This window comes from Pseudomonas sp. Z1-29 (assembly GCF_051131995.1).
Lineage (GTDB): Bacteria > Pseudomonadota > Gammaproteobacteria > Pseudomonadales > Pseudomonadaceae > Aquipseudomonas.
Map to the genome: position 1 here is coordinate 1372673 of NZ_CP071645.1, position 112882 is coordinate 1485554.

Consider the following 112882-nt stretch of genomic DNA (forward strand, 5'->3'; position numbering starts at 1 on the left):
CGCTACCGCCGAATCCTGTACCGGGGGCGGGATTGCCGAGGCGATCACGCGGATCCCGGGGAGTTCGGCCTGGTTCGAAGCCGGTTACGTCACCTATTCCAATCGCCAGAAAACCCGGCAGTTGGATGTGCCCCCCGAATTGTTCGACAAGGTCGGCGCGGTCAGCCGCGAGGTGGTGGAGGCGATGGCGCGGGGCGCCCAGCAGAAAAGCCTGGCGCGTTTCGCCGTGGCGGTCAGCGGCGTGGCCGGGCCGGACGGAGGCTCGCCGAGCAAGCCGGTGGGCACCGTATGGCTCGCCTGGGGCGTTGGCGAGGCGGTGTTCAGCGAGCGGCGCTTCTTTCCAGGCAATCGCGACGAGGTCCGCCGACAAACGGTGAAGGCCGCGCTAGACGGGCTGTTACAACATGCCGCCACAGAAATCTCAAATCAGGGGTAGGCGATCCTGAATCGCTGTGGAATAATACTGGCTACTTATACAGGTGTTGGCCGTCAGGCCTTATTGATTACGTGAGGACTTTAATGGACGACAACAAGAAGAAAGCCTTGGCTGCGGCCTTGGGTCAGATCGAACGTCAATTCGGCAAAGGTGCCGTAATGCGTATGGGCGATCAGGACCGCCAGGCTATTCCTTCCATCTCTACCGGCTCCCTGGGCCTGGACATCGCGCTTGGCATCGGCGGCTTGCCAAAAGGTCGTATTGTTGAAATCTACGGTCCTGAATCCTCCGGTAAAACCACGCTGACCCTGTCCGTGATCGCCCAGGCTCAAAAAGCCGGTGCGACCTGCGCCTTCGTCGACGCCGAACACGCCCTGGACCCGGAATACGCCGGCAAGCTGGGCGTCAACGTCGATGACCTGCTGGTTTCCCAGCCGGACACTGGCGAACAGGCCCTGGAAATCACCGACATGCTGGTGCGCTCCAACGCGGTTGACGTGATCATCGTCGACTCCGTAGCGGCACTGGTACCCAAAGCGGAAATCGAAGGTGAAATGGGTGATATGCACGTGGGCCTCCAGGCTCGCCTGATGTCCCAGGCCCTGCGCAAGATCACCGGTAACATCAAGAACGCCAACTGCCTGGTGATTTTCATCAACCAGATCCGCATGAAAATTGGCGTGATGTTCGGCAGTCCTGAAACCACCACCGGTGGTAACGCGCTGAAGTTCTACGCCTCGGTTCGCCTGGACATCCGTCGTACCGGCGCGGTGAAAGAAGGTGATGAGGTTGTCGGCAGTGAAACCCGCGTCAAGGTCGTGAAAAACAAGGTGGCATCGCCGTTCCGTCAGGCCGAATTCCAGATCCTGTACGGCAAGGGCATCTACCTCAACGGCGAGATGATCGACCTGGGTGTGCTGCACGGTTTCGTCGAGAAATCCGGCGCCTGGTATGCCTACAACGGTACCAAGATCGGTCAGGGCAAGGCCAACTCGGCCAAGTTCCTGGCGGACAATCCGGAAGTCGCGGCAACTCTCGAGAAGCAACTGCGCGACAAACTGTTGAGCCCGGTTGCAGACGTCAAGGCCGTGGCCAACCGCGAGACTGCAGACGATCTGGCTGACGCTGACATCTGATCGATCCGATGACCGCCGTACTCGATACCCTCGTCGCAGTGCGGCGAACCGCAATGGACCTGCTCGCCAGACGCGAGCACGGTCGAGTCGAGCTGACGCGTAAACTGCGCCAGCGCGGCGCCTCTGATGAATTGATCGACACAGCCCTGGACCGCTTGACGGAAGAGGGGCTGTTGTCGGAATCGCGCTACCTTGAAAGCTTTGTCTCCTATCGCGCCCGCTCTGGTTATGGCCCGATGCGAATTCGCGAAGAACTTCGCCAGCGCGGCTTGCAACGACCGGATATCGAACTTGCCTTGCGTGAAAGCGGTATCGATTGGCAGGAACAGTTAATCGATACCTGGCGTCGCAAGTTCTCAGGGCATCTGCCCATTGATGCGAAGGAACGGGCCAGGCAAGGGCGTTTCCTGGCGTATCGAGGATACTCCATGGAAATGATCAATCGGCTGTTCAGCGGTCGTAGCATGGATGGCTAGATAAAACGGCCCGCTATTTCGATAGCGGGCCGTTTATTTTTGGCTCAAGTCACCTCGATTGGTTCCCAGGTCAGCGGGTGGGGCTGGGCGGCAGGCTGGGCCCAGTTTTCCGGCAGGTTGATATAGTCCACCAGTTCTCTAAGTCGACCGTGATCGCGGGCGTTGAAGGTGAATGCCAGGCGCGTCAGGTGGCTGAAAGGCGCCTCCTCCGGCTCCTCGCCGCTGTAGGCATGCTGATGGAAGCAGTCGTTCAGGCATAGATCGGCAAATTGGACCTGCATCTGCTGCATCGCCTGTTCGGTGAGCGCATGATTCATGCGGATCACGAACTGATGCTTGAGCCAGCGGCTGGAGTGGAAGTTGCGATAGAACTGATTGATTTCTTCCACCGCATCCTCGGCGGTGTACACCAGGCGCATCAACTTCATGTCGGTGGGCAGGATGTAGCGGTTTTCTCCCAATTGTTCATGGATGAAATCCAGGGCGCTCTGCCAGAATTTACCTCCCGGCACATCCAGCAACACTATCGGCACCAATGGGCTCTTGCCTGTCTGCACCAGCGTCAAGACTTCCAATGCTTCATCAAGGGTGCCGAAACCACCTGGGCAGAGCACTAACGCGTCTGCTTCCTTGACGAAGAACAGCTTGCGGGTGAAGAAGAAATGGAACGGGAGGAGGTTCTGCGTGCCTTCGACGGTCGGGTTCGCATGTTGTTCGAAGGGTAGGGTGATGTTGAAACCCAGGCTGTGCTCGCGGCCTGCGCCTTCATGGGCGGCGGCCATGATGCCTCCGCCTGCGCCGGTGATGACCATCATGTCCGACCGGGCCAGCGCCGCCCCCAGTTCTCGCGCCAAGCCATACAGCGGATGCTCGATGGGCGTTCGGGCCGAGCCAAAGACCGTGACTTTGCGACGGCCCTTGAATTGTTCGAGGGTGCGGAAGGCATGTTCCAGTTCGCGCAGTGCTTGCAGCGTGATTTTGGCGTTCCAGCGGTTGTGATCTTCCTGGGCCATGCGCAGCACGGTCAGGATCATGTCGCGGTAAATGGGGAGATTGGGACTGTTGGGTGATACCAGGTTGAGTTGCTCTTCGACCTTGCGGGTGAGGTCGTGGCCATGGTTCTCAAAATGCCGACTGAGCAGGTCATTCGGTTTGTAAGGCATTCAGCTTCTCCTTCTGAACAGAACCTGGCCCGAACGAGAGATTCGTCAGGGCCACGGCACTTCCTGTGCCGTCGTCAGCCCGGCGTATGCCCGGGCATTCAACCTGGCTCGACGCAAATTGCAGCAAGGCGATCAAGCCAGCCAACGGATTCTGCTGTTTCCCTTGGATGAAAAAAATCAAGCGTCAGGGTATTGGCAAGGGCAGCCTCGTTCTGCCCGGTAACAGGCGATATTTTGAATCTAGCCTCTTGTTGATCATGGCGCTCGCAGATGACGGTTTGCAACCGTCACCTGGCCTTGTTGGAACCCGTCATCACGAGCAGGCTCGCTCCCACAATTGATCTTCAGTGAACATCAGGTGTGCGTTCGGCAAAATTCCTGTGGGAGCGAGCCTGCTCGCGAAGGCGTCCCGCGCTCCAGCTCTGATAGTGGGTAATGCGCCGCTCGTCAGTTCATCGACTGGCTACGTCCCGCTCTGATTTACTCATAACAAGCGTGCTGACGTTATTCGACGTCCAGGGTTGGGCGTCCACGTTAAGCATTTTCGGGGGCAGGGAGGCGGGAGAAATGACCAGGGTAACTCTGGAACTCGACAAGCAGTTGTACCTGATGCTGTTGGAAGCGGCTCAGGCCAATCAGGTGAGCCTTGAAGAGGAGTGCTGCCGTCGGCTGGAGGGCAGGGAATGGCGCTCGCGCTATTTGCAGGCGCTGGTGGCGGAACTGCGCGCCGACGATGAGCAGCGGCGCGCCAGCTCGGGTTGATTATTTCTTGGTCTTGGCCGGTTTCGGGCAGTCCGATTCCTGGAAGCGTTCGGTGGCGACCGGACGATTGGTCTTAACTTCGGTGAATTCGTAACGCATGGTTGCGCCCTTGGCCATCAACTTGCGAAAGCCTGGGTTGGTGCACACCGTGGAGCCCAGCTGGAAGTAGACCGCCTTGGGGTCGGCGCGCATTTTCTGGGCGTGGCTGCTTTGCACGCTGAGATGGTTGATCAGCTCGGTGCCTTCGACGGTATAACCCTGGTCGAGAATGTCTTCGTTGATGGCACGCGGAGTGCCGACGCTGCTTTGCGTGGCCACGTTCTGCAGCATCTTGTTCAGTTCGAGTTCTTTCAGCGACGCGGCCTGAGCGCTGATGGACGTCGCCAGCAGAACGGCAACGGTTGGGACGATAAGGCGCAGCATGAAACTCTCCTGGTTCAGTGACAGGGGGTTCGACCGGTCACGTGACTGTGCGTTCAGTGGCGGCGATTATAGGGGAGCCCGGGTAGACGGTACAGGCTTGCGCGCTCTGGTAGACTGCCGGGCTTTGTTGTCCTGCCGAGTGTTGTTCGTGTCGAGTTCTCTTGTCCGTGGGCGTCGCCCGCTATGATCCATGCCCCCAACGCCGTAGCCCGCCTGCGCGACCAGCGCGTCGACGAGGGCATCAAGCCGCTCCAGGCCCGTGGCTGGCGCGCGCCTCGTTGTAGCGCGTGTCGGGTGATCGAAAGCCATTGCCTGTGTGCCTGGCGCCCGAGCGTCGAGACCCGTTCCGGGGTCTGCCTGATCATGACCAACAAAGAAGTCTTCAAGCCGAGCAATACCGGTTGGCTGATCGCCGATGTGGTGCGCGACAACCATGCCTTCATCTGGTCGCGTACCGAGGTCGACGGGCAATTGCTGGCTTTGCTGAATGACCCGCAATGGCAGCCTTATCTGGTGTTTCCAGGCGAGTATGTCGAACCGTCCCGTGTCACCCACACGGTGGCGCTCGATCAGGGCAAGCGTCCGTTGTTCATTCTGCTGGACGCGACCTGGACGGAAGCGCGCAAGATGTTTCGTAAAAGCCCGTATTTCGACCGATTGCCCATTCTGAGCCTGTTGCCCGACAAGTTGTCTCGTTATCGCTTGCGTCGCTCGACCCGCAGCGAACACCTGTGTACCGCCGAAGTGGCGGCGCTGTGCCTGGAACTGGCGGGGGACAGCGACGCGGCGTCGGCCCTGGACGCCTACTTCGATGTGTTCAGCCAGCATTACCTCGGCGCCAAGCGCCAGCAGGAGGTGAACGAGTCCACGCCGGCCCATGCCGAGCTGCAACCCTTCGTTCGCGCGGCTCCTGCGCTGTTGGCCGAGTAGTGGCCCATACTGGATAAGGCCGTGACCGTGCTGCTTGACCACCCCGGCTTCGCTGGGCATGCTGGGCGCCGACCAGGGTGCGGCTGGAGTTTGAAACGCTGTGATTGGCGTTGAACATGCCCCCTGTGGATGCCGCTGCTTGGCGGTGTCTTGAGTTGTTTGGCGAGGCGCGAATGCATCGGGCCTGCCACTAAAAAAACAGGATCATTTGAAAAATGGCCACATACGAAATCCTGATTGCCGATGACCACCCGCTTTTTCGCAGCGCGTTGCATCAGGCAGTGACCCTGGGCCTTGGCTCGGATGTCCGGTTGACGGAGGTGGCCAGCATCGCGGAACTGGAAAGCCGATTGGCTGAAAAGGCCGACTGGGACCTGGTGCTGCTGGATCTGAACATGCCCGGTGCGTATGGTTTTTCTGGCCTGGTGCTGTTGCGTGGGCAATACCCGCAAATTCCGGTGGTGATGGTCTCGGCCCAGGAAGAGGCCTCGGTGATGGTCAAGGCCCGCGAGTTCGGCGCCAGCGGGTTCATCCCCAAGTCCAGTTCACTGGAAATGATCCAGAGGGCTGTGAAGGCCGTCCTCGATGGCGATGTATCCTGGCCGCCCCAGGCGTTCGAGGCGGTGAGTGTTTCCGCGGAAGCCAAGGCCGCCAGCGAAGGGCTGGCCAGCCTCACGCCGCAGCAATTCCGGGTGCTGACCATGGTCTGCGAAGGCCTGCTGAACAAGCAGATTGCCTATGAGCTGAATGTGTCCGAGGCGACTATCAAGGCCCACGTTACGGCGATCTTTCGTAAACTCAACGTGCGCACCCGAACGCAGGCGGCCTTGTTGCTGCAACAACTCGAGTCAATTTCGCCGCAGTCGTAGTGTCTGAATTCACGCTTTTTTGACTGCGGTTCCATTAGCTTCTCCATTCCTTTCGATCAGTGCCTACCTTATGTCACCTTTTAAAGGCCAAACCGGCCTGAAACGCATCCTCAATGCCTCCGGCTATTCCCTGGACGGCCTGCGTGCGGCGTTCGTTGGCGAAGCCGCTTTCCGTCAACTGGTGCTGCTCAATGTCATCCTGATTCCGCTGTCGTTCTTCCTTAACGTCAGCCGCGTCGAGCAGGCCTTGCTGATCGCGGTGTGCCTGCTGGCCCTGATCGTGGAGTTGCTGAACTCCGCGGTGGAAGCGGCCATCGACCGCATTTCCCTGGAGCTGCACCCACTGTCGAAAAATGCCAAGGACATGGGCAGCGCCGCCCAGTTGGTCGCCCTGACGATGATCGCGTTGGTTTGGGGCCTGATACTGCTCTGAGTTTCAGGCGATGGCGGGCAGGACGATCTCGTCGCTACGCTGCACCCCAGCGGTGAACGCCCGGCACAGATCAAGAAACTCACGCATGGCCGATGTCTGGTATTTCTGTTTGTGCCAGATGAAATAAAATTGCCGCGACAGATCCATGTCCGGGGTTTCCACGGCCACCAGGCTGCCGCGGCGAAAAGCGTCACGCAGGGCCAGGCGCGAGATACAGCCTATCCCCAGGCCGGACTCCACGGCGCGCTTGATCGCTTCGGTGTGTTCCAGCTCCAGGCGGATATTCAACGCGCTACGGTGGTGACGCATGGCCTGGTCGAAGGTCAGGCGGGTGCCGGAGCCCTGTTCCCGCAGGATCCAGGCTTCGCGGGTCAACTCCTCCATTGTCGCCTGGCCGCGTTTGGCCAATGGATGCTGGGGCGCGCAGAACACCACCAATTCATCCTCGACCCAGCTCTGCACCTCGATGTCCGGGTGGCTGCAGTCGCCTTCGATCAGACCCAGATCAATTTCATAGTGAGCAACCTGGTGCACGATATTGGCGGTGTTTTGCACATGCAGCTTCACCTGGCTTTCCGGATGGCGCTGCATGAAGCCGCCGATAAGCAGGGTCGCCAGGTAATTGCCAATAGTCAGGGTGGCGCCGACCGCCAGTGAACCGAAGCCGGACTTGCCGTTGAGCAGGTCTTCGATCTCCTTGGCCTGGTCCAGCAGCGCCACTGCCTGGGGCAGCAATTGCTTGCCGAGGGCGTTGAGGCTCAGGCGTTTGCCGGCGCGGTCGAAGAGCTGGCAGCTGGACTGGCGCTCCAATTCGGTGATGGAAGTGCTGGCGGCCGACTGCGACAGGTTGAGCAGGCCCGCGGCACGGGACACGCTTTCCTGCTGGGCGACGGCGACGAAGACTTGAAGTTGACGTAGAGTAAATCGCATATCGATATAACCGATAACCCTTATCTTAATAATCCATTTAACAGATATTGTCGCCGCCATTAGAATGCGATGCAATTGCGCAGATTATCGGCGCAGGCATCATTTCCAGGAGTCCCCCGTACATGAGCAACATGAACCACGAGCGTGTCCTCAGTGTTCATCACTGGAACGACACTCTGTTCAGCTTCAAGTGCACCCGCGATCCGGGCCTGCGCTTCGAGAACGGTCAGTTCGTGATGATCGGCCTGCAGCAGCCCAACGGCCGCCCGCTTATGCGCGCTTACTCGATTGCCAGCCCGAATTGGGAAGAGCATCTCGAATTTTTCAGCATCAAGGTTCCCGACGGTCCGCTGACTTCCCAGCTGCAGCACCTGAAGGAAGGCGACGAGATCATCATCAGCAAGAAGCCTACCGGCACGCTGGTGCTCGACGACCTCAAGCCTGGCAAGCATTTGTATCTGCTCAGCACCGGCACCGGGCTGGCGCCATTCATGAGCGTGATCCAGGATCCGGAAACCTACGAGCGTTTCGAGAAAGTGATCCTGTGCCACGGCGTGCGTTACGTCAATGAAGTCGCCTACCGCGAATTCATCACCGAGCATCTGCCACAGAACGAATTCTTCGGCGAAGCGCTCCGCGAAAAGCTGATCTACTACCCGACCGTGACCCGCGAGCCCTTCGAGAACGAAGGCCGCCTGACCGACCTGATGCGCAGCGGCAAGCTGTTCCGCGACATCGGCCTGCCACCGATCAACCCGCAGGACGACCGCGCCATGTTGTGCGGCAGCCCAAGCATGCTCGACGAGACCAGCGAAGTGCTCAACAGCTTCGGCCTGACCGTTTCGCCGCGTATGCGTGAGCCGGGTGATTACCTGATCGAGCGGGCGTTTGTAGAGAAATAAGTCGCGGTTCATGCGGTGGCTGACCGATCGCCTTCGTCGGATCGCCGCCCGGAGCAAGCTCGCTCCCACAGTTGATTTGTGTTGTTCCAGAGATTTGATTCAACACAAAACCCTGTGGGAGCGAACCTGCTCGCGAAGAAGGCGACTCGGTCCAGCAGACAGCCCACAAAAAAAAGCCCGCGCCGCCTCATCCAGGCCGCGCGGGCTTTTTCGTTTCCGGCGATTATTCCTGCGCCGGGATCACTTCCAGTACCCGGATCAATCCCGGCTGCGGATAATGCCAGCGCACATCCAGGTCCCAGAACTGCGCGCCGTATTCCCGTTCGGCTGCGGGGACCTGATACGCCGGACGTGGATCCTGGGCCAGGCATTGTTCGATCAACTCCACCAAGGGCTCTTCGAGGCGCAGGGCATGCTCGCGGGCTTGAAGCAGGGCTGAGTCCGCCCATTGCACCGGAATCAATGCAGGCGCTGCGCTGGCGATGCTGTTCGTCGCCGAGCCGATGATGTCGGCGTAGGGCACGTAGGGCTTGATGTCCAGCACTGGCGTCGCGTCCAGCAGATCGATGCCCGAAATCCACAGCCGACCCGCTTCGACCCGTTCCAGCTTCACCACTGACTGACCGATGCCGTTGGGGCGATGGGTGGCGCGGGTGGCGAATACGCCCATGGACTTGTTGCCGCCCAGTCGGGGCGGACGCACCTTCAATCGTGGTTTTTCCTCCAGGGCCTGGTGGAACAGGAACAGCAGCCAGACATGACTGACCTGCTCCAGGCCCTGCACCGCTTCGCCCTGGTCGAACGGCGCCACCAGCTCCAGCACGCCACGCGCGGCCGGGGCCAGGTGTGGCTGGCGCGGAATGGCGAACTTCTCCTTGAAGCAGGAGCGGACGAAGCCGATGGGGGAAACGTTGTAGGTCATGGGTTGGAATCGGAGCGAGGTTGAAAAGACATCATAACGCGAAGGGCCAGGTTGGCACTGTTCTCTGTGGCGAGGGAGCTTGCTCCCGCTGGGCTGCGAAGCAGCCCCCCTGTTTTGTCTGACACACTGCGAGGGGACGCTGCGCGTCCAGCGGGAGCAAGCTCCCTCGCCACAAAGGCCCAGGAGGTCTGGAAAGTCAGCCGCGTATGCGCAGCGTCAGGCCCTTGAGGAAATTGCGCAGCAACTGGTCGCCGCATGGGCGATAGTTGGTGTGGCCGAATTTGCGGAACAGCGCGCTCAACTCCGGCTTTGATACCGGGAATTCGGCGGCCTTGAGAATGGCGTGCATGTCGTCTTCCTTCAGCTCGAACGCCACGCGCAGTTTCTTCAGGATGATGTTGTTGGTCACCGGCACTTCGATCGGCTGCGGCGGACGGCTTTCGTCCTTGCCGCGCTTGAAGATCACCAGGCCATCGAGAAAATGCGCCATGACCAGGTCCGGGCAGAACACAAAGCCTTCTTCCTCGTCTTTCTTGAGGTAGCCAGTCAGGTCTTCCAGGGAAACATCCAGGCCGCCCAGCTTGATGATCTCGATGACTTTCTTGTCGCTGATGTCGAGCATGTAGCGCACGCTGCGCAGTACGTCGTTGTGAATCATGTGTGCAGTCCTGATCAATCGGCAGTGGGCGCCCCAGCTCGGTGCGGCGCCAGTAAAGTCGTGTCTAGAATTTTTCTTTGGCGGACAGATAGCGCCATTGGCCCAACGGCACCTTGCCGATGGACACGCCGCCGATGCGGATGCGGCGGATAGCGACGACCTTCAGGCCGACCGCCTGGCAAAACAGTGCAATGGCGCCTGGTTGCGGGTTCTTCATGGCGAAGCGCAGGCGGTTTTCGTTCTGCCAGCTGGCCTTGACCGCAGGCAATTCCTTGCCTTTGTAGGTCAGGCCGTGGTTCAGGCGATTAAGACCGTGGGCGACCATTTCACCCTCGACTTCGACCACGTATTCCTGCTCGATCTTGGCCGCGTCGGCGGTGAGCTTGCGCAGGATCTTCCAGTCCTGGGTGAACACCAGCAGGCCGCTGGCATTGGCCTGCAAGTCGGCGCTGGCGGTCAGGCGCAGGAAATGGCCCTTGAGCGGGCGCTTGCCGAAGCGATGTTCGTCGCTCAGGGTCTCCGGTCCGAGGGTTGCCATGGCGGTGTCGACGTCCATGCCCGCCGGGACGTTGAGCAGGATCGTCACCGGCTCCGGCGCAGTGGCCTTGGCTTGCGGGTCGAGTTCGACCTTCTGGCCGGTGACCTTGAACTGCGGCTCGTCGATCACTTCGCCGTCCACGGTGACCCAGCCGCCCTCGATGAACAGCTCAGCCTCCCGACGGGAGCAGCCGACGAGTTCGATGAGGCGTTTGGAGAGACGAATCGGGTCAGTCATGACGGGGCCGTAACAAAAAGAGGGTGGGCATTGTACCTGTCTGGCGCCGGTTAATCGCGGGTCCATTTGCCTCAGGCAGCTTTTAGCCGCGTCCGGCCTTCAGGTCGGCTTGTTTGTAGCGCATGTGCAGCAACGGGTACGGCTGGTTCATGCCATCCCGTGCGGAACGCCCGACCACTTCAAAGCCTTGCTTGAGATAAAAGCCCAGGGCTTGCGGGTTCTGTTCGTTGACGTCCAGCTCGTTGGCGTTCAGGTGCTCCATGGCATAGCGCAGCAGTTGTTTGCCCAGGCCTTGGCCCCGGTGTTGCGGGTCGATGAAGAGCATTTCGATCTTGCCGGCCGCCACACCGGCAAACCCGGTGATGCGTTGACGGTGGTCCCGAGTACAGATCAGCATCACCGCGTCCAGGTAACGGGTGAGTACCAGGTTCTTCAGCAGCTCGATGTAGCTGTCTGGCAGGAAGTCATGGGTAGCGCGTACCGACGCTTCCCAGACCCGGGTCAATTCCTCGTAATCGCTCGGTTTCGGTGTGTGGATGACCGAATGCTGACGCATGTCCGCCTGTTCCTTATGGTGGAAATGTTATGTCTGCATACGATAGCCGTAAAAAAGCCCCGCATCTTGTTACAGAGCAGGGCTTCATGATTTTTTAAGTGCAGGCCTGAATCAACCGATCTGCTCAGCCCACAAATCATACTCATCGGCGTCGGTGACCTTGCACCAGACCTTGTCGCCTGGCTTGAGGTTGCTGCCGTTGTCGATGAAGACGTTGCCGTCGATTTCCGGGGCGTCGAAGAAGCAGCGGCCGACGGCGCCTTGCTCGTCGACTTCGTCCACGAGCACTTCGATTTCACGGCCGATGCGCATTTGCAGGCGGGCCGAGCTGATCGCCTGCTGGTGCGCCATGAAGCGTTCCCAACGCTCCTGCTTGACGTCGTCCGGGACCACGTCCAGGTCCAGGTCGTTGGCCGGTGCGCCTTCGACCGGCGAGTACTGGAAGCAACCGACGCGGTCGAGCTGGGCTTCGGTCAGCCAGTTCAGCAGGTATTGGAAGTCTTCCTCGGTTTCGCCGGGGAAGCCGACGATGAAGGTCGAGCGGATGATCAGGTCCGGGCAGATTTCGCGCCAGTTCTTGATACGTGCCAGGGTCTTGTCTTCAAAGGCCGGGCGCTTCATCGCCTTGAGCACTTTCGGGCTGGCGTGCTGGAACGGGATGTCGAGGTACGGCAGGATCTTGCCGGCGGCCATCAGCGGGATCAGCTCGTCGACATGCGGATACGGGTAGACGTAATGCAGGCGGACCCAGACGCCGAGGCTGCTGAGCGCTTCGCACAGCTCGGTCATGCGGGTTTTCACCGGCGCGCCGTTCCAGAAACCGGTGCGGTATTTCACGTCGACACCATAGGCACTGGTGTCCTGGGAAATCACCAGCAGCTCCTTGACGCCAGACTTGACCAGGCGCTGGGCCTCGTCGAGTACATCACCGACCGGACGGCTGACCAGTTTGCCGCGCATCGACGGGATGATGCAGAAGCTGCAACTGTGGTTGCAGCCTTCGGAAATCTTCAGGTAGGCGTAGTGACGCGGGGTCAGCTTGATGCCTTGCGGCGGCACCAGGTCGATCAGCGGGTTGTGGTCCTGGCGCGGCGGCACGACTTCGTGCACGGCGTTGACCACTTGCTCGTACTGCTGCGGACCGGTCACCGACAACACGCTCGGGTGCACGTTGCGGATGTTGCCTTCTTCCACGCCCATGCAGCCGGTCACGATGACCTTGCCGTTTTCCTTGATGGCTTCGCCGATGACTTCGAGGGATTCGGCCTTGGCGGAGTCGATGAAGCCACAGGTGTTGACCACTACCACGTCGGCGTCCTGGTAGGTGGACACCACGTCATAACCTTCCATGCGCAGTTGGGTCAGGATGCGCTCGGAGTCGACCAGAGCCTTCGGGCAACCCAGTGATACGAAGCCAACCTTCGGGTTGGCTGGCGCGGGAGTGGTGGACATGTCTAACCTCGGTATAAGGGGGATCGTCTCGTGCGAGACAGGGCGCCTGACGCGCCTCTGATCAAAAAGTGCGCAATTCTATCCATGGCGGGCGCACTTGACCAGCTTTATGCAGGGAAAAACGACGAGTGCTGCGCTATGCTTCGCGCCTTTGCCTTCTGGCGATTGCTACAGTCAACAAAACGTCTGTAACAAAGCGTAAAACAGCGCATGCTGCGGCACAAAGCGTACGGCTTCTTTACAGAGAAGACAGGTCTGGGAATCAGGAGTGTTGGATGGGTCATGCAAGTATTCAGGCGGCGACTGCCGAGCATTCGGCAACGAAGCCGCTGAGCATGCTGGTCGCGGCGGTCGGAGTGGTATATGGCGACATCGGCACAAGCCCCCTGTATACCCTGAAGGAAGTGTTTTCCGGCGGCTACGGCGTGCCGGTCAACCATGACGGGGTGCTGGGGATTCTGTCGCTGATTTTCTGGTCGCTGATCTGGGTCGTGTCGATCAAATACATGATGTTCGTCCTGCGCGCCGACAACCAGGGCGAGGGCGGGATCATGGCCCTGACCGCCCTGGCGCGGCGGGCGGCGGCCGGCAGGGCGCGGTTGCGCACGTTGCTGGTGATCTGCGGCCTGATCGGTGCGGCGCTGTTCTATGGCGATAGCATGATCACCCCGGCGATCTCGGTACTGTCGGCGGTGGAAGGCCTCGGCCTGGCATTTGAAGGCATCGATCACTGGGTGGTGCCGCTTTCGGTGGTGGTGCTGGTCGCGTTGTTCCTGATCCAGCGTCACGGCACCGCGCGGATCGGCATCCTGTTCGGCCCGATCATGGTGACCTGGTTCCTCGTGCTCGGCGCCTTGGGCGTGTATGGCATCGTTCAACATCCGGAAGTGGTGCAGGCGGTGAATCCGGCCTGGGCCGTACGTTTTTTTATCGTCCATCCGGGCATGGGCGTGGCGATCCTTGGCGCGGTGGTGCTGGCGCTGACCGGCGCCGAGGCGCTCTACGCCGACATGGGGCATTTCGGTCGCAAGCCGATCGCTCGCGCCTGGTTTATCCTCGTGCTGCCGGGCCTTATGCTCAACTATTTCGGCCAGGGCGCCTTGCTGCTCGGCGATCCGGAAGCCGCGCGCAATCCGTTTTACCTGTTGGCGCCGAGCTGGGCGCTGCTGCCCTTGGTGGGCCTGTCGACCCTGGCGACGGTGATCGCTTCGCAAGCGGTGATTTCCGGCGCGTTCTCGCTGACGCGCCAGGCAATCCAGCTCGGCTACATCCCGCGTATGTACATCCAGCACACCTCCAGTGCCGAACAGGGCCAGATCTACATCGGTGCGGTGAATTGGTCGTTGATGGTCGGCGTGGTGCTGCTGGTGCTGGGCTTCGAGTCGTCCGGAGCGCTGGCTTCAGCCTATGGCGTGGCGGTCACCGGTACGATGTTGATGACCACAATCCTGGTCTCCGCCGTGATCCTGTTGTTGTGGAAATGGCCGCCGTTGCTAGCGGTGCCGGTGCTGTTCGGTTTCCTGCTGGTAGATGGGTTGTACTTCGCCGCCAACGTGCCGAAGATCATCCAGGGCGGCGCGTTCCCGGTCATTGCCGGTATCGCCTTGTTCGTGCTGATGACCACCTGGAAGCGCGGCAAACAACTGTTGGTGGAGCGCCTGGACGAAGGTGCGTTGCCGTTGCCGGTTTTCATCAGCAGCATCCGCGTGCAGCCGCCGCATCGTGTGCAGGGCACCGCGGTGTTCCTGACCGCGCGCTCGGATGCTGTGCCCCACGCGCTGTTGCATAACCTGTTGCACAACCAGGTGCTGCACGAGCAAGTGGTGTTGTTGACCGTGGTCTACGAGGACATTCCCCGCGTACCGTCGCAGCGGCGCTTCGAGGTCGATGCCTACGGCGAGGGCTTCTTCCGGGTCATCCTGCATTTCGGCTTCACCGACGAACCGGACGTGCCCCAGGCGCTCAAGCTATGCCATCTGGATGAACTGGATTTCAGCCCGATGCGCACGACGTACTTCCTCAGCCGCGAGACCGTCATCGCCTCCAAGCTCGAAGGCATGGCCCGCTGGCGCGAGTCGCTGTTCGCCTTCATGCTGAAGAACGCCAACGGCAACCTGCGCTTCTTCAATCTGCCGTTGAACCGAGTGATCGAGCTGGGTACGCAGGTGGAGATGTAGGCCCAAGCCCGATAGCAAGGCGAGCTCCCTGCTCCTTGCCCCTTGTGGGAGCGAGCTTGCTCGCGATGGCTCAGGGACATTCAACATCAAGGTAAGCTGACCGGACGCTATCGCGAGCAAGCTCGCTCCCACAGGGAGATACCAAGCGGGCAACAAAAAGCCCCTGCACCGTGAGGTTGCAGGGGCTTTTTGTCAGCTGTGTATCAGCTCACTGCGCGGCAGGTGTGGTCTGCCGCTTGTTGATCTCATCGATCAACCGCTTGGCCAGGGCCGGGTAGTTTTCATCGAAGTGATGGCCGCCGGGCAGCTTTATGGCTTCGCCTACGGCGGTCTTGTCGGTGCAGCCACTTTCGTTGGCTTCTTCCGCGCCATAGATGCACACCACTTTTTCCGCCGGCAGCTTGGCCATTTCCGGGCCGGTGGCGGCTTCGGTGCCGGCGTTGCCGAGCCAGCCCTCGACTTCGATTTCGAAGCTGCCGGTGCGGGCAAAGGCGAGCAGGATAATCGCATCGACCCGTTGCTGTTCTGTCGCCGGCAGGCGGTTGTAGATTGCCGGCAGGACATCGGCTCCGAAGGAATAGCCGGTCAGGACGAAGCGTTTGGTGCCCCAGATCTGGCGATAGTGTTGCATCAGCTCGGTCAGGTCGGTCGCGCTCTGTTCGGGGCTCTTGTGCTGCCAGTAATAGCGCAGGGTGTCGATGCCGACCACCGGGTAACCGACCTTGGCCATTTCATCGGCCACGTCGCGGTCCAGGTCACGCCAGCCACCGTCGCCGGAGAGAAACAGCGTCACGGTGTCCCGGGCCTGGCTGGCGGGGACTTCCACCACCGGAATGCTCAGGCCGCCCTTGCCCTTGTCGGCGCCCACCAGGATCTTGCGCAGCTCGTTGTTGAGTACCTGCGCCAGGTTGATGTCGTAGTCGCTGATGCTGGTTTCGGCATTCTTCTGGTCGCGCACGAAAGCGGCGCTGGTATCGTCGGGGTTATCGTTCCAGGCCACCAGCCAGCGACCATGGGCGGCGCTTTTGGGCAGCAGGTGGGTGCAGCCGGGTTTTTCCAGGGCCAAGTCGACCGAGACGGCCTGGGCCTTGTCGTCCTTCTGTTCAGCCAGCCAGCGCCAGGCCAGCACCGCGCCGGGACCGATGCCGCTGACCAGCGTGGCCGGGCCGTGCAGCTGCCGCAGGCCGGCTTGCAAGGCGCGCCCTTGAAGCATGCAGTCCTTGGGCAGGATCACCTGGACGATCTGCGCCGAGCCGCTGCGGCTGAGGGTCGTCAATTGGGTGTCGCTGAGCTTCTGGTCCTCGTTGACCGCCACCAGCACCTGGGCGCGTACCTTGGTGCCGGGGATGACTCGGGTCATCGGCACGCCATCGGCCGGCTCCAGTTGTTCCAGGGTCGGTTGCGGGGCCGGGCGGTTCCAGTACCAGTAGCCGCCACCGAGAATCACCGCCAGCACCAGCAGGGCGGCCACTACGTATCGCCAGGAGCGTTGCATCATCAGCGTTTCACCAATCCAGTCAGGCCGCCCGCAATCAGGGCGGCGGTATCGGCCAGCGCTACCAGCGGATCGAGTCCGGCGGGCACGGCCATGTAACGAGGTTCCCAGTCAGGCTGGAATTTGTCTTTGAAGCGGCGCAGGCCCTGGAAATTGTAGAGCTGCTCGCCACGGCGAAACACCATCGAACCCAGGCGCTGGGTCAATGGAGCGCCGCGACGCGGTTGCAGGCCCGAGAGCGGGACCATGCCGAGGCTGAAGCGGGCGTAGTCATGGTTTTTGTAATGCTGGATGAGGCCGACCATCATGAACTCCATGGTCAGCTTCGGGGCTTCGGGATGAGCACGCATCAGGTCAAGGCTGGCCAGCTCATGGCTATGGGTTTCCAGCAGGTTGGCGAACGCCACCGGACGCCCCTCGAAACGAATCACCGCGATGCGGAAGTGCTTGAGGTAATCATGGCTGAATCGCCCCAGGGAGAAACCTTTCTCGCGTACATTCTTGCCGGTCAGCCAGGCATCGGAAACAACCTTGAGTTCGTCCATCGGCGCCTGGCCCGGTTCATGGATCTCCAGTGACAGGCCGTCACGGGTGCCGCGGTTCCAGGTGTAGCGCAGGTCCTTCATCTCCTTGCCCTTGGCTTCGAGATCAAAACGCTTGAGATCGACCCGCGCCTCTTCGCCCAGCTTGATCGCAGTCAGGCCGATGTCCATGTAATAGGGCAGGTTCTCGGCACGCACCTGATAGAACACTGGCCTGGCGTGGTAGATATCGCAAAGGTCACGAAACTGCCAGATCATTTCCGCCCGTTGCTGGGTCGGCCCGATCGGGTCGTACAACGCGACCAGGCTGCGGCCACGGCGGGCATACATCAGGAAGGCTTCATCGTTGGGATGAAACAGCAGCGCCTTGTCGCCGGTCAGGGCCAGGCCGCCGTCGGGTTGCGAAGACGCCATGAGAATCGTCCGGGCGCGCTCCAGTTCTTCAGCCGTAGGCAGATGAATCACCGGCCGAGCGGTGCGCAGCAGCCAGGTCAGGGACACCACCACCAACAGCACCGCGGCACCCAGCAGCGAGCGCAGGCCACGCGGCGCGTCGGCGTCCAGGGTGAACTGCCACCACAGTTGATGGCTATAGGGCACATCCTGATAGGCAAACAGCAGCAGCCAGATCGACGCACCCAGCACGCACAGGCTGGCAATCAGGAACAACGGCGAGAAGGGCAGCTCGGTCAGGCGACTTGGGCGGTAAAAGGAACGCCGGAAGACCGCCAGCAGGGCTGCGGTCAGCGTCAGCAGGGTGGCTTCTTCCCAGTCGAAACCCTTGAGCAGCGAGAGGAGGGCGCCCACCAGCAACAGGACAGTGGTCAGCATCCAGGCTGCGGACAGACGGCGGCGCAGGCCCTGGGCGAGCAACAGGCACAGCACGCCTACCAGGCTGGCGCCAAAGTGCGAGGCGTCCACCAGGCGATGCGGGATCAGGAAGCCGATGTGCTCCAGGCGCGTGTCGATCTCCGGCGTCACGCCGGAAAACAGCAGCACCACGCCAGACAGGAACACCAGCACTGCCAGGATTGGCGCCGCGAAACCGGACGCCGCCCGCAGGGTCTGGCGGGTCTGGAACAGCCGTTGTGCCTCATTGATCAACAACAATACGCACGCCACCAGCATCGGCAGCAGCACGTAGATCAGGCGATACAGCAGCAGGGCGGCCGCCAGCGGCGCAGCCCCGAGTTTGTCGGCAAACGCGGCCAGCAGGATCGCTTCGAACACCCCGACGCCGCCCGGCACATGACTGAGGACGCCGGCGGCGAGCGCCAGCAGGTAAACCAGCAAGAAGGGGCCGAACGGTGGCGCCTCCGGCAGCAACAGATAGAGCACCGTTGCCGCGGCGGCGACATCCAGCGCGGTGATGATCAGTTGCAGGAATGTCAGACGGCGGCCCGGCAGACGCAGCGTGCGGCGACCGGCCTTGACCAGCAGGGCATCCCGATAGGGTTGTTCCGGCAGGCGGCGGCGATAGATGCCGATGGCCAGCGCACTGGTCAGCAGCAGCACGGCAACGGCGATCACCCCCAGCAAAGTGGCGGGAAGGTGCAGGGCGGCAGAGGCGGCAGGCAGATTGCTCAACGTCGCCAGGGCCGCCAGTGGCGGTAGCGCGCAACCCAGTGACAGGCTGGCGAACAATGTCATGTGGGCGACATCCGCCGCCCCCAGGCCATGGCGGGCGTACAGGCGGTAGCGAACCGAACCGCCCGACAGCAGCGACAGGCCGATCGCATTGCCGATGGCAAACGCGCTGAAGCCGCCGAGGATCAGGGTCTGGGTGGGCAGCTTCACGCCGGCGTAGCGAGTGGCGGACCATTCATAGCCCAGCAGAATGACGAAGCCGGCCACGGTGGCGGCTATCGCACCGAGCAGCGCCGGCCTCGGCACCTCGAGGATCGAGTCGTGAAGGGCGTAGAGGTCGAGTTCGCTCAGGAGGTGACGGCAGGCGATCAAGGCAATCGCAAACAGCAGCAGCGTGACGGCGAGGCCGATCGGTTGCCGGTACTGGCTGATCCGGTCCAGCCAGCGCAATCGCTCGGCCTTGATCGGTTGTGTCGCATTGACAGTGTCTTGTGGGTCAGACGAGTGGGCGCGCATCAATCACCTCTTGAGCTATGCGCGACAGGATGGGGGTATCCAGCCAAGTTACCAATCCCTGCGGCGGAAAATAATTACAAAATATTTGTAATGAGGCTTTTTCGGCACACACAAAAAAGGCCACTCTTTCGAGCAGCCTTTCTTGATATTTGGTTGCGGGAGCCGGATTTGAACCGACGACCTTCGGGTTATGAGCCCGACGAGCTACCAGACTGCTCCATCCCGCGTCTGTGTGGCGGCATTCTACAGGCGAACGCCGGACTGTCAACCGTTAATAGAGCGCCGGATGAAATAAACGGCCGGTTCACCTAAATGCGCGAAAACAAACGGAAATCGTCCTACAACTTCGACGTTTTGCGATGGCCGTAGTGACATGGAATGCACCGGCATGGAAAAACAGGCGCGCACAAAAAAGGCCACTCTTTCGAGTAGCCTTTTCTGATGTTTGGTTGCGGGAGCCGGATTTGAACCGACGACCTTCGGGTTATGAGCCCGACGAGCTACCAGACTGCTCCATCCCGCGTCTGTGTGGCGGCATTCTACAGCGAATCGCCCGGCTGTCAACCCCTTTGCTGGAAAAACCTGTTCAGCTTCAATCGGTTAGCCTGCGCCAAGGCAATGTGACAGCGCTGTGACGCAGGCCTGGCAAGGCCTGGCGCTCTATTGGGCGGTTCGCTGCGATTGAAGAAACACATTCATGTAGGCATTTTCCAGATCTGTCGAAGGATCTTTCAAACTACTGGTGCTATGTACAGGTTCGAGTGAGATACTGGCGCTCCGATCCATCGCATGTACCGCTGCTTATATGACGCAACGCAAAATCATCCACGTCGACTGCGACTGCTTCTACGCCGCGATCGAAATGCGCGATGATCCGCGGCTGGCCGGCATACCCCTGGCGGTCGGTGGCTCGGCGGACCGGCGTGGGGTCATCGCGACCTGCAATTACGAGGCGCGGGCCTACGGTGTGCGCTCAGCCATGTCTTCTGGCCACGCGCTGAAGCTCTGCCCCGACCTGACCATCGTCAAGCCGCGGATGGACGCCTATCGGGAGGCCTCCAGGGAAATTCAGACGATTTTCAGCGATTACACCGACCTGATAGAACCGCTGTCGCTGGACGAGGCTTATCTGGACGTCTCCGCCAGTCCGCATTTCGGCGGCAGTGCCACGCGCATCGCCCAGGATATTCGCCGGCGTGTTTCCAACCAGTTGCACATCACTGTTTCTGCCGGCGTGGCGCCGAACAAGTTTCTCGCCAAGATCGCCAGTGACTGGAAAAAGCCCAACGGCCTGTTCGTCATCACTCCGGACCAAGTGGAAGATTTCGTCTCGGCGCTGCCGGTGAGCAAGCTGCACGGCGTCGGCAAGGTCACCGCCGACAAGTTGAACAGGCTCGGGATTATTGACTGCCAGCACTTGCGCGAGTGGGACAAGTTGGCACTGGTGCGTGAATTCGGCAGTTTCGGCGAGCGACTCTGGAGCCTCGCCCGTGGAATTGACGAGCGCCTGGTGCACAACGACAGCCGGCGGCAATCCATCAGCGTGGAAAACACCTACGACGTCGATTTGCCCGATCTGCAGAGCTGCCTCGACAAACTGCCCGAACTGATGGAAACCCTGGGCGGGCGCATGGCGCGGATCGACAGCAGCTATCGGCCGGGCAAGCCGTTCGTCAAAGTGAAATTCCATGACTTCACCCAGACCACCCTTGAGCAGGCCGGGGCAGGGCGGGACCTGGGCAGTTACCAGCTACTGTTGACCCAGGCGTTCAACCGCGGCGGCAAACCGGTGCGATTGTTGGGGATCGGAGTGCGGCTGGAGGACTTGCGGGGCGGGTTTGAGCAGTTGGAGTTGTTTGAGCGGTAAAGCCGCCACTGCGCAAATAAACGACCCCCGTGGCGAGGGAGCTTGCTCCCGCTGGACTGCGCAGCAGTCCCAATCCCGGCAACTCGATTTACCTGATACAGCGATGTAGCGTGCCCAGGGGGCCGCTGCGCAGCCCAGCGGGAGCAAGCTCCCTCACTACAGGGGGAGCATCCAGAGTCAGCTCGCGCCCGGGTCCGCCACCAACCGCCCGCCATCCTTGGTCAGGGCCTTGATGAATTCGGCCTGCAGTTCCGGATCGTTGCGGGTCAGTTCGATCAGGCTCTGTTCGAGTTCGCTGGCCTCTTCTTCAAGCCCCAGCTCCGAGAGACGCTTGACCCGATGAACCCATTGGCTCACTTCGTCGTCTTCCAGATCGTCGTAGATCAACGCGTGGGCTTCGACCAGTTTGCTGCGCAACGTACTGCTGACGCTCAGGGATGAGTCGGTGTGCACCTCGTCCTGGGCGTCCGTCACACTGATCTGCAGTTTGCCAAACTGGCTCAGGTCATGCTCGGCGAACGGGCTTTCCAGCAGGTTCAAGCGCAACACGCCGTTACGGTCGGTGCTCAGCTCGAATGTCTGCCGGGCGGCTTTCACCTGTACCGGACGCTCGCTCCAGGGCAGGCTCGAATGCTCCGTGCGTTTGTCGCGCTGGACCTCATCGATACCTGCCAGGTTCTGCTGGGCACGGCCATTGGAAGGCACGTTCATGAACGGATTGAGTCCGGCAAAACCGTAGCTGATCCAGTCGCGGGTCGCACTGTCCGGCAAGCTGCCGAGGGCGAACACATTGACCACGTTCGCGCCGACGCCGGCCACTACCGCCACCGCGCCCAGCGGGATCTCGTAGACCTCCCGCCAAGGCTGGTACGGCGTGTAGCGATCGTAATGGCGAGTGACCTCGAACTCGGTGACCTCGAAGGTCTTCTGCTCGTTGATCCGCACCCGACGCTGCGGCAGGTCGAGCACCTTGGGTTCGCCCACATCGATCTGCAGGCTATGGTCGAGCAATTTGCGCTCGATCCGTTCTTCGTGCTCGTTGCGTTGCGACATCTGGTTGGCGCAGCCGCTGACCAGCAGGGCCCCGCACAGTGCGGCGCCCCCGAGGCCTAAGGTGTTTCGCTTGAACATGACGTCTCTATCTGGTCTCAGCGGCGGATACGGGCCTGAAGGAAGGACAGCACGTCGGCGACCGGCAGCGCTTGCGCCTCGGCCTCGGTACGGCTCTTGTATTCCAGGTTGCCATCGGCCAGGCCACGGTCACTGACGACGATCCGGTGCGGGATGCCGATCAGTTCCATGTCCGCGAACTTGATGCCGGGGCTGGTTTTCTTGTCGCGGTCGTCCAGCAGTACTTCGAAGCCGGCGGCCGTCAGTTCGGCGTAGAGCTTGTCGGTCGCTTCGCGAACCTGTTCGGTTTCGTAGCGCAGCGGCACGAGGGCAACCTGGAACGGCGCCAGCGTGTCGCTCCAGATGATGCCGTTCTCGTCGTTGTTCTGCTCGATGGCCGCAGCCACCACGCGGGACACGCCGATGCCGTAGCAGCCCATCTGCAGCGTGACCGGCTTACCGTTCTCGCCGAGCACTTCGCATTTCATCGCCTTGCTGTACTTGTCGCCCAGCTGGAAGATATGCCCGACTTCGATGCCGCGCTTGATTTCCAGCGTGCCTTTGCCGTCCGGGCTCGGGTCGCCGGCCACGACGTTGCGCAGGTCGGCGACGGTTGGGACCGGCAGGTCGCGTTCCCAGTTCACGCCGAAATAGTGTTTGTCATCGATGTTGGCACCGATGGCGAAGTCGCTCATCAATGCCACCGAGCGGTCGATGATGATCGGCAACGGCAGATTCAACGGGCCGAGGGAGCCGGCACCGGCACCAATGGCATCGCGCAGCTCGGCATCGGTGGCCATGACCAGCGGGCTGGCGACGCCAGGCTGGTTGGCGGCCTTGATTTCGTTCAGCTCGTGGTCGCCACGGATGATCAGGGCAATCAGCTTGCCTTCTTCTTCCGCGCGCACGATCAGGGTCTTGATGGTGCGTTCGATGGGCAGGTTGTAGCCTTCCACCAGTTGGGCAATGGTCTTGGCGTTCGGCGTGTCTACCAGGCGCAATTCTTCGGCCGGTGCGGCGCGGGAGGTTTCCCGTGGCACGGCTTCGGCTTTCTCGATGTTCGCGGCGTAGTCGGAGCCGTTACTGAAGACGATGTCGTCTTCGCCGGACTCGGCCAGCACATGGAATTCGTGGGAGCCGGCACCGCCGATGGAGCCGTTGTCGGCTTCAACCGGGCGGAACTTCAGGCCCAGGCGGGTGAACACGTTGCAGTACGCCTGGTGCATGCGGTCGTAAGTGACTTGCAGCGAGGCCAGGTCGGCGTGGAACGAATAAGAATCCTTCATGATGAATTCGCGACCGCGCATCAGGCCGAAGCGTGGACGGATCTCGTCACGGAACTTGGTCTGGATCTGATACAGGTTGATTGGCAGTTGCTTGTAGCTGCTCAACTCGTTGCGCATCAGGTCGGTGATCACTTCTTCGTGAGTCGGGCCCGCGCAGAAATCGCGACCATGGCGGTCCTTGATGCGCAGCAGCTCCGGGCCGTATTCCTCCCAGCGCCCCGACTCCTGCCACAGCTCGGCCGGCTGGGTGCTCGGCATCAACACTTCCAGAGAGCCGGCGGCGTCCATTTCTTCGCGGACGATGGCTTCGACCTTGCGCATTACCCGCAGGCCCATCGGCAGCCAGGTGTACAGGCCGGAGGCGAGCTTGCGGATCATGCCTGCGCGCAGCATCAGCTGGTGGCTGATCACGACGGCGTCGGAAGGCGTTTCTTTCTGTGTGGCGAGCAAAAATTGACTGGTGCGCATGGTTGGCCGTTGTCGGTTGCTGATGACGAGAAGTGACGCAGCATTGTACGGGCGAGATGCCCTGGCGTACAGGCGCGTGGCCGGTCGCCGGATTCAGGCGCCGCTTTCGTCGGCGCCTGTTGAGATTTCCTACAACTCTTGAGCGGGCCGGGTCGGCGGCGATTCCGACTCTGGCGCCGATTCAGGTGTCGAGCCCTCTCGGCGATTCTCCTGATACCAGTGCAAGGCGATCAGCAGCAAGGTCGGAACGCCGAGCAACGCGGTGATCAGGAAGAAATCGTGATAGCCGAATTTTTCCACCATGACCCCTGAGTACCCGCCGATCAGGCGCGGCAACAAGAGCATGATCGAGCTGAGCAGGGCGTATTGGGTCGCGGAGAATTTCAGGTTGGTCAGGCTCGACAGATAGGCGACGAACGCCGAGGTGGCCAAACCGGAGCTGAAGTTGTCGAGGGAGATCGTGACGATCAGCATCTTCAGGTTGGCACCCATGTCCGTCAGCATCAGGAACAGGATGTTGGTGGCGGCCGACGACACGCCGCCGATGAACAGGATTGGCAGGATGCCGAAACGCACGATCAGCAGCCCGCCCATGCCGGCGCCGACAAGGGTCATGATCAGCCCGAAGATCTTGCTGACGCTGGCGATCTGGTCCTTGGTGAAACCCTGGTCGATATAAAAAACGTTGGCCATGACGCCCATGACCGTGTCGGACATCCGATAGGTCGCGATCAGGCCGAGCAGCAGCAGGGCCTGCCAGCGGTAGCGCAGGATAAAATCGTTGACCGGCGTCAGCACCGGCGCCAGGCCGCGACGCCCCATGGACGACAGGCACAGGGCGGTCAGGATGATATAGAGGATGGCGCGCAGGAAGGCGCGGTCCTGGAGCAGCAGGTCGAGCAGGCTGACGCCTTCGAACAGCACGCTGGCAAAGTCGGTGTTGTAGAGCTGGGTGAACATCGCCGGGACCGACACCAGCAGCACGATCAATACGAATACCGAAGCCAACTGATGAACGAAGGTATAGCGCCCGGCCTGCAATTGAGTACGCAACGGTACTGGCGGCTCGCGCATGAAGAGCGAGGTCAGCAGCGCCGGGACCATCAGTACGCCAAACAGCAGGTACGTACCGGCCCAGGCCGAATGTTTGTAGCTGAACCCGGTGGAGCCGAACCCCTCGGCGAAAAACAGCGCGCCGGCGGTGGCCAGCAACGCGGCGACGCGGTAGCCGGACATATAGCTGGCAGCCAGGGCGGCCTGGCGGGTGTCGTCGGCGATTTCCAGTCGGTAGGCATCGACGGCGATGTCCTGGGTGGCCGAGGCGAAGGCCACGATGACGGCAATCGCGATCAGCCAGGACAGGTGTTTTTGTGGGTCACAGAAGCCCATGCCGACCAGGCCGAGGATCACCAGGGCCTGGGAGAGCACCAGCCAGGAGCGTCGACGCCCCAGTTTGCCGAGCAATGGCAGGCGCCATTGGTCGAGAAGGGGCGACCAGACCCATTTGAAGGCATAGGCCAGGCCGATCAGGCTTGCGTAACCAATGGTTTCGCGGGCCACGCCGGCCTCGCGCAACCAGACCGACAGCGTGGAAAACACCAGCATGTAAGGCAGGCCGGCGGCGAAGCCAAGCAGCAACAGCACGAGCGTCGAAGGACTGGCATAGGCGGCAAGGGCGGCGCGCCAGGTTTTACGGGGCATGGGCTGGAGTCTGCCTCAAAAATTGCGAAAACAAAGCGCGCACTCTAACCGCTGTGCTCTACCGGGCGCCAGCCATGACGCTGAATATCAACACGATTATTCAGGACACTGATCCCTTCCATGCGCAGGCGTGCGCGTTGTTCGTCCCCCGAGGCGCTGCCTGCCGGCAGGCTGATCCGACCACCGGCGCCGAGGACTCGATGCCACGGCAGCTTCGTGTCGTTCGGCAACTGGCTGAGCGTTCGTCCGACCCAGCGCGCGGCGCGGCCCAGACCCGCCATTTCGGCGAGCTGACCATAGGTGACGACCTGGCCGGCCGGCACTTGGGCCAGGGTCAGGTAAAGCGTGGTGCGGCGGATCTGGGCGGCGTTCTCGGGGGCCGCTGGGGTGTCGGTCACGTGGAGGATTCCTGGAAATGTCCGTCTGTAGATTAGTGCCTACAGGGCCAATTGATAAATGAACTCATCATCCTTATGCAGGTCAGTCGTTGCTGAGGTGTCATCCTGGGGGATAATGCCGCCTTTTCCTCGCAAACTTGAGCCTATTATCGCTTATGTTGTCCAGAACCCTGTTGTGCCTAGCTGTTACCAGTGCCTCCATGCCTTTGCTTGCCGATACCGTCTGGTTGAAGAACGGCGACAAGCTCAGTGGCAAGATAACCGTTTTCGACGGCGGCAAATTATTGATCCAGACCGATTACGCGGGCGCGATCCCGATTGATTGGAAGCAGGTCAAGACGCTTGAAAGCGACCAGCAACTGCTGGTCAAGCAGGATGCCTATACCGGCGAAAAAGCCAAGGCGTTGCAGGCGGCCGAGGATGGCAAGGTGACCCTGGCCAATGGTGATGCGCCCAAGACCGTCGAGCTGGCAAGCATCCAGCAGATCCTCAAGCCCAAGCCGGTGGTCGAGGACCTCGTGTGGAAGGGCAACATCGACGCTGCACTGGATTACCAGCGCGCGGAAGCCGATACCGACGATTACGACATCGACTTCAAGACCTCGGCGCGCCACGGCAGATGGCGGCACACCGCCGAAGGCGAATACAACCGCGAATTTCAGGATGATGTGGTGTCGGCTGACAACTGGCGGCTGGAGTATTCCCTCGACCGCTTCCTCACGGAAAAATGGTTCTGGCAAGGTCGCCTGAACTACAAGCGTGACAAGGTCGAAGACCTGGCACGCCAGCGCGTGGTTGGTACTGGTCCGGGTTATCAGTTCTGGGACGACGAACTGGGCGCTTTCTCCCTGGGTTCGCTGCTCAACCGCACCGATTATGAATATCGCGACGGCGGCAAGGACAACTTCTATTCCGTGGCGATGAAGTGGGACTACAACCGTTACCTGATCGGCAAGCGCGTCGAGCTGTTTACCAACGGCGAAGTGGGCAAGCCGCTGTCCGGCGTGGCTGAATACGCCTATGACGCCGAAATCGGGTTGCGCTACAAGGTCACTGACTGGGCATCGCTCAACCTCAAGGCCGAGAAGGATGTCATCGAAGGGACCGAAGACAGCGACCTGAGCAAGACGCGCTACACCGCCGGGTTTGGCGTGACCTGGTAACCGGGGTATCCACCACCAGACCCTGTGGGAGCGAGCCTGCTCGCGAAAGCGGTACACCAGTTGCCACAGATGCAACTGATCCGTCGCTTTCGCGAGCAGGCTCGCTCCCACACTGGTTTCGGTTTCCAAAAACACCCAGGCACAAAAAAGCCCCGCTTTTGAGGGCGGGGCTTCTTACTAAAGCAAGGACAAGTTAGATAACTTGAACTTCTTCAGCTTGCATGCCTTTCTGACCGCGGGTAGCGATGAAAGAAACCTGTTGGCCTTCTTTCAGGCTTTTGAAGCCGTCGGATTGGATAGCTTTGAAGTGAACGAACAGATCGTCACCGGACTGTGGGGTGATGAAGCCGAAGCCTTTTTCATCGTTGAACCACTTAACGGTACCGGTTTGGCGATTAGACATGGTGTAACTCCTTGAACAAAGATAACTGCGACTCAGGAAGAACCCTGGCCGAGACTGAGTGCAAAGAGCAGGAAAAATTCTTGTAGATGGTTGGATCGAAATTCAACATATCGTGTAGAGATTCTCAGTGACACAAGCAACACAGTGACGCCACCTTACCCCTTTTTCCGAAACGTGCCAATGGTCTTTGCGAAGGTTTCTCGGTTTTAATGACTGACGGCAATGGCGATAGCCGTCAGAGCCCGGAAATCAAGGCGGATCGGCGAGAGTTGCGTCTCGCACTTTGAACCCGCCCCGCGGCCCGGTAAGATGCCGGACAGTTTTTTCCACCTCGCTATTTCAGGAAACCCGCCATGAGCATCAAATCGGACAAGTGGATTCGCCGCATGGCGCAAGAGCACGGCATGATCGAGCCCTTCGTAGAGCGCCAGATGCGTGGCGAAGGCGCCGACCGGCTGATTTCCTTCGGCGTTTCCAGCTACGGCTACGACGTGCGCTGCGCCGATGAATTCAAGGTGTTCACCAACATCAATTCGGCCACCGTCGACCCGAAGAATTTCGATGAGAAGAGCTTCGTCGACATCAAGAGCGACGTTTGCATCATTCCGCCGAACTCTTTCGCCCTGGCCCGCACCGTCGAGTACTTCCGCATCCCGCGCAACGTGCTGACCATCTGCCTGGGTAAAAGCACCTACGCCCGCTGCGGCATCATCGTCAACGTGACACCTCTGGAACCTGAATGGGAAGGCCACGTGACCCTGGAGTTCTCCAACACTACGACCCTGCCGGCGAAGATCTACGCCAACGAGGGCGTGGCGCAGATGTTGTTCCTTGAGTCCGATGAGGAATGTGAAGTTTCCTACAAGGACCGTGGCGGTAAATACCAGGGCCAGCGCGGTGTGACCCTGCCGCGTACCTGATTCTGACGAGCTGTTGGAATTCCTGAGCGGGCAGGCACTCTATTGGGTGTACTGCCCGTTTTTGCGTCTGCGCAACGGGCCTTCGCTCAGGAGTTGCTCTATGAAGATCGATCCGCGAATCAGTGCCGAACTGGCAAGGCTTGAGCCCAATCAGATCGGCGTCCTGGCTTGGTCATTACTGGCCCACCCTGCTGAAGCGGCGGGCGGCATCCCTGGCCAGCCCGATCCCGATACCCCTAACGAACAGCCTACCGAACCCGGCGAACCGACTCTTCCGGACGAACCGCCTCCCGCGCCCGTAGCCTGATCAGCCAATGGCCCCTCAGTTGTTGAAGCCTGATCGCTTCAACTGACGGGCCATATTTCGTTGTCGCCCACCACGAAGATCTTGCAGTCGTTGTCCTGATCGACCCGATAGCCTCCCGTGAAGGCACCGAAGGCCGGTAGCAGGCTGATCTCGCTACCGAGGCGGAAACATGGCAGGCGCAGGCGTTGACGCCCCTTGCCGCTCAGGTGGTAGACCGGGTGTACGTGACCGGCGAGCACGTGTCGACTTGGATGCGGGGTAGGCTCGTGTTGCACGGCGAAAGGGCCCAACAGCAACGGCTCGGGGACGACGCGGATATCGAGTGCCGCTGGCGGATCGCCGGCGCGCTTGTCGTGATTGCCGCGGATCAGCGTGATGGCTAGTTTGCGATGCCGTTCACGCCAGTCGGCAAGGGCCTTCAAAGTGCCTGGGGCATGAGAACCGGGCCCATGCAGGAAGTCCCCGAGGAATATCAGCAGTCGGCACGGCAGGCTCGCCAGCAACTCGTCAAGCATGGCGATGTTGTTCGCCGTGGTGCCGTGGGGTACCGGTTGGCCGAGGCTACGGTAGGCCGCGGCCTTGCCGAAATGCACATCGGCCACCATCAGGGTTTCCTGGGCCGGCCAGTACAGGGCTTTTTGCGGCAACAGCCAGAGCTCTTCGCCCGCGAGGTTGACGGGATACGGCGCGGGCATCAGGCGCTTCCTCGATCAGCGGTTTTTTCCAGTTCGCTGACCATGCGCCGGATACGATCGGCGAGCTTTTCCGAGCTCATGCTTTCGCGAAATCGCTCCACCAGCAAGGGGAAGCCCAGCGGAGTAGGGCGCTTGATGAGATGCAGGTCGAGCTTCAAGGTATCGAGCCGTTCCAAGGTCTGCTCCAGTCGGCGTATATCCAATTCTTCGCGCAAAACTTCCTCGCCGGCCTGGGCCAGCAGCAGGTTATCGGCGTCATATTGCTTGAACACTTGATAGAACAACCCGCTGGAAGCCTGCACTTGGCGGGTGCTCTTCGGTGCGCCGGGGTAGCCGGCGAACACCAGCCCGGCGATCCGGGCGATTTCGCGGAAGCGGCGCAGGGCCAGTTCTCCGGCGTTCAGGCTGGCGAGAACGTCGGCCAGCAGGCCATCGGTGCGCAACAGCGCCGGGTTCAGGTGCGTTGACCAATCCAGTTCGGTGGCGCTGAGCAATTCCAGGCCGTAGTCATTGACCGCAATCGAGAACGTCACCGGTTGGCGCTGGCTGACGCGCCAGGCCAACAGGCTGGCCAGACCCAGATGTACCTGGCGCCCGGCGAACGGATACAGGAACAGGTGCCAACCCTCCCGGGATTTGAGCGCTTCGGCCAGCAGCGTTCCCTGCGTCGGCAGGCCGGACCAACGTAGCTGCGTTGACAGCAGCGGCTCTACGGCTTGCATTTCCGGTCCGTCGAAACGGCCCTTGGCGGCTTCGCTCAAGCGCGCGACGACCGCGGCAGCGAGCTCGCTGGAAAGCGGCATGCGTCCGCCATTCCAGCGCGGCACGGCGGCTTTTTTCGCCTGGCTGCGGCGTACGTAAGCGGTCATGTCCTCGACCCGGACCAACTCCAGCAACCGCCCGGCGAACAGGAATCCGTCGCCGGGGCGCAAGCGTGCGATGAAGCCTTCTTCCACGCTGCCCAGGGTCTTGCCGCCGCCGCCCTTGCTCCAGAATTTCAATTGCAGGCTGGCGTCACTGACGATGGTGCCGATGCTCATGCGGTGGCGCCGTGCCAGACGGGCGTCAGGCACGCGCCAGATCCCCTGTTCATCCGGTTCGACCCGCCGATAATCAGGGTAGGCGGTCAGCGACAGGCCGCCGTGGCGCACGAAAGCCAGCGCCCAGGCCCACTCGGCCGGGTTCAGGTCGCGGTAGGCCCAGGCGCCGCGTACCTCATCAAACAGCTCATCTGGAACAAAACCGCCACCCAGGGCCATGCTGACCAGATGCTGGACCAATACATCCAAAGGCTTGTGGGGCGATTCTCGCGGCTCGATTCGCCGCTGCGCCACGGCGTCCTGGGCGGCGGCGGCCTCGATCAGTTCCAGGCTGTGGGTTGGCACCAGGGTTATTCGCGAGGTCCGCCCCGGCGCATGGCCGGAGCGTCCGGCGCGTTGCATCAAGCGGGCGACGCCTTTCGCCGAGCCAATCTGTAGCACGCGTTCCACGGGCAGGAAATCCACTCCCAGGTCGAGGCTGGACGTACACACGACTGCCTTGAGTTGACCGTCCTTCAACGCCCGTTCCACCCAGTCGCGGGTGTCGCGGGACAGAGAACTATGGTGCAACGCGATCAGTCCGGCCCAATCCGGGCGCGCCTCAAGAATGGCCTGGTACCAGATTTCCGCTTGCGCGCGTGTATTGGTAAAGACCAGGCAACTGCTGCTGGTGTCGATTTCGGTGACCACCTGGGGCAACATTTTCAGGCCGATATGCCCCGCCCATGGAAACCGTTCGAGGGTTGGCGGCAACAGCGTATCGACCTGCAACGCCTTGGCATCGGCGCCCTGCACACTAATTCCGCTGCCTTGTGGGATCAATACCTGCTCGGCGTGGGCCTGGTTGCCCAGGGTCGCGGATACGCCCCAGACGATCAGGTCGGGGTGCCAGTAGCGCAAGCGAGCCAGGGCCAGTTGCAATTGCACGCCGCGCTTGTTGCCGAGCAATTCGTGCCACTCATCTACCACGACCATGCGCAGGGTCGACACGGCCGTTTGCGCATCAGCGCGGGCGAGCATCAGCGTCAGGCTTTCGGGTGTGGTGATCAGCGCCGTGGGCAGGCGCCGGCCTTGACGGGCGCGTTCGCTGGCGCTGGTATCGCCGGTGCGCAGGCCTACGCTCCAGGGAATCTGCAGCGGATCGAGGGGCGCTTCGAGAGCCTTGCCGGTGTCGGCGGCCAGCGCGCGCATTGGCGTTATCCACAAGACGGTCAGCGGTTCGCTCGGCGGTTTGCGTTTACGAGGCTTGTCTGGTGGCGGCACGCTGCGGGCGAAACGGTTGAGTGCGGCAAACCAGACGGCGTAGGTCTTGCCGGCGCCGGTATTGGCATGCAACAGCCCCGACTCGCCACGCTTGACCGCAGCCCATACCTGCTTTTGAAAGGCGAACGGCTTCCAGCCGCGGGCATCGAACCACTGTTTCGCGAAGTTGCTGGATGTCGCCATGCGTGCGGTGTGCGCCCTGAAAGTCCTTCTTCAAAGACCACGACGAGAGATGAAAGGTTTATTTCTGTGGCGAGGGGATTTATCCCCGTTGGGCTGCGAAGCAGCCCCAAAAAGCTTGAAAAGAGCCTGCCTGAGATACCGAGGTGGCAGGCTGGGGGGCTGCTTCAGCCCAGCGGGGATAAATCCCCTCGCCACAAGAGCTGCTTGCCGCCCATATCAGGTTTATTTCAGATTGCCACTGAGGAACTGCTTGAGCCGTTCGCTCTTCGGGCTGCCCAGCACGTCTTCCGGCGCGCCTTCTTCTTCCACCAGGCCCTGGTGCAGAAACAGCACCTGATTGGACACCTTGCGGGCGAAGCTCATTTCGTGGGTCACCATGATCATGGTCCGGCCTTCTTCGGCCAGGCCTTGGATCACTTTTAATACTTCACCTACCAGTTCCGGGTCCAAGGCCGAGGTCGGTTCGTCAAACAGCATGACCTCAGGCTCCATGGCCAAGGCGCGGGCAATCGCCACGCGTTGTTGCTGGCCACCGGACAGGAACGCCGGGTATTGCTCGGCAACACGTGCCGGCAGGCCGACCTTGTCGAGATAACGGCGGGCGCGATCCTCGGCTTCCTGCTTGCTGACGCCCAGCACCCGGCGCGGCGCCATGGTGATGTTTTCCAGCACGGTCATGTGGCTCCACAGGTTGAAGTGCTGGAACACCATGGCCAGGCGCGTGCGGATGCGTTGCAGCTCGTCGGCGTCGGCCACGCGCATGCCGTGGTGATCCTTGATCATCTGGATCGATTGGCCGTCCAGGCTCATGGCGCCGTCGTTGGGTTGTTCGAGGAAATTGATGCAGCGCAGGAAGGTGCTTTTGCCCGAGCCGCTCGCGCCGATCAGGCTGATCACGTCGCCGGTCCTGGCCTTGAGCGAAACCCCTTTGAGCACCTCATGGTGGCCATAGCTTTTGTGCAGGCCTTCGATGGTCAGTTTGTACATGGAACAGGCATCCTCAAGGCGAAAGTAGGTAGCCGCTGCGGTAGGCTTCGGTCCCGGCGACATGGGCGATGACCATGCCGGCGGTGGCCATGCGACGCAGCGAGCGGGCGTACAGCAGCCCGGCATTACGGCAATGAACGGGGGTGACGGTGTCGTTGACCGGGTCGATGATTTCGGCGATCAGCTGTCCCGCCTCCAGGTACTCACCGGGTAGGGCGCTGTACACCAGCAGGCCGCCGACCGGTGTCGCCACCGGTTCGACGCCGGCCAGCGGCGTGGCCGGGTAGGGCAGGTCGGGCACCGGCACCGGCTCACCGTCAATGGCGCCGAAGTGGATCAGGTATTCGATCAGGGCCTGGCAGTCGAGACTCGCCAGGCCATGGTTGACGTCACCCTGGCCGCGCAATTCGACAGTTACCGAAAAGCTGCCTAGGGGAATTTCGAAGCGCTCACCGAAACGCTCCTTGAGCTGCCACCAGAGCAGCGTGAAGCATTCGTCGAACGATTGGCCGCCGGAGTCGGTCGCCAACAGGCTGGCCTCGGCGCCGATGTAGCGCGCCAGCGGCTCGACCCGCGGCCAGGCCTCGGGCGTGGTGTAGAGATGGGCGACGGCTTCGAAATCGCAATGCAGGTCAAGCACCATGTCGGCATCACAGGCCAGGCGTTGCAGGACCAGCCGCTGGGATTGCAGTTGGGTGCTGGCGGTCTGCCGACTCAGGGCGTCGCGCAGGCTGGTGCGGATCAGCATCAGGTTGTGCTGCGGGTCGTCGGTCAGCAGGCCTTCGATTTCGTTGCCGATCTCTTCGCTCAGGTCGACGAACCGGCGGTTGAAATTTTGCCCGCTCTCCAGTTCGTAACGGCCCAGGGGCACGTCCATCAGTACCTGTTCGAGGCCGATCGGGTTGGCGACCGGCACCAGCACGATTTCGTGCCGCAGGTGGCCCGAAGCCTCGAGTTCGGCCAGGCGCTGCTTGAGGTGCCAGGCGACCAGCATGCCGGGCAATTCATCGGCATGCAGGGACGACTGGATATAGATTTTGCCGACGGCTTTTTCCGGGCCGAAGTGAAAGCTGTGGATCTTGCGTGCGGTCCCCGGCAGCGGGGCCAGCAGGTCATGAATCTGGTGGCGCATTTACATGTATGTCCTGGGAACGGAAGCCTTAGTGGGTCGGCCCGAGAAAGGCCAGCCAGCGGCGTTCGGCGAGACGGAAGAGGCCCACCAGTGCAAACGTGACGGTCAGGTAGATCAACGCGGCGATCCCGAACGACTGGAACGTCAGGAAGGTGGCCGAGTTGGCGTCCCGGGCGACCTTCAGCACGTCTGGAACGGTAGCGGTGAACGCCACGGTCGTCGAATGCAGCATCAATATCACTTCGTTGCTGTAGTACGGCAGCGAACGACGCAGCGCTGACGGCATGATCACGTACGTGTAGAGCTTCCAGCCGGTCAACCCGTAAGCCTTGGCCGCTTCGACTTCGCCGTGGTTCATGCTGCGAATCGCCCCGGCAAAGATCTCCGTGGTGTAGGCGCAGGTGTTCAACGCGAACGCCAGGATCGTGCAGTTCATCGCGTCGCGAAAGAAACTGTCGAGCACGGGTTGGGCACGCACCGCCTCGATGCTGTAGATGCCGGTGTAGCAGATCAGCAATTGGATATAGAGCGGCGTACCGCGAAACAGATAGGTGTAGAACTGCACCGGCCAGCGCACGTAGACCTTGGGCGAAACCCGGGCAATGGACAGCGGAATCGACACCACAAAGCCGATCAACAGCGCTGCGCTGAGCAGCCACAGGGTCATTGCCAGGCCGGTGATGTGGACGCCGTCGCTGTAGAGAAACGGTCGCCAGTATTCTTGCAGGAGTTCGATCATCGCATGGCCTCCCGGGCTCCGGCGGCGTAGCGGCGTTCAAGCCAGCGCAGGATAAAGTTGGATGCACTGGTGATCAGCAGATAGATGAGCGCCGCCAGCACCAGGAAATAAAACAGCTGGTAGGTGCTTTTGCCCGCATCCTGGGCGGCCTTGACCAGGTCGGCCAGGCCGATGATCGACACCAGGGCGGTGGCCTTGAGCATGACCATCCAGTTGTTGCCGATGCCCGGCAGGGCAAAGCGCATCATTTGCGGGAACACCACGTAACGGAAACGTTGGCCACGCTTGAGACCGTAGGCCGTGGCCGCTTCGACCTGACCGCGAGGCACCGCAAGGATCGCGCCGCGAAAGGTTTCGGTGAAGTACGCACCGTAAATGAAGCCCAGGGTGATGACCCCGGCGCCGAACGGGTTGATCTCGATGTATTCCCATTCCATGAAATCGGTAAAAGACGTCAGCCAGGTTTGCAGGCTGTAGAAAATCAGCAGCATCAGCACCAGGTCGGGCACGCCGCGAATCAGCGTGGTGTAGAGCTGGGCCGGAATACGCAGCAGTTTGACGCTGGACAATTTGGCGCTGGCGCCGAGCAACCCGAGCAGGACGCTAAGCAGCAAGGACAGGGCCGACAGCTTGATGGTCATCCAGGTGCCTTGCATCAGCAGCGGGCCAAAGCCCTGCAGGCTGAAGGCCGAGAGCCCCAGACTTTGTAGGAATTGTTCGAACATGGACATTGCCTTTGGCAGGAAAAAAGCGCCCACCCGGTTCAGGGTGGGCGCCGCGCATTATTTGCCGCTGTACAGATTCAGATCGCCAAAGTGTTTTTTCTGGATCTCGGCGTATTTGCCGTCGTCGTGTAACGCTTTGATACCTTTATCCAAAAGTGCCTTCAGCTCTTTGTTACCTTTCTTGATACCGATGGCGGTCTTGGATGGCAGCAGTTCGCTGTCCACCGGCTGGCTGACTTCATAGCCTTCGCCTTTTGGCGATTTCAGGAAGCCCAGTTCGGCCTGAAGCATGTCCTGGATCGCGGCATCGAGGCGGCCCGAGGTCAGGTCGGCATAGACCTGGTCCTGGTTCTGGTAGGCCTGGGTCTTGACGCCGGCCTTGTCCAGCACGGCCTTGGCGTAGGCTTCCTGGATGGTGCCTTGCTCGTAGCCGACGGTCTTGCCCTTGAGCGAGGCAACGTCTGCGCTCAGGCCCGAGCCCTTCTTGAATACATAGGCCGTTGGGCCGGAGAACAACTCGCTGGAGAAGTCGATAGCCTTTTCACGGGCCGGGGTAACGGTCATGGAGGAGATCACGCCGTCGAATTTATTGGCCTTGAGGCCCGGAATCATTCCGTCGAAATCGCTTTCGACCCATTTGCATTTGACCTTCAGTTCTTCACAGATCGCATTGCCCAGGTCGATGTCGAAACCCACCAGGCTGCCATCGGCGGCCTTGGATTCGAACGGGGCGTAGGACGGGTCGACACCAAAACGCAGTTCCTTGTATTCCTTGGCCGTGGCGACGCCGGCGGCCATGCACAACGCCAGTGCAGAAAGGGTCAGCAGTGCTTTTTTCATTATTGAGTCCCTAAAACCAATTTGAGCGCTTGTGGCGCGTAAGATTGTTACCGGTGAAGGTCTGAACGGTATGACGGCATAAAGGTAGCAATTTCCGAACCATAGTGCCGAACAAGTGTTTTAAAAGCACTGGCGGCGAGAGACGGAACGCAATGGTGCGCGGGGGTGAGCGTACATCAAAAAGCGCACCGGGATGGAGCGTGCGTTTGTCCGGTTTTGCTCTTCGTGGCGAGGGAGCTTGCTCCCGCTGGAGGCGCAGCCTCCCTCTGCGGTGCGTCCTTCAGAATCAGGGGGCGCTTCGCGCCCAGCGGGAGCAAGCTCCCTCGCCACGAGAGCGGGGTTACTTGAGAAGATCCTGAAGCGTCGCCAGCGTGTCCGCCTCTTCGACGGTCTTGTCCTGGCGCCAGCGCAGCATCCGTGGGAAACGTACCGCGATCCCGCTCTTGTGGCGCTTGGACAAGGCGATGCCTTCGAAGCCCAGCTCGAAAACCAGGGTCGGCGTGACGCTGCTCACCGGGCCGAACTTTTCCACCGTGGTCTTGCGCACGATGCTGTCGACCTGGCGCATTTCTGCATCGGTCAGCCCTGAATAGGCCTTGGCGAAAGGCACCAGCGTGCGTTCGCGGCTGCCGGGCGGGTTGTCCCACACGGCGAAGGTGTAGTCGCTGTAGAGGCTGGCGCGCCGGCCATGGCCGCGCTGGGCATAGATCAGCACCGCGTCGACACTGAACGGGTCGATCTTCCATTTCCACCACACGCCCATGTCCTTGGTCCGGCCGACGCCGTACAGCGCGTTGCGCGCCTTGAGCATCATGCCTTCGACGCCGAGGCTGCGGGACGCTTCGCGCTGGCGGGCAAGGTCGAACCAATCCTGGCCAGTGACGATGGGCGACGGCAACAGCACCGGACTGTGGCAGCGGGCAATCAGGGCCTCCAGTTGCTCGCGACGCTCGGCCTGGGGCCGGCTGCGCCAGTCCTCGCCTTGCCATTCCAACAGGTCGTAGGCCATCACCACCACGGGAGCGTCTTCCAGCACTTTCTTGCTCAAGGTCTTGCGACCGATGCGCTGTTGCAACAGGGCGAAAGGTTGCACCGCCGGCTGCAGCGGCGCGTCCGGATCAAAGGCATCCTCGGTGATCGCCTGCGGGGCTTTCCAGACCACGATTTCGCCATCGATCACCGTGCCGTCGGGCAACGCCTGCGCCAGGCAATGCAATTCAGGAAAGCGCTCGGTCACCAGGTCCTCGCCACGGGACCAGACCCACAAATGGCCGTCACGCTTGATCACCTGGGCGCGGATTCCGTCCCATTTCCACTCCACCTGCCAGTCGCTGGCCGGCCCCAACAAGGTGTCGAATTGCTCAATCGGTTGTGACAAGGCATGGGCCAGGAAAAACGGATAAGGCTGGCCGCCGCGCTGGGCATGTTCATCGGCGGATTCGCCGGCGATCAGCTTGAGGTAACTGGCCGCGGTCGGGCGATGGGACAGATCGGTGTAGCCCACCAGCCGTTGGGCCACCCGTTTGCTGTCGAGCCCGGCCATCGTTGCCAGCGCCCGGGTGACCAACAACTTGGACACCCCGACGCGGAAACTGCCGGTGATGAGCTTGATGCAGAGCATCAGGCTGGATCGGTCAAGTTCTGCCCACAGCGCCGGAAGCCGCTGCGCCAGTACCTCTGGCGACTCACCGCGCAACGGCAGGAGTTTTTCCTCGATCCACACCGCCAGGCCTTCATCGGAACTGTGGGGCGATTCGGGCAGTACCAGCGAAATGGTTTCGGCCAGGTCGCCCACTGCCTGGTAACTTTCTTCGAACAGCCAAAGAGACAGGCCGGACACCTGGACCGCCAGCTCGCGGAGGATTTTCACCGGTACCAACTGCCTGGGACGCCCGCCCGAGAGAAAATACACCGCCCAGGCGGCGTCCTCGGCTGGCGCCTTGCTGAAGTAATCCTGCATGGCCGCGAGCTTGGCGTTGCTTGAGGTGGTGGCGTCGAGTTCGGCGTACAGCTCGGCAAAAGCTTTCATGAGGCATCCTCGCCGCTGTCGCTCGCCACGGCGATGTCCTCTTCGTCATCGCCGTATTCCGTGGTGAAGCCCTGGGCGTCGAGGCCTTGTTCACAGAGATGACGCACCAGCACGGCCACCGATCCATGGGTGACCATGACCCGTTCGGCGCCGGTCTGTTCGATGGCCCAGAGCAGGCCGGGCCAGTCCGCGTGATCGGAAAGCACGAAGCCCCGATCCACGCCCCGTCGCCGACGGGTGCCACGCAAGCGCATCCAGCCGCTGGCGAAGGCGTCGCTGTAATCACCGAAACGCCGCATCCAGGTGCTGCCACCGGCGGAGGGCGGGGCGATGACCAGTGCCTGGCTCATGATCGGATCAGTCTTTTTCACATCGCCGGCATAGATCGTCGGCGGCAGGTGCACACCGGCTTCGCGATAGACCCGGTTCAGCGGCTCAACCGCGCCATGGCCGAGTATCGGCCCCAGGCTCGCGTCGATGCCGTGCAGGATTCGCTGGGCCTTGCCAAAGGAATAGCAGAACAACACGCTGGCCCGGCCGGCGGCGATGTTCCCGCGCCACCACTGGTTGATCTCATCGAACACCTGCGCCTGGGGCTGCCAGCGATAGATCGGCAGGCCGAAGGTGGATTCGGTGATGAACGTATGACACTTCACCGGCTCGAACGGTGCGCAGGTGCCGTCGGGCTCGACTTTGTAATCGCCGGACGCGACCCACACCTCGCCTTGGTATTCCAACCGCACCTGGGCAGAACCCAACACATGGCCGGCGGGATGAAAGCTTAGGGTCACGCCATGGTGCAGCAGCCGTTCGCCGTAGGGCAGGGTTTGCAGGTTGATGTCCTGGCCCAGCCGGGAGCGCAGGATGCCTTCGCCGGGTGCCGCTGCCAGGTAGTGCTGGTTGCCGCCGCGGGCGTGGTCGCCGTGGGCGTGGGTGATGACCGAGCGGTCCACCGGACGCCATGGGTCGATGTAGAAATCTCCCTGCGGACAATACAGGCCTTCGGGGCGGGCAATGACCAGATCCATGCGGTTACCGGGGCGATGGGCTTGTCCGGTAGAGGCGGGGACGGGGGGAGAAGTTCGATCGGTTTTCCTGGTGGGATGGGCTGACGCCATCGCGAGCAAGCTCGCTCCCACAGGTTAATTCGGTTCATTTAAGAAAGGATGCACTTGTGGCGAGGGAGCTTGCTCCCGCTCGGCTGCGAAGCAGTCGTGAACCGGCGGGTGCGGTGTGCCTGATGCTCCGCACATGACAGGTTTTTGGGGCCGCTTCGCGGCCCAGCGGGAGCAAGCTCCCTCGCCACGGGATCGTCGATTGCCTTAAGTGAATAGCATTAGAGGCAGATCGGCCTATTTTCCCGGCACCAAGGTCAAACGAGTCTTGCCATACGCCCGATCAAAATTCTGCGGTTGCAAGGGCAGGCTTTGATATTGACCCTTGAGCCACGGGTCCAGGCCGTTCAGATAGTTCGGGCTGGCCGGGTTGCCCGACTGGCCGGCGCCGCCCTGGATCGTCAATGGCTCAGGCTGGCTGAAATCAACGATAAAGCGCGTGGCCGGCGCCAGGGTCGTGTTGAAATCCTGGCCCCAGGCGAACGCGGCGGTATTGAGCGTGCTGCCATCGCCGCCGGCTGCCAGCGGGCCGCGTACGGTCTGGCCGCTGGCGTTTTTCCATTCCTGGCGGTGCAGCTTGCCCCACTGCCAGGCGCTGTGGTCAGTGCCCAGCAGACTGTCACCGGCGCTGACGGCCGCCGCGAGGCTGCGAGCCAGGATAACGGCCTTGTCTTCTTTTTGCGGCGTGCGCACATCGTCCCAGAACGGACTGTCCTCACGACCAAGCAAATGATCGGCCTGGGCCGAATAAGACAGCTGGCCGTTGGCGACCAGCGCTTTCCACGCCGGACTGCCCTCGGGGCCCAGTTCATCCAGGAACGTCTGCTTCATGCTTTCTTGCAGGAACAACTCATAGATCGCTGCGTCGGCAGAAACCGGACTGAGCCTGCCATCGAACGCCATCAGGCGGGTATAGGCCTCGCGTGCCTTGGCGCGGTCCGCCACCGGCAGGGCTTCGATGGCTTGCTTGAGTGGCTGGGCCATGCCCGGGGCTTCGAAGACCTTTTTCAGCTTGGCGGCGAATGTCGTGGTCTGGTCGTATTGCATGGCGATCAGGCTGCGCGCGTCGTGCTTGCCTGCGCCGGCCAGTTCGGCCAGGCGCTCGCCACGTTCCGGCGCCGCCCAGGAGTTGGACAGTTGCATGCCGTAGCCATGGGGAATGACGCGCTGGTTGGCGGTGCCGAGCCAACCCTGCGCCGGATCCTGGTCGTAGGGGTGCAGCATCGGATCGGCGTAACCGTCCCAATCGTAACGGCTGTCCCAGCCCGGCGACGGCAACAGGCCTTCGCCCTCGCGGCGGTTCGGGTAGCGACCGGTGACCTGCCAGCCGATATTGCGGGCGTCGGCGAACACCATGTTCACTGCCAGGGCGCGGATCTCCCGGCTCGCGTCGGAGGCTTTCTCGACGTTCTGCGCGCGCGACAGATCGAAGAGCGCGTCCAGGGTCTTGTCGTCGGTGAAGCTCGGCAATTGCAGGGCCAGGCCCAGACCGTTGGCCATGGCCGGACCTTGGGCGCTGTTGAGCAACGGACCGTGGCGGGTTTCGTACACCGCTTCTCTGATCGACCGTTGGCCCTTGATGAAGTAGGTCTCGTTGCGCACGGTCGCCTGCTGCCACTTGCCGTTGGCTTCGTAGGACAGCCCGTTGCCCTGGCGTCGGATCTTTTCCAGGTACAGGTCCTGGTTGTCGCCGAGAACACTGGTCATGCTCCACGCGACGTTACCGTTGAAGCCCGCGAGGATCATCGGGATGCCCGCCACGGAAAGCCCGGCCGCCTGATATTTGGGCGCGCGAATCTGCACCGGGCTCCAGAGCGACGGCACGCCCAGCGGGCCATGGCTGTCGCCGGCCAACAGGCTCTTGCCGTTGCGGCTGCGCTGCGGGCCGATGGCCCAGTTGCTCGAAGACGCTGCGCCCAGCAGGTTCAGGTTGGCCAACTCGGCGCTGGCCTTGCTGATTTCGTTCAAACCGGGAATCTGCCCATTGAGCCGGACGCCCTGCAGCTTTTCGGCTTCGGTCAAGGGCAATGGCTCGTCCGGGTAGGACGGGCTCAGCCAGGCCAGTTTATCGTTGGTTACGCTCTGGGCCTGCACCAGGGCGGCGACTTCTTCCGGCAGGTTCGCCGATTGGGTGAAGTTAAGCAGGCAGAACAGCAGCGCCGAATCTTCCGGTTTCCAGTATTCGGGTTTGTAGCCGGTGGCGGCCAAGTCCGCCGGCAGCTTGTCGCGGTAGCGGAACAGGTAGGCGTTGACGCCTCGCGCATAGACTTCGAAAAAGCGCTTCAGGCGTGGCGAAGATGCCTTGTACAGCTCATCTGCGCTTTTCTTCAGGTTGACGGCGCGCATGTAGCGGTCGACGTCCAGCCGTTCGGCGCCGGACATTTCCGCCAGGCGGCCCTGGGCGAGCAGGCGCAGGGTGGCCATCTGTGTGATCCGGTCGCTGGCATGCACATAGCCGAGGGCAAACAGGGCGTCATGAAAACTGTTGCTCTCGATCAGCGGCATGCCCAAGGCATTACGCCGGACCGAGACATTCTGCGCCAGCCCCTTGAGCGGTTGTACGCCGGTGGTGGGCGCGACCGTGTCCTGGGTATTCCAGGCCTGGCAACCGCTCAAAGCGAGCAGGCTGGCCACTGCTGCGGCAACGCCGAGCTTGGGAAAGAAAGAAATCGAGGCTGGCGAGGCCATGGCAAAGCTCCTGCGGGAGGGGGTGGCACCAATAAAGGCGCTACGTTAGTGAGCAGGAGAAGGGCGCGCAAGCGGGCTTTGGGGTTATTTGATGTTTTGCGATGAAAGCCCGGGCCACCAGAGACTTGCTTGTAAGAGAAGGTGGTGCTCAAGTGTGGGAAAAACCGACGACCGAGAGATCCGGAATGGAGCTACAGAAAAACGCGGCGCTGATCCTTATCGATCAGCAGAAAGGCATCCTCCATCCCAGGCTTGGCCCGCGCAACAATCCCGGGGCGGAGCTGCGCATGCTGGAATTGCTCGGATGCTGGCGAGAGTCGGCGCGGCCAATCATCCATGTCCATCATCTGTCCCGGTCCGAGGCGTCAGTCTTCTGGCCTGGACAATCAGGCGTGGAGGTTCAGGAGCGGTTCAGGCCCATGGCTGGGGAAGGGCTGGTCCAGAAGCAGATGCCCGATGCGTTTTGCGGCACGACCCTGGAGGCGGATTTGCGCAGTGCGGGTATCGGGCAACTGGTGATTGTCGGCGTGGCCACGAACAATTCGGTGGAGTCCACCGCGCGCACGGCGGGCAACCTGGGGTTCGATACGTGGGTAGCCGAGGATGCCTGTTACACCTTCGACAAGCCCGACTTCTTCGGTTATGCCCGTTCGGCTGCCGAGGTGCATGCGATGTCCCTGGGGAATCTGCATGGGGAGTATGCGACGGTGGTCAGCGTGGAGCGGATTCTGGCGGCGGGCTGATAAACCGAGATGGATATGCTGGCCTCTTCGCGAGCAGGCTCGCTCCCACAGGGAAAAGTGGTGCACCGCAGAACCAGTGTGGGAGCGAGCCTGCTCGCGAAGGCGGCCTAGCAGGCGAAAAATTTTTTTGCCTGGTCCATCAAGCCCCGTGGCACTTCTTGAATTTCTTGCCATTGCCGCACGGGCAAGGGTCGTTGCGACCGACGTCCTTCAGGGCATTGCGCACGGGTTCCTGGTGGGCGTGGCCGCAGTTCGGGCCGTGGACATGGCCGTGATCATGGTCGTGGTGATGATCATGGTCGTGGTTGCAATCAGGGCCATGGACGTGGGGTTGTTGGGTCATCGGGGTTACTCCGCAATTAGATCGGCGGCGATTATCACGCCATTGCGCTCCAGGTGCACGTAGTCGGCGATGAATAAACCGGTTTCCAGCTCCCCCTCCAGACGATAGGGAATCTGTTGCCGGGGTTTCTTCAGCATTTTCACCAGTTCGCGCACCTGCGGCCACAGGTTGGTGCGGATCGGCACCTTGAAATAGGCGCTGTGTCCGGGGCGCACCGTAAACCAGTGTTCATGTTCTCCTTCGGTCAGCAGCAAGTCGTCCAGGTGGATCCGGTAGGTCAGGCCGCGTACGGTGAGGTCGTCTTCGCCGGGGTTGTCGACGCGAAAGTGCAACATGAACTTCTGCTCCAGCAACCGGGCCCGCACCACCTCCACCTTGACCAGATGCACCTGTGGTTCGGGTGCCTCTTCACCTCGCCAGGACGCACACGCCCCTAGCCCGACGAACAGCAGCAGGCAAGTGATGCGCAGCAATCGAGATGTCTGGGTCATGTCCGTGCCTCTGGTTTGTTTCCAGTCTAGCCCCCTTGGTCGGTGGACGAGCGTCGGACGTTTCCGAAAATCAACGAATGAAGTAACTGGCGCAGCACTTCTTGAATTTCTGCCCGCTACCGCACGGGCAGCTGTCGTTGCGTCCCGTCTTGACCGGCACGGTCGGGTCAATGAAGTACCAGCGCCCGCCGTTCTGCACAAACGAAGATTGTTCGCGGTGGCTGTGTTCGCCCTGGCCGTCGTGCCAGCGTGCGGTGAAAGTGACGAAGGCATGTTCCGGCTGGCCGCCGAATACCTCGCTGCTCTCCACCTCCAAGCCCAGCCAGGTGCTGCCGGCGCTCCATTCGCTGATGGCCTGGCGGTCGAGGCCGTCCTGCTGGGCGGGCAGGGTGGTGCTCACCAGATAATCCACCAGGCCCAGCACATAAGCGCTGTAGCGCGAGCGCATCAAGGCTTCGGCGCAGGGCGCCGGATGACCGTCGTGATAATGGCCGCAGCAGGCGTCCAACGGGTTGCCGCTGCCGCAGGGGCAAATGGTTGTATGCAGGCTAGTGTCCACAGCTACCACCAATATTTTCCAAAGTTTTCCGGGTTGGCCCAGAAACGTGAGTTGAGCCAGTCGGGGACCTGCTTGTATTCAAGCAGATCGTAGGTAAACAGGGTCAGCACCTGATCTTCGCGCTGGAAGCGTTCGCTGGCCTGCAGGGCCAGGGAGAAGAAGTCGGTTTCCTGCCAGCCGCACGCGTTGAGGTCGGCCAGCACGGCAATCCGGCTGGCGTTGAGGTTGCGAATGCCGCCCAACAGGTTCAGACCGTCGCGCTTGGGCAAATGCTCCAGGCAATCGAGCGCCAGGGCCAGGTCGAAACGCCGCGCAGCCAGATCCGCCGGCAAGGGGCCGGGGGCAGCATGGACCACCTCGGTGTCGGGATGCGCCTGCTGGAATGCCTCGAGCGCGGGGAAGCTGCCGGCGCCGATCAGCAGCAGCTTTTGCGGGGCATAGCGGTCAAGCACGGCGGCCAGCGCCTGCTGGGGCGTGCGCGAAGAAATGGCAACGGTCATCGAAGTTCCTCAGTCAGAACCGCCACGATAGCGCGCGTGGACGCACGGGCCTAGAGCGGTTTGTCTTCGAACGCCGCGATCCGCCGTAAACAGGCGGCCAAAGCTGTGGTTGCGTCACGCTGGCGCAGAACCCTAGTCGGGTCTTTACTCCCCTGAATCGGCGCGAAGCCGATCCTTCAAGGAGAAAACCCGATGAGCATAGTTCGGACAGCGTTACCCCTGGTTCTGCTAACCAGTGTGTTGACTGGTTGCGCAGGTTTGCAAAAAACCGACTGGCCGATCTGTGCGGCCACCGGTGGTGTGGTCGGCGCAGGATTGGGCGCCATCGAAAGCAGTTCCTGGATCGGCCCGGGCGCACTGGTCGCCGGTACGGTGGCGGCAGGCTGGTGCTGGGCCCATGGCGATGGCGACGAGGACGGCGATGGCGTGCCGGACAGTCGTGACAAGTGCCCGGGCACGCCGAAGGGCGTGCAGGTCGATGCCGACGGCTGCCCACCACCGGCACCCGCACCGACACCGGTGGCTGAAGCGCCCGTGATGGTCCAGGAAGAAACGATCGTGGTCCGCGACGTGCATTTCGAATTCAACAAGGCCACCCTCACGCCGACGGACAAAGAAGTGCTGAGCACCATCGCGACCCGGCTGAAGCAGGAAACCTCCACCGCACAACTGCGAGTGACCGGGCACACCGACAGCGTCGGCAGCGATGCCTATAACCAGAAACTGTCGGAAAAACGCGCCAACTCGGTGGTTCAATACCTGGTCGAAAGCGGCGTGCCTCGCGCCAGTTTCGTCTCGGTGGCCGGCGCCGGGGAAAGCCAGCCGGTGGCGGATAACAAAACCGCCGATGGTCGCGCAATGAACCGTCGCACCGAAATCAAGATAAACCGCTGAACCCCTCGTTCTCCGCGGCTTGTACAGTCGCGGATGCGGGTCTTTACTCCTGTGTGACCGGTATGGGCCGGTGACACAGGAGCATTCACCATGAACGTTCTAATCAAGGCCGCCTTACCGCTACTGCTGGCAAGCAGCCTGCTGTCCGGTTGCGCCACTCACAGTGATGGCAGTGCCTCGCTCAATCAGCGTACCTGGCCGATCTGCAGCTTGATCGGCGGGCTTGTCGGCGGTGGTCTCGGGGCCATCGAAAGCGGTGGCTGGGCCGCCGGTGGCGCTGCGTTGGGGCTGCTGGGCGGTGGTTTGATCTGTTACGCCCAGGACGGCGACGAAGACGAGGATGGTGTATTCGATCGTCGCGACCGTTGTCCCGATACACCGGCCAATACCCCCGTCGAACATCACGGCTGCCCGCTGCCGCAATACCCGGCCAGCACGCCACCGGCCGAGCCGAACATGCCCACCAGCGAAGTCATTACCCTGAACGACGCTGGCAAGGTGCTGTTCGATTTTGACAAATCCGACCTCACCGCCGCGGCCAGGAGCCAGCTCGATGAGCTGACGGCAAAACTGAGTCACGCCAACGTCGCCAGTATCCGCGTGGTGGGCCACACCGACAGTGTCGGTACCGAGGCGTATAACGAGGGCCTCTCGGAACGTCGGGCCGGCAGCGTGGTGGAGTATTTGCTGACCCAGGGCGTGGCCCCGGCAAAACTCACGAGTGAAGGCAAGGGCGAAAGCCAACCGGTGGCCGACAACGAGACTGATGAGGGGCGTGCCCAGAACCGTCGGGTCGAATTGCATATCCAGCGTTAAACACCATCGCCCAAGCGGGCCAGAGCCGTCGGATCGCCAGGAAGGCGGTCCGCTGGGCCTGGATTAAATTTGCCGGGCCCTCTGGCATATCCTGCGCGCAAGCCGTTACTGTGCGCGCAAAGAATAATTCTCGAACGGGGGGCGTATGAAGGTGTTTTGGTGGCTGGGGCGCGTGCTGACCCTGCTGTTCTGGCTGGTGGTGCTGGTCAATCTGGTCATGCCGTTCGTCCATCCGCTGCATCTGTTGGTCAATCTGGCCGGGGTGTCGTTACTGGCGATCCATCTGCTCGAACTTCTATTGTTCAGGGCTCGGTTTCGTGGTCGTCCCGCTCCTGGCCGTGATCGCCTCAGGGTGCTGCTGTTCGGCATCTTTCACCTGCAAACCCTCCCGACCGCGCCAGAGGCCTCCCATGCGTAAACTGTGTCTGCTCGCATTACTCGTATGCCCGTGGGCCAGCGCTCAAGTGGTCCAGGTGGAAAGCCACTCGTTGATGCGCTTGCCCAACACCACCAGCACGCTTGCCCTGGAGCGATTGGACGTGGCCGACTACGGCACGCTGCTGGTGCCTTCGAACGTCACTGAGCTGTCCATTGGCCAATTGCACCTGGGGCGGGAGGCAAGGATCGCGATCGTACCGGCACAACAGGCGCTGGAGATGAAAGTCACCCAGGCCGAACTGGCCGAAGGCAGCCAGATCACCGCCCGTGGCGCGCCGGGAACCTATACCAAGGCGGCGCGCCCGGGGCGTAACCTCAATCTGCGCTTCGAGGCGTTGAACGCGCCGCTGCTGTCGGTGGATGCCCGTGGCGGTACCGGTGCGCCAGGTTACGTGGGGCTTGACGGCGCCAACGGCCAGGCACCGGGTTGCACCTGGGGTTCGGCCGGTCGCGGCGCCGACGGCAGCAACGGCGCGGATGGCCAGCCGGGCGCGGCCGGCGCGCTGGTTCGGCTGCAATTGCCCCGCGCTTATCCCGACGAACAGATCAAGGTAATGGTAGAGGGCGGCGCTGGTGGCGCGGCCGGGCCTGGCGGCAAGCCTGGCGCGGGAGGCAAGGCCAAGGGCTGCCTGGTCTATACAGCCGACGGCGGCAAGAGCGGCCGTCCCGGCGCCCATGGCCAGCCAGGGCCTGCCGGCGCGGCGGGTGCGGTGACGGTGCAGCGGTTCTAGGCTGTCTCGAAACTGTCCTGAGGTGGGAGCCAGCCTGCTCGCGAAAGCAATCGATCAGTCACGCCGATGCCGACTGATTCGACGCCTTCGCGAGCAAGCCCGCTCCCACAGGGGTCGATGATATTTTCAGAACATCGGCCGAGCCGCGCCGATCGCCACCACCAGCAAACCGATCAACAGATTGATCCCCACCAGCCTGCGAATCTTCCCCAGCACCGCCGCACCCGTCGGCCAATCCTGCGCCGTCACAGCGTTACGCAATGCTGGCAGTTGCAGGCCCTGGATACGGATGAACAACGCCGCCATCACCACATACAATCCCATCATTACCTGCACGTAACGCGGCGCGGTTTCGAAACCGGCGAAGCGCATGTGGATCAGGCCCACGCCGCTGATCGGCAAAAGCACCACGGCCACCCAGACCCAGACGAAAAAACGCTGAAACACTTCTACCCACAACTTGAGCCGGGCAGGGCCCTCAAGCGCCGTGATTGCGGCGGGTCGCAGGATCATCCAGGCGAAAAACATACCGCCAACCCAGACCAGGGCCGCCAGCAAATGCAGGGTGTAGACGAGGGCAAAGGGTGTCATTGGGTCACTCCGTTCTGCGCAGGATTAATTAGCGGGGTATGATAGCCGCCGATCCGAACCACTGAAAATTTATCCAGCGTTTTTTGCGCCCGACCATTCATGATCAGCACCGAACTCAAAACCACGATCCAGGGCGCCTATTCGCGTTTTCTCGAAGCCAAGAGCCTCAAGCCGCGATATGGCCAGCGCCTGATGATTGCCGAAGTGGCAAAAGTCCTGGGTGACATCGACACCGACGACGAAGGCCGGCGCAGCGGCGAGCCTGCCGTCGTCGCGGTGGAGGCCGGCACCGGTACCGGCAAGACCGTGGCCTACAGCCTGGCGGCGATCCCCACCGCCAAGGCCGCCGGCAAGCGCCTGGTGATCGCCACGGCCACCGTCGCCCTGCAGGAACAGATCGTCTACAAGGACCTTCCCGACCTGATGCGCAACAGCGGGCTGAATTTCAGTTTCGCGCTTGCCAAGGGGCGGGGGCGCTACATGTGCCTGTCCAAACTCGACATGCTGCTGCAGGAAGGCCACGCGCAGACCGCCACTGCCCAGCTGTTCGAGGAAGAAGGTTTCAAGATCGAGGTCGACGAGGCCAGCCAGAAGCTGTTCACCAGCATGATCGAAAAGCTCGCCGGCAATAAGTGGGACGGCGACCGCGACAGCTGGTCCACTGCCCTGGAAGACGCTGACTGGTCGCGCCTGACCACCGACCACAGCCAATGCACCAATCGCCATTGCCCGAACTTCGGCCAGTGCGCTTTCTACAAGGCTCGCGAAGGCATGGGCAAGGTCGACGTGATCGTCACCAACCACGATATGGTCCTGGCCGACCTGGCCCTGGGCGGCGGCGCCGTGCTGCCGGACCCGCGCGACACGATCTATGTGTTCGACGAAGGTCATCACCTGCCGGACAAGGCCATCGGCCATTTCGCCCATTACACCCGGCTGCGCTCAACCGCCGACTGGCTGGAAACCACTGCCAAGAATCTTACCAAACTGCTCGCCCAGCATCCGTTGCCCGGCGACCTGGGCAAGTTCATCGAGCAGGTGCCGGAGCTGGCGCGGGAGATCAAGACGAACCAGCAGTTCATGTTCACCGCCTGCGAGCAGGTGGCCGACTTCAAGCCCGGCGAAGATGTCGAGGGCCGCGAGCGGCCACGCCATCGGTTTGTCGGCGGGGTGATCCCCGAGCATATGCGCGAGATGGGCATCGAACTCAAGAAGGGCTTCGCGCGCCTGACCGACCTGTTCACGCGCCTGACCGATCTGCTCAAGGAAGGCATGGATGGCGAGGTCAATATCGGCATCGCCAGCAACCAGGCCGAGGAGTGGTATCCATTGTTCGGCAGCTTGCTGTCCCGCTCTCAGGGCAACTGGGAGCTGTGGACCGCGTTCACCACCGAAGACCCGGAAGACAACCCGCCGATGGCGCGTTGGCTGACGCTGGCCGAGAGCGGCTCGCTGTTCGACATCGAGGTCAATGCCAGTCCGATCCTGGCGGCGGACATGCTGCGGCGCAACCTGTGGAACGTCGCCTACGGCGCGCTGGTAACCTCCGCCACGCTGACGGCCTTGGGCACTTTCGACCGTTTCCGCATGCGCGCCGGCCTGCCGAAAAAAGCCGTGACCGCCGTGGTCCCGAGCCCCTTCCACCATGCCGACGCCGGCGTGCTACGCGTGCCGGACCTCAAGGCCGATCCGCGCGATGCCGCCGCCCACACTGCCGCGATCATTCGCGAGCTGCCTGCGCTGGTGGAAGGTTCGCGCGGCACCCTGGTGCTGTTTTCCTCGCGCAAACAGATGCAGGACGTCTTTGACGGCCTCGATCGTGACTGGCGCAAGCAGGTGTTCATCCAGGGCAACCTGTCGAAGCAGGAAACCTTGAACAAGCACAAGGCCCGGGTCGATGGCGGCGATTCCAGCGTGCTGTTCGGCCTGGCGAGCTTTGCCGAAGGCGTCGATTTGCCGGGGGCCTATTGCGAACACGTGGTGATCGCCAAGATTCCATTCTCGGTGCCGGACGATCCGGTGGAAGCCGCGTTGGCCGAATGGATCGAAGCCCGTGGCGGCAACCCCTTCATGGAGATATCCGTGCCGGATGCCTCGCTGAAGCTGGTCCAGGCCTGTGGCCGCTTGCTGCGTACCGAGGAAGACCGCGGCACCATCACCCTGCTCGATCGCCGGCTGGTGACCCAACGCTACGGCAAGGCGATCCTCAACGCGCTGCCGCCGTTTCGGCGGGAGATTTCCTAGTTTCAACAGGCGTAGGAGTTGGTTGTGGCGAGGGGATAAATCCCCTCGCCACAGATTCATTCCCTGCCTCAGTGGTGAAATCAACCAGCCGTCCAGACACGGTTCCCAAAAGCCCCAATCGCTGAAACAATGCCAGCCATTGACAAAAAAGCTTTTGTTCCAAGGGAGTTACGGGTGCAAATTCAAGGTCATTACGAGCTTCAGTTCGAGGCCGTGCGTGAAGCGTTTGCGGCGCTGTTCGACAATTCCCAGGAGCGCGGCGCGGCGTTATGCATTCAGGTGAGCGGCCGCACCGTCGTCGACATCTGGGCCGGCACCGCCGACAAGGATGGTCATGAAGCCTGGCACAGCGACACCATCGCCAATCTGTTTTCCTGCACCAAGACATTCGCCGCCGTAACTGCCTTGCAACTGGTAGCAGAGGGCAAGCTGCAGCTCGATGCGCCGGTCGCCCGCTACTGGCCCGAGTTCGCGGCCGCCGGCAAGGAGTCCGTCACCCTGCGGCAATTGCTCTGCCATCAGGCCGGACTACCGGCGCTGAGAGAGTTGATGGCGCCTGAAGCACTTTATGACTGGCAGGCCATGACCGATGCCCTGGCGGCTGAAACGCCTTGGTGGACGCCTGGCGAGGGCCACGGTTATGCCGCGATCACCTACGGCTGGTTGATCGGCGAGTTGCTGCGCAGGGCCGATGGCCGAGGGCCGGGTGAGTCCATCGTGGCTCGGGTCGCCAGACCGCTGGGGCTGGATTTTCATGTCGGCCTGGCGGACGAAGAATTTCATCGCGTGGCGCATATCGCCCGTGGCAAAGGCAACGCCGGAGATGCGGCGGCACAGCGCCTGTTGCAGGTGACGATGCGTGAACCTTCGGCCATGACCACCCGGGCCTTCACCAACCCGCCATCGATCATGACCAGTACCAACAAACCCGAGTGGCGCCGCATGCAGCAACCGGCCGCCAACGGCCACGGCAATGCCCGGAGCATCGCCGGGTTCTACGCCGGTCTGCTCGACGGCAGCCTGCTGGAAGGCGAAATGCTCGACGAACTGACCCGCCAGCACAGCTTCGGCGAGGACAAGACTTTATTGACCCAGACCCGTTTCGGCCTGGGTTGCATGCTCGACCAGGCGGATGTGCCCAACGCGACCTACGGCCTCGGGCCGCGGGCGTTTGGTCACCCTGGGGCAGGGGGCTCCATCGGTTTTGCCGATCCCGAGCATGACGTTGCGTTCGGTTTCGTGACCAACACATTGGGACCTTACGTCCTGATGGACCCGCGCGCGCAGAATCTCGCGCGGGTGCTTGCCACTTGTCTGTAAAAAGTGGTTGTCGGTAATGCATACAGGAACCTCGGCTCCTTTGCGGTTTCCAAGCGTCTGTTTATGCGGCCGGAACATGGCCTTTGTTTTTTCATCCTGATCATTTTGTGGATATCCAATGTCATCGAATAAAACCCTCGCTCTGGCGCTGTGCTTCGCTATTACCGGTTGCGCACAAAACCCACAAAATGATGCCGAGGGCGGCGGTGGCTGGTGGCCGTTCGGCTCGTCCGACAAGGTTGCGAGCAAGGATGCGGCGCCACAGGCTCCTTTGAAACCCGCCGCCGCGGCACCGCAGGCCAAGGCCGAGGGAGCCACGCACTGGTGGTGGCCGTTCTCTTCGGATGAATCCGCCGCGGATGATGTCGCCAAAAAAGAACCGCTGAAACCTGAAGCCAAGGCGCCAGCCGTGGCCAAGGCCGAAGCCGAAAGCAACGGCAAATGGTGGTGGCCGTTCGGCGGCAAGGAACAGGAGACCGCCAAGGCGGTGCCGATGCCCGATCCGAAAGTCACCCAGGCCTGGCTCGACGACTATGAGCCGAAGCTGCGTACGGCGATCAAGGACAGCAAGCTCGAACTCGAACGTCGCGATAACGTGCTGGTGGTTACCGCTCCCGCGGACGGTTCGTTCAACCCTGATCGTCCGGCCATGCTGCTGCCGGTGACACTCGGTCCGTTCACTCGCGTCGCCAAGATTCTTGAAGCCGATCCGAAAACCGCCGTACTGATCCTCGGTCACGCCGATACGTCGGGCGCGGCGCCGGCCAACCTGAAGCTCAGCCAGGAACGTGCTCAATCGGTGGCGGCGATTTTCCGTCTCAGCGGTTTGCAGCGTGATCGCCTGATGCTGCGTGGCATGGGCTCGGTGGCTCCGCGTGCGGCCAATGACAGCGTTGAAGGCCGGGCCTTGAACCGTCGCGTCGAGTTGCTGGTTACGCCAGCGAACACCATGGTTGCATTGCTGAGCAAGTACAACATGCCGGCCCCTGCGCCAGTAACCATGGTAGCTGCCCAGGACGTGAAACCCGCCGCGCCGGCCCCGGCCCCGGCGACGAAAAAGGCTGCCGCTCCGGCTGCCAAGAAAGCAGCGGCCAAGAAGGCTCCGGCGAAGGCACCCGCGAAGAAGACCCCGGCCAAGAAGGCTACGCCCGCGAAGAAGCCCGAGCCGGCCAAGGCCGCTGCCGACGGCAAGAAAGTCGCTGCCGCCGATACCGCCAAACAGTGATTGGCTGACCACAAGGAACGCGCCATGACCCAAACCCTGGCTGATATGCGCCGTGACTACACCCGCGATGGCCTGACCGAGGCGCAAGCCCCAGCCGAGCCGTTCGCCTTGTTTCACCAATGGTTTGCCGAGGCGGTGAAAACCGAACAGGCACCGGTGGAAGCCAACGCCATGACCCTGGCGACGGTGGACGCAGACGGCAGGCCTCACTGCCGGATCCTGCTGCTCAAGGGGCTCGATGCCGAGGGCTTCACGTTCTTCACCAACTACGACAGCGCCAAGGGCCAGCAACTGGCCGCGAGTCCGTTCGCGGCCATGACGTTTTTCTGGCCGACGCTGGAGCGCCAGGTGCGCATCGAAGGCAAGGTCCTGAAGGTCACCCCACAAGAGTCGGACGCTTATTACCAGGTACGGCCGCTGGGCAGCCGTCTCGGTGCCTGGGCCTCACCTCAGAGCCGGGTGATCGCCGGGCGGGATGAGCTGGAAGACTTGCTCAAGGCCACTGAGCAACGCTTCAGCGACAGCCAACCCCATTGCCCCGAGCATTGGGGCGGCTATCGCCTGTTGCCCGAGCGCATCGAATTCTGGCAAGGCCGCCCGAGCCGTCTGCACGATCGCCTCAACTATCGCCTGCAAGGCGCGGACTGGATTCGCGAGCGTCTGGCGCCCTGACGTCGGAGTAACCTGCCGCAGCGGCCTGGAGCCAGTGCGGCAGGTCCCGACGCTTGATCCCTTGTTCGCGGGCGAGGGCCAGTTGTTGCAGCATGTAGTCTCGCTTCCGTCCATCCTGCCCCGCCAACGACAAGGCCAGGTCGCGGTCCATCCAGCGTTTGATACGTACGTAGAGCCATCCATGAAAGTACAGACCGGCGACGGTGGTGGCGACTATGATGAAGTAATCCATGGAAAATCCCGGTGTCGATGACGCGAACTTTCGAAATTGGCGCTACTGTTGGGTGAATTTTTCGGGTGCGCCTGTATCCCACCTGAATGAAAACAATTTTTCCCCGGCAAGGCCGTGACAGGCATCAAGCCGGGGGAGTTTAATGGATCACTGTCTTTTGGAGTTTGATGCTATGCGCAAGTCTGTTTTGCTGGTTGCTTCCTTTTCCACGATGGCGATGTTACTGACAGGCTGCCAGTCAAGCCTGACCGGTGACTCCTATTCCCGTGACGAAGCGCGTCGCGTGCAGACGATTCGCATGGGCACCATCGAGTCCCTGCGCCCGGTCAAGATCGAAGGCACCAAGACCCCGATCGGCGGCGCAGCCGGCGCGGTGGTGGGCGGTGTTGGCGGCAGCGCTATCGGTGGTGGTCGTGGCAGCATCGTGGCAGCCGTGATCGGCGCCGTGGCCGGTGGCCTGATCGGCTCCGCTACTGAAGAAGGCCTGACCCGTACCCAGGGTGTAGAGATCACTGTGCGTGAGGATGACGGCAGCATGCGTGCCTATGTCCAGCAGGTTCAGGAGAACGAAGTGTTCCGTGTAGGTGAGCGGGTGCGGATTTCGACTGTCGATGGTACGAGTCGCGTATCGCACTAAGGAGGGTTAGATCTGTCCTTGGAATACGAGATGGATCCATTGCTGCGGTAACGACGGCTTATGGTTCCGCCCTGACGGCGAGTCACTTTTTCATCCATGCCGAGGTGCCCACTGCGCAACACCTTCGCTCAGCCAGCGTGGTTAACGGGGCGACCTAGATCGACGTCCACCGCGAGGCGGCCTGATAGCCGACCTGGTTTCGGTTGGCTCGCGTTTCCCCTGTGGGGGCGAGCCTGCTCGCGAAGGCGGCGTGTCTGTCAATTAAGATGTTGAATGTGCGGCCCCCTTCGCGAGCAAGCTCGCTCCCACAGGGGTTCCCTGTATGCCGTTAGGTCTGTGTCTGTCGAAGAATCCAGTGTGGGAGATTCTATGTTGCAGGGGAACCCTGCAGCATAGAATTAGGGCGATATTCGCTCTGGTTTTTCATCAGGGCGAATGCCACCCGGCACAATTTACGGGCGAGGCTCACCAGGGCTTGGGTTCTGGCGAAACCTCTTGCCAAGCAGGACTCGTAGTAAGGTTTCCAGACAGGAGACCGGCTAGCCGCCATTGCCGCGGTGTGCGCCAAGCGTCGCAGTTCGCCATCTCCTTTCTTGCTTAGGTGCCTGGGGCTGTGTTTTTTTCCGGAATCCTTTGGCCTCAGGTCCATCCCTAAAAAGGCAATAAACGCATCGCCGCTGGCGAAGTCACCTCGCATGAAGGCTGTCGCCAGACCTGTTGCCGTCAGTTCACCCACGCCCTCAATGGCTTTGCAGCGGTTGATGTTTTCAGTAATTCCCGCCTCTTGGCTGGCCTCGCGCAATAGCTTCTGGATGGCCCGATCGCTTTGCTTGAAGGCCTCCAGTTGCTCGGTCAGGATATCCTTCAGAAGCGGTTCGCCCGACCAACTCAGCATGAGGCTGACGCGCGCTTTGATGAGTTCTGCGCGCTTGCGTAGCAGGCTCTTTAATACTTTGTAGGCCTGCGGAGGTGGGGTCCAGACGCGTAGCCGTTGCTGTTCGTTTGTCAGATAGCGCGCCAGCAAACGTGCATCGCAAGGATCGGTTTTGGCCCGCTGTCCAATGCTTTCGCGGTAGTGGGCCACCCGATAGGCATCCACAACGTAAACCCTGTGCCCCATCCCATGAGCCAGTTCAGCCGTGTCCAGGTGATAAAAGCTGGTGGCTTCTAGTGCAATCAAACTTTGCGCTGGCAACGTTTCGAGCCAACGAACAAGGGCCTTACGGTCGTTATCAACAATCTGAATGCTTTTTAGATCTTCGCGATAAGCCACGATTTCAGCCTTGGCGACATCAATACCGATAACCGCTGGGGAGGTAAGGATTGTCATCTCGAATCCTCGGAGCTAGGGTTTAGATGCTTGTCGGGGTCTACCGTAGCGCTGGCTTGCTTCTATCGTCGGTTTACCGATGAATTCCTTATCGGCGCTTTAGGTAGAAAGGGCGGGACGAGAAGTCTCCCACGGTCCGTACTGGCTAGAGTCGGAATCGAGCTTTTAGTCCCGCCCACCCCTTCAAGTCTAAACATACAAGCGAGCTTGCTCGCGATGGCGGTGGTGCGGCTACAGAAATGCTAAGCGCATGTGTTGCTGTTGCTGTTGCTGTTGCTCTGCTTTTGACTTTGATCTCGGCGCCCCATTAACCACGCTGGCCGAACGCAGGCATTGCGCAGTGGGCATCCCGGCATGGATGCCGGGATAGCCGCGCTGGGCCAGGGACGGCCCTTCGCGGCGGGCCCACGGAGCAATGCCGGAGTGAGGGCACACCGAGCCCAAGCGAGGTGCCGAGTGGTGGGGCAGAGCGTTTTTGGTTACTTTTGGGGCTCTTCTGTATGGACCGGACACATGGTTGACGGGTGTGCGGGGACATGGTGGACACTTTCCAGCGAGCTAATTTCGCCGGAAAGCCATCATGCCTTGGACTACGAGAGACACCATGAGCCTGAAAGAAGAGTTCGTTGCCTTAGCGCGGCAACCCGGCAGCAACAAACGTGAGCTGTGTCGGCGATTCGGTATCAGTCCGCAAACGGCGTACAAGTGGCTCGAACGCTACGAGGCGCAGGGGCAGTCTGGTCTGCAAGAGAAGTCCCGCAGGCCAGCGACCAGCCCCAAACTGACCGAGGCCGCTTTGGAGGCTCAAGTCATCGCACTTAGGCAGGCCCATCCGGCATGGGGCGGACGCACAATTAGCAGCCTGCTGGACAAGCGCATAGCTGCCAGCACTGTCACCAACGTCTTGCACCGACATGGCCTGATCCAACCCTCTCAGAGGGAGCAGGCCGCAACGCTGCGGTTTGAACACGACGCGCCTAATGATCTTTGGCAGATGGACTTCAAAGGGCATTTTGCGCTGCAACAAGGTCGTTGCCACCCCCTGACCCTGCTGGATGACCACTCTCGGTTCAGCCTAGCCATTCAGGCTTGTGACAACGAACGGGGAACCACAGTGAAGGAGAGGATGATCGAGGTTTTCCAGCGCTATGGCTTGCCGGCTCGTATCAACGTCGATAACGGCCCACCCTGGGGTTCGCCCCGCAATCCAGGAGAAATTACAGAACTAAGCATCTGGCTGATTCGCTTAGGAATCCGGGTCAGCTTCAGCCGTCCTCGCCATCCCCAGACCAACGGAAAGATTGAGCGTTTCCATCGCTCTCTCAAAGCGGAAGTGCTTGATGGGAGGCATTTTTCTACACTGATGGACGCTCAATCGGCCTTTGATCGATGGCGCGAAATTTATAACTTGCAGCGTCCTCATCAGGCGTTGGGCTACAAAGTGCCTATGGACCGCTATCGCACCAGTCCTTGGGCGTATCCGCAGCAACTATCCGACTTCGAATATGGTCCGGATGATGTATTGGCCAAGGTTTATCACAGTCGATTCCGCTTCCAGAAACGCTACTTCAGCATCGCCAAAGGACTGGTTGGACAGCACATCGCAATACGCCCTAACGCCGAAAGCGATGGCTTGTTTGACGTCTATTTCTGCCATCATTTTTTACGGACCTTCGACATCAACAACCCTGACTACGGCGCATAATGTGTCCACTATGTCTCCGCACGGGTGTCAACCATGTGTCCGGTCCATACAGGGCTCTTCCAAAAGTGACTCGCCGTAAGGGCGAAACCCTAAGCAGCCGTTACCGCAGCAACGGATATACACCCCATCTCATGACAAGAAGCAAAGCCCGCTGAACACTCAGGAACTCAGCTCTGACGGCTTACGACTAGCCATCGCCGTCACCCCATATCCAATCAGCGCCGCCAGGATCGACCCGGTGAGAATCCCCATCCGATCCATCCCCGCATACTCACTCACCTCCGGCACGAACGCCAGGGAGCCGACGAACAGGCTCATGGTAAAACCAATGCCACAAAGAATCGCCACGCCTAGTATCTGCCCCCAATTGGCCCCGGCAGGCAGACTGGCGATGCCGATTTTCACCGCCAGCCAGGTCAGGCTGAACACGCCGACAGTCTTGCCCAGCAACAGGCCGATTGCGATGCCCATCGGAACATGATGGGTAAAGCTCTCGACCGTGACGCCGCTCAGCGAAAGGCCAGCGTTGGCGAATGCGAACAGCGGCAAGATAATGTAGGCCACCCAAGGATGCAGCGCATGCTCAAGCGTCAGCAGGGGGGAGGTTTCAGCGTTTCTCGTGCGCAGTGGGATGCAGAATGCCAGCGTCACCCCCGCCAGCGTGGCATGCACGCCGCTCTTGAGCACACAGACCCAGAGAATCAAGCCGACCACCATGTACGGCCCGAGCTTGACCACGCCCAGCCGATTCATTGCCACCAGGGCTGCGATGCAGGCCGCGGCCAGCCCCAACGACAGGGTCGACAGATCGCCGGAGTAGAACATCGCGATGATGACGATGGCGCCCAGGTCATCAATGATCGCCAGCGTCATCAGGAACAGCTTGAGCGATACCGGTACGCGCTTGCCAAGCAAGGCCAGCACGCCGAGGGCAAAGGCAATGTCGGTAGCCGTGGGAATCGCCCAGCCAGCGAGCGCGGCGGGGTTGTCGCGATTGAGAAACCAGTAGATCAGCGCCGGCACCAGCATGCCGCCTATGGCCGCGGCCCCCGGCAGGACGATCTGCGACGGTTTCGACAGTTGCCCGTCGAGCACCTCGCGTTTGACCTCCAGGCCAATAAGCAGGAAGAACAGCGCCATCAGGCCGTCATTGATCCATAGCAACAACGGCTTGGCGATCTTCAACGCACCGACCTGGACGACCACGGGCGTGTCCAGCAGGCCGCCATACAGCCAGGACAGCGGAGAGTTGTTGATGACCAGGGCCAGCACGGCGGCGGCAATCAAGAGCAGGCCGCTGGCAGCTTCCAGCTGGAAAAACCGCGTCAGTGAGTTACGTAGAGCCAAGGTTGCTCTCCATTCATCAAATCAAAAAGATGGCACACCCTAACCCGTACTGTTTGTTGTTAAAACAAAAGTTATATTCTTTTTTGTTATATGTCGTTACAGCGCCTGCGCCGGGCATTCTGGCAGTTGCCGGGCACATTGGACCTTAGCTGTACCTGTGCGGGATGTCGTTTTTTTCCTAAGCTGGTGTCTCGTATTTCCTGAGTAGATCGTGCCCCCGGCCATCGGTCTGCCTGAAAGTCCTACCGGCCCTGCGAGAAAACACCATGAACGATCCCCGCCAATGGGCGCGTGAAGCCATCCGTATCATCGAGGCGGATTTCCAACGCAGTGCCGATACGCATCTGATCCCATTGCCGCTGGCCGGACTGCCGGGCATCGAGCTGTATTTCAAGGATGAGTCCAGCCATCCCACCGGCAGCCTCAAGCACCGACTGGCCCGCTCGCTGTTCCTGTATGCATTGTGCAATGGCTGGCTCAAGCCCGGTGCACCGGTGATCGAGGCCTCCAGCGGCTCGACGGCGATTTCCGAGGCGTATTTTGCGCGGTTGCTGGGCCTGCCTTTCATCGCGGTGATGCCTGCCACTACCTCCCGGGAAAAAATCGCCCAGATCGCCTTCTATGGTGGCCAAAGCCATCTGGTGGATGACCCTACGCAGATCTACGCCGAATCCGAACGCCTGGCCCGCGAGCATGACGGGCATTTCATCGACCAGTTCACCTACGCCGAGCGGGCCACGGACTGGCGGGCGAACAACAACATTGCCGAGTCGATTTTCCAGCAGATGCGCTTCGAGCGGCATTCGGAGCCTACCTGGCTGATCTCCAGCCCTGGCACGGGCGGTACAACGGCCACCTTGGGGCGCTACGTACGCTACCGCCAGCACAGTACCCGTGTGCTGTGTGCCGACGCCGAGCGTTCGGTATTTTTCGACTACTACCGCAGCGGCGATGCCAGCCTGCGCCTGGATTGCGGGTCGCGGATCGAAGGGATCGGTCGGCCACGGGTCGAAGCCTCGTTCCTGCCCAAGGTGATCGATGCGATGGTCAAGGTGCCGGACGCCCTGTCCCTCGCGGCCATGCACTACCTGGCCCAGCGACTGGGACGGCGGGTCGGCGGATCCAGCGGCACCAACCTGATCGGCGCGCTGATCGCCGCGAAGCGAATGGTGGAAGGCGGTGAGTCGGGGTCGATCGTGGCGATTCTGTGTGATGGCGGGGAGCGTTATGCCACGACGTATTACGATCCGGCGTGGCTCAAGGCCCAGGGGCATGAGTTGGACCCATTGATCGATGCGGTGGCGGCATGTGCGGAGCGCGGAGAAGCGCTGCCGGAGGGCGTGTTGCGGGCCAATATCTGACTGGAACACTCAGAGAACCCTGTGGGAGCGAGCCTGCTCGCGAAAGCGGATTAACATTCAATATACATGCTGAATGATTCATCGCTTTCGCGAGCAGGCTCGCTCCCACAGTGGATGGATGTCAGTCCTTCAAGCCAAGAATATCCCGCGCCACCGCTTCGGCGATCCGGATCCCGTCCACGCCCGCCGACAAGATCCCGCCGGCATAACCGGCACCTTCGCCAGCCGGGAACAGGCCTTTCACATTCAAGCTCTGCAGCGTTTCGTTGCGGGTGATGCGCAGCGGCGATGAAGTCCGGGTCTCGATGCCGGTGAGCACCGCATCATGCAGCGAATAACCACGGATCTGTTTCTCGAACGCCGGCAGCGCTTCACGGATGGCCTCGATGGCGAAATCCGGCAGAGCCAGGGCCAGGTCGCCCAGGGCAACCCCAGGCTTGTAGGACGGTTCGACGCTGCCCAGCGCCGTGGACGGCTTGCCGGCGATGAAATCACCCACCAGTTGCGCGGGGGCTTCATAGTTGCTGCCACCCAGCACGAAGGCGTGGGATTCCAGGCGCTCCTGCAACTCGATGCCCGCCAGCGGGCCACCCGGATAATCCACTTCCGGCGTGATGCCGACGACGATGCCGGAGTTGGCGTTGCGCTCGTTGCGCGAGTATTGGCTCATGCCATTGGTCACGACGCGGTTCGGCTCGGAGGTCGCCGCCACCACGGTGCCGCCCGGGCACATGCAGAAGCTGTACACCGAGCGACCATTTTTCGCGTGGTGCACCAGTTTGTAGTCGGCGGCGCCGAGTTTCGGGTGGCCGGCATACTTGCCCAGGCGTGCGCTGTCGATCAGCGATTGCGGATGCTCAATACGAAAACCCACCGAGAACGGCTTGGCTTCCATGTACACGCCACGGCTGTGGAGCATGCGGAAGGTATCCCGGGCGCTATGGCCCAGGGCGAGGATCACGTGTTTCGAACGGATCTGCTCGCCGCTGGCCAGCTCGACGCCAACCAGTTGGCCGTCCTCGATCAAAACGTCGGTAACTCGCTCGCCGAAGCGCACTTCACCGCCCAGGGCGCGAATCTGCTCTCGCATGTTTTCGACGACGCCGGTCAGACGGAACGTACCGATGTGCGGCTTGCTGACATAGAGGATTTCTTCAGGGGCCCCGGCCTTGACGAACTCATGCAGGACCTTGCGTCCAAGGAATTTCGGATCCTTGATCTGACTGTAGAGCTTGCCGTCGGAGAATGTCCCCGCGCCGCCTTCGCCGAACTGCACGTTGGACTCGGGATTGAGCACGCTTTTACGCCACAGGCCCCAGGTGTCCTTGGTGCGCTGGCGTACTTCCGGGCCGCGCTCAAGGATGATCGGCTTGAAGCCCATCTGCGCGAGCAGCATGGCGGCGAAGATGCCGCACGGCCCGAAGCCGACCACGATCGGCCGCTCGCTCAAGTCCGCCGGCGCCTGGCCAACCACCTTGTAGCTGATGTCCGGCGCTTCGTTGACATTACGGTCATCGGCGAACTTGCGCAGCACACCGGCTTCATCGCGCACCGACAGGTCGATGGTGTAGATGAAGCACAGCTCGGAGGATTTCTTGCGGGCGTCGTAGCTGCGCTTGAACAGGGTGAAGTCGAGCAGGTCATCGCTGGCGATGCCCAGCCGCTGCACGATGGCAGGGCGCAAGTCTTCTTCGGGATGGTCGATCGGCAGCTTGAGTTCGGTGATTCGTAACATGACGGGGTCCGGTTCGCGGGGCGCACAACTGCGCCAAGGCGTTCTTCAAACCCGCGATTATAAGCCGCAATCCCGGTTTTCCGTGAGGTTAAAACCCGTCATGCGTCGAATCAGTCGTCGCGCGCGCCACCAAAGTAGGCGCAACCGCGCTGGACCTGACCGTTGACCCGCAACTCGGCGCTCATGTGCTGCACGCTGCCACTGGTGCTGTCGACGCAGCGTTGCGGCGTGACCCACAACTCGACCTTCTGGCCGTTGGCCTCGGTGCCGAGGTTGAAGCGGCCATCGCCCAACTGCTCCTCGACGTAAGGCACCGCCAGCGGCGGCTGCCCTTGGCGATCCAGGACCAGGCCCTTGCCGCTGGCCTTGAGTGTCCATTCAGGGGCATGTCCCGCTGCCCGCAGAATCACCCGTTTGAAGTCAACATCATCGCAAGCGGTCCCGGAGCGTTCCAGGCGATACAGCTGCTCGACGTCCAGCTGGCTGTCGGTGCCGGCCGCCGCGCTGGAAACGATACGCCCGCGCAGATCGGCGAAGAGTTTGCCGCGATCATCCGCCAGGGTGGCGGCTTGTTGCAGCACGCTGGTGCCGCCGGTGTCGTTGACGATGTAGCGGCGCTGTTCCTGGCACGGCTGGAACACCAGTTTGCCATCGACCGCCGTGAGTTCGCCCTGCATGCGCGTCTGGCCGGCATGGGAGGCGCTCTGGCGCGGGGCGTCGAGCAACTGGCAGCCGGCGAAAAGCGCAAGCGAGGCAATACACAACAGGGAACGGGCGGCACGCATCATTGGGTCTCCAGACAAGTGCCGCCACGTTACTCAGACTGATCCTTCATCACAAGGGGTCAGCCGACGTGAAAAGTCTGCCCGGTTTGCAGGCCTTCGACGCTCTTGGCGTAGGCCAATGCCACTTCAGCCGCAGGAACCGGCTTGTAGCCGCGGAAGTACGGCGCATATTTGTCCATCGCTTCCAGCAATACGTTCGGGCTTACCGAGTTGAGCCTGAGGCCCCGGGGCAGCTCGATTGCCGCAGCGCGCACAAAACTGTCGAGGGCGCCGTTCACCAGGGCCGCCGAGGCGCCGCTCTTGATCGGGTCGTGGCTGAGTACGCCGGTGGTGAGGGTAAAGGATGCGCCGTCATTGGCGAATTCGCGGCCGATCAATACAAGATTGACCTGGCCCATCAACTTGTCTTTCAAACCGAGGGCGAAGCTTTCTTCGGTCATGTCGCCCAGCGGCGCGAAAGTGACGTTGCCCGCCGCACAAACCAAGGCATCGAAGCGGCCGGTTTTTTCGAACAGGGCGCGGATCGAGGCGCTGTCGCTGATATCCACTTGCACATCACCGCTGTGGCGGCCGATACGGACAATTTCATGACGGGGCGACAACTCGTTAGCGATGGCCGAACCGATGGTTCCGTTGGCGCCGATCAACAGGATTTTCATGGACTGATCCTCAAATGGGGTGGACGAGGTTGCAGTCTAGAGTGGATTTTCCTGGGGATAAGCGTGCTAATTGGAAACCTTTGGTTTTGATTTGGAAACAATCCAATGAGCGAGATCGATGATCTGGCAGCGTTTGCCGTGCTGGTCGAGGCCGGTAGTTTTACCCTGGCGGCGCAGCGGTTGGGATGCAGCAAGGGGCAACTGTCCAAGCGCATCAGCCTGCTGGAGGAGCGGTTTTCAGTGATCCTGCTCCAGCGCACGACTCGACGCCTGAGCCTGACGGCGGCGGGTGCGGCACTGTTGCCCCAGGCCCAGGCCTTGTTGGTGCAGGTGGACAGGGCGCGTCAGGCGTTGGCCCGCTTGAAGGGTGAAATTTCCGGGCCGGTGCGGATGACAGTACCGGTTTCGTTGGGCGAAACCTTTTTTGAAGGGCTGCTGACCGAGTTCGCTCTCGCCTACCCCGACGTGCAGATCGAGCTGGAGCTCAATAACGGTTACCGCGATTTATCGCGCGATGGGTTTGATCTGGCGATCCGCTCGGATGCGGCGATCGACGAGCGGTTGGTGGCTCGCCCGCTGCTGGCCTGGCATGAACTGACCTGCGCCAGCCCGGCCTATCTGGAGCGCTTCGGTGAGCCCGCGGTTCCCCAGGCCCTGGCGGAACACAAATGTCTGCTCAACAGTCACTACAGTGGTCGTGAGGAGTGGTTGTATCACCAGCAACATGAATTGCTGCGGGTGCGGGTGTCCGGGCCGTTTGCCAGCAACCATTACAGCCTGTTGAAAAAAGCCGCCCTGGCCGGCGCTGGAATCGCCCGTCTGCCGTCGTATCTGCTTGACCAGGAACTGGCCGACGGCCGCCTGCGCTGGTTGCTGCGCGACTTTCAGACCCGTCGCATGCCGATGTATCTGGTGCATCCATATCAGGGAGGGTTGCCCAAGCGTACGCAGGTGCTGGCTGATTATCTGATTGAATGGTTCAAACGCAGCGGGGAGGCGTTGGATCGTCTTTAGCAATCGCCCCGCAACCCTGTGGGAGCGAGCTTGCTCGCGATCGCGGTGGTTCAGCTTGCATAGTTTGTGTATTTGCCGCCGCCTTCGCGAGCAGGCTCGCTCCCACAGGGGGCTTGGCGTTTAGGGAAGATTAGCAGGCAAAAAAAAAACGGCCCGAAAGCCGTTTTTTCTATCGCGACAGACTCAACCGCCCAGGTACGCCTCGCGCACTTTCGGATCGGTCAGCAGTGCTTCACCGGTGCCTTGCATCACCACGCGACCGTTCTCCAGCACGTACGCCCGGTCAGCGATCTTCAGCGCCTGGTTGGCGTTCTGCTCCACCAGGAACACCGTCACGCCATCCTTGCGCAGCTGTTCGATGATGTCGAAGATCTGCTGGATGATGATCGGCGCCAGGCCCAGCGACGGCTCGTCGAGCAGCAGCAGCTTAGGCTTGCTCATCAGTGCACGACCGATGGCGAGCATCTGCTGTTCGCCGCCGGACATGGTGCCGCCGCGCTGGGTAAAACGCTCTTTCAGGCGTGGGAAAAGGTGCAGCACCTTGTCCATCTGTTCCTGAAAGTCGCCCTTGTCGGTAAAAAAACCGCCCATTGCGAGGTTTTCTTCCACGGTCAGCCGGGCAAATACCCGACGGCCTTCAGGCACCACGGCGATGCTCTTGCGCATGATTTGCGCCGAGTCCTGGCCCACCAGCTCCTCACCCATGTAGCGGATGCTGCCGCTGTGGGCCTGCGGCGAACCGCAGAGTGTCATCAGCAGTGTGGACTTGCCGGCACCGTTGGCACCGATCAGCGTGACGATTTCGCCCTGGCGGACCTCGACGTTGACGCTGTGCAGCGCCTGGATCTTGCCGTAGAAGGTGGAAACGTTTTCGAACTGCAGCATTTACGCTTCCCCCAGGTAGGCTTTGATCACTTCAGGATTGTCGCGGATCTGTTCCGGCGTACCGTCGGCCAGGGGCGTGCCCTGGTTGATCACGACGATGTGGTCGGAAATGCTCATGACCAGCTTCATGTCATGCTCGATCAGCAGCACGGTCACGTTGTGCTCCTCGCGCAGCACGCTGATCAGCGCCTTCAGGTCTTCGGTTTCCTTCGGGTTCAGGCCGGCGGCCGGTTCGTCGAGCATGAGGATCCGCGGACGGGTCATCATGCAGCGGGCGATTTCCAGGCGCCGTTGCTGACCGTAGGCCAGGGTCCCGGCGGTACGGTTGGCGAACTCGGTGAGGTTGACCTTGTCCAGCCAGTACTCGGCGTACTCCATGGCCTCGCGTTCGCTCTTGCGGAACGCCGGGGTCTTGAACAGACCGGCAAAGAAGTTGGTGTTCAAGTGACGATGCTGGGCGATCAGCAGGTTTTCGACCGCCGTCATGTCCTTGAACAGCCGCACGTTCTGGAAGGTCCGCACCACGCCCTTGCGGGCAATGTGATGACCGGGCAGGCCCTGGATCGGCTCGCCGTCCAGCAGGATGGTGCCGCCGGTAGGCTGGTAGAAACCGGTCAGGCAGTTGAACACGGTGGTCTTGCCCGCGCCGTTCGGCCCGATCAAGGCAACCACTTGTTTCTCTTTAACGGTCAGGGCCACGCCGTTGACCGCCAGCAAGCCGCCGAAGCGCATGCTCAGATTTTCGACTTTCAGGATCTCGCGGCTCATTTGCGCAGCTCCATGTGCGGGCGTTGCATAGGCAGCAGACCTTGAGGACGCCAGATCATCATCAGCACCATCAAGGCGCCGAACATCAACATGCGGTATTCGCTGAATTCACGCATCATTTCGGGCAGCAGGATCATCACGATCGCCGCCAGGATCACACCCAACTGCGAGCCCATCCCGCCCAACACAACGATGGCGAGGATGATCGCCGACTCGATGAAGGTGAAGGACTCGGGCGTCACCAGGCCTTGGCGAGCGGCGAAGAAGCTACCGGCGAAACCGGCGAACGCAGCACCCAGGGTAAAGGCCGAAAGCTTGATCACGGTCGGGTTGAGACCCAGCGCACGGCAGGCGATTTCGTCTTCGCGCAAGGCTTCCCACGCACGGCCGATCGGCATGCGCAGCAGGCGGTTGATGACGAACAACGCGGCCAGGGCCAGCAACAAGGCAACCAGGTAGAGGAAGATCACCTTGTTGATCGAGTTGTATTGCAGGCCGAAGTACTCGTGGAAGGTCTGCAGGCCTTCGGCGGCTTTACGTTCGAAGGTCAGGCCGAAGAACGTCGGCTTCTCGATGTTGCTGATGCCGTTCGGGCCGCCGGTGATGTCGGTCAGGTTGCGCAGGAACAGACGGATGATCTCGCCAAAACCCAGGGTCACGATCGCCAGGTAGTCGCCGCGCAAGCGCAGGACCGGGAACCCCAGCAGAAAACCGAAGGTGGCGGCCATCATTCCGGCGATCGGCAGGCAGATCCAGAAGCTCAGGCCGAAGTAGTGCGACAGCAGCGCGTAGCTGTAGGCCCCGACGGCGTAGAAGCCGACATAACCCAGGTCCAGCAGGCCGGCCAGGCCCACGACGATGTTCAGGCCGAGGCCGAGCATCACGTAGATCAGGATCAGCGTGGCGATGTCCACCGCGCCGCGCGAACCGAAGAACGGCCATACCAGGGCCACGACGATCAGGCCCAGGACGATCCAGCGCTGGGTCGACGGCAGGGTCAGGAAGTTGCTGGCCTTGGCCGGGATCACCGGCACGCCGGGCGACGCTTTCCACGCCGCACTGATCTGCGTGCTGAACAGCACCCGCAGGAACATCAGGACGGAACATACGGCGATGGTCGCCAGGATGGTCGGGCTGGTGCCGTGCACTTCCAGGTTGATACCAACGATGGTCAGTTTGAGACCGAGTACCGGATAGGCCACGGCCCAGACCAGCAGGGCGCTGAAGAGCGCCGATTTGAGATGCCTAGTCATACTTTCTCAACCTCCGGACGGCCCAGGATGCCGGTCGGCCGGAATAACAGAACCAGAACCAACAAGCCGAACGCCACGACGTCCTTGTACTGGTCGCCGAAGATGTCGGCACCAAAGGCTTCCGCCACGCCCAGCACCAAGCCGCCGAGCATCGCGCCGGGGATGCTGCCGATGCCGCCGAGCACCGCGGCGGTAAAGGCTTTCAGGCCCACGAGGAAACCGGCGTTGGGGTTGATGACGCCGTATTGCATGCTCAACAGCACCGCGGCGATGGCCGCCAGGGCCGCACCGATGACGAAGGTCAGGGCGATGATGTTGTTGGTGTTGATGCCCAGCAGGTTGGCCATCTTGATGTCCTCGGCGCAGGCGCGGCAGGCGCGGCCCAGGCGGGAACGGGAGATGAACAGCGTCAGGCCGAGCATGGCGACCAGGGTCACCACGAACACCACGATTTGCATGTAGGAAATCAGCACTTCATGTGCCCCGCCTGGCCCGATGGCGAAGTTGCCCGGAATCAGGTTGGGAATGGATTTGTCCTTGGAGTCTTGCGAAAGCAGTACCGTGTTCTGCAGGAAGATCGACATACCGATGGCGGAAATCAGCGGGATCAGACGGTTGCTGCCGCGCAGCGGGCGGTAGGCGATCCGTTCGATGCTGTAGCCATAGGAACTGGTAACCACGATGCTCGCGATGAAAGCTGCGGTCATCAACAGCGGGACACTGTCGAGTCCCATCATGGCCAGCCCGGCGATGGCGATGAACGCCACGTAGGAGCCGATCATGTACACCTCGCCGTGGGCGAAGTTGATCATTCCAATGATGCCGTAGACCATCGTATAGCCGATGGCGATCAGGGCATACGTGCTGCCAACGGTCAGGCCGTTAACCAGCTGCTGGAAGAAGTGATAGATGTCAGGCATTACAGCGCTCCTAAAAACCTGATACGCATTTCACTGGTGGAGTCATTTTCCCGCCCGGGTCCCGTGGATCTGCATCCACTTCGAACACGAGGTTTGCCAGCGAACCGCTGATGACGGTTTTGAGATTTTCAGGTGGGGAGACTGGCGGATCACGCCAGCGCGGCCCAATACATTTAAAACAAAGCCCACGGCACGCCGTGGGCTTTATTGGCAGTCAGTCAGGCCAGGCCTTACTGAGGCGAAGCTTCGGTTTTAGGTTTGCCGAAATGCCACTCGTAAACCACGAACTTGAAGTCCTTCAGGTCGCCCTTGTCGTCGAAGCTCAAGTCACCGGTTGGCGTCTTGAAAGTGCCGGCGTGGATGGCTTCAGCCACTTTGGTCGCGTCTTCGCTCTTGGCAGCCTTGATCGCGTCGGCGATCACGGTCACAGCGGAGTAGGACGGGAATACGAACGGACCGCTCGGGTCTTCTTTCTTGGCCTTGAACGCGTCAGCCAGGGCGACGTTGGCCGGATCCTGGTCGAAGGATTTCGGCAGGGTCACCAGCAGGCCTTCGGAGGATTCCTTGGCGATTTGCGAGATGGAATCGTTACCCACGCCTTCCGGACCCATGAACTTGGCTTTCAGGCCTTTTTCCTGGGCTTGACGCAGAATCAGGCCCAGCTCCGGGTGGTAGCCGCCGTAGTAGACGAAGTCGACGTTGGCTTGCTTGAGCTTGGCGATCATCGAGGAGAAGTCTTTGTCGCCGGCGTTCACGCCTTCGAAGACGGCCACTTTCACGCCTTTGCCTTCGAGGGTTTTCTTCACGGCGCTGGCGATGCCTTCACCGTACTGCTGCTTGTCGTGCAGGACCGCAACGACTTTCGGCTTGACGTGGTCGGCGATGTAGTTGCCGGCCGCAGGGCCTTGGGCGCTGTCCAGGCCGATGGTACGGAAGATCATCTTGTAGCCGCGAGCGGTGATGTCCGGGCTGGTAGCCGCCGGAGTGATCATGATCACGCCTTCGTCTTCGTAGATGTCGGAAGCGGGCTGGGTGGAGCTGGAGCACAGGTGGCCGACCACGAACTTGATGCCGTCGTTGACGACTTTGTTCGCGACCGCGACCGCTTGTTTTGGATCACAGGCGTCGTCGTATTCAACGGCGACCAGTTGCTTGCCGTCGACGCCACCCTTGGCGTTGATCTGTTCGATGGCCATTTTCGCGCCACTGAACTGCATGTCGCCGTATTGGGCTACAGGGCCGGTTTTCGGGCCGGCGATGCCGATCTTGATGGTGTCGGCGGCAAACGAATGGCTGGCAACCCCGGCCAGAACCATAGCGGCAAACAGTTTGGAAATCTGCTTAGTAGCCTTAGTCATAGTGCTCCACTCATGCTGTTGTAGTTTTTATAGTCCTGGCGCCGTAGCAGCAGAACCGGGTCAGATATCTTGGATACCCACGCGGAAAATGCCCCCGGCAACTGTACCGGTACAGTGTAGAGCGCCGATTGTTGGCAAGGGAAGCTGGCGCTTGGGGGCAAAGCCTGGGGGTGTCGCTTTATTGAAAGAAAAAGACAGATTCGCGGCGGGGTTTGTCCGGTCAAATCGGCAATCCTTGGCTTTCCTGCGCTTTTCAATCGGTGCTGCAATTGCAACCGGGTTTTTCTGCCAGACCACCGACGTTATCATTCGCGCCGATTTCTTTTCCGGACAGCTCCCATGAATCAAGAACCTAGCACCCTCTATGCCAAATTGCTCGGTGAAACCGCATCCATTACCTGGAAGGAGCTGGAACCGTTCTTTGCCAAGGGTGCCCTATTGTGGGTCGATCCGGCACTGGATCTGATCGCCGCCGCCGAGGCCATTGCCGAGGACGAAGGTACCAAAGTCGCCGCCTGGCTGGCCGGCGGGCAGCTCGCCAAGCTGTCTGAAACGCGGGCGCTGGATTTTCTCGAGCGTGATCCGCTGCTGTGGGCCGTGGTGGTTTCGCCGTGGATAATGGTCCAGGAAAGGGCGTCGAACTGATCGGTGCACCAAGTTGGTTCGTGTTTTGGCATCTCGGAAAGTGTGTAGGTGAGTAGCGTGATGACAGCCTGCCGTGGCGAAACGCCACAGGGCAGGGTGACGTATACGTAACGGGAACAGTTTTTGGTGCGGCCGGTGGGCTGCCTAATTGTTTCTGGATGTTGTTTTTGCGGTGCCGCTCGTGGCCCCTTCGCGAGCAGGCTCGCTCCCACAACGGATCTGTGTTCACAAATCCTGTGGGAGTGAGCCTGCTCGCGAATCGGCGCGACGCGGTGTCACGCCAGCCTCAGTAACTCTTGCCAGTATGGTTATTCAGCGAAATAACCTTGGTCTTGCCGATCCGGTGACGGTAGATCTCGCGCAGGTACTTGATCGACTTCTTCACGCAGTCGCGGGACAGGCGGATGTCATTGATCGAGACAAACTTGTCCTTGTCGCTGATCAGCTCGCGGTACTTCTTCTCGTACATCGGCTTGATCGCGTACCAGTTGGTGTCGAGGATCTTCGCCGGGTTCTCGAATTCGTTGAGCAACTCATCGATGCGTCCTTCATCGAACTCTTCATTGATGATGAAGTCCAGGATCGAGTTGTCCAGGGTCTCGTCGAAGCGATACGGCGTGCGGGCAAAGCAGCGCTTGATGAACGCCACGATCAGGGTCAGGAAGTCATCCGACAGGCACGGGCTCTTGGCGATCAGGGTGGTCAGCGACAAGTTGGCCGAGGCGCCGATCACCAGCGCATAGCGCTTGAGCGTGGTATTCGGGAACAGGCTGTTGAGGTGGGTCTTGAGCCGGTTCAGGTCCATGTAGGACAGCTTGTAGTCCTTGGGCAGCGAGACGATCGACACCACCGACGAGCAGTTCTTGAAGAAGTGCAGGTCGTGCAGGGCGGCGGCGTCGTAGCCGGAATTCTTGTATTGCTCCAGCGAGGCCCGGTAACGCTTGGATTCGATCGGCAACAGGCTGATGCCTTCGATGGCCTGGGTGACCTTGTTGAAGTGCGGCAGGTCGATGGAGCGGAAGAACAGGTCGTCGATGTTCAGGCGCGGCGGCTCCTTTTCGAACACCTTGAACTTGTCGCCGCTCGGCGCCGGGGTTTCCGGAACGACGGATTCAGCGTAGGCAATTGCCACCGGGCCGGCCAGGCTCATGAACAGGTCGTTGGCATCCAGGCGAATGGTTTCGCCGATGTCGATGCCGGCGCGCCGGAAGTAGTTCTGGTCGTAGTCGGTGGTCACGGCCTGGGCCGTGAGGATGTTGAAGATCTGTTGGGAAATGTACTGGTTGGCGTGCTTTTCCATGGCATTGACATCAATGTTCTGGATGTTGCCGTCATCGCTTTCTTCGGCGTAGCGCATGATGTCGTTGGAGATCAGCATCATCGCGTTCCATGGCCGGATACGGCCCATGACGCTGGCTTCGCTGCTGTCTTCGTTGGCGAAGTTGTACGAGAAATCCCATTCTTCCGAGAGGTATTTGCACAGCAGCCGTCCGGCGTTGATGTGCAGCGCCTCGGACATTTCACTGCGGTGATCGGAAATGTTCGGCAGCACGCAGATGCCGCTGGTGAAAATCGGTTCGAAGACGAAGGAATGACCGCTCTTGCTGTCGTGTTCGTCCATCGGCTTGGTGTCGAACGTCTTGTTCATGTACGAGTACTGCTGGGCCAGGCCGAACTCCGAAGCCATGCCCGAACCGGTACCGCCGCCGGCGCTGAAGATCGAGAAGTACAGGCGCGACTGGTTGGCCTTGATGCCGCAGCTGTCGATCAGGTACGAGTGGATCATTTTCCAGTCGGGGCTGGAGAAGCGCTGGGTGTCCTTGTTCAGGATGATCTTCGCCAGGTACTGGCCGAGGATCGGCGCGTTACCGGCACCACCGGCATGGACTTCGGAGAGGTCCATGATTTTCATCTTGCTGTAGTCGCGCAAGAACCCGCTTTTTTCGCCCTTGCGGGAAAACCGGATACGCCCGGCGATGTCTTTGTCCAGGTCGCCGAGCATGACCAGCGGTTCAACCAGGAACACCGGTTTGCTGGCCTTGCTGGTCCCCAGGCGCAGGTTGCGCATCCACTGCGCGGGGCGATAGCCCTTGTCACCGTAGTGCTTGTCTTCGGCGTTGAATTCGTTGAGATAGAACTTGCGCGCGTTGTAGACCAGTTCCGCTACGTCCAGGGCGATGTTGGAGCCGCAGCGCCCGAGGCCGATCAGGCACACCGAGGGGAATTCCTGCTGGCCACGTTCGCTCTCGTCATCCACCAGGTGCGGCGGGCGGGGGAATACGGCATCACGCAGGCCATCGAGGTTGTCGAGGATGCGGTCGGTGTTGGTCTCGGTGAAATACAGATATTGCTGGGTCGCCAGGGATCGCGAGCTGCTCGACAGCGCCGAGGCGTCCGCGCCGTTGGCGGCCGGGCTCAGGGTCAGATCGGAAACCGCAGTGGCTGTTTTTTTGGAGGTCATTGTGCGCCGTATGCCTGACTGGTCGGTTCGACGATTGGGTCATCGAACCATCGCGGATGGGAGCTCGCGTCTTTTGATCGCGCGAAGGTCGGCCCGAGCGTCCAGGCAATGCCTGGGCCCCGCTCGGGAGAATCTTTCCTGATTATCTGGATCGGCATCTGTAGGACGATCTTTAATCATGAAGGGGCAAAATGATGGCATTTCCTACAGAAAGATGACCGTTGTCATGGATGCGCCATTCACCATGGTCGGGTATCAGCCGCGCGAATGATTGAAGACAGCGCGCACGCTGCTGTCTAGATTGCAGACTCCGGGCTCGGATGCCTCGCCCAACAATAAGAAGAGACGGACCCATGCAGAACTCGACCCAAGCGGCGAATGCCTGGCGCATTCTGTTCCTGCTGTTCCTGGCCAACCTGTTCAACTTTTTCGACCGCACCATCCCAGCGATCATCATCGAGCCGATCCGCATGGAGTGGAGCCTCAGCGATTTTCAGATCGGCATCATCGGTACCGCCTTCACCATCGTCTATGCCATCGCGGGCCTGCCATTGGGACGCATGGCCGATACCGGTTCGCGCAGCAAACTGATGGGCTGGGGCCTGGCGGCCTGGAGTGGGCTGACGGCGGTAAACGGCCTGGTGGGCAGTTTCTGGGCGTTCCTGGTGGTGCGCATGGGCGTGGGCATCGGTGAAGCCAGTTATGCGCCGGCGGCCAACTCGTTGATCGGCGACCTATTCCCGGCGCACCGTCGGGCTCGGGCGATGGGCATTTTCATGCTGGGACTGCCGCTGGGCCTGCTGCTGGCGTTTTTTACCATTGGCGCGATGGTCAAGGCGTTCGACAGCTGGCGCGCGCCGTTCTTCATTGCGGCGGTGCCGGGCCTGGTGCTGGCGGTGTTCATGTTTTTCATCAAGGAACCCAAGCGCGGCGCGGCGGAAACCGTGGCGGTGTCCCAGGAAAAGGTCGACAAGCCGATTCGCCGGTTGCTGGCGATTCCGACCTTTCTCTGGCTGATCCTGGCGGGGCTGTGCTTCAACTTCGCCACCTATGCCTGCAACTCCTTCCTGGTGCCGATGCTGCAGCGCTATTTCGGGATGCCGCTGCACGAGGCGGCTGTGGCGACCGGGATCATGGTCGGTGTGACCGGGTTGTTCGGGTTGACCCTTGGCGGCTGGGTGGCCGACAAGATTCACCAACGCGTGCCCAATGGCCGGTTGTTGTTCGCGGCGTTCAGCCTGGCGATTTCCACGGTGACTACCGCTTGGGCCCTGCATGCCGGGCGCATCGAAATCGGCATTTTTGTCGCCGTGTTCAGCGTCGGCTGGCTGTTTGCCTATAACTTCTACACCTGCGTCTACACCGCGATCCAGGACGTGGTGGAGCCGCGCCTGAGGGCCACGGCGATGGCGTTGTATTTTGCCGGGCTGTATCTGCTCGGCGGTGGCCTGGGGCCGGTGGTGGTCGGCGGCTTGTCCGACTACTTCGCCCACACGGCCATGGCGGCCGCAGGCGCCCCGCAAATGACAGAAGCGTTCAAGGCGATCGGCCTGCATGACGCGATGTACCTGATCCCGGTGGCGCTGCTGTTGACCATGGTGTTCCTGTTCCTGGCCTCTCGCTGCTTCGTGCGCGATGCCCAGCGGATGAAGGAAGGGATGAGCGCGGTGGTGGTGCCGGGTGGGGTGGCGGCGACTGCTTGAGACTAACCTGCAGGGGAGCGCGCTTTTGTGGCGAGGGAGCTTGCTCCCGCTGGGCCGCGCAGCGGCCCCAAAAATTCCCAGGCTCACTCAGGATTTTGGGCCTGCTGCGCAGTCCAGCGGGAGCAAGCTCCCTCGCCACAGGGTTCAGTGCCATCCGCACTAGCGAGTTTTTTCTTCTCGCCCGCGCAACAGGCAATCGGGCATTGCCAGCGCCGCCGCCAACCCCAGCAACGACACCGCTGCGCTGATCATCAGCAAATGCCGGAATGTCGTTTGCAGCTCCTCGCGCAAGGCGTCCCGTGCCGCGCCCGGCGCGGCGTTCAGGCCGTCGAGCAGCACGTTGCCGGAATGCCCTTCGCCGATCACTGACGAACCGGCGAGCTGGGCGAAACCCGAGTCCTGCAACAGCGCCAGCAGCAACGCCGACATCAATGCCACGCCGACCGCGCCGCCCAGTGAGCGGAACAGGTTGGTGGTGCTGGTGGCCACGCCGATGTCCCGTTGCTGCACCGAATTCTGCGAACCCACCAGCGAGGTGGGAAATTGCATGCCGGACGCGATGCCGCCGAGCAGCATGAACAGACTGCTGAGCCAGAATGCCGCGGGCGGGGTGAAGGCCATGCCGAGGATGGCGAACGGGAAGAGCAGGGCGCCACTGAGGATCATCGGTTTGTAGCGGCCGGTGATCGAGGTGCGCCGTCCGGCGAAATAGGCGCCCATCGGCAGGCCCATCGCCAGTGGCAGCAGATGCAGTGCGGCACTGTCGGCCCCGGCGCCGGTCACGCTCTGGAAGCGCAACGGCACCAGCACCGTCAGCGAGATCGCCTGGAAACTGGTGAAGAACACCGTGCACCAGCACAGCACCGCGCTGCGGTTGACGAACAGGTGCATGGGCAGCAGCGGCTCCCGGGCGCGGCGCTCATGCCAGGCGAATACCCCCAGCACGACCACGGCGCCACCGAGCAGCCCGAGCACTTCGCGGCTGTGCCAGGCGTGGCCCTGGCCCACCTGGGTAATGCCCAGCAGCAAGGCAGTCAGGCCGATGATCAGCAACACGGTGCCCAAGTAGTCGATGATGGGTGTGCGTTGCGGCACCGGCAGCCCCACCAGCGTGCGCCGGGCCACGAGCCAGGCGCCCAGGCCCAGCGGCAGGTTGATCCAGAACACCCAGCGCCAGGACAGGTATTCGGTCATGTAGCCGCCCAGCACCGGCCCGGCGACGCTGGCCACTGCATACATGCTGCTGAAGTAGCCCTGATAACGGCCACGTTCCCTGGGCGGGATGATGTCGCCGATGATCGCCTGGCTCACGGAGATCATCCCGCCAGCGCCGATGCCCTGGAAAATCCGCGCCAGTACCAGTTGCTGCATGTCCTGCGCCAGGCCGCAGAACAGCGAGGCGAGCGTGAACAGGCCCATGCCGAACAGCATCAATGGCCGCCTGCCGTACAGGTCGCCCAGTTTGCCGTAGATCGGCACCGCAACGGTCATCGCGACCATGTAGCCCGAGATCACCCAGGCCAGCAGGCTGACATCCTTGAATTGCGCGGAAATCGCCGGCATCGAGACGGCGACGATGGTCTGGTCCAACGCACCGAGGAAAATCGCCAGCATCAGCGCCACCAGCACGCTGCGGATGGCGGGTTGCGGGACTTGAGGCGTATCGAGCTGATTCAAGGCTGGACCTGCGGGCATCGCGCCGGGGAGGCGAATGGACGGGAGCCCGCAGTTTAAATCGATAGTTGGCTATTCGATAGCCTCGTAAGGAAGGCCGACATAGTTTTCCGCAATGGTTTTTCGACCGGCCTCGGAGTCGACGAAATACTCCAGCTCCGCTTCGCTGATGCGCTGGTTGAATGCATCGTCGTCGAAGCGATGCAGCATCGAAGTCATCCACCAGGAGAACCGTTCGGCCTTCCAGACCCGCCGCAGGCAAATGGCCGAATAGCGTTCCAGGAGATCCACGCGACCGTCGCGATAGACCTTGAGCAAGATGTTGAACAACGTACTGACGTCGCTGGCGGCCAGGTTCAGCCCCTTGGCACCGGTGGGCGGGACGATGTGGGCGGCGTCGCCGACCAAAAACATCCGCCCGTACTGCATCGGTTCCACGACAAAACTGCGCAACGGCGCGATGCTTTTTTCGATGGAGGGGCCGGTCACCAGCGCTTCGGCCAGGTCGGCGGGCAGGCGGTTTTTCAGCTCGCTCCAGAAACGCTCGTCCGGCCAGTCGGCTATCTGTTCCTCGGCGGGCACTTGCAGGTAATAACGGGTGCGGGTCCGCGAGCGCATGCTGCACAGGGCAAAGCCGCGCTCATGGCGGGCGTAGACCAGCTCCTCGTGGACCGGCGGGGTGTCGGCCAGGATGCCGAGCCAGCCGAACGGGTAGACGCGCTCGAAGACCTTGAGTTTTTCCGCCGGGATCGATTGCCGCGCGACGCCGTGGAAGCCGTCGCAGCCGGCCACGTAATCGCAGTCCAGACGCCAGGTTTCGCCCGCATGCTCGAAGGTCACGAAGGGCTGGTCGGTCTGCAGGTCGTGGGGCTGGGCGTTATCGACCTGGTACAGGGTCTGCGCGCCGCAGGCCTGGCGTGCAGCCATCAGGTCGCGGGTGACTTCGGTCTGGCCGTAGACCATGACGTTCTGGCCGCCGGTCAGTCCCTTCAGGTCAATGTGCACGCGCCGGCCATTGAGGACCAGCTCGAAGCCATCATGGGGCAGGCCTTCGGCATCCATGCGCTGGCCGACCCCGGCCTGGCGCAGCAACTGCACCATGCCTTGCTCAAGCACGCCGGCGCGGATGCGGCTGAGGACGTAGTCGGGTGTCTGGCGTTCCAGGATCAGCGTGTCGATGCCGGCGTTGTGCAACAACTGGCCGAGCAGCAGTCCAGAGGGGCCGGCGCCGATAATGGCGACTTGGGTCTTGAGGGTTTTCATTGTTGTTATGACTCGCAAGAGCACGCGACCAGGGTCGGTGTTTATTATTAGTAATCCTGGCCTGCATTTTTCGCTTGCGAACCTGTCAATTGAAGGGGAAAACTGCGCTGAAACCTGTACTTTCTGCCAATCGGTGCGATTACCGCCCGTAACCCGAGGCCAACCCTCGTATGAAGAAAACCGAGCTGCCTTCGATACCGGTGTTCAAGCTCTATGGCGAGAGCCAGGATTGGCCGACGCCGGACCTGCTGCATTGCGAAACCATTTCCACGCGCAGCAGCGAACACCAGTGGGAAATCAAACCCCATCGGCATGCGGACCTGTGTCAGTTGCTGTTTGTCTACAAGGGCCAGGCCGAGCTGGAAATAGAAGGCCAGCGCACCCGGCTCGACGAGCCGGCCGTGCAGATCCTGCCGCCCTTGTCAGTGCACGGCTTTCGCTTTTCCGAGGATGTGCAGGGTTACGTGGTTACCCTGGCGGCGCCGCTGGTGACGCATCTGCAAGGGCAGCTCGGGCATTCGGTGAATGTCCTGGCCCAGGCCGAAGCCTACCCGGCCGGCGAAAACGCCGACTACCTCAACAGCCTTTTCAGCGCCTTGCAGGCGGAATATGTTGGCCATGAACCGGCCCGGGAAATGCTGATGCATGCATTGGTTAGCGTGATCATGGTCTGGGTCAGTCGCCAGGTAATGGACAGGCGTACCTCGTCGCAGCGCCCGCAACGGGCCCGGGAATATCTCAACGGGTTCATCCAACTGGTTGAGGAAACCTATCGCCAGCACGTCAAGGTCGAAGACCTCGCCCATCGCCTGGGCATCTCGGTATCGCACCTCAACGGCACCTGTCGCGAACTGGCCGGGCAACCGGCGTTGCAGATCATGCACGAGCGTCAGCTGCTGGAGGCCAAGCGGCTGCTGACCTACACCGGCATGACCATCTACGAGATCTCCGAACTGCTCGGCTTTTCCGACCCGACCAACTTCACCCGGCTGTTTCGCCGGCGTGTCGGCATTTCGCCCAAGGCCTTCCGCGACCGGCTCAAGACCGATCAGCAGGACGACTGAAACCGCTTCAGCGCAGAGCGTTCAGGGATGCGTTGTGCGGTATGCAGCGTTCAAAGTTGCAGCTGACGTATTCACGGGGCAACTGCCTGGCCTGTTCGACCCGATAAGCCGCGGTGCCATACAGCGCTAGCGTGGCCGTGCAGGTGACAAAAATGGCGAGGCGTCTTCTTGTTTTGATGTTCATGGCGATGACCTCTGAACGAATACCCGGGGGTACTGTTTTCAGCATAGGTCAGCCATGGCGAGTTGCCAGTCGGGCGGGTCTTGTGTGTAGCCCGGTATTCAGAATGCTTATAGATTCCCTGTGGGAGCGAGCTTGCTCGCGATGAGGGCGGTACATCCAGCATCCATGCAAGCTGATACGCCGCCATCGCGAGCAAGCTCGCTCCCACAGGAGATAATGGGGCTTTCGGGCAGCTATTCCAAATGCTCAGGCTTCATCGGATCACCCGGCTTGACGTCGAGCTGGTGCCGCACGTCTTCGAACATCTCGTCGTAATACTTGTGCATCGAGCCGATGCTGGCGGTCTTCGGCATGCCGTACTGCTGGGCGATGCGCGTGGCGTGGCGGGCGAAGTCGAAGGCCTGGTCCTTGGCCAGGAAAAACGTCTCGTCCACGCTCTTGTCCTCCACCGTGCCGTGTAGCCGGAACGACATGCCCGTTCCTTCCTCGGGATCCTGGGTCACCTCGTAATCGATGCACAGGTTGTAGCTGTAGTCGTCCTTGTTCAGCGCATGGCGTTCCATGTGCAGGTGACCGGGTTGGAACGTGGCCATAAGGGTCTCTCCTTCGAAGGCGTGGAGAACGGCAGACACCGCGCCTGCCGTATAAGTTTTGTGGTTACCGATAAACAATCCCCGGCGTTGCCGTGCTGATGCGCGTGCCGGCGGTGCCCTGGACGATAGCCTCGATGTCCGACAGCGACCCGATCACCGCGACCTTGCCGGTGTGGCGGGCGAATTCGCAGGCGGCTTGCACCTTGGGCCCCATGGACCCGGCGGCAAAGCCCAGTTTTTCCATCTCGTCGGGGTGAGCCTGGGCGATGGCTTTCTGGGTCGGCTTGCCGAAATCGATGAAAGCGGCGTTGACGTCCGTGGCGATGACCAGCAGATCGCTTTCCAGCTGTTCGGCCAAGAGTGCTGAACACAGGTCCTTGTCGATCACCGCTTCGACGCCTTGCAGGTTGCCGTCGGCGTCGTACATCGTCGGGATGCCGCCGCCGCCGGCACAGATCACGATGCTGCCTTTTTCCAGCAGCCACTTGATCGGACGGATTTCAAAGATGCGCCGGGGCCGTGGGCTGGCGACCACCCGGCGGAACTTGTCGCCGTCGGCGGCAATCGCCCAGCCTTTTTCTGCGGCCAGTTGCTGCGCTTCTTGCTGGCTGTAGACCGGGCCGATGGGCTTGGTCGGGTTCTGGAACGCCGGGTCGTTGGCGTCCACTTCGACTTGGGTCAAAAGCGTGGCGAAGGGCACTTCGAAGTCCAGCAGGTTGCCCAGTTCCTGTTCGATGATGTAGCCGATCATGCCTTCGGTTTCGGCGCCCAGCACGTCCAGCGGATACGGCGTGACCGAGGTGTAGGCCGCCGCCTGCAACGACAGCAGGCCGACCTGCGGGCCGTTGCCGTGGGCGATGACCAGTTCGTTGCCGGGATGGATCCTGGCGATCTGTTCGGTCGCGGTGCGGATGTTGCTGCGTTGATTGTCGGCGGTCATGGGTTCACCCCGACGCAGGAGGGCATTACCGCCCAGGGCAACTACGATGCGCATGGCGCTGTCCTTTCAAGTCAGATCGAACAAAACAGTTCCCTTGTGGGAGCGAGCTTGCTCGCGATGACGGCGGCACATCCAACATCAATGCAAGCTGACACTCCGCCATCGCGAGCAAGCTCGCTCCCACAGTGAAGAGCATTCCAACAGGGGATCGGGCCGGTGTTCAGATATCCGCCAACGCCGCCACCAGGATCGCCTTGATGGTGTGCATGCGGTTCTCCGCCTGTTCGAAGGCGATGTTGGCCGGGGATTCGAAGACGTCCTCGGTCACTTCCACGCCGTTGGCCAGGTTCGGATAACGCGCGGCGATGTCCTTGCCGACCTTGGTTTCACTGTTATGAAAGGCCGGCAGGCAGTGCATGAATTTCACCCGCGGATTGCCCGAGGCTTTGATCATTTGCGCGTTGACCTGATAGGGCAGCAGTTGCTGGATGCGCTCGTCCCAGGCCTCTACCGGTTCGCCCATGGAGACCCAGATATCGGTATGGATGAAGTCCACGCCCTTGACCGCTTCTTCCGGGTCTTCGGTGATGGTGATCCGTGCACCGCTTTCGGCGGCGAAGGCCTGGCACTGGTCGATGAAGTCCTGATGCGGCCACAGGGCTTTCGGCGCGCCGATGCGCACGTCCATGCCCAGCTTGGCGCCGATCATCAGCAGCGAGTTGCCCATGTTGTAGCGCGCATCGCCCAGGTAGGCGTAGCTGATGTCATGCAGCGGCTTGTCACTGTGCTCGCGCATGGTCAGGGTGTCGGCGATCATTTGCGTGGGGTGGAATTCGGCGGTCAGGCCGTTGAACACCGGCACGCCGGCGAACTTGGCCAGCTCCTCGACGATTTCCTGCTCGAAGCCACGGTATTCGATGGCGTCGAACATCCGCCCCAGCACGCGGGCGGTGTCCTTCATGCTTTCCTTGTGGCCGATCTGTGACGAAACCGGGTCGATGTAGGTGACGTGGGCGCCCTGGTCATGGGCCGCGACTTCGAAGGCGCAACGCGTGCGGGTCGAGGTTTTCTCGAAGATTAGCGCGATGTTCTTGCCTTTAAGGTGCGGCTGCTCGGTGCCGGTGTACTTGGCGCGCTTGAGGTCGCGGGACAGGTCGAGCAAAAAGTGCAGCTCGCGGTGGGTGTGGTGCATCAAGCTCAGCAGGCTGCGGTTGCGCATATTAAAAGCCATGATGGATCTCCTTGGGTGTCGGTTATCCCCTGGGCCGTTTTCGATAAAACGACCCAGGCTCAGAGGTCAGTAGTCGATAGGGTCGCGGACGATCGGGCAGGTCATGCAATGGCCGCCGCCACGGCCACGACCGAGTTCGCCGGCGCTGATGGTGATGACTTCCACCCCGGCCTTGCGCAGCAGGGTGTTGGTGTAGGTATTGCGGTCGTAGCCAATGACCACGCCTGGTTCCAGGGCGACCACGTTGTTGCCGTCGTCCCATTGCTCGCGTTCGGCGGCGAAGCTGTTGCCGCCGGTTTCAACGATCCGCAGCGCGGGCAGCTTGAGGGCGCTGGCGACGGTACTGAGGAAGCTGCCTTCCTCGCGCCGCACGTCGATGCCGCCGGGTTTGCTCTCGTCCGGGCGCAGCGAAAACGCGACGATCTGGCTGACGACTTCAGGGAAAATCGTCACCAGGTCGCGGTCACAGAAACTGAACACGGTGTCCAGGTGCATCGCTGCGCGGGAACGTGGCAGCCCCGCGACAATCACCCGCTCGACGGCGTTGTGCTTGAACAGGTTCAGTGCCAGTTGACCGATGGCCTGGCGCGACGAACGTTCACCCATGCCGATCAATACCACGCCGTTGCCGATGGGCATCACATCGCCGCCTTCGAGGGTGGCGTTACCGTGGTCCAGGTCCGGGTCGCCGTACCAGATCTGGAAATCGGCTTGGGTAAACTCGGGATGGAATCGGTAGATGGCGGTGGTAAGCAAGGTTTCCTGGCGGCGCGCCGGCCAGTACATCGGGTTCAGCGTCACGCCGCCGTAGATCCAGCAGGTGGTGTCGCGGGTGAACTGGGTGTTGGGCAGCGGCGGCAGGATGAAGCTGGAGTGCCCGAGAAAGTCGCGGAACATCTGGATGGTCTTGCCGCCGAAGCTGTCCGGCAGGTCATCGGCCGAGACGCCGCCGATCAGGTATTCGGCGATCTTGCGTGGCTCCAGGCTGCGCAACCAGGCGCCCACTTCATGCACCAGGCCCAGGCCCACGGAGTTGGCGGTGATCTTGCGATGCAGGATCCAGTCGAGCGCTTCGGGGATGGCGACGATGTCGGTCAGCAGGTTGTGCATCTCCAGCACGTCGATACTGCGTTCACGCATCTTGGTGACGAAATCGAAGTGGTCGCGCTTGGCCTGGTTGACCCACAGCACGTCATCGAACAGCAGTTCGTCGCAGTTGTTCGGCGTCAGCCGCTGGTGGGCGAGGCCTGGTGAGCAGACCATGACTTTGCGCAGTTTGCCGGCTTCGGAATGGACGCCGTATTTCACTTTTTCCGTGGTCATTACAAATCCTCCAGATGAAACAGTCAGCCGGCTACAGGCTCAGGAAGCCGTCATAAAGGCCGTAGGCAGCCACCAGGGCACCGACCACCACGGCGGCAAAAATCAGCTTCTCGACCGAGGTGAAAACCGGTTTGCCCAGTTCGCGCTTGGCCTTGGCGAACAGGATCGCGCCGGGGGCGTAGAGCAGGGCGGAGAGCAGCAGGTACTTGATCCCGCCGGCATACAGCAGCCACATCGCGTAGATCAGCGCGATGGCGCCGATGACCAGGTCCTTGCGCCGTTCGGCCAGGGCGTTTTCATAGGTTTCACCGCGTACCGCCAGCAGCAGTGCGTAGGCCGCCGACCACAGGTACGGCACCAGGATCATCGAGGTGGCGAGGTAGATCAGCGACAGGTAGGTGCTGGCGGAAAACAGCGTGACGATCAGGAACAGCTGGACCATCGCGTTGGTCAGCCACAGCGCGTTGGCCGGTACATGATTGGCATTTTCCCGGCGCAGGAAGGCCGGCATGGTGTGGTCCTTGGCGGCGGCAAACATGATCTCGGCGCACAGCAAGACCCAGGACAGCAGGGCACCGAGCAGCGAGATAACCAGGCCGACGCTGATCAGCACAGCGCCCCAGTGACCGACCACGTGCTCGAGTACGGCGGCCATGGACGGGTTCTGCAGCTTCGCCAGTTCAGGTTGGGTCATGATCCCCAGCGAGAGCACGTTCACCAGTACCAGCAACAACAGCACCGTGATGAAGCCGATGACCGTGGCCTTGCCGACGTCGCTGCGTTTTTCGGCGCGGGCCGAGAAAATGCTCGCGCCTTCGATGCCGATGAACACCCACACGGTGACCAGCATCATGTGTCGCACCTGATCCATCACGCTGCCCAGGTCCGGATTTTTCAAGCCCCAGATGTCAGCGGTGAAGATATCCAGCTTGAAGGCGAACGCCGCGATCAGCACGAACAGCAGCAGCGGCACGACCTTGGCGACGGTGGTCACCAGATTGATGAACGCCGCTTCCTTGATGCCCCGCAGTACCAGAAAGTGCACGGCCCACAGCAACAGCGATGCGCCAATCACTGCCGCCACGGTGTTGCCTTCGCCAAACACCGGGAAGAAATAGCCCAGGGTGCTGAACAACAAAACGAAGTAGCCAACGTTGCCGAGCCAGGCGCTGATCCAGTAACCCCAGGCCGAGGAAAACCCCATGTAGTCGCCAAACCCGGCCTTGGCGTAGGCGTACACCCCGCCGTCCAGATTGGGTTTGCGATTGGCCAGGGTCTGGAACACGAATGCAAGGGTCAACATGCCCACTGCGGTGATGGCCCAGCCGATCAATACGGCGCCGACATCGGCGCTGGCGGCCATGTTCTGCGGCAGGGAAAAGATCCCGCCGCCAATCATCGAACCCACTACCAGCGCAACCAGCGCGCCCAGTCGAAGTTTTCCGGGGGTATCGGACATTGCAGGACTCTCATGCGAAGGAGAGTCAACAGCCTAAGTCGATTCAAAGGGGCGACAGCTGATCTGGGTCAGTTCAACCGCGAAGCATGAGCTGAAAGGGCTGGATGCAAAACCTGTGGGAGCGAGCCTGCTCGCGAAGGCGGTGTGTCAGTCGATTGAGATGTTGGATGTGCCGGCCTCTTCGCGAGCAGGCTCGCTCCCACAGTGAATTTTTGTAGGCCGTGGGATCTATGTCTGTCGAAAGTCCCCTGTGGGAGCGGGCTTGCTCGCGAAGGCGGTGTGTCAGTCGATTGAGATGTTGGATGTGCTGGCCTCTTCGCGAGCAAGCTCGCTCCCACAGTGATTCTTTGTAAGCCGTGGGATTTGCGTTTGTCGAAAATCCCCTGTGGGAGCGAGCTTGCTCGCGATGGCTGAGTGTCAGTCGATTGAGATGTTGGATGTGCTGGCCTCTTCGCGAGCAAGCTCGCGAAGGGGATCGAACGATCACCACTGAGGGCGATGTGCGCCCAGTTCGGTGGCTGGCAGGGCCCACTGCAACGGCGTGCCGGTGATTTTCAGTGGCACCTGCAAGCGGTGCGCCGGGCCCCAGGGCGTTTGTTCCACCAGCAGTCCCTGGTCGGCCTCGTCTTCGGGGCGCAACGCAGCCTCATCGCCGGCGCCACCCTCGATCAACAGTTTCGCCGTGCGGGCCAGTGACAAGCGTGCCGAACCGCCACGGCCATCGGCCAAGCGCCGAGCCAGCAGTACAATCGCACTGGCCGCCATCAGGTAGCCGGTGCCGTGATCCAGCGCCTGAACGGGCAGCGGCGTCGGTTTATCTGTCTGTTTCCAGGCCATGCCGGCCTCGGCGATGCCGCTGCTCATCTGCACCAGACTGTCGAAGCCGCGCCGGTGTTGCCAGGGGCCGCTCCAGCCGTAGGCGTTGAGGCTGACGTCGATCAGCCCAGGTGCCAGTTGGCGGCGTTGCACGGCGCCATAGCCCAGGCGTTCGAGCGCGTCGGCGCGATAGCCGTGCAGGAGGATGTCGGCATCCTTGAGCAATGCTTCGAACGTCGCGCGGTCAGCGGGCTGATGCAAGTCGAGGCGGGCGCAGCGTTTGCCGAGGGTAACTTCCGGAACCGCGCCGGGTTCGTTCCAGGTCGGCGGGTCGATACGCAGCACATCGGCGCCCAGCCCGGCCAAAAAGCGGCTGGCAATCGGGCCGGCCAGCACGCGGGTCAGGTCAAGCACCTTCAAGCCCGCCAGCGGCTGGGCGACGGAGCCGAGCCAGGGTTCAAGCGGAGCTGCACTCATGTCATCGAAGCGAACAAGCGGTTCGGCGTTCACCGCCAAACCTTGCGGATGGGCCTGCCACGCCTGCCAGGAACGCATCTGTGCGGCGCAACCACCGGCGTCGACCACGGCCTGTTCCAGTTCGGCCTTGTTCCAACGGACAACTTTGCTCGCCATGTCGGCGCGGTCGGTGCAGGTACCGAGGACTTTTTCCGCAGCAAGACGATGATGCGGTGCGTTGGTGTGCAGGCGAATCCAGCCGTCGGCGGTGGCGTAGTCGCCAGCCACCGGGTCCCACAGCGGCGGTACGCTCCAGCCGACGGGCCGCAGGGACGTGGCGAACCAGAACGAGGCCAGGCGCCGGTCGACTTCAAGCGTCGGCAGGCGGCCGGTCTGCTGATGAATGAGTTCGGCGACCGCTTGACCGGCCGTGGCGATGCTGGCGCAGGCCAACTCGGTAACGGCGAACGCAGAGGGCAGGGCGCCTTCGCCAGTGAAGGGGATCGGAGTCGTGGGCAAACCGAGGGCGGTTTGCATGGATGTGAGCAGATCTGACATCGAAAGCCCTCCAGGCGAGAGAGCGATCATAGTTCAAAATTGCGTAGGGGGCCGCTTCGCGCCCCAGCGGGAGCAAGCTCCCTCGCCACGAGTTTCCGGGCGTGACCAGATCCACAGGTTGCCCAGGCCCATGCCGGCCATGGCCAGGTACATCGGCCAGCCGTGGGCAAGCATCAGCCACATCATTGCGGCACAACCGAGCATGCTGATCGTGGCGCCGACCTTGGCCCGGCGCGGGATGACTTTGCCGTTGCGCCAGTTGCGCAGCATCGGCCCGAACCACCGATGGTGCTCCAGCCAGGCGCTCAGACGCGGCGAACTGCGGGTCGCGGCCCAGGCGGCGAGCAGGATGAACTCGGTGGTCGGCAGGCCGGGCACGACCAAGGCGATGAGGCCGATGGCCAGGCTGGTGTAGGCGAGCAGGGCGAAGAGCAGTTGGCTGGGTTTTGAGGGGATGCGGCTCATGTATTTTTATCCAACATGCGCTTTACCTTGTGGGAGCGAGCTTGCTCGCGATGACGGACTGCCAGTCGCCATAGATGCTGCCTGATGCACCGCCATCGCGAGCAAGCTCGCTCCCACAAGGGCGTGGGTGACCGTCAGGCCAACTCGGCCGCATAGGCGTGTTCCAGCAACACGGTAAACCGGTTGAAGGCCTCCAGCGCGCCTTTGTCCGCCTCGGCTTCCTGCTGTTCGGTGAAGGCCAGGCCGTCGAGGGTATGGGTGAAGGTTTTCCAGCCTTCGGCACGGCCGCCCGCCGGTTCCGCCAGATGCCGGGCGCCGAAGGTTTCGTTCATTCCCAGGGCCACGGCACGCTTGATCAGGAACGCGGCGCCGAGCTTCGAGCCCTCGGAGACGAACAGCCAGCCCAGTGCTTCGGCCTGGCTCGGGTTTTTTACCGCTCCGGCCACCGGCGCGGGCACTTCGGTGTCCAGGTCCGTGAGATCCGCCTTGGCCGCTTCGGCGCGGCAGCGGGCCGCCAGATCGGGTATCAGGGCGGCCAGTTGCACGTCGTTGTACAGCGCCACCAGTTCTGACTGGAACAGGTACTGGGCGACGACGAAGCGCGCGTAGCTGGCCTGGGTTTCGAATGGGGCGTGGGCTTTGACCAGGGCGTCGAGCTTGCCGTGGGGCTCGTGGGTGATCTGATTCAGGCGCTGGGAACGTAGGGCGGGGCGTGGGGTGGTCATGAAAAATTCCTTGGAGTGAAATACACCGTGGCGAGGGAGCTTGCTCCCGCTCGGCCGGGCTGGCGCTCCAGTGCGCAGCGACCGTTAGATCTTGGGGGCGCTTCGCACCCCAGCGGGAGCAAGCTCCCTCGCCACGGATGGCTTTTTGCCTGGAACCGGATCAGATATCCCAGATCAGGTTGACCGCGAAGTTGCGCCCCGGCGCCGTCAGGCGATCGAGGTTGGCCGGGCTCAGCACCGCCGCTTCGCCGACGCTGTCGTAGCCGCGCACGTCATCCCACAGCCAGTACTTCTTGTCGGTGAGGTTGTAGAGGCCGCCGCTGACGGTGACGTCGTGAGTCACCTTGTAGTAGCCGCTCAGGTCGAGAATGCCGAAGCCCGGCGTCTTGAACTGGCCGCTGACGCCGTCGGGCGAATTGAAGTTGCTGTCGTCTACGCGGTTTTTCTTCTGGACCAGGGTCCAGCTGAGCAACGTGCCGAACTGCTCCTGGTCGTAGCCCAGGCCGAACACGCCGGTAAGCGGGTTGACGCTGTTGAGCGGCTCGCCCGTGTCGTTGTTGCGGCCATACAGGTACGCCACCGAGCCTTGGGTGTAGAGGCCTTTTGGCGCACCGAACACGTCCAGGTCCAGGCGTCCCTTGGCTTCGATGCCCTTGATGGTGGCGTGCTTGATGTTGTTGCTCTGGAAGGTCAACTGGTCGGCGCCGGGGGTGATGGCGTCTTCGTTGATGAAATCGCGGTACTTGTTGTAGAACACCGCCACGTCGAACGATCCGGAGTCGAAACGACCGCGCAGGCCGGTTTCGTAGCTTTTGCTTTTTTCCGGTTCCAGGTCGGGATTGGGTTCCACGCTGTAGCCCACGCCGGCGTTATCGAAACGTCCGTACAAGGCCTTGGCGGTCGGGGTGCGGAACCCTTCGGCGTACTGGCCGTACCAGGTGTACTGGTCGGTCAGGGCGTAGGTCAGGCCGAACTTCGGCGAGACGCGATGCCAGTTCTTGTCCTCGCCACTCACCGTACCGCCGTTGGTGGGGTCCACGGTGCGCAGGAATTCCTCGGTCAGGCGTGGCTTGAGCCGGGTGTAGTCGTAGCGCAGCGCTGGCGTGAAGGTCCATTTGTCCCAGCTGATCTGGTCCTGGGCGAAAACGCTGTAGGTGTTGATGGTCGGGTCGGGGAAGTCGCTGGCTTTTGCCAATACGTCCCGGGTGCTGATGGCGCCGACGGCGGGGCAGCCCACGCCGATCGCCAGGCACACGCCGTTGCCGCTGCGTGAGCCGGTGACTTTCTGATGCTTGAGCGTGGTGCCGTAGGTCAGTGTGTGATCGGTGTCGGCCAAGCTGAATGACTTGTCTGCCTGCGCGTCGAAGACCCACTGTTTTTCTTCATAGAGCGTTTCACGGGTGCGCAACACCCGGCGGGTGACCGGGAAATAAAACTCGGCGGTGCGCTGGTCGGTCTTGGCGATCTGGTGGTTGAGGCTCCACTTGATGTTGTCGGCCAGCAGGCTGTCGAGGGCGAAGCTGTGCTCCAGGCCGAAACGCTCGCGGGTGATCGTATCGTTACCGGTGCGCCACTGGTACATGCCGCCGGGCAGGATGGAGGCGGAAATGGCTGGTTGGCCGTTGGCATAGGGCCCGCCGTAGGCGCTTTTCAGGTCGACATCGCGATCGTCCTTGTACTTCTCGTACACCAGGCTCAGGCGTGCGTCATCGCTGTAGTCCCAGCCGAGTTTGGCCAGCACGTTGTTGGCGCGCACGTCTTCCGGGTTGGCGGCGGTGCGGTCCAGGCCGGTGCCGTTGTTGCTGCCGTAGGATTCGGTCTCGTGGCCGTCGCGCTGGCTGTAATGCAACAACCCGTCGAACGGCCCGCTGCGGCCGGCGACGGTGGCGGATTTGAGCCAGCTCTCATCGACGGAGCTGTAGCCGGTCTTGAGACGCGCGCCGACGTCCTTGCCGGGCTTGATGATGTCGTCCGGATCGAGGGTGAAATAACTGACGACACCACCGATCGCGTTGCTGCCGTACAACACCGAGGCCGGACCGCGCAGAATCTCCACGCGCTTGATGATTTCCGGGTCGACGTAGTTGCGTTGGGTCTTGGCGTACGGGCCGTTGAAGAAACCTCCGGGGATTTCCACGCCGTCGACCTGGGTCAGGATCCGGTTGCCGTCGATGCCGCGGATGTTGTAACCGCTGATGCCGCCGCGCTGGCCCGCGCCGCCCACCGACACGCCGGGCTCATAGCGCACCAGGTCCTTGATGGTGTTGACGTTGTTGCGGTCCAGCTCCTGGCGATCATGGATCGAAACGGTGCTCGGTACGCTGGCGATGTCTTGTTCCTGGCGGGTGGCGCTGATGGTCACCTGTTGCAACTCCAGCGCGCTGCCGGCGTTGCGCTTTTCCAGGACGATGTTGTTATTGCCCAGTTTGCGGTAGCTCAGGTTGGTCCCCACCAACAGGCGCTCCAAGGCTTTTTCCGGCGGCAGCGAGCCGTTCACGCCCGGCGAGGCGACGCCTTCGGCCAGCTCTGCCGGCAGCCCCACCTGCCAGCCGGTGACGGCGGTAAATGCGTTCAGGGCGGAAACCAGTGGTTGCCGGGCGATGCTGAAGGTGTAGTCGCCCATGTTGCGCGCTGGCGATTGCTCGGCGGTGGCAGCCAGGGTTGCCGGCGCGGTACCGGTCATCAGGATGGCGGCGGTGAGTAGTGACAGCGTGCAAGAGGGGGCAAGAAACCGGCAAGTAAGGCGAGAGGACATCGATAGCGCTCCGTGTCGCATCTGTTATAGGTGCAGATCGCATCGCGAGATGCGAATCAATTGCATTGGCTATAACGAGACGAACCAGCGGAAGCTATCGAGTAAAAATAATTCTCATTCAGTTCAGGATTACCAGCGCCGGGAATTCCCGGAGGCGGGCAGAGGTGATATGGGCCAGGGAACGCACCACGTCCAGCGGCTGGTCGAGGCGATAGTTACCCGTCACGGCCACGCCGGCCAACTGCTGGTTGTTGTTGATGATCCAGCCCGGGTAGTAGCGTCGCAACTCCGCCAGTACCTGGCCCAACGGCCGATTCTCGAACACCAGCCGACCCTGAACCCACGCCAGGTCCGTGCCGACATCGAGGCGTGCCGGGCGGTCGAAGCCGTTGGGACCAATGCGGATGCTTTCTCCTGCCGACAAGCGGACATGGGCATCGTAGCGGGTCGCACGCAGGTCGACATCGCCACGCTGCACCTGGACCTGAGCGACGCCGTCCAGGTAACGCACCGCAAACGTGGTGTCGCTGACACTGGCGGTGACCGGCCCGGCGTCGATCTCCAACGGCACATTGCGACTGGCCGTCACCTCGAAAAAAGCCTCGCCCTTGTAGAGGCGGGCCACGTGCCGCTGTTCGTCGAAGGAACTGGAAAACGCCGAGTCGGTATTCAGCAGGACCTTGGAACCATCTTCCAGTTGCAGCCGCTGGCGCTCACCGACCACGGTCAGGTGATCGGCCTGCAATTGCAGGGGCAGGTCGCTGAAATTGAACAATCCGAGCAACAGCACGGCGGCGGTGGCCAGGGGTTTCCAATGGGCTCGAAGACGCGACAGCGCGGTGGCCTTGGGGCGGGCCTGGAGCTGCCGGGCGCTTTCGATGATCTGCGGGCCGTTCCAGATCGCCTGGGCTCTGGAGAACGCTTCGCCATGACGCGGATCTGCCGCCAGCCAGGCCTGGAACTGTCGGGTCTGTTCATCGCTGGGGCTGTCGAGCAGGACCAGCCAATCCAGCGCCTGGTCCATGGCGTGGGCGGTGTCCTGTGCCGCAGCGGCTTCAGGGGAGCGATGGTTGTCCGTCACGGTGGTTCCTCGGCAGTGTCTGTGCACGGCTGCTTGTAATCAGGCGACCAAGACTAGCAGGCTCGTCGGCCAACGCAATCGGCGTGGTCGTTGGCCGCCAGTGTCCTGCAGACTCAATCGGCGTCCAGGCGTTCGGCTACGCCCACGCAAATCGCCATGATCAGTTTCAGTTCTTTCTGCACGGTGCTCAGCGACACGCCCAAGCGTTCGGCGATGTCCTGGTAACTTTGGCCATGCAGGCGGTTGAGGATGAAGATCTGCTGTTGGCGCGGGCTCAGCGACTGCAGGCTGAGGTTGAGTTGTTCGAGTAACCGGCCGGCATGGGCGGCATCCTCGGCGCTGCTTTGCGGGGCGATGACGTTGTTCACGACTTCCATCGGCACGTCGTCCAGCAGCGTGCGTGACTGGATGCGTCGCGCGCGCAAATGGTCGAGCGCCAGGTTGCGGGCGGTCTGGAAGACGAAGGGTTCGAGATGCTCGACCGTGCGCTCGTTCAGGGCGCGGGTGACGCGCAGGTAGGTTTCCTGAAGCAGGTCTTCGGCGGTGCTGGGGTTGTTGACCATGCGTTCGAGGGTGCGCAGCAGCGGCATGCGCTGAGCGAGGAAAACCTGATGGAAGCGTGATTGGCTCACGGTAGGGCTCGGTCCGGTTCGAGTAGATGATAATGCTTATCATCTACTCGAAAGGTCAAGCCTTCATTTGGTGCTCAAGGTTGCACCACCGCGCCCGGCACCAGCGGTAATTCCAGGGTGGCGATGAATCCGCCGTCGGGGTGGTTCGCCAATCCCAGGGTTCCGCCATGCCGTTCCGCCGCACGGCGCGCGATCGCCAGGCCGAGACCATGCCCGGGGGCGGTCTGGCCGGGAGCGCGATAAAACGGTTCGCTCAACTGGCCCAGGTGTTCCGCCTCTACGCCGGGGCCGTGGTCGCGCACGCTGATCACTATCCTTTCTCCTTGGCGCGCGGCACGCATTTCGATGGGCTGCCCGGCAGGGTTGAAGCGCTGGGCGTTGCGCAGGAGATTGTCGACCGCCCGCTCGATCATGGTGGGCCAGCCCTTGAGCGTCAGTTGCGGCTCGGTTTCCAGGCGCACGTGTTGCTCCGGTGAAGCCAGCTGGGCGTCTTTTTGCAGGTTCTCCAGCAAACCGTTGAGGTCGACTTCCTCGGCGCTGGCGTTGTCGGCGTCGACCCGGGCCAACACCAGGATTTCGCTGATCAATGCTTCCAGGCGGTCACATTCGCGTGTCAGGCGCGGCCAGAGTTTTTCACGCTCGGCGGGGCTCGCCCGCTCCGCCAGCGCCAGTGCGATGCGCAGCCGGGCCAGGGGCGAACGCAGTTCATGGGAAACATCGCGCAGCAATTGGCGCTGGCTGGCGATCAGGCTTTGCAGGCGCGCACCCATGCGATTGAAGTCAGTGGCCAGTACGCCGAATTCGTCCCGGCGGTTGGCCAGTTTGGCGAGGCTGTTCTGCTGGTACGTGGCTTGCCCCAGATCATGCACCGCGCCGCGCAGGCGGCTCAGCGGGCGGGTGATGGAGAGCGTCACTAACAGGCTGAATAAGGTCAGTACCACCAGCGCAATGGCCAGGGCGCTGAGGGGCCAGAGCAGGCTGTCGCGGTGCCAGGCGTCCAGTTCGGGATGGGGGATGCGGTAGATGAACAGGTAAGTGTCACCGGTCTTGGCGCTGGTGAACTCGTCAGTCAAGCGCCGCCAGGGGAGGCGTCGGTCGTCGTTGTTCTGGCGCGCCTCGAAAGCCGCGGCGCGATGGGGAAAGGTGCCGCGCACCACCGGGTCGCCGCTCTCGTTGAGCACCTGAACGTCGATGTGATACTTGCGCTTGCGCTGTTGCAGGATGTCTTGCGCGGCCTCTTCGCCCTGGCTTTCGTAGGTTTGTGTCCATTCTTCGGCCAGGGTGTTGAGCCCTGGATGGCGGCTGAGGATCCAGGCGTCCTGGTTCAGCATGTGGCCCATCAGGATCGAAAGCCCCGCGACCAGGGCGATGGCCAGCCAGAAACTGGCCAGGATGCGCCAGAACAGTGAACGCACGGATTTATCCTCGAAAACCAGAAAAGCCCAACGGCGACATGCCGTTGGGCTGGGGCTTCAGTGCATTATTGCGCTTTTTGCGGTTGTTGCGCTTTCCAGGCCTTGAATTCGGCCCACTCGGCCCGACGTTCGGCGCGTTTTTTCTGAATGGCGTCAAACTCTTTCTGCTGCTCGGGCTTCAGCAAGCCACGGATCTGGGCATCAACTTTCTGGTGCCGGGCTTCCATTTCGTCCTGCATGGCTTTCTGGTCGGCTGGCGACAGCTTGGCCAGGTACTTGTCGACCAGTTCGCGTTGCTCATGGCGCTGTTCACCCATGATCCGGCGAATCTGCTCGCGTTGTTCGCGGGTCAGGTCCAGTTGGCTGTAGGGGCCTTTGTCGTGCATCTGGCCACCGTGGCGCGGACCGTCCATCGGGCCCATCGGCCCCGGGCCTTCGGGCATGGCCATGGCCACGGTCGGCAGGGCGGCGGCGAATATCAGAGCGGTTAGGGTCTTGCGCATGGTGTCTCTCCTTGTCTCGTTTCCGGTCAGTTCCGGATGTGTGCAGATTACAAAGATCAAGGTCAGCGGCGGTCAGGGGTGGGTAAAGCTTGGGTAAAGACGGTTTGGCGAGGACCTGACAAATCTGCAGGCCCGAACACGAGCCCTGTGATGGGGGTACTTGCTGTGGCGAGGGCGCCTTTGTGGCGAGGGAGCTTGCTCCCGCTCGGTTGCGCAGCAACCGCAGAATCTTGGGGCTACTTCGTAGCCCAGCGGGAGCAAGCTCCCTCGCCACAAAAGCCTCTATAGGCTGAGAGAAGCCGCACTCTTCAGAGGCTGTAGTAGTAGCCCCGGCTACGCAGGGCGACGATGCGCGGGCGGCCGTCGGGGTGGGGACCGATCTTCTTGCGCAGGTTGCTGACGTGCATGTCGAGGCTGCGATCGTACAAGGTCAGCTTGCGGCCCAAGGCAATCTGCGCCAGTTCCTGCTTGTCCAGCGGCTCGCCCGGCTGCTTGAGCAGTGCTTCGAGCAGGCGGCTTTCGGAGACGGTGAGGGTCTGTTCCTGTTCATCGATGCTGACCACGCCACGCACCGGGCTGAAGGTCAGGTCACCCAGTTCGATCTGGCTGGAAACCGCGGCGGGATGGCTGCGGCGCAGCACGGCGCGCAGGCGGGCGGTCAGCTCTCGTGGATCGCAAGGCTTGGCCAGGTAATCGTCAGCCCCCAGCTCCAGGCCAAGGATGCGATCCAGCGGTTCGCCGCGGGCCGAGAGCATCAGCACCGGCAATTCCGGGTGATCGTTGCGCAACTGCTTGAGCAGTTCCAGGCCGCTGCCGTCGGGCAGCATCACATCCAGCACCACCGCCGCCGGGGCGGTTTCGGCCAGGGCCTTGCGGGCGCTCTGGCCATCGTGGCAAGCGCGGACCTGGAAACCTTCCTGGCCCAGCCAACTGCCGAGGAGCTCACACAGCTCCTGGTCATCATCAATCAGTAACAGCTCGCTCATGACTCACTCAATTTAGCCATTGCCGACGTTGTCTACGTCCACCGCTGGCAAAGATACCGCAGAGCAGGGCCAATAGCGCTACCCCGGCGCCGACGACGAACCACTGTTGCTGTTCGGTCAGCAGGCGCGGCAGCGGGCTGGACTGGGCTTCCTTGAGTTGCAACTTCAGGCGCTGGTTCTCCTGGCGCAGCCGTCCCACCAGCGCGCTCTCGCGTTCGCCGTTGGTGTTCTGCAGTTGCTGGGTGAGTGCTTCACGCATGCGCTCGCTGTCTTTCAGGCGCTGCTGCAATTCGGCGATCTGGCCGCCCGCGCTCAGGGACAAGGGCGCCGAATGAGCAGCCTCGGTGCTTTCCTCGCCGTGGGCGGGGGCTCCAATCGCCAACGAGACCAACAACAGGCACAGCCGACCTTTGCGCATTGCAACTCCTGAATTCCAATCGAGATTAGACAGGTTGTCGGCAGGCAAATGAGAAAGATGAGCAACAGGACAATGAGCCGCGCAGGCTCATTGCCCCTGGGGATTTACGGCAGGACTTGCTTGAACGGCTTGACCACGACATCGGCGTAGACGCCGGCCGCCACGAACGGGTCGGCCTCGGCCCACGCCTGTGCAGCGGCCAGGGATTCGAACTCGGCCACGATCAGGCTGCCAGTGAAACCGGCGGCGCCTGGGTCGTTGCTGTCCACCGCAGGGTGCGGCCCGGCCAGCACGATGCGACCTTCAGCCTTGAGCTTTTGCAGGCGCTCAAGATGCTCCGGGCGCGCGGCCAGGCGTTTTTCCAGGGAGTCGGCGACGTCAGTGGCAATGATTGCGTAGAGCATGTCAGTCCTCGGTTTTTGGCGTGGTGGGTTCGGCATCGTGCAGGTGACGGGACAGGTAGATGCCCTGGCCGATCAGGAACAGCAAGGTCATGCCCAGGCTGCCGAAGACCTTGAAGTCGACCCAGTATTGCTGGAACGTGAACGCAACGAACAGGTTGGCGGCGCCGCAGAACAGGAAGAAGGCGATCCAGGCGATGTTCAATCGGGTCCAGATCGCGTCCGGCAGGCTCAGCGCGTGGCCCATGATGCGCTTGATCAGCAGGCGATCACCGACGAAGTGGCTGCCGATGAAGGCCAGGGCGAACAGCCAGTTGACCACCGGGGCTTTCCATTTGAGGAAGGTCTCGCTGTGGAAGGCCAGGGTCAGGCTGCCGAATACAAGGCAGGCGATCAGGGTCAGCCACTGGCTCTTCTCCAGCTTGCGCTGCGATACGAACAGCGCGCCGTAGACCACCAGGGAACTGATGATCAGCACCGCGGTGGCGCTGTAGATACCGCCGACAGTCAAGGAGTGGCCGGCGACGTCGACGGTCCGTGGATCAAGTTTGTAGACGATGAAAAACAGCAGGAGCGGGATGAAATCGATGAATTGTTTCACAGTGGCAGCCAGAAGCAGGATGTGGCGGCATAATAACAAACATCCTTGGCCGCGATAGGGCCAGCTGATTTGAGGTAACAAAGTCTCGTGAATGTTGATTTGCACTGCCATAGCACGGCCTCCGATGGCGCCCTGGCGCCTGCGGTTCTGGTGGCGCGGGCGTTCGAGCACGGCGTGCGAGTCCTGGCCCTGACCGATCACGACACCCTCGAAGGTCTCGACGAAGCGCGTAGCGCCGCCACCGCGCTGGGCATGCAACTGGTCAACGGCGTCGAACTGTCCTGCACTTGGGGCGGTGCGACCATCCACGTGCTGGGCTACGGCTTTGATGTGAATGCACCGTCACTGGTCCAGGCCATTGCCGAATTGCGCGACGGTCGCTGGCTGCGCTCCGAGGAGATCAGCCGCAAACTGGCCCTCAAGGGCATGCCCGGCGCGCTGGAAGGCGCCCGGCAGGTCCAGCAGGAACTGGGCGACAGCGGCAACGCCCCGGCCCGGCCGCATTTTGCCGACTGGATGGTGCGCGAGGGCTTCGTCAAGGACCGCGCCGAAGCCTTCCGAAAATGGCTGGGGGCCGGCAAGCTGGGGGACGTCAAGCAGCACTGGCCCACCCTGCAAGAAACGGTCGAGACTCTGCGGGCCGCCGGGGCGTGGGTCAGCTTGGCGCATCCCTGGCATTATGAATTCACCCGCAGCAAGCGCCGCCGCCTGATAGCCGACTATATTCAAGCAGGGGGCCATGCCATCGAAGTGGTCAATGGCCATCAGCCGGCCGAGCAGGTCGGCAGCCTGGCGATCCTCGCCCGGGAGTTTGGCCTGCTGGTGACCGCCGGGAGTGATTTCCACGGCCCGGGAGGCTGGTCCGAGATTGGCGAATACCGCCCGTTGCCGGAAGATCTGCCACCACTATGGTGTAGATTCAAACATGATCCCGTTATCGCCGCCGTCTGAACAGGTAGAACACGTGAGTCAATTTTTCCAGATTCATCCGGAAAACCCGCAAGCGCGCCTGATCAAACAGGCTGTGGAAATCATCCGTAGCGGTGGCGTCGTGGTCTATCCCACCGACTCGTCCTACGCCATTGGTTGCCAGATCGGCGATAAAAACGCGGTCGAGCGGGTAAGACGCTTGCGTCAGCTGGACGACAAGCACAACTTCGCGCTCATTTGCAGCGACCTCTCGCAGTTGGGCTTGTTCGCCAAGATCGACACCGGCACTTTCCGCCTGCTCAAGGCCCATCTGCCGGGCCCTTATACCTTCATCCTGAATGCCACCCGGGAAGTCCCGCGGCTGTTGCTGCACCCAAAGAAGCGCACCATCGGGCTGCGGGTGCCGAGCCATCCCATTGCCCTGGCGCTGCTGGCGGAACTCGGTGAGCCGTTGATGAGCGTGACGCTGATCATGCCCGGCGAGACCGATCCGCTGACCGACCCCTATGAAATGCGCCAACTGCTGGAGCATCAGGTCGACCTGATCATCGACGGCGGTTACGGCGGCATGAAGGCGTCCACGGTGATCAACCTGGCCGACGGCGAACCGCAAGTGGTACGCGTCGGCTGCGGCGATCCAACGCCGTTCATGGTCGAGGCCTGAATGTCGGTTGTGGAAACCGCGGTCGAAAATGTCGACAGCCAGGCCGGCGCGCAACAGGAGCTGCCGTTCGCCATGGTCTATGGCCAGGCGGTCATGGAAATGCCCCTGGACCTGTACATCCCGCCGGATGCGCTGGAGGTTTTCCTCGAAGCCTTCGAAGGGCCGCTCGACCTGTTGCTGTACCTGATCCGCAAACAGAACATCAACATCCTCGACATCCCGGTGGCGGAAATTACCCGCCAATACATGGGCTACGTCGAGCTGATGCAGTCGGTGCGCCTGGAACTGGCGGCGGAATACCTGGTGATGGCGGCCATGCTGGCCGAGATCAAGTCGCGCATGCTGCTGCCGCGCTCGGCCGAGGTCGAGGCGGAAGAGGACGATCCTCGGGCCGAGCTGATCCGTCGCCTGCAAGAGTACGAGCGCTTCAAGGCCGCGGCCGAAGGCATCGACGGCTTGAGCCGGGTCGGGCGCGATGTGCTGGTGCCCAAGCTCGACGCTCCCGAGGCGCGGGCGCGCAAGTTGCTGCCGGACGTGAGCCTGGAAGAGCTGCTGATGTCCATGGCCGAGGTCCTGCGCCGGGGCGACATGTTTGAAAGTCACCAAGTCAGCCGTGAGGCATTGTCCACTCGCGAGCGCATGAGCGATGTGCTGGCACGGCTCAAGGGCGGCAGTTTTGTGCCCTTTGTCGAGCTGTTCACCGCCGAGGAAGGGCGGCTGGGCGTGGTGGTGACGTTTATGGCGGTCCTGGAATTGGTCAAGGAATCCTTGGTCGAGCTGGTGCAGAATGAGCCGTTCGCAGCGATCCATGTGCGGGCCCGAGCCGAATAACGAGCAAACCGATGAATCTGACCGAACCCCGTGAACTGGCGCCCTTGCTTGAAGCTTTCCTGTTGGCCTCTGGAAAGCCGCAATCGATGGAGCGCCTGTTCGAACTCTTCGAAGAAGGCGAGCGGCCTGAGCCTGCCGTGTTCAAGAAAGCCCTGACGCTGCTGGGTAAATCCTGCGAAGGCCGGGCTTTCGAACTCAAGGAGGTAGCGTCCGGTTACCGCTTGCAGATCCGCGAAAAATTCGCCCCCTGGGTCGGGCGCCTGTGGGAGGAGCGGCCGCAGCGTTATTCCCGTGCGATGCTCGAAACCATGGCGCTGATCGCCTATCGCCAACCGATCACCCGGGGCGAGATCGAGGACGTGCGTGGCGTGGCGGTCAACAGCCACATCGTCAAGACCCTGCTGGAACGCGAGTGGATCCGCGTCGTCGGCTATCGTGACGTGCCGGGCAAGCCAGCGATGTTCGCCACCACCAAGGCGTTTCTCGATCACTTCAACCTGAAGAACCTCGACGACCTGCCGCCGCTGGCCGAACTGCGGGAACTGGAGCCCGAGCCGATGCTCGAATTCGACGACGCCCCGGTGCCCCAGGCCTTGCAGGAATTGGCCGACGCCAGCGCCGAGCCCGAAGAGCCGAAGGAAGAGACCAGTTTCCACTCGTTGCTGCTGGAGCTGGACACCATGGAGGAGGGCTTGAAGACCGACTTCGATGACCTGCTGCGTGACGCTCCTGGTCCTGAAGGTGAGTCGGATGAGCTGGCGGAGCCCGATAGCGCGGTGGAGCCCGAGCCTGAAGCGGAATGGGAACCTGAAGAAGACATCCTCGGCGTTGCCCAAGCCCGGGAAAAACTGCTGGCCGCCGTCGCCGCCCTTGAGCCGCCAGAACCCGAGCTGAGCGACGAAGAAGCCGAAGCCCGCGCCTTGGCCGAAGCGATCGAAAACGAACGGCGCCAGTTCGACGACTGACGCTGCCTCCGCCTCTTGTGGGAGCGAGCCTGCTCGCGAAAGCGTCCGCTCAGTCAACATGATTTTGACTGATACACCGCCTTCGCGAGCAGGCTCGCTCCCACACAAATCCCGGGTGAATCATGAGTTCCACCAAAGACCCCTGCATCAGCCTCTGCAAGTTCGACGAAGATATTTGCATCGGTTGCGGGCGCAGCAAGCGCGAGATCAAGGCCTGGAAAAAACTCGACAAGGACGACAAGCGCGCCGTGCTGGCCGAAGCGGCGCTACGCCTTATCAAGCTGGGTGCCACCGGTCGGCGGAAAAAGCGCTGAGCGCGTTTCCATCAGCTAGTCTCTGATGCGCGAATCCTTCAACGAGCGTATGATTCGCGACCCTTTGGCGATCCCTTCGCCGAAAGACCCGTTTTCAAAGTGTCAGGCCAAGCCTGACTCGACCACACCGGGAGGTGCCCAGAAATGAAAGACCTAGACCAGAACGACAGCCAGGAAATCGGCCCAGCAGGCGAGAAACTGCAAAAAGTCCTCGCCCGAATCGGCGTCGGTTCGCGCCGTGACGTGGAAGCCTGGATCACCCAGGGCCGCATCAAGGTCAACGGCAAAGACGCCACCTTGGGCCTGCGTGTCGACATGCACGACGCCATTACCATCGATGGCAAGGTGATCAAGCGCGAAGAGGCCGCCGAAACGGTGCGCCGCGTGATCATGTACAACAAGCCCGACGGCGAAATCTGCACCCGTGACGACCCGGAAGGCCGTCCGACGGTGTTCGACAAGATGCCGCGTCCGAAAGAAGGCCGCTGGATCAACATCGGTCGCCTGGACATCAACACCACCGGTTTGCTGATGTTCACCACTGACGGTGAGTTGGCCAACCGCCTGATGCACCCGTCCTACGAGATGGACCGTGAATACGCCGTGCGCGTACGTGGCGAAGTCGATGACGAGATGATCGAGCGCCTCAAGGCCGGCGTCGTGCTGGAAGACGGCCCGGCCCGTTTCACCGACATCAAGCAAGCACCGGGTGGCGAAGGTTTCAACCACTGGTACCACTGCGTGGTGATGGAAGGCCGTAACCGTGAAGTACGGCGCTTGTGGGAATCCCAGGGCCTGGTGGTCAGCCGCCTGAAGCGCGTGCGTTTCGGCCCGGTGTTCCTCAACTCCGACCTGCCGATGGGCCGCTGGCGTGAAATGACCCAGCAGGAAGTCGACATCCTCGCAGCCGAAGTGGGCCTCAAGCCTGTCTCCATGCCGCAGATGACCGCCAAGAGCAAGGACAAGCTGGAGCGGATGCAGCGCAAGTCCTCGCGTCCGATGGGCAAGACCGAGCGCGTGCGTACGCTGCGTCCGGCGGCCGATGGCGCAGCGACTGGCCCGCGTCCTTCCCGTGAACCGCAGATCGAAGGCGAGCGTCCGGCCCGCAAGCCTGCGCCACGTCAGGACGGCGAGCGCGGCCCGCGTACACCACGTCCGGCCAACGGTCGTAACGAGCGCGGCGAAGGTCGCGGTGCTCCGGCGGGTCGTGGCACGCCGGTCGCTGATCGTCCGGCCGACACCAAGCGTCCGGCCAAGCCGGCGCCAAAAAAACGCCCGGGTATCGTCCTGGCTGACCGTGATGCACCGTCGGGCAAGCGCCGTGGCGCGCCGGCAGGTTCGGGGCAGCGTCCGGGGTTTGGGCGTCGTAAGCCGGAGTAATACAGCTGCAAGCTACAAGCTTCTAGCTGCAAGAAAAAACGCCAACCTTTGGGTTGGCGTTTTTTTTGGTCTGGCTTCAGTGATGTGGTGCTTTTGGGCCCGCCTTCGCGAGCAGTCTCGCTCCCACATTTGACCTCATTGAGCGCCCCTGTGGGAGCGAGCCTGCTCGCGAAGAGGCCAGCAATCCCACCGCTATTCAAAAGATTGTCCTTTCTTCTTGCCGCTCGAAGCTGCTTTTAAAGCACAAACCGCCCCTCAAACACCGGCTCCTTGTCCAGCGCCAGCACACCCCCTTGGAAAATCAGATCCAGGTGATGGCTACCCTTGGCCCCGCCACCGAGCCCCAGGTGCAAGCCGCAATGGCGCTCTTCGAAACCGGCATTGCGAGCGTACAGGCCCTTGACCCCTTCGTTGGTGCCGATGCCCAGTTCCTCGATGCGGCGGTTGGACGGGTTGGCGTCCAGGTACTTGTTGAAGTCGTGCTCAAGGCCCGGTACGTCGGTGGCGATTTTCTGAATCGTGGAGTCTTCGATCCACAGCTCCAGCGGCGATTGCAACACGCCGTACTTGCGCGCGAAGGGAATCGTACTGAGAAACGTGCCGACAAATTTCACCCGGCCATTGATGGTGTCGCTGTGAGTGGCGATTTCGCCTGGGGCCAGGTCGTAGTTGCCGACGCCATTGATATCGGTCCACTTCTTGACGCTGTTCAGCGCCGTGTCGAAATACGAGCCGTGCTCATCTTCGAAGCTCAAGGTGGTGGCCTGGGACATGCGGCGGATGAGGTGGCTATTGAGCCCGGCGATGCGTTGCGGAATGACGCTGAAGGTGTCGTAAAAATATTCGCCGTAATCCTTGAACAGCAGCGATTTCTTCCAGTTTTCCGCCATCACGCCTTGCAGCGCACGGACAAAGTCCGGGCCGTCGGGGCGGGGATTGGGCAGGGTGGAAGAGTCATAGAAAAAAATGTACAGGTCGCTGTCGGCAATTGCCTGGGACAGGCGCTGCGTGGGTTCAAGATCCAGGCGCATGGCGCTGAACCTGAACGGTGAGCCGCTGCCGGCCTGTTCGGCAATCGCGCCGGTCAGGCCTTCGTAGTCGGCCGTGTGGCCGAGCAACACCTTGGCGGGCTGGATGCCGACCAGGGCGGGATGATGTTCGAGGTAGTAAAGGAAATGGGAGATGGCTCGTTGGGTGTCCATGCTTATTCTTCCTTGGCGATTGATATGGCGTCCCTCGCGGTAAATGGCAGAGCCGACCGGCCGGATCAGCTCCGCCGGGTAGCGCTTACAGAGGCCACATCGCCGTGCCGAACGGCACAACGGCGTCGGCTTGCATCATTTCAACGGCGGCTTCATGGGTCGGTGCTTCGAACCATTCATCCAGTTGCAGTTCGGTTTCCAAGTCTTTGTCCAGTGCTTGCATAGTGAATCTCCTAGATGACTTTTGCGGAAAACGCGGGCCGATCCGGCGGGCAGAACCCAACTGAATCGGCACCGCAAAAACTCGCCGGCACGATGCCTGGGCAAGTGGCTGAAAACCTAGTCGAGGGTTTTTTGGAATGCAAAAAAAAATTTTATTTTTTTCGTTTGAACTTTTTGTTCTATTTTTTAGCGACAAATTAGCTATTGAAAAACAGCCGGCTGGCATCGGTTTTTTATTAGGTAGCTAGCTACCGTCAATTTGCAGTCATCCTCCGGAAAATTCCTGCATGGAAAGTTTACGTTACGGCTTGTAAAGGAATGCTGACGGCTTTGACCGGTCGAGCGAACCGGTATCGGCATTTGGGAGGGCTGTAAGAAAAAGCTGCCGAGTGGCTCGGCTTGACGCGTTTTTTGATACTTCGCAGCGCTTGTTTCAAGCCCGCGGGAAGGGTCAGATGCGCGCCAGACCTCAAGTTCGGGGTGAGACGCTGGTCTGCTGGTGTCTGGCAGCGAGGGTAGTGCAGTGTACAATGCGCCGCGTTTTACTGTGACCCTTCGCGTACCCACGCACTTTCAAGGTTATCCGCCTTGTTCACTCCGCCACGCCACAAGCGTGTCGGGTCCGATTTCGTCACAGATAAAAACAAATAGGTGACGCATGACCGTTGTAGAAAATACGCATTCAGGCGAGCTGAAGCGCGGCCTGAAAAATCGCCACATCCAGCTGATCGCCCTCGGTGGCGCAATCGGTACCGGCCTGTTCCTCGGCTCGGCGGGGGTGTTGAAATCAGCCGGCCCGTCGATGATCCTCGGCTACGCAATCTGCGGCTTCATCGCCTTCATGATCATGCGCCAGTTGGGCGAAATGATTGTCGAAGAGCCGGTGGCCGGTTCCTTCAGTCACTTCGCGCACAAATACTGGGGCGGTTTCGCCGGATTCCTGTCGGGCTGGAACTGCTGGATCCTCTATATCCTGGTGGGCATGTCCGAGCTGACCGCCGTCGGCAAATACATCCATTACTGGGCGCCGGACATCCCGACCTGGGCCTCGGCGGCAGCGTTCTTCATCCTCATCAACGCGATCAACCTGGCCAACGTCAAAGTGTTTGGCGAGGCTGAGTTCTGGTTCGCGATCATCAAGGTGGTAGCGATCGTCGGCATGATCGCCCTGGGCAGTTACCTGCTGGTCAGCGGTCACGGCGGCCCGCAGGCTTCGGTTACCAACCTGTGGTCCCACGGTGGGTTCTTCCCCAACGGCGTCAGCGGCCTGGTGATGGCCATGGCGATCATCATGTTCTCCTTCGGCGGCCTGGAGATGCTCGGTTTCACCGCTGCCGAAGCCGACAAGCCGAAAACCGTGATCCCCAAGGCCATCAACCAGGTGATCTACCGGATCCTGATTTTCTACATCGGTGCGCTGGTGGTGCTGCTCTCGCTGACACCATGGGACAGCCTGTTGACCACCCTCAACGCCTCTGGCGATGCCTATAGCGGTAGCCCGTTCGTGCAGGTGTTTTCGATGCTCGGCAGCAACACCGCGGCGCACATCCTCAACTTCGTGGTGCTGACCGCGGCGCTGTCGGTGTACAACAGCGGCACCTACTGCAACAGCCGCATGTTGCTGGGCATGGCCGAGCAGGGCGATGCGCCCAAGGCGCTGGCGAAAATCGACAAGCGTGGCGTGCCGGTGCGGTCGATCCTTGCTTCGGCGGCGATCACCCTGGTGGCGGTGCTGCTGAACTACCTGATCCCCCAGCATGCGCTGGAGTTGCTGATGTCGTTGGTGGTCGCCACCCTGGTGATCAACTGGGCGATGATCAGCTACTCGCACTTCAAGTTCCGCCAGCACATGAACCAGACTCGCCAGACGCCGCTGTTCAAGGCGTTGTGGTACCCGTACGGCAACTACGTCTGCCTGGCGTTCGTGGTGTTCATCCTCGGCGTGATGCTGCTGATCCCGGGCATCCAGGTTTCGGTCTACGCGATTCCGGTGTGGGTGGTGTTCATGTGGGTGTGCTACGTGATCAAGAACAAGCGCAGTGCGCGGCATGAACTGGCTGTGGCGGCTGCCGCCAAGTAGGTTTTTCGCCAGTAAAACAAACCCGGCCAAGTGCCGGGTTTGTTGTTTCAAGAGCACACACACAAACCTTCTGTGGGAAATCCCTGTGGGAGCGAGCTTGCTCGCGATAGCGGCGTGTCAGTCAACATCTATGCTGCTGATCCACCGCCATCGCGAGCAAGCTCGCTCCCACATTGATCTTCAGTGTTCACAGAGTGTGTGTGGTCACCATCACTCCCATGGGGAGCAGGTGCGGTCTTGAGAATTCGCGGTATCCTGTGGAGCCTGACACCGGACGCTTTCCATGCTGGTCATTTCCAACACCGTGCACATCCCGGACGCCGAGATCGAGCTGACGGCCATCCGCGCCCAGGGCGCCGGCGGGCAGAACGTCAACAAGGTTTCCAGCGCCGTGCACTTGCGCTTCGACATTCCGGCCTCGTCGCTGCCCGAGTTCTACAAGGAGCGGCTGCTGGCCCTGCGCGACAGTCGCATCACCGGCGACGGCGTATTGATCATCAAGGCCCAGCAATACCGCACGCAGGAGCAGAACCGGGCCGATGCGCTGGAGCGCCTGGTCGAGCTGATCCTCAGTGCCACCAAGGTCGAAAAGAAGCGCCGCCCAACCAAGCCGACCCTGGGCTCGAAAAAACGCCGTCTCGAATCCAAGACCAAGCGCGGCTCGATCAAGGCCGGGCGCGGCAAGGTGGACTTCTAGTGCCTGTCCCGCTCCTCGCGATACCGAGGGGCCTGGCGATACAGGTAGACACTCAATGCCAGCCCACCGAGGGCTGCCAGCGCGGCGAACAGAAAGATCGAGGCAAAGCCGAAACCCGCGGCAATCGCGCCGGCCAACGGACCGGTGATGCCCAGCGACAAATCGATAAACAGTGAATACGCGCCCACCGCCGCCCCACGGCTGGAGGCCGGTACCAGGTTGACCGCTTCCACCCCCAGCGCCGGGAACACCAGCGAGAACCCGAAACCACTCAACGCCGCCCCTGCCAGGGCCCACTGCGCATCCGGCGCCAGCCACAACAGCAGCAGGCCCAGGGTTTCCACCGAGAGGCAGGCGATCGCCACCCGGAAGCCACCAAGACGGTTGATCAGGTTGCCGAACAGCAAGCGTGCACCGATGAAACTCGCACCGAACAGGCTCAGGCAGAGCACGGCGTTATCCCAATGCCGGGTGGCGTAATACAGGGTGATGAAGGTGGCGATGGTGCCAAAACCGATGGAGCCCAGGGCCAGGCCGCAACCATGGGGCAGTACGCGCCCGAGCACATGCATGAATGGCAGGCGTTCGCCGGTGACGATCGGCGCTGCGGTTTTCGGCCAGGCCAGTGCCAGCCCGAGCACCGCCAGCAGGATGATACTGACGCCCATGCTCCACAGCCCCAGGGACTTGACCAGCCAGACCCCCAGCGGCGCGCCGATCGCCAATGCGCCGTAGCTGGCGATACCGTTCCAGGAAATCACCTTGGCGGTATTGGCCGCGCCGACCCGGCCGATGCCCCAGCCAATCGAGCCTGAACCCACCAGGCTTTCCGCGCTGCCCAGCACCAGGCGTCCGATCAACAGGCTGCTCAGGCTCAGGGCAGGCATGCCCGCGGTCCAGGCCGAGACCAGCATGAACACGCCGCTCAGGCCACATCCGGCCAGGCCGAACATGACCGCCCGTTTACTGCCCAGGTTGTCGATGATGCGCCCCGCATAAGGCCGGCTGAGGAGGGTGGCCAGATACTGCACGCTGATGACCAGCCCGGCGATCACCGCGCCGAAGCCCAGCTCGCCATGAACGAAGCCGGGCAGTACGGCCAAGGGAATACCGATGTTCAGATAACCGATGAAGGTGAACAGGACGATGGAGACGACTTGCAGCGTGACCGCCAAGGGGCGCTGGGAATCTGGCATGGGTGAAAGGTCCACGGGGCAGCTGGATAGATAGGCTGCTTAACGGCGACCGTGCGGGCGAAGCTTGGAAAAGTAGAACTATTTGCCGGACGGCGTCTCGCCAGGGGTTCTGCCAGCGACCAGATGCGTGGTGACGAGAGCGGCCAGGGCATTTTCTTCCGTGCCGAAGCGGGCCAGCAGGGCGGCTTGTTTCTCGGGTGAGAGACGGGTCCAGATGTCGACCATTTTCTCGGCGGTGTCGATCAGTACGCTGGCCTGGGCCGGGCTGAAGGAGGAGGTGTCATCGGTCATGGTGCAGGGCTCGGATTCAGGCGGTGTGGAAAGCGCATCTTAGCGCTTTCCACACAGTCTGTTGGTGCGGGTGTATCAGTCTTCGCTGTCGGCCTGGCGGCGTTCAGTGGCTTGCGGCGGCTCGGGTTGCTGGGCGTCGGGTTGCCCCCCGGCTTGTAGCGTGGGCGTCTGCTCAGGTTCGTGCAGGCTTGGGAAGGGGAGATTCGGAATCTCGTGCATTTCGCGCTCCTCGCAAAGTCTGTTGATCGATCGGGTAGATCCGCGCTTGTACAAAGCGTGGGCAGGATACCCCAGAAGAAATGACAAAAAGACTTTTTAATCCAGGCGGAGCGACAAAAGGAGTTGTCCGGACAGGTCATGTTCACTCACGGAAAACGACGCCATTACCGGTGGTCGCCAAGGCTCAAGAACAGGGTATACATGCCGATGGCATGCTATATCCCGCACGCTCAGTTGCGACAGTGGACCCTGGACATGGACGGTCCTTTTTGCCGAGAGATCGACTTCATGTTTTTACAAAAATCCCTGAAAGCCCAGATTCTGGCGTTGCTGAGCGGCAGCTTGCTGGCAATGCTGCTGATCGCCCTGGCGTCCTTTCATTTTCTGTCCGATGGTATCCAGAATTATCGCAACCTGATCGATGGCCCGTTGCGTGCGTCGCAATTGATCGACGAGGCCAACCTGCAATTCAAGGTCCAGGTCCAGGAATGGAAAAACGTGCTGCTGCGTGGCAAGCAGCCGGCGGATCTGGAGAAATACTGGAAGCAATTCGAAGACCGTCAACGCGATGTCCAGGGCATCCTTGGCGACCTGATCAAACACGAGGGTGTTCCGGCGCAGATCAAGACGCGCATCGAACGCCTGCGAGGCGAACATGCCCAACTGGGCGCGGCCTATCAAAAGGGCCGTGATGCCTATGTTGCGGCGGGCGCCGACGCGGCGGCAGGTGATGCCGCGGTCAAGGGCGTGGACCGTGCGACCAGCGAGCAGATGAGCGAGCTGGTGGTCGAGCTGCACAAACTGGGTGATGAGCAGTCGGCGCTGATCAGTGCCGGTGCCGATCGCACGATCCTGCTGGGGACGGTGATCATGCTCGTCTCGGGAGTGCTGATCGGGTTGCTGAGTCTGTGGTTGGTCAACCGCAACCTGGTGCAACCGATCCGTAAGCTGATCGAGTACGTGACTCAACTGAGCCGCGGGCGTTTCGCCGAGCGTGTCACCAGCACGCGCCAGGATGAGCTGGGCGACCTGGCCCTGGCGGCCAACACGCTGCGCGATTTCCTTGCCGAAACCTTCACCCGCCTGCAACGCAGTGCCACCGAGCTGGACAGTGCCAGCGGTGAACTCAATGCCATTGCCAGCCTGATGAGCCAGGGCACCAGCGAGCAATTCGAGCGTACCGATCAGGTGGCGACGGCGATGAACGAGATGTCCGCCACCGCCCAGGAAGTTGCCCGCCATGCCGCCGATGCGGCGCGCGCTGCCGATGATGCCGATCATTCGGCGCAGCAGGGCGAGAAAGTGATGCAAGGCACGATTCACACCATCACGCAGATGCGTGGCGAAATTGCCAACACGGCCACGGTGATCCGTCGCCTGGAAGCCGACAGCGGGCGCATCGGCAAGGTATTGGAAGTGATCCGCGGGATCGCCGAACAGACCAACCTGCTGGCCCTGAACGCTGCCATCGAAGCCGCCCGGGCCGGTGAGGCGGGGCGTGGTTTTGCGGTGGTCGCCGATGAAGTACGCAGCCTGGCTCAACGCACGGCGTCGTCGATCATCGAGATCAATCAGATCATCCAGACCGTCCAGACCGGGGCGGTGGACGCGGCCCAGGCCATCGAAAGCGGGCAGTCGCGCAGTGAGGAAAGTGTCGAGCAGGTGACCCAGGCCGGCGAGATGCTCGAACGCATCACCCAGGCAGTCGAGGCGATTCGCGACATGAACCGCCAGATCGCCACGGCAGCGGAAGAGCAGACCTCGGTGGCCGAGGACATCTCGCGCAACCTGACGGAAATCACCTGCATCGCCAGCACCAACCTGGACAACGTGCAGCGCACCGAAGCGGCGAGCCGGGATCTGCACGGGTTGTCCGGGCAGTTGAATGAAGTGACGGCGCGGTTGAGTGCTTGAGTGCATTGACCTGATGGGAATAGGCGTTGATGAACACTGTCTGGTCTGGGGACATGATTGATACCTGTGGCGAGGGAGCTTGCTCCCGCTGGGCTGCGTAGCAGCCCCTTAGCCATTCAATGCGGTGCGTCAGGGAAAAACTTACGACTGCTGCGCAGCCGAGCGGGAGCAAGCTCCCTCGCCACAAAAGCTCATACGAGCGGCAAACAGGGATCGATTCAATAATCACGGCGCTTGCGGAACGCCCAGCGTCCGGCGATCAGCGTGAACGTCGCCACCAGTGCGACAAGAATCCAGAAGCCGTGGGCATCATCGGCCAGCGGCACGCCGCCGACATTCATGCCAAAAAAACCAGCAATGATGTTAATGGGCAAGGCCAGCACCGTGACCACCGTCAGGGTGAACAATGTGCGGTTGCTCTGTTCATTGAGGTTGGCGGCGATTTCTTCCTGCAGCAATTTGATCCGCTCGCCCAACGCGGTGAGGTCGTTGATGATCAGGGCGAATTCCTCGGTGGATTTGCGCAGCTCCTTGACGTCTTCTTTCTGCAACCACTGTGGCGGGCGATTGAGCAGACGCAGCAACGAACCCGGCTCCAATGCCAGCAGGCGTTGCAGGCGCACCAGTATCCGCCGTTGGCTACCTAGTTCGGCGCGGTTGTTGGACACCCGCGAGGACAGCAACTGGTCTTCTATCTGGTCGACGCTGAGGCTGGTCTTGCGCACGATCTGGGTCAGCACTTCGCCCTGGTCACGCAGCAGATGCACGAGCAATTCCAGCGGCGAACGGAAGCACTCGCCAGCCTTGACCGACGAACGCAGCTTGTCCACCGAGTGCAATGGCTGCAGGCGTGCGCTGATTATCAGCCGACTGTGAACGCAAACCCACAACGTGGACACGTCCGACGACACCAGGTTGCTGAGGTTGAATACCACATCGTTGACCACGGCCAGCAAGGCCGAGTCGACGTGCTCGATGCGGGTCGAGCGCGAGCCTTCGTGCAGGGCTTCGAAAAACTCCTCGGGCAAGGCCAGATGGTTTTTCATCCAGCGCTCGCAAGCGGCATGAGCCAGGTTCAGATGCAGCCAGAGGAATTCGTCGGCGTCCTCCGGTTGCTGCAGGCATCGCAGGGCCTGGGCCGAATCGATCTCTCGCCCGCGCTCGCCGGGGCGGAAGCGAAACCCGTAGAGCAGGCCGAACAGATCCGGATCGCGGTGGCTTTGATCGATGCTGTGATTCATGCGGGCTCGCTGGCGGGAGTGCCTGTCGTGGTGACGGCAGGTTCACTTGAGCGGCATCATTGCAGGGTTGTTTGAAGGTTTTGTGACGGTTGGACTGGGTGGGTGGATCAGCAGCGGTTTACCATCGGATGCAATAAAAGCCGCGCAACCTGGAAGTTGCGCGGCTTCTTTGGACGACTGATTAAGTGTCTTGTTTGTTGGTCAGGACTTTGCCGGTTGTTGCATCGAAATCAACGTCGAACTCTTTGCCATCGGCAGTTTTCAGTTCCACTTCATATTCGTAGCCGTTGAAGTGATTGTCCAGGTCGGTATCGGTGATGGTAGCGCCTGGATGCAACTTCAGGGCTTCGGCATTCATCGATTCCAGCGACTTGATCTTGCCGTCCTTGACCAACTGAGGAACCTGGTCGATTCGTACATCAGCCTGGGCCAGGCCGGCGGTGATGGTCAGGGCGGCAGCGGTGAACAGGGCAGTCAAAGTTTTCATATTGTCTTTCCTTGGTGTCGTTAAAGGTTGATTCGTTTAAGTGGGTTCAGATTATCTCTGGCAACTTAATTCACCCTTAATTCGGAAAACTTGCAGCGAATGCGCCGATCCGCTGCTGTTCATCAGTAACCGTTTTTCTGCAGAAGTTGCGTCACGCTGCCTGTTTCCGGGCGTTTGAAGTACTTGAGCAATTCGCTGGCCCGGTTGGTGAAAATTCCGTCCACACCAGCATCCATGACTTTCTTGAAGTCCACCGGCTCATCCACCGTATAGACATGCACCAGCAAACCCTGATCGTGGGTGTACTGGTTCATCCAGGGTTTCACCAGATCCGCATAACTCTGGCTGCCGCCGTGGGTCAATGCTGCCGAAGGGCCGGTGCCGATGGCGCCCTGGGCCTTGGCGTACTGGACCCATTTTTCGAATTCGGCCTTGTCCTTGGGCTCCTGTTTCGCGTAGTAAACCGCCTTGTCGGTCTCGCCGGACTCGGCAAACGGCACCTTGGACTGGGGCTCGATATTGCCTTCGCCGATCCACAGCAACAGGATTTTCGGCACCTTGGGCATTTCCTTGTGCAGCAGTTCCAGGCTGCTCTTTTCGAAGGTCTGCAACACCACCTTGCCTTTGCCCTGGCCCACACCGAGGGCGCGCTTGGCCAGCTTGGAACCGGACGGGCTCAGCCAGCCACGATCCTGGAGCTTGTCCTTGAGGTCGCGCTCGATGCCCGGGAACAGCTTCGGTTCCTTGGTTTCGATGTAAAGCCCCGGCTTCTGTTGCGGGTTGCCCTCGGCGATATTGATGACCTCATCCAGGGTCAGGATCTTCAGGCCGACAAAGGCAGGACGCGCACGCTCCGGGTAGGCCGCGTTGAACCAGCTGCCGGCGTCCAGCGTCTTGAGTTCGGCCATGGTGAATTGGTTGGCGGTGCTGTCCTTGCGCTCGGGGAACTTGGTGGCGACATCGGTGGTGCGCAGCAGGCTATCGTCGTGCAGGACGAACAGCACGCCATCCTTGCTGCGTTGCAGGTCGAGCTCAAGATAATCAGCGCCCAGGTCACGGGCCAGCTTGTAGGCCGCGGCGGTGGACTCCGGCGCATCGAACGAGGCGCCGCGATGGGCGATGACCGCGGGATGGGGGATGCCCTGCTGGGTTGCCAGGGCCTTGGGACTTGGCACTTCGGCGGCGTGTGCCGGGCCGAAACCGAGCATCAGGCTCAACATCAACGCGCTACGGGTAAAGGTGACGGGCATGCTCGAGTTCCTTTCGTGGGGGCTGTAAAACCTCTCTTTTAACAATTGAACGCTGCGGACGCTATCGCCATACCGACATTGACCTATGCAAGAGGAATTTTCCCACGCATTTTCGAGCCGCTTTGAAGTACCCTTGGTCACCAGTTTCCCCGGTAGAGGGAAACCTCATTGTTCGCCTGCCTTGCGTGTAAATCATCGATCAGACGTCTCTCGGGACGCATCCATGAGGTTTACCATGCGCACCACTTCGACACTCATCTGCCAGGCCGCGGACCAGCTCAGGGGCTTCGTTGGCCTGAATCGCAAGACCGGCCATTACATCGTGCGTTTCAGCGAAGACTCCTTTGGCATGGACGTGGCCGCCGAGGGCATCATCCCCACCTGCGAATTCGTCTGGGCCCCTGCGACTGGCGGCGCCATGGCGCTCAGGCGCGAGCGAATCCAACTGCTGCTTGACCAGAACATCGACGACCGGATCAACCTTACCGAACCGCTGCGGGTGTACATGGCCCGCCAAGACTTGCCGGAAATCGTAGCGGTGCGGCAGATGGTGGGAGGTTGAGCTACAAAACCTGAACTGAACCGAGAACCGTGTGGGAGCGAGCCTGCTCGCGAAGGCGTTGGATCAGTCGACATCGCGGTGGCTGACATACCGCCTTCGCGAGCAGGCTCGCTCCCACAGGTTTTGTGTTTTGTTTCCTGGCATCAGGTTTAGCGTTGGAAGGCATAGTCCCGTTCGACCTTGCACACCCGCGTATGGCATTGGCTGTACCAGGTGGAGCGACCACGCTCACGGATCGCGCGGTGTTCCGGATGCTGCTTCCAGGCCAGGATCGCTGCTTCATCGCTCCAGTAGGACACGGTGATTCCCAGACCATCATCGCCACGGGCC

The 112882-nt window shown here is 61.5% G+C and carries 111 protein-coding genes and 2 tRNA genes (2 of these 113 cut by a window edge); 39 read left to right on the top strand and 74 right to left on the bottom strand.

Features of this window, described 5'->3' with window-relative positions; genetic code table 11:
• The 3 genes from J3P84_RS06460 to recX form a co-directional block, all read left to right on the top strand.
• Nucleotides 1-436 carry the 3' portion of a CinA family protein gene (locus J3P84_RS06460; protein ID WP_434628788.1) on the top strand. The gene continues 65 nt to the left of window position 1, outside the view, so the window shows 436 of its 501 coding nt (coding positions 66-501); the start codon falls outside the window, past its left edge; the stop codon is at nt 434-436.
• A gap of 83 nt (nt 437-519) precedes the next feature.
• Complete coding sequence (gene recA, locus J3P84_RS06465) at nt 520-1572, top strand: recombinase RecA (RefSeq protein ID WP_434628790.1); 1053 nt, start codon at nt 520-522, stop codon at nt 1570-1572.
• Nucleotides 1573-1580: 8 nt separating this feature from the next.
• Entirely contained in the window at nt 1581-2048 is a 468-nt protein-coding gene (recX, locus tag J3P84_RS06470; protein ID WP_434628792.1) for a recombination regulator RecX, read from the top strand.
• Between the two features lie 44 nt (nt 2049-2092).
• On the opposite strand, the gene J3P84_RS06475 is transcribed toward recX, so the two are convergent.
• A complete protein-coding gene (locus J3P84_RS06475) occupies nt 2093-3211 on the bottom strand; it encodes a TIGR00730 family Rossman fold protein (RefSeq protein ID WP_434601688.1) in 1119 nt (372 codons plus the stop codon).
• A gap of 98 nt (nt 3212-3309) precedes the next feature.
• Nucleotides 3310-3495: a hypothetical protein gene (locus tag J3P84_RS06480; protein WP_434601687.1), complete on the bottom strand. Its 186-nt coding sequence runs from the start codon at nt 3493-3495 to the stop codon at nt 3310-3312.
• Nucleotides 3496-3778: 283 nt separating this feature from the next.
• Here J3P84_RS06480 and J3P84_RS06485 point away from each other — a divergent pair, with 283 nt between their 5' ends.
• Nucleotides 3779-3973: a hypothetical protein gene (locus J3P84_RS06485; RefSeq protein WP_305499163.1), complete on the top strand. Its 195-nt coding sequence runs from the start codon at nt 3779-3781 to the stop codon at nt 3971-3973.
• On the opposite strand, the gene J3P84_RS06490 is transcribed toward J3P84_RS06485, so the two are convergent.
• Nucleotides 3974-4396 (bottom strand): quorum-sensing-regulated virulence factor family protein, encoded by a 423-nt coding sequence (locus tag J3P84_RS06490; RefSeq protein WP_305499165.1) that lies wholly within the window; start codon nt 4394-4396, stop codon nt 3974-3976. It abuts the gene before it with no gap.
• A 183-nt stretch (nt 4397-4579) separates the two neighbouring features.
• On the opposite strand from J3P84_RS06490, the gene J3P84_RS06495 reads away from it, so the two are divergent.
• The 3 genes from J3P84_RS06495 (at nt 4580) to J3P84_RS06505 (ending at nt 6628) form a co-directional block, all read left to right on the top strand.
• Nucleotides 4580-5326, top strand: coding sequence for a tRNA-uridine aminocarboxypropyltransferase (locus tag J3P84_RS06495; protein ID WP_434628795.1), 747 nt, complete (start codon nt 4580-4582; stop codon nt 5324-5326).
• Between the two features lie 215 nt (nt 5327-5541).
• Complete coding sequence (erdR, locus tag J3P84_RS06500; RefSeq protein ID WP_434628797.1) at nt 5542-6195, top strand: response regulator transcription factor ErdR; 654 nt, start codon at nt 5542-5544, stop codon at nt 6193-6195.
• Nucleotides 6196-6265: 70 nt separating this feature from the next.
• On the top strand, nt 6266-6628 hold the full coding sequence (locus tag J3P84_RS06505) for a diacylglycerol kinase (protein WP_305499171.1): 363 nt from the start codon (nt 6266-6268) through the stop codon (nt 6626-6628).
• A gap of 3 nt (nt 6629-6631) precedes the next feature.
• On the opposite strand, the gene J3P84_RS06510 is transcribed toward J3P84_RS06505, so the two are convergent.
• The gene (locus tag J3P84_RS06510) at nt 6632-7558 is read right to left on the bottom strand and encodes a LysR family transcriptional regulator (protein WP_434628799.1); all 927 of its coding nucleotides are present in this window, start codon (nt 7556-7558) and stop codon (nt 6632-6634) included.
• Nucleotides 7559-7680: 122 nt separating this feature from the next.
• On the opposite strand from J3P84_RS06510, the gene fpr reads away from it, so the two are divergent.
• Nucleotides 7681-8460: a ferredoxin-NADP reductase gene (fpr, locus tag J3P84_RS06515; protein WP_003198368.1), complete on the top strand. Its 780-nt coding sequence runs from the start codon at nt 7681-7683 to the stop codon at nt 8458-8460.
• Between the two features lie 223 nt (nt 8461-8683).
• On the opposite strand, the gene tsaA is transcribed toward fpr, so the two are convergent.
• The 5 genes from tsaA to rimO all read right to left on the bottom strand — a co-directional run bounded on the left by tsaA (nt 8684) and on the right by rimO (nt 12823).
• Nucleotides 8684-9382, bottom strand: coding sequence for a tRNA (N6-threonylcarbamoyladenosine(37)-N6)-methyltransferase TrmO (gene tsaA / locus J3P84_RS06520; protein WP_434572196.1), 699 nt, complete (start codon nt 9380-9382; stop codon nt 8684-8686).
• Nucleotides 9383-9578: 196 nt separating this feature from the next.
• On the bottom strand, nt 9579-10040 hold the full coding sequence (locus J3P84_RS06525) for a DUF1456 family protein (protein ID WP_434628801.1): 462 nt from the start codon (nt 10038-10040) through the stop codon (nt 9579-9581).
• A gap of 64 nt (nt 10041-10104) precedes the next feature.
• Nucleotides 10105-10815: an rRNA pseudouridine synthase gene (locus J3P84_RS06530; protein ID WP_434628803.1), complete on the bottom strand. Its 711-nt coding sequence runs from the start codon at nt 10813-10815 to the stop codon at nt 10105-10107.
• Nucleotides 10816-10897: 82 nt separating this feature from the next.
• Nucleotides 10898-11371: a GNAT family N-acetyltransferase gene (locus J3P84_RS06535; RefSeq protein ID WP_434628805.1), complete on the bottom strand. Its 474-nt coding sequence runs from the start codon at nt 11369-11371 to the stop codon at nt 10898-10900.
• 111 nt (nt 11372-11482) lie between these two features.
• Nucleotides 11483-12823, bottom strand: coding sequence for a 30S ribosomal protein S12 methylthiotransferase RimO (gene rimO / locus J3P84_RS06540; protein ID WP_434572201.1), 1341 nt, complete (start codon nt 12821-12823; stop codon nt 11483-11485).
• Between the two features lie 335 nt (nt 12824-13158).
• Here rimO and J3P84_RS06545 point away from each other — a divergent pair, with 335 nt between their 5' ends.
• Nucleotides 13159-15000, top strand: a complete 1842-nt coding sequence (locus tag J3P84_RS06545) for a potassium transporter Kup (RefSeq protein WP_434631168.1) — start codon at nt 13159-13161, stop codon at nt 14998-15000.
• A gap of 208 nt (nt 15001-15208) precedes the next feature.
• Here the strand turns inward: J3P84_RS06545 and J3P84_RS06550 are convergent, their stop codons facing one another.
• From J3P84_RS06550 to J3P84_RS06565, 4 genes are all read right to left on the bottom strand, one after another.
• Nucleotides 15209-16498: a virulence factor family protein gene (locus J3P84_RS06550; protein WP_434628807.1), complete on the bottom strand. Its 1290-nt coding sequence runs from the start codon at nt 16496-16498 to the stop codon at nt 15209-15211.
• On the bottom strand, nt 16498-19140 hold the full coding sequence (gene mprF, locus J3P84_RS06555; RefSeq protein ID WP_434628809.1) for a bifunctional lysylphosphatidylglycerol flippase/synthetase MprF: 2643 nt from the start codon (nt 19138-19140) through the stop codon (nt 16498-16500). Before mprF ends, J3P84_RS06550 begins: the two co-directional genes overlap by 1 nt.
• 150 nt (nt 19141-19290) lie before the next feature.
• A tRNA-Met gene (locus tag J3P84_RS06560) sits at nt 19291-19367 on the bottom strand.
• Between the two features lie 219 nt (nt 19368-19586).
• Nucleotides 19587-19663, bottom strand: a tRNA-Met gene (locus J3P84_RS06565).
• Nucleotides 19664-19945: 282 nt separating this feature from the next.
• Between J3P84_RS06565 and dinB the strand changes: the two genes are divergently transcribed.
• Nucleotides 19946-21007, top strand: coding sequence for a DNA polymerase IV (gene dinB / locus J3P84_RS06570; RefSeq protein WP_434572205.1), 1062 nt, complete (start codon nt 19946-19948; stop codon nt 21005-21007).
• A gap of 177 nt (nt 21008-21184) precedes the next feature.
• On the opposite strand, the gene J3P84_RS06575 is transcribed toward dinB, so the two are convergent.
• From J3P84_RS06575 to J3P84_RS06590, 4 genes are all read right to left on the bottom strand, one after another.
• Nucleotides 21185-22138: a hypothetical protein gene (locus J3P84_RS06575; protein ID WP_434572207.1), complete on the bottom strand. Its 954-nt coding sequence runs from the start codon at nt 22136-22138 to the stop codon at nt 21185-21187.
• 17 nt (nt 22139-22155) lie between these two features.
• Nucleotides 22156-23871: a proline--tRNA ligase gene (locus tag J3P84_RS06580; RefSeq protein ID WP_434628812.1), complete on the bottom strand. Its 1716-nt coding sequence runs from the start codon at nt 23869-23871 to the stop codon at nt 22156-22158.
• A gap of 129 nt (nt 23872-24000) precedes the next feature.
• Nucleotides 24001-25572, bottom strand: coding sequence for an AmpG family muropeptide MFS transporter (locus J3P84_RS06585; RefSeq protein ID WP_434572208.1), 1572 nt, complete (start codon nt 25570-25572; stop codon nt 24001-24003).
• Nucleotides 25573-25616: 44 nt separating this feature from the next.
• The gene (locus J3P84_RS06590) at nt 25617-25979 is read right to left on the bottom strand and encodes an MGMT family protein (protein ID WP_434631171.1); all 363 of its coding nucleotides are present in this window, start codon (nt 25977-25979) and stop codon (nt 25617-25619) included.
• 146 nt (nt 25980-26125) lie between these two features.
• Here J3P84_RS06590 and J3P84_RS06595 point away from each other — a divergent pair, with 146 nt between their 5' ends.
• Complete coding sequence (locus tag J3P84_RS06595) at nt 26126-27133, top strand: DUF481 domain-containing protein (protein ID WP_305499191.1); 1008 nt, start codon at nt 26126-26128, stop codon at nt 27131-27133.
• A gap of 193 nt (nt 27134-27326) precedes the next feature.
• Here the strand turns inward: J3P84_RS06595 and J3P84_RS06600 are convergent, their stop codons facing one another.
• The gene (locus J3P84_RS06600) at nt 27327-27536 is read right to left on the bottom strand and encodes a cold-shock protein (protein ID WP_002554837.1); all 210 of its coding nucleotides are present in this window, start codon (nt 27534-27536) and stop codon (nt 27327-27329) included.
• 353 nt (nt 27537-27889) lie between these two features.
• On the opposite strand from J3P84_RS06600, the gene dcd reads away from it, so the two are divergent.
• A complete protein-coding gene (gene dcd, locus J3P84_RS06605; RefSeq protein ID WP_017126297.1) occupies nt 27890-28456 on the top strand; it encodes a dCTP deaminase in 567 nt (188 codons plus the stop codon).
• 100 nt (nt 28457-28556) lie between these two features.
• Nucleotides 28557-28763: a hypothetical protein gene (locus J3P84_RS06610; RefSeq protein ID WP_305499193.1), complete on the top strand. Its 207-nt coding sequence runs from the start codon at nt 28557-28559 to the stop codon at nt 28761-28763.
• Nucleotides 28764-28801: 38 nt separating this feature from the next.
• Here J3P84_RS06610 and pdeM read toward each other — a convergent pair whose 3' ends face one another.
• The 10 genes from pdeM to J3P84_RS06660 form a co-directional block, all read right to left on the bottom strand.
• Nucleotides 28802-29458, bottom strand: coding sequence for a ligase-associated DNA damage response endonuclease PdeM (pdeM, locus tag J3P84_RS06615; protein ID WP_434628815.1), 657 nt, complete (start codon nt 29456-29458; stop codon nt 28802-28804).
• Entirely contained in the window at nt 29458-31944 is a 2487-nt protein-coding gene (locus J3P84_RS06620; protein WP_434628817.1) for a ligase-associated DNA damage response DEXH box helicase, read from the bottom strand. Before J3P84_RS06620 ends, pdeM begins: the two co-directional genes overlap by 1 nt.
• Before the next feature lie 222 nt (nt 31945-32166).
• On the bottom strand, nt 32167-32931 hold the full coding sequence (locus tag J3P84_RS06625) for an ABC transporter ATP-binding protein (protein WP_434572213.1): 765 nt from the start codon (nt 32929-32931) through the stop codon (nt 32167-32169).
• Nucleotides 32932-32944: 13 nt separating this feature from the next.
• Entirely contained in the window at nt 32945-34063 is a 1119-nt protein-coding gene (locus J3P84_RS06630; protein WP_434628819.1) for a succinylglutamate desuccinylase/aspartoacylase family protein, read from the bottom strand.
• A 28-nt stretch (nt 34064-34091) separates the two neighbouring features.
• Nucleotides 34092-34802, bottom strand: coding sequence for an ABC transporter permease (locus J3P84_RS06635; RefSeq protein ID WP_434628821.1), 711 nt, complete (start codon nt 34800-34802; stop codon nt 34092-34094).
• Complete coding sequence (locus tag J3P84_RS06640; protein ID WP_434628823.1) at nt 34799-35527, bottom strand: ABC transporter permease; 729 nt, start codon at nt 35525-35527, stop codon at nt 34799-34801. Before J3P84_RS06640 ends, J3P84_RS06635 begins: the two co-directional genes overlap by 4 nt.
• A 57-nt stretch (nt 35528-35584) precedes the next feature.
• Nucleotides 35585-36367 carry a transporter substrate-binding domain-containing protein gene (locus tag J3P84_RS06645; RefSeq protein WP_305499201.1) on the bottom strand — a complete coding sequence of 261 codons (783 nt, stop codon included), beginning with the start codon at nt 36365-36367 and terminating at the stop codon, nt 35585-35587.
• Nucleotides 36368-36707: 340 nt separating this feature from the next.
• Nucleotides 36708-38396 carry an ATP-dependent DNA ligase gene (locus tag J3P84_RS06650; RefSeq protein ID WP_434628826.1) on the bottom strand — a complete coding sequence of 563 codons (1689 nt, stop codon included), beginning with the start codon at nt 38394-38396 and terminating at the stop codon, nt 36708-36710.
• Nucleotides 38393-39424, bottom strand: coding sequence for a ligase-associated DNA damage response exonuclease (locus tag J3P84_RS06655; RefSeq protein ID WP_434628828.1), 1032 nt, complete (start codon nt 39422-39424; stop codon nt 38393-38395). Before J3P84_RS06655 ends, J3P84_RS06650 begins: the two co-directional genes overlap by 4 nt.
• Before the next feature lie 324 nt (nt 39425-39748).
• The gene (locus J3P84_RS06660; protein WP_434628829.1) at nt 39749-42199 is read right to left on the bottom strand and encodes a penicillin acylase family protein; all 2451 of its coding nucleotides are present in this window, start codon (nt 42197-42199) and stop codon (nt 39749-39751) included.
• Between the two features lie 185 nt (nt 42200-42384).
• Between J3P84_RS06660 and J3P84_RS06665 the strand changes: the two genes are divergently transcribed.
• Complete coding sequence (locus J3P84_RS06665; protein ID WP_434628831.1) at nt 42385-42942, top strand: cysteine hydrolase family protein; 558 nt, start codon at nt 42385-42387, stop codon at nt 42940-42942.
• 139 nt (nt 42943-43081) lie between these two features.
• On the opposite strand, the gene J3P84_RS06670 is transcribed toward J3P84_RS06665, so the two are convergent.
• From J3P84_RS06670 to J3P84_RS06685, 4 genes are all read right to left on the bottom strand, one after another.
• Nucleotides 43082-43285 (bottom strand): SEC-C metal-binding domain-containing protein, encoded by a 204-nt coding sequence (locus tag J3P84_RS06670; protein WP_003198420.1) that lies wholly within the window; start codon nt 43283-43285, stop codon nt 43082-43084.
• Between the two features lie 5 nt (nt 43286-43290).
• The gene (locus tag J3P84_RS06675) at nt 43291-43776 is read right to left on the bottom strand and encodes an LEA type 2 family protein (protein WP_434601666.1); all 486 of its coding nucleotides are present in this window, start codon (nt 43774-43776) and stop codon (nt 43291-43293) included.
• 70 nt (nt 43777-43846) lie between these two features.
• Nucleotides 43847-44323 (bottom strand): YchJ family protein, encoded by a 477-nt coding sequence (locus tag J3P84_RS06680; protein WP_434631174.1) that lies wholly within the window; start codon nt 44321-44323, stop codon nt 43847-43849.
• Nucleotides 44324-44337: 14 nt separating this feature from the next.
• Nucleotides 44338-44835, bottom strand: coding sequence for a DUF6231 family protein (locus tag J3P84_RS06685; RefSeq protein WP_434601665.1), 498 nt, complete (start codon nt 44833-44835; stop codon nt 44338-44340).
• 192 nt (nt 44836-45027) lie between these two features.
• Here J3P84_RS06685 and J3P84_RS06690 point away from each other — a divergent pair, with 192 nt between their 5' ends.
• The 4 genes from J3P84_RS06690 to J3P84_RS06705 all read left to right on the top strand — a co-directional run bounded on the left by J3P84_RS06690 (nt 45028) and on the right by J3P84_RS06705 (nt 47714).
• A complete protein-coding gene (locus J3P84_RS06690) occupies nt 45028-45729 on the top strand; it encodes an OmpA family protein (RefSeq protein ID WP_305499213.1) in 702 nt (233 codons plus the stop codon).
• Between the two features lie 90 nt (nt 45730-45819).
• Nucleotides 45820-46545 (top strand): OmpA family protein, encoded by a 726-nt coding sequence (locus J3P84_RS06695; protein WP_434628834.1) that lies wholly within the window; start codon nt 45820-45822, stop codon nt 46543-46545.
• A 145-nt stretch (nt 46546-46690) separates the two neighbouring features.
• Complete coding sequence (locus J3P84_RS06700) at nt 46691-46963, top strand: DUF1145 domain-containing protein (RefSeq protein WP_434628836.1); 273 nt, start codon at nt 46691-46693, stop codon at nt 46961-46963.
• Nucleotides 46956-47714: a collagen-like protein gene (locus J3P84_RS06705; RefSeq protein ID WP_434628838.1), complete on the top strand. Its 759-nt coding sequence runs from the start codon at nt 46956-46958 to the stop codon at nt 47712-47714. The genes J3P84_RS06700 and J3P84_RS06705 overlap by 8 nt, the downstream gene beginning before the upstream one ends.
• A gap of 126 nt (nt 47715-47840) precedes the next feature.
• Here J3P84_RS06705 and J3P84_RS06710 read toward each other — a convergent pair whose 3' ends face one another.
• The gene (locus J3P84_RS06710; RefSeq protein WP_305499219.1) at nt 47841-48305 is read right to left on the bottom strand and encodes a CopD family protein; all 465 of its coding nucleotides are present in this window, start codon (nt 48303-48305) and stop codon (nt 47841-47843) included.
• Between the two features lie 99 nt (nt 48306-48404).
• Between J3P84_RS06710 and dinG the strand changes: the two genes are divergently transcribed.
• The 4 genes from dinG (at nt 48405) to pdxH (ending at nt 53766) form a co-directional block, all read left to right on the top strand.
• The gene (gene dinG / locus J3P84_RS06715; RefSeq protein ID WP_434601660.1) at nt 48405-50549 is read left to right on the top strand and encodes an ATP-dependent DNA helicase DinG; all 2145 of its coding nucleotides are present in this window, start codon (nt 48405-48407) and stop codon (nt 50547-50549) included.
• Nucleotides 50550-50723: 174 nt separating this feature from the next.
• Nucleotides 50724-51869, top strand: coding sequence for a serine hydrolase domain-containing protein (locus J3P84_RS06720; RefSeq protein WP_434572239.1), 1146 nt, complete (start codon nt 50724-50726; stop codon nt 51867-51869).
• A gap of 118 nt (nt 51870-51987) precedes the next feature.
• Complete coding sequence (locus J3P84_RS06725) at nt 51988-53094, top strand: OmpA family protein (protein ID WP_434628841.1); 1107 nt, start codon at nt 51988-51990, stop codon at nt 53092-53094.
• Between the two features lie 24 nt (nt 53095-53118).
• Nucleotides 53119-53766, top strand: coding sequence for a pyridoxamine 5'-phosphate oxidase (gene pdxH / locus J3P84_RS06730; RefSeq protein WP_434628843.1), 648 nt, complete (start codon nt 53119-53121; stop codon nt 53764-53766).
• On the opposite strand, the gene J3P84_RS06735 is transcribed toward pdxH, so the two are convergent.
• Nucleotides 53714-53998 carry a hypothetical protein gene (locus tag J3P84_RS06735; RefSeq protein WP_434572245.1) on the bottom strand — a complete coding sequence of 95 codons (285 nt, stop codon included), beginning with the start codon at nt 53996-53998 and terminating at the stop codon, nt 53714-53716. The genes pdxH and J3P84_RS06735 overlap by 53 nt on opposite strands.
• Nucleotides 53999-54170: 172 nt before the next feature.
• Between J3P84_RS06735 and J3P84_RS06740 the strand changes: the two genes are divergently transcribed.
• Entirely contained in the window at nt 54171-54635 is a 465-nt protein-coding gene (locus J3P84_RS06740) for a glycine zipper 2TM domain-containing protein (protein WP_003184697.1), read from the top strand.
• Between the two features lie 367 nt (nt 54636-55002).
• On the opposite strand, the gene J3P84_RS06745 is transcribed toward J3P84_RS06740, so the two are convergent.
• Nucleotides 55003-55965: an IS110 family transposase gene (locus J3P84_RS06745; RefSeq protein ID WP_434624197.1), complete on the bottom strand. Its 963-nt coding sequence runs from the start codon at nt 55963-55965 to the stop codon at nt 55003-55005.
• Nucleotides 55966-56545: 580 nt separating this feature from the next.
• Between J3P84_RS06745 and J3P84_RS06750 the strand changes: the two genes are divergently transcribed.
• Nucleotides 56546-57670: an IS481 family transposase gene (locus J3P84_RS06750; protein WP_434628845.1), complete on the top strand. Its 1125-nt coding sequence runs from the start codon at nt 56546-56548 to the stop codon at nt 57668-57670.
• A 159-nt stretch (nt 57671-57829) separates the two neighbouring features.
• Here the strand turns inward: J3P84_RS06750 and nhaA are convergent, their stop codons facing one another.
• Nucleotides 57830-59017, bottom strand: coding sequence for a Na+/H+ antiporter NhaA (nhaA, locus tag J3P84_RS06755; RefSeq protein ID WP_434628847.1), 1188 nt, complete (start codon nt 59015-59017; stop codon nt 57830-57832).
• A 266-nt stretch (nt 59018-59283) separates the two neighbouring features.
• Here nhaA and J3P84_RS06760 point away from each other — a divergent pair, with 266 nt between their 5' ends.
• A complete protein-coding gene (locus J3P84_RS06760) occupies nt 59284-60378 on the top strand; it encodes a PLP-dependent cysteine synthase family protein (RefSeq protein ID WP_434628849.1) in 1095 nt (364 codons plus the stop codon).
• A 121-nt stretch (nt 60379-60499) separates the two neighbouring features.
• Here J3P84_RS06760 and J3P84_RS06765 read toward each other — a convergent pair whose 3' ends face one another.
• From J3P84_RS06765 to J3P84_RS06775, 3 genes are all read right to left on the bottom strand, one after another.
• The gene (locus J3P84_RS06765) at nt 60500-62113 is read right to left on the bottom strand and encodes an NAD(P)/FAD-dependent oxidoreductase (protein ID WP_434628851.1); all 1614 of its coding nucleotides are present in this window, start codon (nt 62111-62113) and stop codon (nt 60500-60502) included.
• A gap of 110 nt (nt 62114-62223) precedes the next feature.
• The gene (locus tag J3P84_RS06770; protein WP_434631177.1) at nt 62224-62898 is read right to left on the bottom strand and encodes a COG3650 family protein; all 675 of its coding nucleotides are present in this window, start codon (nt 62896-62898) and stop codon (nt 62224-62226) included.
• A 59-nt stretch (nt 62899-62957) separates the two neighbouring features.
• Complete coding sequence (locus tag J3P84_RS06775) at nt 62958-63557, bottom strand: short chain dehydrogenase (RefSeq protein ID WP_434572253.1); 600 nt, start codon at nt 63555-63557, stop codon at nt 62958-62960.
• A gap of 105 nt (nt 63558-63662) precedes the next feature.
• On the opposite strand from J3P84_RS06775, the gene J3P84_RS06780 reads away from it, so the two are divergent.
• Nucleotides 63663-64571, top strand: coding sequence for a LysR family transcriptional regulator (locus tag J3P84_RS06780; RefSeq protein ID WP_434628853.1), 909 nt, complete (start codon nt 63663-63665; stop codon nt 64569-64571).
• A gap of 183 nt (nt 64572-64754) precedes the next feature.
• Here the strand turns inward: J3P84_RS06780 and J3P84_RS06785 are convergent, their stop codons facing one another.
• The 5 genes from J3P84_RS06785 to J3P84_RS06805 all read right to left on the bottom strand — a co-directional run bounded on the left by J3P84_RS06785 (nt 64755) and on the right by J3P84_RS06805 (nt 69755).
• Nucleotides 64755-65456: an ABC transporter ATP-binding protein gene (locus J3P84_RS06785; protein WP_186613630.1), complete on the bottom strand. Its 702-nt coding sequence runs from the start codon at nt 65454-65456 to the stop codon at nt 64755-64757.
• Nucleotides 65457-66224, bottom strand: a complete 768-nt coding sequence (gene livG, locus J3P84_RS06790; RefSeq protein WP_186613628.1) for a high-affinity branched-chain amino acid ABC transporter ATP-binding protein LivG — start codon at nt 66222-66224, stop codon at nt 65457-65459. It lies immediately after the preceding gene.
• Nucleotides 66221-67477, bottom strand: a complete 1257-nt coding sequence (locus J3P84_RS06795) for a high-affinity branched-chain amino acid ABC transporter permease LivM (RefSeq protein ID WP_434572259.1) — start codon at nt 67475-67477, stop codon at nt 66221-66223. The genes livG and J3P84_RS06795 overlap by 4 nt, the downstream gene beginning before the upstream one ends.
• Nucleotides 67474-68397 (bottom strand): high-affinity branched-chain amino acid ABC transporter permease LivH, encoded by a 924-nt coding sequence (livH, locus tag J3P84_RS06800; RefSeq protein WP_014336891.1) that lies wholly within the window; start codon nt 68395-68397, stop codon nt 67474-67476. Before livH ends, J3P84_RS06795 begins: the two co-directional genes overlap by 4 nt.
• 230 nt (nt 68398-68627) lie before the next feature.
• Nucleotides 68628-69755 (bottom strand): branched-chain amino acid ABC transporter substrate-binding protein, encoded by a 1128-nt coding sequence (locus J3P84_RS06805; RefSeq protein WP_434628856.1) that lies wholly within the window; start codon nt 69753-69755, stop codon nt 68628-68630.
• A gap of 339 nt (nt 69756-70094) precedes the next feature.
• Between J3P84_RS06805 and J3P84_RS06810 the strand changes: the two genes are divergently transcribed.
• Nucleotides 70095-70400 (top strand): DUF2288 domain-containing protein, encoded by a 306-nt coding sequence (locus tag J3P84_RS06810; RefSeq protein ID WP_434628858.1) that lies wholly within the window; start codon nt 70095-70097, stop codon nt 70398-70400.
• Between the two features lie 286 nt (nt 70401-70686).
• Here J3P84_RS06810 and J3P84_RS06815 read toward each other — a convergent pair whose 3' ends face one another.
• Nucleotides 70687-72861, bottom strand: a complete 2175-nt coding sequence (locus J3P84_RS06815; protein ID WP_434628860.1) for a hypothetical protein — start codon at nt 72859-72861, stop codon at nt 70687-70689.
• A 353-nt stretch (nt 72862-73214) separates the two neighbouring features.
• Here J3P84_RS06815 and J3P84_RS06820 point away from each other — a divergent pair, with 353 nt between their 5' ends.
• Nucleotides 73215-74564, top strand: a complete 1350-nt coding sequence (locus tag J3P84_RS06820) for a spinster family MFS transporter (protein WP_434628862.1) — start codon at nt 73215-73217, stop codon at nt 74562-74564.
• Between the two features lie 159 nt (nt 74565-74723).
• On the opposite strand, the gene J3P84_RS06825 is transcribed toward J3P84_RS06820, so the two are convergent.
• Both J3P84_RS06825 and pobA read right to left on the bottom strand, forming a co-directional pair.
• Complete coding sequence (locus tag J3P84_RS06825; protein ID WP_434628864.1) at nt 74724-76259, bottom strand: MDR family MFS transporter; 1536 nt, start codon at nt 76257-76259, stop codon at nt 74724-74726.
• Between the two features lie 51 nt (nt 76260-76310).
• Nucleotides 76311-77501: a 4-hydroxybenzoate 3-monooxygenase gene (gene pobA / locus J3P84_RS06830; RefSeq protein ID WP_434601647.1), complete on the bottom strand. Its 1191-nt coding sequence runs from the start codon at nt 77499-77501 to the stop codon at nt 76311-76313.
• Nucleotides 77502-77671: 170 nt separating this feature from the next.
• Here pobA and J3P84_RS06835 point away from each other — a divergent pair, with 170 nt between their 5' ends.
• Entirely contained in the window at nt 77672-78565 is an 894-nt protein-coding gene (locus J3P84_RS06835) for a helix-turn-helix domain-containing protein (protein ID WP_434628867.1), read from the top strand.
• A 7-nt stretch (nt 78566-78572) separates the two neighbouring features.
• Here J3P84_RS06835 and J3P84_RS06840 read toward each other — a convergent pair whose 3' ends face one another.
• From J3P84_RS06840 to J3P84_RS06925, 18 genes are all read right to left on the bottom strand, one after another.
• Nucleotides 78573-78749 carry a hypothetical protein gene (locus tag J3P84_RS06840; RefSeq protein ID WP_434628869.1) on the bottom strand — a complete coding sequence of 59 codons (177 nt, stop codon included), beginning with the start codon at nt 78747-78749 and terminating at the stop codon, nt 78573-78575.
• Between the two features lie 233 nt (nt 78750-78982).
• Nucleotides 78983-79342 (bottom strand): DUF5064 family protein, encoded by a 360-nt coding sequence (locus J3P84_RS06845; RefSeq protein ID WP_434572279.1) that lies wholly within the window; start codon nt 79340-79342, stop codon nt 78983-78985.
• Nucleotides 79343-79406: 64 nt separating this feature from the next.
• Nucleotides 79407-80336 (bottom strand): carbamate kinase, encoded by a 930-nt coding sequence (gene arcC, locus J3P84_RS06850; protein ID WP_434628871.1) that lies wholly within the window; start codon nt 80334-80336, stop codon nt 79407-79409.
• Between the two features lie 166 nt (nt 80337-80502).
• The gene (locus tag J3P84_RS06855) at nt 80503-81513 is read right to left on the bottom strand and encodes an ornithine carbamoyltransferase (protein WP_434628873.1); all 1011 of its coding nucleotides are present in this window, start codon (nt 81511-81513) and stop codon (nt 80503-80505) included.
• Nucleotides 81514-81579: 66 nt separating this feature from the next.
• Entirely contained in the window at nt 81580-82836 is a 1257-nt protein-coding gene (gene arcA, locus J3P84_RS06860) for an arginine deiminase (RefSeq protein ID WP_434628875.1), read from the bottom strand.
• 31 nt (nt 82837-82867) lie between these two features.
• Nucleotides 82868-84295 (bottom strand): arginine-ornithine antiporter, encoded by a 1428-nt coding sequence (gene arcD, locus J3P84_RS06865; RefSeq protein ID WP_434628877.1) that lies wholly within the window; start codon nt 84293-84295, stop codon nt 82868-82870.
• A 483-nt stretch (nt 84296-84778) separates the two neighbouring features.
• Nucleotides 84779-86125, bottom strand: coding sequence for a CoA transferase (locus J3P84_RS06870; RefSeq protein ID WP_434628879.1), 1347 nt, complete (start codon nt 86123-86125; stop codon nt 84779-84781).
• Between the two features lie 33 nt (nt 86126-86158).
• Nucleotides 86159-86590, bottom strand: a complete 432-nt coding sequence (locus J3P84_RS06875) for a YbaN family protein (protein WP_434628881.1) — start codon at nt 86588-86590, stop codon at nt 86159-86161.
• Between the two features lie 134 nt (nt 86591-86724).
• Nucleotides 86725-87315 (bottom strand): biliverdin-producing heme oxygenase, encoded by a 591-nt coding sequence (locus J3P84_RS06880; RefSeq protein ID WP_434628883.1) that lies wholly within the window; start codon nt 87313-87315, stop codon nt 86725-86727.
• Nucleotides 87316-87475: 160 nt separating this feature from the next.
• On the bottom strand, nt 87476-90070 hold the full coding sequence (locus J3P84_RS06885) for a TonB-dependent receptor (RefSeq protein WP_434628885.1): 2595 nt from the start codon (nt 90068-90070) through the stop codon (nt 87476-87478).
• Between the two features lie 118 nt (nt 90071-90188).
• Nucleotides 90189-91151 (bottom strand): FecR family protein, encoded by a 963-nt coding sequence (locus J3P84_RS06890; RefSeq protein WP_434628887.1) that lies wholly within the window; start codon nt 91149-91151, stop codon nt 90189-90191.
• A 113-nt stretch (nt 91152-91264) separates the two neighbouring features.
• Complete coding sequence (locus J3P84_RS06895; RefSeq protein ID WP_434628888.1) at nt 91265-91783, bottom strand: RNA polymerase sigma factor; 519 nt, start codon at nt 91781-91783, stop codon at nt 91265-91267.
• A gap of 74 nt (nt 91784-91857) precedes the next feature.
• Nucleotides 91858-93198, bottom strand: a complete 1341-nt coding sequence (locus tag J3P84_RS06900) for an ATP-binding protein (RefSeq protein ID WP_434628890.1) — start codon at nt 93196-93198, stop codon at nt 91858-91860.
• Between the two features lie 65 nt (nt 93199-93263).
• Nucleotides 93264-93701 (bottom strand): Spy/CpxP family protein refolding chaperone, encoded by a 438-nt coding sequence (locus J3P84_RS06905; protein ID WP_434628892.1) that lies wholly within the window; start codon nt 93699-93701, stop codon nt 93264-93266.
• A gap of 308 nt (nt 93702-94009) precedes the next feature.
• Nucleotides 94010-94687 carry a response regulator transcription factor gene (locus J3P84_RS06910; protein ID WP_025215146.1) on the bottom strand — a complete coding sequence of 226 codons (678 nt, stop codon included), beginning with the start codon at nt 94685-94687 and terminating at the stop codon, nt 94010-94012.
• A gap of 7 nt (nt 94688-94694) precedes the next feature.
• Complete coding sequence (locus J3P84_RS06915; RefSeq protein WP_434572302.1) at nt 94695-95105, bottom strand: translation initiation factor 2; 411 nt, start codon at nt 95103-95105, stop codon at nt 94695-94697.
• A gap of 104 nt (nt 95106-95209) precedes the next feature.
• A complete protein-coding gene (locus tag J3P84_RS06920) occupies nt 95210-95509 on the bottom strand; it encodes a YciI family protein (RefSeq protein ID WP_434628895.1) in 300 nt (99 codons plus the stop codon).
• Between the two features lies 1 nt (nt 95510).
• Complete coding sequence (locus tag J3P84_RS06925) at nt 95511-96107, bottom strand: septation protein A (protein ID WP_434628897.1); 597 nt, start codon at nt 96105-96107, stop codon at nt 95511-95513.
• 87 nt (nt 96108-96194) lie between these two features.
• Here J3P84_RS06925 and J3P84_RS06930 point away from each other — a divergent pair, with 87 nt between their 5' ends.
• The 6 genes from J3P84_RS06930 to rluB all read left to right on the top strand — a co-directional run bounded on the left by J3P84_RS06930 (nt 96195) and on the right by rluB (nt 101191).
• Nucleotides 96195-97058 (top strand): PHP domain-containing protein, encoded by an 864-nt coding sequence (locus J3P84_RS06930; protein WP_434628899.1) that lies wholly within the window; start codon nt 96195-96197, stop codon nt 97056-97058.
• A gap of 13 nt (nt 97059-97071) precedes the next feature.
• Nucleotides 97072-97701, top strand: a complete 630-nt coding sequence (locus J3P84_RS06935) for an L-threonylcarbamoyladenylate synthase (protein WP_434628901.1) — start codon at nt 97072-97074, stop codon at nt 97699-97701.
• Between the two features lie 132 nt (nt 97702-97833).
• On the top strand, nt 97834-98532 hold the full coding sequence (locus J3P84_RS06940) for a segregation and condensation protein A (protein WP_434631180.1): 699 nt from the start codon (nt 97834-97836) through the stop codon (nt 98530-98532).
• An 11-nt stretch (nt 98533-98543) separates the two neighbouring features.
• Nucleotides 98544-99497: an SMC-Scp complex subunit ScpB gene (scpB, locus tag J3P84_RS06945; protein ID WP_434628903.1), complete on the top strand. Its 954-nt coding sequence runs from the start codon at nt 98544-98546 to the stop codon at nt 99495-99497.
• A gap of 122 nt (nt 99498-99619) precedes the next feature.
• On the top strand, nt 99620-99811 hold the full coding sequence (locus J3P84_RS06950; protein WP_305499277.1) for a DUF1289 domain-containing protein: 192 nt from the start codon (nt 99620-99622) through the stop codon (nt 99809-99811).
• 144 nt (nt 99812-99955) lie between these two features.
• Nucleotides 99956-101191, top strand: a complete 1236-nt coding sequence (gene rluB, locus J3P84_RS06955; RefSeq protein ID WP_434628905.1) for a 23S rRNA pseudouridine(2605) synthase RluB — start codon at nt 99956-99958, stop codon at nt 101189-101191.
• A 236-nt stretch (nt 101192-101427) separates the two neighbouring features.
• Here rluB and J3P84_RS06960 read toward each other — a convergent pair whose 3' ends face one another.
• Entirely contained in the window at nt 101428-102393 is a 966-nt protein-coding gene (locus J3P84_RS06960; RefSeq protein WP_434628907.1) for a leucyl aminopeptidase, read from the bottom strand.
• 85 nt (nt 102394-102478) lie between these two features.
• Entirely contained in the window at nt 102479-102616 is a 138-nt protein-coding gene (locus J3P84_RS06965; protein WP_003178782.1) for a hypothetical protein, read from the bottom strand.
• Nucleotides 102617-103273: 657 nt separating this feature from the next.
• Between J3P84_RS06965 and J3P84_RS06970 the strand changes: the two genes are divergently transcribed.
• Nucleotides 103274-104695 (top strand): amino acid permease, encoded by a 1422-nt coding sequence (locus J3P84_RS06970; RefSeq protein ID WP_434628909.1) that lies wholly within the window; start codon nt 103274-103276, stop codon nt 104693-104695.
• Nucleotides 104696-104978: 283 nt separating this feature from the next.
• Nucleotides 104979-105392 (top strand): alternative ribosome rescue aminoacyl-tRNA hydrolase ArfB, encoded by a 414-nt coding sequence (arfB, locus tag J3P84_RS06975; protein ID WP_030142489.1) that lies wholly within the window; start codon nt 104979-104981, stop codon nt 105390-105392.
• Here arfB and J3P84_RS06980 read toward each other — a convergent pair.
• The 3 genes from J3P84_RS06980 to J3P84_RS06990 form a co-directional block, all read right to left on the bottom strand.
• The gene (locus tag J3P84_RS06980) at nt 105389-106588 is read right to left on the bottom strand and encodes an MFS transporter (protein ID WP_434601628.1); all 1200 of its coding nucleotides are present in this window, start codon (nt 106586-106588) and stop codon (nt 105389-105391) included. The two genes, arfB and J3P84_RS06980, sit on opposite strands and share 4 nt — an antisense overlap.
• 78 nt (nt 106589-106666) lie before the next feature.
• On the bottom strand, nt 106667-106879 hold the full coding sequence (locus J3P84_RS06985) for a hypothetical protein (protein ID WP_434628911.1): 213 nt from the start codon (nt 106877-106879) through the stop codon (nt 106667-106669).
• Nucleotides 106880-106954: 75 nt separating this feature from the next.
• A complete protein-coding gene (locus J3P84_RS06990) occupies nt 106955-107098 on the bottom strand; it encodes a hypothetical protein (RefSeq protein WP_305499286.1) in 144 nt (47 codons plus the stop codon).
• A 288-nt stretch (nt 107099-107386) separates the two neighbouring features.
• Here J3P84_RS06990 and J3P84_RS06995 point away from each other — a divergent pair, with 288 nt between their 5' ends.
• On the top strand, nt 107387-109012 hold the full coding sequence (locus J3P84_RS06995) for a methyl-accepting chemotaxis protein (protein ID WP_434628913.1): 1626 nt from the start codon (nt 107387-107389) through the stop codon (nt 109010-109012).
• Nucleotides 109013-109230: 218 nt separating this feature from the next.
• On the opposite strand, the gene J3P84_RS07000 is transcribed toward J3P84_RS06995, so the two are convergent.
• From J3P84_RS07000 to J3P84_RS07010, 3 genes are all read right to left on the bottom strand, one after another.
• Nucleotides 109231-110253, bottom strand: coding sequence for a transporter (locus tag J3P84_RS07000; RefSeq protein ID WP_305499288.1), 1023 nt, complete (start codon nt 110251-110253; stop codon nt 109231-109233).
• Between the two features lie 181 nt (nt 110254-110434).
• Entirely contained in the window at nt 110435-110740 is a 306-nt protein-coding gene (locus tag J3P84_RS07005) for a PepSY domain-containing protein (RefSeq protein ID WP_434628915.1), read from the bottom strand.
• A 122-nt stretch (nt 110741-110862) separates the two neighbouring features.
• Nucleotides 110863-111990, bottom strand: a complete 1128-nt coding sequence (locus tag J3P84_RS07010) for a glycerophosphodiester phosphodiesterase (RefSeq protein WP_434628917.1) — start codon at nt 111988-111990, stop codon at nt 110863-110865.
• 235 nt (nt 111991-112225) lie between these two features.
• On the opposite strand from J3P84_RS07010, the gene J3P84_RS07015 reads away from it, so the two are divergent.
• On the top strand, nt 112226-112552 hold the full coding sequence (locus tag J3P84_RS07015; protein ID WP_434628919.1) for a DUF2025 family protein: 327 nt from the start codon (nt 112226-112228) through the stop codon (nt 112550-112552).
• Between the two features lie 149 nt (nt 112553-112701).
• Here the strand turns inward: J3P84_RS07015 and J3P84_RS07020 are convergent, their stop codons facing one another.
• On the bottom strand, nt 112702-112882 hold the 3' portion of the coding sequence (locus J3P84_RS07020) for an antibiotic biosynthesis monooxygenase family protein (protein ID WP_434628921.1). 128 nt of this gene lie beyond the right edge of the window; only the last 181 of its 309 coding nucleotides appear in the window; its start codon lies beyond the right edge, outside the window; the stop codon is at nt 112702-112704.

Bases quoted from the DNA above. Each gene is read 5' to 3' on its own strand.
- J3P84_RS06645 (WP_305499201.1), bottom strand. From the start codon at position 36,367: ATGAAAAAAGCACTGCTGACCCTTTCTGCACTGGCGTTGTGCATGGCC.
- J3P84_RS06960 (WP_434628907.1), bottom strand. From the start codon at position 102,393: ATGGACACCCAACGAGCCATCTCCCATTTCCTTTACTACCTCGAACAT.
- J3P84_RS06820 (WP_434628862.1), top strand. From the start codon at position 73,215: ATGCAGAACTCGACCCAAGCGGCGAATGCCTGGCGCATTCTGTTCCTG.
- dinB (WP_434572205.1), top strand. From the start codon at position 19,946: ATGACGCAACGCAAAATCATCCACGTCGACTGCGACTGCTTCTACGCC.
- J3P84_RS06495 (WP_434628795.1), top strand. From the start codon at position 4,580: ATGATCCATGCCCCCAACGCCGTAGCCCGCCTGCGCGACCAGCGCGTC.
- J3P84_RS06545 (WP_434631168.1), top strand. From the start codon at position 13,159: ATGCTGGTCGCGGCGGTCGGAGTGGTATATGGCGACATCGGCACAAGC.
- J3P84_RS06575 (WP_434572207.1), bottom strand. From the start codon at position 22,138: ATGTTCAAGCGAAACACCTTAGGCCTCGGGGGCGCCGCACTGTGCGGG.
- arfB (WP_030142489.1), top strand. From the start codon at position 104,979: ATGCTGGTCATTTCCAACACCGTGCACATCCCGGACGCCGAGATCGAG.
- J3P84_RS06795 (WP_434572259.1), bottom strand. From the start codon at position 67,477: ATGACTAGGCATCTCAAATCGGCGCTCTTCAGCGCCCTGCTGGTCTGG.
- J3P84_RS06770 (WP_434631177.1), bottom strand. From the start codon at position 62,898: ATGCGTGCCGCCCGTTCCCTGTTGTGTATTGCCTCGCTTGCGCTTTTC.
- J3P84_RS06650 (WP_434628826.1), bottom strand. From the start codon at position 38,396: ATGAAAGCTTTTGCCGAGCTGTACGCCGAACTCGACGCCACCACCTCA.
- J3P84_RS06805 (WP_434628856.1), bottom strand. From the start codon at position 69,755: ATGACTAAGGCTACTAAGCAGATTTCCAAACTGTTTGCCGCTATGGTT.
- J3P84_RS06610 (WP_305499193.1), top strand. From the start codon at position 28,557: ATGAAGATCGATCCGCGAATCAGTGCCGAACTGGCAAGGCTTGAGCCC.
- J3P84_RS06870 (WP_434628879.1), bottom strand. From the start codon at position 86,125: ATGTCAGATCTGCTCACATCCATGCAAACCGCCCTCGGTTTGCCCACG.
- arcA (WP_434628875.1), bottom strand. From the start codon at position 82,836: ATGACCACGGAAAAAGTGAAATACGGCGTCCATTCCGAAGCCGGCAAA.
- pobA (WP_434601647.1), bottom strand. From the start codon at position 77,501: ATGAAAACCCTCAAGACCCAAGTCGCCATTATCGGCGCCGGCCCCTCT.
- J3P84_RS06905 (WP_434628892.1), bottom strand. From the start codon at position 93,701: ATGCGCAAGACCCTAACCGCTCTGATATTCGCCGCCGCCCTGCCGACC.
- J3P84_RS06855 (WP_434628873.1), bottom strand. From the start codon at position 81,513: ATGGCTTTTAATATGCGCAACCGCAGCCTGCTGAGCTTGATGCACCAC.
- J3P84_RS06815 (WP_434628860.1), bottom strand. From the start codon at position 72,861: ATGACCTCCAAAAAAACAGCCACTGCGGTTTCCGATCTGACCCTGAGC.
- J3P84_RS06920 (WP_434628895.1), bottom strand. From the start codon at position 95,509: ATGCTCTACGCAATCATTGCCACTGACGTCGCCGACTCCCTGGAAAAA.
- rluB (WP_434628905.1), top strand. From the start codon at position 99,956: ATGAAAGACCTAGACCAGAACGACAGCCAGGAAATCGGCCCAGCAGGC.
- J3P84_RS06990 (WP_305499286.1), bottom strand. From the start codon at position 107,098: ATGCACGAGATTCCGAATCTCCCCTTCCCAAGCCTGCACGAACCTGAG.
- J3P84_RS06510 (WP_434628799.1), bottom strand. From the start codon at position 7,558: ATGCGATTTACTCTACGTCAACTTCAAGTCTTCGTCGCCGTCGCCCAG.
- J3P84_RS07000 (WP_305499288.1), bottom strand. From the start codon at position 110,253: ATGAATCACAGCATCGATCAAAGCCACCGCGATCCGGATCTGTTCGGC.
- J3P84_RS06725 (WP_434628841.1), top strand. From the start codon at position 51,988: ATGTCATCGAATAAAACCCTCGCTCTGGCGCTGTGCTTCGCTATTACC.
- rimO (WP_434572201.1), bottom strand. From the start codon at position 12,823: ATGTCCACCACTCCCGCGCCAGCCAACCCGAAGGTTGGCTTCGTATCA.
- J3P84_RS06875 (WP_434628881.1), bottom strand. From the start codon at position 86,590: ATGAGCCGCATCCCCTCAAAACCCAGCCAACTGCTCTTCGCCCTGCTC.
- J3P84_RS06950 (WP_305499277.1), top strand. From the start codon at position 99,620: ATGAGTTCCACCAAAGACCCCTGCATCAGCCTCTGCAAGTTCGACGAA.
- J3P84_RS06910 (WP_025215146.1), bottom strand. From the start codon at position 94,687: ATGAGCGAGCTGTTACTGATTGATGATGACCAGGAGCTGTGTGAGCTC.
- scpB (WP_434628903.1), top strand. From the start codon at position 98,544: ATGAATCTGACCGAACCCCGTGAACTGGCGCCCTTGCTTGAAGCTTTC.
- J3P84_RS06825 (WP_434628864.1), bottom strand. From the start codon at position 76,259: ATGCCCGCAGGTCCAGCCTTGAATCAGCTCGATACGCCTCAAGTCCCG.
- J3P84_RS06840 (WP_434628869.1), bottom strand. From the start codon at position 78,749: ATGAACATCAAAACAAGAAGACGCCTCGCCATTTTTGTCACCTGCACG.
- recX (WP_434628792.1), top strand. From the start codon at position 1,581: ATGACCGCCGTACTCGATACCCTCGTCGCAGTGCGGCGAACCGCAATG.
- J3P84_RS06625 (WP_434572213.1), bottom strand. From the start codon at position 32,931: ATGTACAAACTGACCATCGAAGGCCTGCACAAAAGCTATGGCCACCAT.
- J3P84_RS06995 (WP_434628913.1), top strand. From the start codon at position 107,387: ATGTTTTTACAAAAATCCCTGAAAGCCCAGATTCTGGCGTTGCTGAGC.
- J3P84_RS06585 (WP_434572208.1), bottom strand. From the start codon at position 25,572: ATGCCCCGTAAAACCTGGCGCGCCGCCCTTGCCGCCTATGCCAGTCCT.
- J3P84_RS06965 (WP_003178782.1), bottom strand. From the start codon at position 102,616: ATGCAAGCACTGGACAAAGACTTGGAAACCGAACTGCAACTGGATGAA.
- erdR (WP_434628797.1), top strand. From the start codon at position 5,542: ATGGCCACATACGAAATCCTGATTGCCGATGACCACCCGCTTTTTCGC.
- J3P84_RS06640 (WP_434628823.1), bottom strand. From the start codon at position 35,527: ATGTTCGAACAATTCCTACAAAGTCTGGGGCTCTCGGCCTTCAGCCTG.
- J3P84_RS06475 (WP_434601688.1), bottom strand. From the start codon at position 3,211: ATGCCTTACAAACCGAATGACCTGCTCAGTCGGCATTTTGAGAACCAT.
- J3P84_RS06700 (WP_434628836.1), top strand. From the start codon at position 46,691: ATGAAGGTGTTTTGGTGGCTGGGGCGCGTGCTGACCCTGCTGTTCTGG.
- tsaA (WP_434572196.1), bottom strand. From the start codon at position 9,382: ATGACCTACAACGTTTCCCCCATCGGCTTCGTCCGCTCCTGCTTCAAG.
- arcC (WP_434628871.1), bottom strand. From the start codon at position 80,336: ATGCGCATCGTAGTTGCCCTGGGCGGTAATGCCCTCCTGCGTCGGGGT.
- J3P84_RS07010 (WP_434628917.1), bottom strand. From the start codon at position 111,990: ATGCCCGTCACCTTTACCCGTAGCGCGTTGATGTTGAGCCTGATGCTC.
- livG (WP_186613628.1), bottom strand. From the start codon at position 66,224: ATGAGCCGCGAGATCCTGAAAGTCGAAAATCTGAGCATGCGCTTCGGC.
- pdeM (WP_434628815.1), bottom strand. From the start codon at position 29,458: ATGCCCGCGCCGTATCCCGTCAACCTCGCGGGCGAAGAGCTCTGGCTG.
- J3P84_RS06760 (WP_434628849.1), top strand. From the start codon at position 59,284: ATGAACGATCCCCGCCAATGGGCGCGTGAAGCCATCCGTATCATCGAG.
- J3P84_RS06655 (WP_434628828.1), bottom strand. From the start codon at position 39,424: ATGGATCTGGTCATTGCCCGCCCCGAAGGCCTGTATTGTCCGCAGGGA.
- dinG (WP_434601660.1), top strand. From the start codon at position 48,405: ATGATCAGCACCGAACTCAAAACCACGATCCAGGGCGCCTATTCGCGT.
- J3P84_RS06970 (WP_434628909.1), top strand. From the start codon at position 103,274: ATGACCGTTGTAGAAAATACGCATTCAGGCGAGCTGAAGCGCGGCCTG.
- livH (WP_014336891.1), bottom strand. From the start codon at position 68,397: ATGCCTGACATCTATCACTTCTTCCAGCAGCTGGTTAACGGCCTGACC.
- J3P84_RS06525 (WP_434628801.1), bottom strand. From the start codon at position 10,040: ATGATTCACAACGACGTACTGCGCAGCGTGCGCTACATGCTCGACATC.
- J3P84_RS06535 (WP_434628805.1), bottom strand. From the start codon at position 11,371: ATGCGTCAGCATTCGGTCATCCACACACCGAAACCGAGCGATTACGAG.
- J3P84_RS06485 (WP_305499163.1), top strand. From the start codon at position 3,779: ATGACCAGGGTAACTCTGGAACTCGACAAGCAGTTGTACCTGATGCTG.
- recA (WP_434628790.1), top strand. From the start codon at position 520: ATGGACGACAACAAGAAGAAAGCCTTGGCTGCGGCCTTGGGTCAGATC.
- J3P84_RS07015 (WP_434628919.1), top strand. From the start codon at position 112,226: ATGCGCACCACTTCGACACTCATCTGCCAGGCCGCGGACCAGCTCAGG.
- dcd (WP_017126297.1), top strand. From the start codon at position 27,890: ATGAGCATCAAATCGGACAAGTGGATTCGCCGCATGGCGCAAGAGCAC.
- J3P84_RS06530 (WP_434628803.1), bottom strand. From the start codon at position 10,815: ATGACTGACCCGATTCGTCTCTCCAAACGCCTCATCGAACTCGTCGGC.
- J3P84_RS06915 (WP_434572302.1), bottom strand. From the start codon at position 95,105: ATGCGCAAAGGTCGGCTGTGCCTGTTGTTGGTCTCGTTGGCGATTGGA.
- J3P84_RS06685 (WP_434601665.1), bottom strand. From the start codon at position 44,835: ATGACCGTTGCCATTTCTTCGCGCACGCCCCAGCAGGCGCTGGCCGCC.
- J3P84_RS06880 (WP_434628883.1), bottom strand. From the start codon at position 87,315: ATGACCACCCCACGCCCCGCCCTACGTTCCCAGCGCCTGAATCAGATC.
- J3P84_RS07005 (WP_434628915.1), bottom strand. From the start codon at position 110,740: ATGAAAACTTTGACTGCCCTGTTCACCGCTGCCGCCCTGACCATCACC.
- J3P84_RS06750 (WP_434628845.1), top strand. From the start codon at position 56,546: ATGCCTTGGACTACGAGAGACACCATGAGCCTGAAAGAAGAGTTCGTT.
- J3P84_RS06980 (WP_434601628.1), bottom strand. From the start codon at position 106,588: ATGCCAGATTCCCAGCGCCCCTTGGCGGTCACGCTGCAAGTCGTCTCC.
- arcD (WP_434628877.1), bottom strand. From the start codon at position 84,295: ATGTCCGATACCCCCGGAAAACTTCGACTGGGCGCGCTGGTTGCGCTG.
- J3P84_RS06785 (WP_186613630.1), bottom strand. From the start codon at position 65,456: ATGCTGCAGTTCGAAAACGTTTCCACCTTCTACGGCAAGATCCAGGCG.
- J3P84_RS06745 (WP_434624197.1), bottom strand. From the start codon at position 55,965: ATGACAATCCTTACCTCCCCAGCGGTTATCGGTATTGATGTCGCCAAG.
- J3P84_RS06690 (WP_305499213.1), top strand. From the start codon at position 45,028: ATGAGCATAGTTCGGACAGCGTTACCCCTGGTTCTGCTAACCAGTGTG.
- J3P84_RS06660 (WP_434628829.1), bottom strand. From the start codon at position 42,199: ATGGCCTCGCCAGCCTCGATTTCTTTCTTTCCCAAGCTCGGCGTTGCC.
- J3P84_RS06505 (WP_305499171.1), top strand. From the start codon at position 6,266: ATGTCACCTTTTAAAGGCCAAACCGGCCTGAAACGCATCCTCAATGCC.
- mprF (WP_434628809.1), bottom strand. From the start codon at position 19,140: ATGCGCGCCCACTCGTCTGACCCACAAGACACTGTCAATGCGACACAA.
- J3P84_RS06835 (WP_434628867.1), top strand. From the start codon at position 77,672: ATGAAGAAAACCGAGCTGCCTTCGATACCGGTGTTCAAGCTCTATGGC.
- J3P84_RS06550 (WP_434628807.1), bottom strand. From the start codon at position 16,498: ATGATGCAACGCTCCTGGCGATACGTAGTGGCCGCCCTGCTGGTGCTG.
- J3P84_RS06630 (WP_434628819.1), bottom strand. From the start codon at position 34,063: ATGCGCCACCAGATTCATGACCTGCTGGCCCCGCTGCCGGGGACCGCA.
- J3P84_RS06600 (WP_002554837.1), bottom strand. From the start codon at position 27,536: ATGTCTAATCGCCAAACCGGTACCGTTAAGTGGTTCAACGATGAAAAA.
- J3P84_RS06740 (WP_003184697.1), top strand. From the start codon at position 54,171: ATGCGCAAGTCTGTTTTGCTGGTTGCTTCCTTTTCCACGATGGCGATG.
- J3P84_RS06765 (WP_434628851.1), bottom strand. From the start codon at position 62,113: ATGTTACGAATCACCGAACTCAAGCTGCCGATCGACCATCCCGAAGAA.
- J3P84_RS06675 (WP_434601666.1), bottom strand. From the start codon at position 43,776: ATGACCCAGACATCTCGATTGCTGCGCATCACTTGCCTGCTGCTGTTC.
- J3P84_RS06710 (WP_305499219.1), bottom strand. From the start codon at position 48,305: ATGACACCCTTTGCCCTCGTCTACACCCTGCATTTGCTGGCGGCCCTG.
- J3P84_RS06845 (WP_434572279.1), bottom strand. From the start codon at position 79,342: ATGGCCACGTTCCAACCCGGTCACCTGCACATGGAACGCCATGCGCTG.
- J3P84_RS06490 (WP_305499165.1), bottom strand. From the start codon at position 4,396: ATGCTGCGCCTTATCGTCCCAACCGTTGCCGTTCTGCTGGCGACGTCC.
- pdxH (WP_434628843.1), top strand. From the start codon at position 53,119: ATGACCCAAACCCTGGCTGATATGCGCCGTGACTACACCCGCGATGGC.
- J3P84_RS06735 (WP_434572245.1), bottom strand. From the start codon at position 53,998: ATGGATTACTTCATCATAGTCGCCACCACCGTCGCCGGTCTGTACTTT.
- J3P84_RS06695 (WP_434628834.1), top strand. From the start codon at position 45,820: ATGAACGTTCTAATCAAGGCCGCCTTACCGCTACTGCTGGCAAGCAGC.
- J3P84_RS06620 (WP_434628817.1), bottom strand. From the start codon at position 31,944: ATGGCGACATCCAGCAACTTCGCGAAACAGTGGTTCGATGCCCGCGGC.
- J3P84_RS06780 (WP_434628853.1), top strand. From the start codon at position 63,663: ATGAGCGAGATCGATGATCTGGCAGCGTTTGCCGTGCTGGTCGAGGCC.
- J3P84_RS06705 (WP_434628838.1), top strand. From the start codon at position 46,956: ATGCGTAAACTGTGTCTGCTCGCATTACTCGTATGCCCGTGGGCCAGC.
- J3P84_RS06595 (WP_305499191.1), top strand. From the start codon at position 26,126: ATGTTGTCCAGAACCCTGTTGTGCCTAGCTGTTACCAGTGCCTCCATG.
- fpr (WP_003198368.1), top strand. From the start codon at position 7,681: ATGAGCAACATGAACCACGAGCGTGTCCTCAGTGTTCATCACTGGAAC.
- J3P84_RS06670 (WP_003198420.1), bottom strand. From the start codon at position 43,285: ATGACCCAACAACCCCACGTCCATGGCCCTGATTGCAACCACGACCAT.
- J3P84_RS06580 (WP_434628812.1), bottom strand. From the start codon at position 23,871: ATGCGCACCAGTCAATTTTTGCTCGCCACACAGAAAGAAACGCCTTCC.
- J3P84_RS06775 (WP_434572253.1), bottom strand. From the start codon at position 63,557: ATGAAAATCCTGTTGATCGGCGCCAACGGAACCATCGGTTCGGCCATC.
- J3P84_RS06665 (WP_434628831.1), top strand. From the start codon at position 42,385: ATGGAGCTACAGAAAAACGCGGCGCTGATCCTTATCGATCAGCAGAAA.
- J3P84_RS06885 (WP_434628885.1), bottom strand. From the start codon at position 90,070: ATGTCCTCTCGCCTTACTTGCCGGTTTCTTGCCCCCTCTTGCACGCTG.
- J3P84_RS06985 (WP_434628911.1), bottom strand. From the start codon at position 106,879: ATGACCGATGACACCTCCTCCTTCAGCCCGGCCCAGGCCAGCGTACTG.
- J3P84_RS06810 (WP_434628858.1), top strand. From the start codon at position 70,095: ATGAATCAAGAACCTAGCACCCTCTATGCCAAATTGCTCGGTGAAACC.
- J3P84_RS06635 (WP_434628821.1), bottom strand. From the start codon at position 34,802: ATGATCGAACTCCTGCAAGAATACTGGCGACCGTTTCTCTACAGCGAC.